General features: G+C 36.2%; 89 protein-coding genes (1 of these 89 running past the window's edge). 24 read left to right on the top strand and 65 right to left on the bottom strand.

Annotation, left to right across the window (positions count from 1 at the left end; translation table 11 throughout):
* The 5 genes from A3EM_RS0135075 to rpmH form a co-directional block, all read right to left on the bottom strand.
* Window positions 1-1,399 carry the 5' portion of a transketolase family protein gene (locus A3EM_RS0135075; RefSeq protein ID WP_020532937.1) on the bottom strand. Its footprint begins 644 nt before the window's first position, so the window shows 1,399 of its 2,043 coding nt (coding positions 1-1,399); its start codon is at window positions 1,397-1,399; its stop codon lies beyond the left edge, outside the window.
* Between the two features lie 154 nt (window positions 1,400-1,553).
* A complete protein-coding gene (locus tag A3EM_RS0135070) occupies window positions 1,554-2,600 on the bottom strand; it encodes an OmpA family protein (protein WP_083925362.1) in 1,047 nt (348 codons plus the stop codon).
* A 147-nt stretch (window positions 2,601-2,747) separates the two neighbouring features.
* On the bottom strand, window positions 2,748-4,397 hold the full coding sequence (locus A3EM_RS0135065; protein WP_020532935.1) for a S41 family peptidase: 1,650 nt from the start codon (window positions 4,395-4,397) through the stop codon (window positions 2,748-2,750).
* Between the two features lie 288 nt (window positions 4,398-4,685).
* Window positions 4,686-5,096, bottom strand: coding sequence for a ribonuclease P protein component (gene rnpA / locus A3EM_RS0135060; protein WP_020532934.1), 411 nt, complete (start codon window positions 5,094-5,096; stop codon window positions 4,686-4,688).
* A 264-nt stretch (window positions 5,097-5,360) separates the two neighbouring features.
* Window positions 5,361-5,519, bottom strand: a complete 159-nt coding sequence (rpmH, locus tag A3EM_RS44620) for a 50S ribosomal protein L34 (RefSeq protein WP_044240694.1) — start codon at window positions 5,517-5,519, stop codon at window positions 5,361-5,363.
* 110 nt (window positions 5,520-5,629) lie between these two features.
* Between rpmH and A3EM_RS0135050 the strand changes: the two genes are divergently transcribed.
* Window positions 5,630-6,148, top strand: coding sequence for an acyl-CoA thioesterase (locus tag A3EM_RS0135050; protein ID WP_020532932.1), 519 nt, complete (start codon window positions 5,630-5,632; stop codon window positions 6,146-6,148).
* 90 nt (window positions 6,149-6,238) lie between these two features.
* Here the strand turns inward: A3EM_RS0135050 and A3EM_RS0135045 are convergent, their stop codons facing one another.
* Both A3EM_RS0135045 and A3EM_RS0135040 read right to left on the bottom strand, forming a co-directional pair.
* Window positions 6,239-7,018, bottom strand: coding sequence for an FkbM family methyltransferase (locus A3EM_RS0135045; RefSeq protein ID WP_020532931.1), 780 nt, complete (start codon window positions 7,016-7,018; stop codon window positions 6,239-6,241).
* Between the two features lie 165 nt (window positions 7,019-7,183).
* Entirely contained in the window at window positions 7,184-9,925 is a 2,742-nt protein-coding gene (locus A3EM_RS0135040; protein ID WP_020532930.1) for a TonB-dependent receptor, read from the bottom strand.
* Between the two features lie 679 nt (window positions 9,926-10,604).
* On the opposite strand from A3EM_RS0135040, the gene A3EM_RS0135030 reads away from it, so the two are divergent.
* Entirely contained in the window at window positions 10,605-13,919 is a 3,315-nt protein-coding gene (locus tag A3EM_RS0135030) for a TonB-dependent receptor (RefSeq protein ID WP_026210774.1), read from the top strand.
* Between the two features lie 221 nt (window positions 13,920-14,140).
* On the opposite strand, the gene aroA is transcribed toward A3EM_RS0135030, so the two are convergent.
* The 6 genes from aroA to A3EM_RS0135000 all read right to left on the bottom strand — a co-directional run bounded on the left by aroA (window position 14,141) and on the right by A3EM_RS0135000 (window position 20,440).
* Window positions 14,141-15,355, bottom strand: a complete 1,215-nt coding sequence (gene aroA, locus A3EM_RS0135025; protein ID WP_020532927.1) for a 3-phosphoshikimate 1-carboxyvinyltransferase — start codon at window positions 15,353-15,355, stop codon at window positions 14,141-14,143.
* A 4-nt stretch (window positions 15,356-15,359) separates the two neighbouring features.
* Window positions 15,360-16,115, bottom strand: a complete 756-nt coding sequence (gene lipB, locus A3EM_RS44615; RefSeq protein ID WP_020532926.1) for a lipoyl(octanoyl) transferase LipB — start codon at window positions 16,113-16,115, stop codon at window positions 15,360-15,362.
* A gap of 147 nt (window positions 16,116-16,262) precedes the next feature.
* Window positions 16,263-16,835 (bottom strand): DUF3124 domain-containing protein, encoded by a 573-nt coding sequence (locus A3EM_RS0135015; protein ID WP_020532925.1) that lies wholly within the window; start codon window positions 16,833-16,835, stop codon window positions 16,263-16,265.
* A gap of 135 nt (window positions 16,836-16,970) precedes the next feature.
* Window positions 16,971-18,566, bottom strand: a complete 1,596-nt coding sequence (locus A3EM_RS44610) for a cation:proton antiporter family protein (protein WP_020532924.1) — start codon at window positions 18,564-18,566, stop codon at window positions 16,971-16,973.
* A 167-nt stretch (window positions 18,567-18,733) separates the two neighbouring features.
* Entirely contained in the window at window positions 18,734-19,516 is a 783-nt protein-coding gene (locus A3EM_RS0135005; protein ID WP_020532923.1) for an alpha/beta fold hydrolase, read from the bottom strand.
* Between the two features lie 117 nt (window positions 19,517-19,633).
* Window positions 19,634-20,440 carry an SDR family oxidoreductase gene (locus A3EM_RS0135000; RefSeq protein ID WP_020532922.1) on the bottom strand — a complete coding sequence of 269 codons (807 nt, stop codon included), beginning with the start codon at window positions 20,438-20,440 and terminating at the stop codon, window positions 19,634-19,636.
* A 407-nt stretch (window positions 20,441-20,847) separates the two neighbouring features.
* Between A3EM_RS0135000 and A3EM_RS0134990 the strand changes: the two genes are divergently transcribed.
* Window positions 20,848-23,961, top strand: coding sequence for an alpha-mannosidase (locus tag A3EM_RS0134990; protein WP_020532920.1), 3,114 nt, complete (start codon window positions 20,848-20,850; stop codon window positions 23,959-23,961).
* A gap of 196 nt (window positions 23,962-24,157) precedes the next feature.
* On the top strand, window positions 24,158-24,586 hold the full coding sequence (locus A3EM_RS0134985) for a DUF2147 domain-containing protein (RefSeq protein ID WP_020532919.1): 429 nt from the start codon (window positions 24,158-24,160) through the stop codon (window positions 24,584-24,586).
* Between the two features lie 62 nt (window positions 24,587-24,648).
* Here the strand turns inward: A3EM_RS0134985 and A3EM_RS0134980 are convergent, their stop codons facing one another.
* Window positions 24,649-25,038 carry a VOC family protein gene (locus A3EM_RS0134980; RefSeq protein ID WP_026210772.1) on the bottom strand — a complete coding sequence of 130 codons (390 nt, stop codon included), beginning with the start codon at window positions 25,036-25,038 and terminating at the stop codon, window positions 24,649-24,651.
* A gap of 305 nt (window positions 25,039-25,343) precedes the next feature.
* Between A3EM_RS0134980 and A3EM_RS46615 the strand changes: the two genes are divergently transcribed.
* Window positions 25,344-29,279: a PKD domain-containing protein gene (locus tag A3EM_RS46615; protein WP_020532916.1), complete on the top strand. Its 3,936-nt coding sequence runs from the start codon at window positions 25,344-25,346 to the stop codon at window positions 29,277-29,279.
* A 33-nt stretch (window positions 29,280-29,312) separates the two neighbouring features.
* Here A3EM_RS46615 and A3EM_RS0134965 read toward each other — a convergent pair whose 3' ends face one another.
* The 9 genes from A3EM_RS0134965 to A3EM_RS0134920 form a co-directional block, all read right to left on the bottom strand.
* Window positions 29,313-30,782 (bottom strand): DUF1501 domain-containing protein, encoded by a 1,470-nt coding sequence (locus tag A3EM_RS0134965; protein ID WP_020532915.1) that lies wholly within the window; start codon window positions 30,780-30,782, stop codon window positions 29,313-29,315.
* 97 nt (window positions 30,783-30,879) lie between these two features.
* On the bottom strand, window positions 30,880-33,717 hold the full coding sequence (locus tag A3EM_RS0134960; RefSeq protein ID WP_020532914.1) for a DUF1553 domain-containing protein: 2,838 nt from the start codon (window positions 33,715-33,717) through the stop codon (window positions 30,880-30,882).
* A 147-nt stretch (window positions 33,718-33,864) separates the two neighbouring features.
* Window positions 33,865-36,663 (bottom strand): tetratricopeptide repeat protein, encoded by a 2,799-nt coding sequence (locus A3EM_RS0134955; RefSeq protein ID WP_083925361.1) that lies wholly within the window; start codon window positions 36,661-36,663, stop codon window positions 33,865-33,867.
* A gap of 565 nt (window positions 36,664-37,228) precedes the next feature.
* Window positions 37,229-37,384, bottom strand: coding sequence for a hypothetical protein (locus tag A3EM_RS47845; RefSeq protein ID WP_020532911.1), 156 nt, complete (start codon window positions 37,382-37,384; stop codon window positions 37,229-37,231).
* A 539-nt stretch (window positions 37,385-37,923) separates the two neighbouring features.
* Window positions 37,924-40,065, bottom strand: coding sequence for a patatin-like phospholipase family protein (locus A3EM_RS0134940; RefSeq protein WP_169513454.1), 2,142 nt, complete (start codon window positions 40,063-40,065; stop codon window positions 37,924-37,926).
* Window positions 40,066-40,319: 254 nt separating this feature from the next.
* A complete protein-coding gene (gene nqrF, locus A3EM_RS0134935; RefSeq protein WP_020532909.1) occupies window positions 40,320-41,630 on the bottom strand; it encodes an NADH:ubiquinone reductase (Na(+)-transporting) subunit F in 1,311 nt (436 codons plus the stop codon).
* 192 nt (window positions 41,631-41,822) lie between these two features.
* Complete coding sequence (locus A3EM_RS0134930; protein ID WP_020532908.1) at window positions 41,823-42,248, bottom strand: hypothetical protein; 426 nt, start codon at window positions 42,246-42,248, stop codon at window positions 41,823-41,825.
* Window positions 42,249-42,431: 183 nt separating this feature from the next.
* Entirely contained in the window at window positions 42,432-43,718 is a 1,287-nt protein-coding gene (locus tag A3EM_RS0134925; protein ID WP_020532907.1) for a mandelate racemase/muconate lactonizing enzyme family protein, read from the bottom strand.
* 41 nt (window positions 43,719-43,759) lie between these two features.
* Window positions 43,760-44,707, bottom strand: coding sequence for an RraA family protein (locus A3EM_RS0134920; RefSeq protein ID WP_044240758.1), 948 nt, complete (start codon window positions 44,705-44,707; stop codon window positions 43,760-43,762).
* A gap of 289 nt (window positions 44,708-44,996) precedes the next feature.
* Between A3EM_RS0134920 and A3EM_RS0134915 the strand changes: the two genes are divergently transcribed.
* On the top strand, window positions 44,997-45,827 hold the full coding sequence (locus tag A3EM_RS0134915; protein WP_020532905.1) for a hypothetical protein: 831 nt from the start codon (window positions 44,997-44,999) through the stop codon (window positions 45,825-45,827).
* Window positions 45,828-45,910: 83 nt separating this feature from the next.
* On the opposite strand, the gene A3EM_RS46610 is transcribed toward A3EM_RS0134915, so the two are convergent.
* The 3 genes from A3EM_RS46610 to A3EM_RS0134895 form a co-directional block, all read right to left on the bottom strand.
* Window positions 45,911-52,630, bottom strand: a complete 6,720-nt coding sequence (locus tag A3EM_RS46610) for a TIR domain-containing protein (protein ID WP_020532904.1) — start codon at window positions 52,628-52,630, stop codon at window positions 45,911-45,913.
* A gap of 280 nt (window positions 52,631-52,910) precedes the next feature.
* Window positions 52,911-53,720, bottom strand: coding sequence for a toll/interleukin-1 receptor domain-containing protein (locus A3EM_RS0134900; protein WP_020532902.1), 810 nt, complete (start codon window positions 53,718-53,720; stop codon window positions 52,911-52,913).
* A gap of 17 nt (window positions 53,721-53,737) precedes the next feature.
* Entirely contained in the window at window positions 53,738-55,003 is a 1,266-nt protein-coding gene (locus A3EM_RS0134895) for an AGE family epimerase/isomerase (RefSeq protein WP_044240753.1), read from the bottom strand.
* Between the two features lie 140 nt (window positions 55,004-55,143).
* Here A3EM_RS0134895 and A3EM_RS0134890 point away from each other — a divergent pair, with 140 nt between their 5' ends.
* The 5 genes from A3EM_RS0134890 to A3EM_RS0134870 all read left to right on the top strand — a co-directional run bounded on the left by A3EM_RS0134890 (window position 55,144) and on the right by A3EM_RS0134870 (window position 59,045).
* On the top strand, window positions 55,144-56,010 hold the full coding sequence (locus A3EM_RS0134890) for an SDR family oxidoreductase (RefSeq protein WP_020532900.1): 867 nt from the start codon (window positions 55,144-55,146) through the stop codon (window positions 56,008-56,010).
* Between the two features lie 152 nt (window positions 56,011-56,162).
* Window positions 56,163-56,933 carry a lysophospholipid acyltransferase family protein gene (locus A3EM_RS0134885; RefSeq protein WP_044240690.1) on the top strand — a complete coding sequence of 257 codons (771 nt, stop codon included), beginning with the start codon at window positions 56,163-56,165 and terminating at the stop codon, window positions 56,931-56,933.
* A gap of 41 nt (window positions 56,934-56,974) precedes the next feature.
* Window positions 56,975-57,262, top strand: coding sequence for an Asp-tRNA(Asn)/Glu-tRNA(Gln) amidotransferase subunit GatC (gene gatC, locus A3EM_RS0134880; protein ID WP_020532898.1), 288 nt, complete (start codon window positions 56,975-56,977; stop codon window positions 57,260-57,262).
* Between the two features lie 155 nt (window positions 57,263-57,417).
* Complete coding sequence (gene der, locus A3EM_RS0134875; protein WP_020532897.1) at window positions 57,418-58,725, top strand: ribosome biogenesis GTPase Der; 1,308 nt, start codon at window positions 57,418-57,420, stop codon at window positions 58,723-58,725.
* A gap of 71 nt (window positions 58,726-58,796) precedes the next feature.
* Window positions 58,797-59,045, top strand: a complete 249-nt coding sequence (locus tag A3EM_RS0134870) for a hypothetical protein (RefSeq protein WP_020532896.1) — start codon at window positions 58,797-58,799, stop codon at window positions 59,043-59,045.
* A gap of 170 nt (window positions 59,046-59,215) precedes the next feature.
* Here A3EM_RS0134870 and A3EM_RS0134865 read toward each other — a convergent pair whose 3' ends face one another.
* From A3EM_RS0134865 to A3EM_RS0134845, 3 genes are all read right to left on the bottom strand, one after another.
* Entirely contained in the window at window positions 59,216-59,680 is a 465-nt protein-coding gene (locus tag A3EM_RS0134865; RefSeq protein ID WP_020532895.1) for an Lrp/AsnC ligand binding domain-containing protein, read from the bottom strand.
* A gap of 443 nt (window positions 59,681-60,123) precedes the next feature.
* Complete coding sequence (yidC, locus tag A3EM_RS0134855; protein ID WP_020532893.1) at window positions 60,124-61,965, bottom strand: membrane protein insertase YidC; 1,842 nt, start codon at window positions 61,963-61,965, stop codon at window positions 60,124-60,126.
* A 224-nt stretch (window positions 61,966-62,189) separates the two neighbouring features.
* Window positions 62,190-63,815, bottom strand: coding sequence for a CTP synthase (locus A3EM_RS0134845; RefSeq protein WP_020532892.1), 1,626 nt, complete (start codon window positions 63,813-63,815; stop codon window positions 62,190-62,192).
* Window positions 63,816-64,108: 293 nt separating this feature from the next.
* Between A3EM_RS0134845 and A3EM_RS0134840 the strand changes: the two genes are divergently transcribed.
* Both A3EM_RS0134840 and A3EM_RS0134830 read left to right on the top strand, forming a co-directional pair.
* Window positions 64,109-64,555, top strand: coding sequence for a hypothetical protein (locus A3EM_RS0134840; RefSeq protein WP_020532891.1), 447 nt, complete (start codon window positions 64,109-64,111; stop codon window positions 64,553-64,555).
* A gap of 347 nt (window positions 64,556-64,902) precedes the next feature.
* Window positions 64,903-65,793 (top strand): Cbp1 family collagen-binding glycoprotein adhesin, encoded by an 891-nt coding sequence (locus A3EM_RS0134830; protein WP_157638234.1) that lies wholly within the window; start codon window positions 64,903-64,905, stop codon window positions 65,791-65,793.
* A gap of 35 nt (window positions 65,794-65,828) precedes the next feature.
* Here A3EM_RS0134830 and A3EM_RS0134825 read toward each other — a convergent pair whose 3' ends face one another.
* The 3 genes from A3EM_RS0134825 to porZ form a co-directional block, all read right to left on the bottom strand.
* Window positions 65,829-67,238 carry an alanine/glycine:cation symporter family protein gene (locus A3EM_RS0134825; RefSeq protein WP_020532888.1) on the bottom strand — a complete coding sequence of 470 codons (1,410 nt, stop codon included), beginning with the start codon at window positions 67,236-67,238 and terminating at the stop codon, window positions 65,829-65,831.
* A gap of 34 nt (window positions 67,239-67,272) precedes the next feature.
* On the bottom strand, window positions 67,273-68,334 hold the full coding sequence (locus A3EM_RS0134820) for an N-acetyltransferase DgcN family protein (RefSeq protein WP_020532887.1): 1,062 nt from the start codon (window positions 68,332-68,334) through the stop codon (window positions 67,273-67,275).
* A 239-nt stretch (window positions 68,335-68,573) separates the two neighbouring features.
* Window positions 68,574-70,841 carry a type IX secretion system anionic LPS delivery protein PorZ gene (gene porZ, locus A3EM_RS0134815; RefSeq protein ID WP_020532886.1) on the bottom strand — a complete coding sequence of 756 codons (2,268 nt, stop codon included), beginning with the start codon at window positions 70,839-70,841 and terminating at the stop codon, window positions 68,574-68,576.
* A gap of 99 nt (window positions 70,842-70,940) precedes the next feature.
* Here porZ and A3EM_RS0134810 point away from each other — a divergent pair, with 99 nt between their 5' ends.
* Window positions 70,941-71,774 (top strand): ion transporter, encoded by an 834-nt coding sequence (locus A3EM_RS0134810; RefSeq protein WP_020532885.1) that lies wholly within the window; start codon window positions 70,941-70,943, stop codon window positions 71,772-71,774.
* 4 nt (window positions 71,775-71,778) lie between these two features.
* On the opposite strand, the gene A3EM_RS0134805 is transcribed toward A3EM_RS0134810, so the two are convergent.
* Window positions 71,779-72,501 carry a DUF92 domain-containing protein gene (locus A3EM_RS0134805; protein WP_020532884.1) on the bottom strand — a complete coding sequence of 241 codons (723 nt, stop codon included), beginning with the start codon at window positions 72,499-72,501 and terminating at the stop codon, window positions 71,779-71,781.
* A gap of 191 nt (window positions 72,502-72,692) precedes the next feature.
* Here A3EM_RS0134805 and queG point away from each other — a divergent pair, with 191 nt between their 5' ends.
* Together queG and A3EM_RS0134790 are read left to right on the top strand one after the other, a co-directional pair.
* A complete protein-coding gene (gene queG / locus A3EM_RS0134800; RefSeq protein WP_020532883.1) occupies window positions 72,693-73,634 on the top strand; it encodes a tRNA epoxyqueuosine(34) reductase QueG in 942 nt (313 codons plus the stop codon).
* A 700-nt stretch (window positions 73,635-74,334) separates the two neighbouring features.
* A complete protein-coding gene (locus A3EM_RS0134790) occupies window positions 74,335-75,777 on the top strand; it encodes a BatD family protein (RefSeq protein ID WP_020532881.1) in 1,443 nt (480 codons plus the stop codon).
* Window positions 75,778-75,780: 3 nt separating this feature from the next.
* Here the strand turns inward: A3EM_RS0134790 and A3EM_RS0134785 are convergent, their stop codons facing one another.
* Complete coding sequence (locus A3EM_RS0134785; protein WP_020532880.1) at window positions 75,781-76,194, bottom strand: Fur family transcriptional regulator; 414 nt, start codon at window positions 76,192-76,194, stop codon at window positions 75,781-75,783.
* A gap of 355 nt (window positions 76,195-76,549) precedes the next feature.
* On the opposite strand from A3EM_RS0134785, the gene A3EM_RS46605 reads away from it, so the two are divergent.
* Window positions 76,550-78,574 (top strand): response regulator, encoded by a 2,025-nt coding sequence (locus A3EM_RS46605; RefSeq protein WP_020532877.1) that lies wholly within the window; start codon window positions 76,550-76,552, stop codon window positions 78,572-78,574.
* Window positions 78,575-78,659: 85 nt separating this feature from the next.
* Here the strand turns inward: A3EM_RS46605 and A3EM_RS0134760 are convergent, their stop codons facing one another.
* Complete coding sequence (locus A3EM_RS0134760; RefSeq protein WP_020532876.1) at window positions 78,660-79,430, bottom strand: class I SAM-dependent methyltransferase; 771 nt, start codon at window positions 79,428-79,430, stop codon at window positions 78,660-78,662.
* Window positions 79,431-79,822: 392 nt separating this feature from the next.
* Here A3EM_RS0134760 and A3EM_RS46600 point away from each other — a divergent pair, with 392 nt between their 5' ends.
* The 4 genes from A3EM_RS46600 (at window position 79,823) to A3EM_RS0134735 (ending at window position 83,943) form a co-directional block, all read left to right on the top strand.
* Window positions 79,823-81,037 (top strand): GWxTD domain-containing protein, encoded by a 1,215-nt coding sequence (locus tag A3EM_RS46600; protein ID WP_020532874.1) that lies wholly within the window; start codon window positions 79,823-79,825, stop codon window positions 81,035-81,037.
* A 204-nt stretch (window positions 81,038-81,241) separates the two neighbouring features.
* Entirely contained in the window at window positions 81,242-81,952 is a 711-nt protein-coding gene (locus tag A3EM_RS0134745) for a metallophosphoesterase (protein ID WP_020532873.1), read from the top strand.
* A 97-nt stretch (window positions 81,953-82,049) separates the two neighbouring features.
* Entirely contained in the window at window positions 82,050-82,829 is a 780-nt protein-coding gene (gene rlmB, locus A3EM_RS0134740; RefSeq protein ID WP_044240745.1) for a 23S rRNA (guanosine(2251)-2'-O)-methyltransferase RlmB, read from the top strand.
* A gap of 91 nt (window positions 82,830-82,920) precedes the next feature.
* Window positions 82,921-83,943 carry a glycosyltransferase family 9 protein gene (locus A3EM_RS0134735; RefSeq protein ID WP_020532871.1) on the top strand — a complete coding sequence of 341 codons (1,023 nt, stop codon included), beginning with the start codon at window positions 82,921-82,923 and terminating at the stop codon, window positions 83,941-83,943.
* Between the two features lie 52 nt (window positions 83,944-83,995).
* Here the strand turns inward: A3EM_RS0134735 and tsf are convergent, their stop codons facing one another.
* The 22 genes from tsf to A3EM_RS0134625 form a co-directional block, all read right to left on the bottom strand.
* Window positions 83,996-84,826 (bottom strand): translation elongation factor Ts, encoded by an 831-nt coding sequence (gene tsf / locus A3EM_RS0134730; RefSeq protein WP_020532870.1) that lies wholly within the window; start codon window positions 84,824-84,826, stop codon window positions 83,996-83,998.
* A gap of 152 nt (window positions 84,827-84,978) precedes the next feature.
* Window positions 84,979-85,131, bottom strand: a complete 153-nt coding sequence (locus tag A3EM_RS47840; protein WP_020532869.1) for a hypothetical protein — start codon at window positions 85,129-85,131, stop codon at window positions 84,979-84,981.
* A 38-nt stretch (window positions 85,132-85,169) separates the two neighbouring features.
* Window positions 85,170-86,021 (bottom strand): 30S ribosomal protein S2, encoded by an 852-nt coding sequence (gene rpsB, locus A3EM_RS0134720; RefSeq protein ID WP_020532868.1) that lies wholly within the window; start codon window positions 86,019-86,021, stop codon window positions 85,170-85,172.
* Window positions 86,022-86,113: 92 nt separating this feature from the next.
* On the bottom strand, window positions 86,114-86,500 hold the full coding sequence (gene rpsI / locus A3EM_RS0134715; protein ID WP_020532867.1) for a 30S ribosomal protein S9: 387 nt from the start codon (window positions 86,498-86,500) through the stop codon (window positions 86,114-86,116).
* Complete coding sequence (rplM, locus tag A3EM_RS0134710; protein WP_026210764.1) at window positions 86,500-86,943, bottom strand: 50S ribosomal protein L13; 444 nt, start codon at window positions 86,941-86,943, stop codon at window positions 86,500-86,502. Before rplM ends, rpsI begins: the two co-directional genes overlap by 1 nt.
* A 155-nt stretch (window positions 86,944-87,098) precedes the next feature.
* The gene (locus tag A3EM_RS44585) at window positions 87,099-88,430 is read right to left on the bottom strand and encodes a C69 family dipeptidase (protein ID WP_020532865.1); all 1,332 of its coding nucleotides are present in this window, start codon (window positions 88,428-88,430) and stop codon (window positions 87,099-87,101) included.
* A 36-nt stretch (window positions 88,431-88,466) separates the two neighbouring features.
* Window positions 88,467-89,768, bottom strand: a complete 1,302-nt coding sequence (locus A3EM_RS0134700; RefSeq protein WP_020532864.1) for a dihydroorotase — start codon at window positions 89,766-89,768, stop codon at window positions 88,467-88,469.
* Window positions 89,769-89,975: 207 nt separating this feature from the next.
* Window positions 89,976-91,139, bottom strand: a complete 1,164-nt coding sequence (locus tag A3EM_RS0134695; protein ID WP_020532863.1) for a helix-turn-helix domain-containing protein — start codon at window positions 91,137-91,139, stop codon at window positions 89,976-89,978.
* A gap of 132 nt (window positions 91,140-91,271) precedes the next feature.
* On the bottom strand, window positions 91,272-91,637 hold the full coding sequence (locus A3EM_RS0134690; protein ID WP_020532862.1) for a group III truncated hemoglobin: 366 nt from the start codon (window positions 91,635-91,637) through the stop codon (window positions 91,272-91,274).
* A gap of 134 nt (window positions 91,638-91,771) precedes the next feature.
* Window positions 91,772-92,845, bottom strand: a complete 1,074-nt coding sequence (locus A3EM_RS0134685) for a hypothetical protein (protein WP_020532861.1) — start codon at window positions 92,843-92,845, stop codon at window positions 91,772-91,774.
* A gap of 29 nt (window positions 92,846-92,874) precedes the next feature.
* Window positions 92,875-93,201, bottom strand: coding sequence for a cupin domain-containing protein (locus tag A3EM_RS0134680; protein ID WP_026210763.1), 327 nt, complete (start codon window positions 93,199-93,201; stop codon window positions 92,875-92,877).
* Between the two features lie 104 nt (window positions 93,202-93,305).
* Window positions 93,306-94,088 (bottom strand): ABC transporter permease, encoded by a 783-nt coding sequence (locus A3EM_RS0134675; protein WP_020532859.1) that lies wholly within the window; start codon window positions 94,086-94,088, stop codon window positions 93,306-93,308.
* Between the two features lie 27 nt (window positions 94,089-94,115).
* Window positions 94,116-94,817 carry an ABC transporter ATP-binding protein gene (locus A3EM_RS0134670; RefSeq protein ID WP_020532858.1) on the bottom strand — a complete coding sequence of 234 codons (702 nt, stop codon included), beginning with the start codon at window positions 94,815-94,817 and terminating at the stop codon, window positions 94,116-94,118.
* A gap of 15 nt (window positions 94,818-94,832) precedes the next feature.
* Window positions 94,833-96,101, bottom strand: coding sequence for a nitrous oxide reductase family maturation protein NosD (locus tag A3EM_RS0134665; RefSeq protein ID WP_020532857.1), 1,269 nt, complete (start codon window positions 96,099-96,101; stop codon window positions 94,833-94,835).
* A 4-nt stretch (window positions 96,102-96,105) separates the two neighbouring features.
* A complete protein-coding gene (locus A3EM_RS0134660) occupies window positions 96,106-98,115 on the bottom strand; it encodes a TonB-dependent receptor (protein ID WP_020532856.1) in 2,010 nt (669 codons plus the stop codon).
* A gap of 6 nt (window positions 98,116-98,121) precedes the next feature.
* Entirely contained in the window at window positions 98,122-98,943 is an 822-nt protein-coding gene (locus tag A3EM_RS0134655) for a FixH family protein (RefSeq protein WP_020532855.1), read from the bottom strand.
* 83 nt (window positions 98,944-99,026) lie between these two features.
* A complete protein-coding gene (locus A3EM_RS46595) occupies window positions 99,027-99,407 on the bottom strand; it encodes a hypothetical protein (protein WP_020532854.1) in 381 nt (126 codons plus the stop codon).
* The gene (locus tag A3EM_RS44575; protein WP_020532853.1) at window positions 99,407-99,883 is read right to left on the bottom strand and encodes a nitrous oxide reductase accessory protein NosL; all 477 of its coding nucleotides are present in this window, start codon (window positions 99,881-99,883) and stop codon (window positions 99,407-99,409) included. Before A3EM_RS44575 ends, A3EM_RS46595 begins: the two co-directional genes overlap by 1 nt.
* A 66-nt stretch (window positions 99,884-99,949) precedes the next feature.
* Window positions 99,950-100,543 carry a hypothetical protein gene (locus A3EM_RS0134640; RefSeq protein WP_020532852.1) on the bottom strand — a complete coding sequence of 198 codons (594 nt, stop codon included), beginning with the start codon at window positions 100,541-100,543 and terminating at the stop codon, window positions 99,950-99,952.
* Window positions 100,544-100,613: 70 nt separating this feature from the next.
* Entirely contained in the window at window positions 100,614-102,587 is a 1,974-nt protein-coding gene (gene nosZ / locus A3EM_RS0134635) for a Sec-dependent nitrous-oxide reductase (RefSeq protein ID WP_020532851.1), read from the bottom strand.
* A 281-nt stretch (window positions 102,588-102,868) separates the two neighbouring features.
* Window positions 102,869-103,342: a c-type cytochrome gene (locus tag A3EM_RS0134630; protein ID WP_020532850.1), complete on the bottom strand. Its 474-nt coding sequence runs from the start codon at window positions 103,340-103,342 to the stop codon at window positions 102,869-102,871.
* Window positions 103,343-103,440: 98 nt separating this feature from the next.
* Window positions 103,441-103,797, bottom strand: coding sequence for a hypothetical protein (locus A3EM_RS0134625; RefSeq protein ID WP_020532849.1), 357 nt, complete (start codon window positions 103,795-103,797; stop codon window positions 103,441-103,443).
* Between the two features lie 190 nt (window positions 103,798-103,987).
* On the opposite strand from A3EM_RS0134625, the gene A3EM_RS0134620 reads away from it, so the two are divergent.
* From A3EM_RS0134620 to A3EM_RS0134605, 3 genes are all read left to right on the top strand, one after another.
* Complete coding sequence (locus A3EM_RS0134620) at window positions 103,988-104,587, top strand: Crp/Fnr family transcriptional regulator (RefSeq protein ID WP_020532848.1); 600 nt, start codon at window positions 103,988-103,990, stop codon at window positions 104,585-104,587.
* Between the two features lie 586 nt (window positions 104,588-105,173).
* Window positions 105,174-106,589, top strand: coding sequence for a LysM peptidoglycan-binding domain-containing protein (locus tag A3EM_RS0134610; RefSeq protein ID WP_020532846.1), 1,416 nt, complete (start codon window positions 105,174-105,176; stop codon window positions 106,587-106,589).
* 325 nt (window positions 106,590-106,914) lie between these two features.
* Window positions 106,915-107,676 carry a hypothetical protein gene (locus tag A3EM_RS0134605; protein ID WP_020532845.1) on the top strand — a complete coding sequence of 254 codons (762 nt, stop codon included), beginning with the start codon at window positions 106,915-106,917 and terminating at the stop codon, window positions 107,674-107,676.
* 359 nt (window positions 107,677-108,035) lie between these two features.
* Here A3EM_RS0134605 and coaE read toward each other — a convergent pair whose 3' ends face one another.
* The 8 genes from coaE to A3EM_RS0134565 form a co-directional block, all read right to left on the bottom strand.
* Entirely contained in the window at window positions 108,036-108,635 is a 600-nt protein-coding gene (coaE, locus tag A3EM_RS0134600; protein ID WP_020532844.1) for a dephospho-CoA kinase, read from the bottom strand.
* Window positions 108,625-109,617 (bottom strand): YbbR-like domain-containing protein, encoded by a 993-nt coding sequence (locus tag A3EM_RS0134595; protein WP_020532843.1) that lies wholly within the window; start codon window positions 109,615-109,617, stop codon window positions 108,625-108,627. Before A3EM_RS0134595 ends, coaE begins: the two co-directional genes overlap by 11 nt.
* Window positions 109,618-109,798: 181 nt before the next feature.
* Window positions 109,799-110,119 carry a preprotein translocase subunit YajC gene (yajC, locus tag A3EM_RS0134590; protein WP_020532842.1) on the bottom strand — a complete coding sequence of 107 codons (321 nt, stop codon included), beginning with the start codon at window positions 110,117-110,119 and terminating at the stop codon, window positions 109,799-109,801.
* A 97-nt stretch (window positions 110,120-110,216) separates the two neighbouring features.
* The gene (locus A3EM_RS44570) at window positions 110,217-110,711 is read right to left on the bottom strand and encodes a DUF1573 domain-containing protein (protein ID WP_020532841.1); all 495 of its coding nucleotides are present in this window, start codon (window positions 110,709-110,711) and stop codon (window positions 110,217-110,219) included.
* Between the two features lie 209 nt (window positions 110,712-110,920).
* Window positions 110,921-111,232: a YtxH domain-containing protein gene (locus A3EM_RS0134580; protein ID WP_020532840.1), complete on the bottom strand. Its 312-nt coding sequence runs from the start codon at window positions 111,230-111,232 to the stop codon at window positions 110,921-110,923.
* Between the two features lie 72 nt (window positions 111,233-111,304).
* Window positions 111,305-112,423: a transcription antitermination factor NusB gene (gene nusB / locus A3EM_RS0134575; RefSeq protein ID WP_020532839.1), complete on the bottom strand. Its 1,119-nt coding sequence runs from the start codon at window positions 112,421-112,423 to the stop codon at window positions 111,305-111,307.
* A gap of 156 nt (window positions 112,424-112,579) precedes the next feature.
* A complete protein-coding gene (locus tag A3EM_RS0134570) occupies window positions 112,580-114,169 on the bottom strand; it encodes a hypothetical protein (protein ID WP_020532838.1) in 1,590 nt (529 codons plus the stop codon).
* Between the two features lie 91 nt (window positions 114,170-114,260).
* On the bottom strand, window positions 114,261-115,103 hold the full coding sequence (locus A3EM_RS0134565) for a hypothetical protein (RefSeq protein ID WP_020532837.1): 843 nt from the start codon (window positions 115,101-115,103) through the stop codon (window positions 114,261-114,263).
* Between the last annotated feature and the right edge of the window lie 240 nt (window positions 115,104-115,343).

Genomic DNA, 115,343 nt, shown 5'->3' with positions numbered 1-115,343 from the left:
CTACTCTAAAAGCATCATGAGTCCATACATATTTTACAGGAAGCTCCATTAAAGCAGCTAGTCTGAATGCAGGCTTCATGTAATCAGAAAACACAAAGAAAGTAGCGCAAACCGGAATAACACCACCATGCAGAGCCATTCCGTTGGCAATTGCGGCCATTGTTAGTTCAGCCACACCTGCCTGTAAAAATGCTCCTGAGAAATCACCTTTTCGGAAAATACTTGTTTTCTTTAGGAAACCATCCGTTTTGTCACTGTTAGAAAGGTCAGCAGACATTACGATCATGTTTTCTACCTTTTCAGCATAGTGAGCAAGTACAGCAGAAGAAGCCGCTCTTGTAGCTACACCTGCTTTTTGGGTAATTTCACTATAATCAATTTCAGGAATATCGCCTGAGAAAAATAATTCTAATTTTTCTGCAAGGTCTTTATTATTACTTTCCCATTCTTCCTGAGCAGCTTTTCTTTCTGCTACTATTTTAGCTTTTTTGGCTTTTACCCCTTCATAATATTCAGCAACTTCAGGGAATATTTTAAATGGATCTTCAGGATCACCTCCAAGGTTTTCAATAGTTTTAGCTAATGAAGCCCCTGCACTTCCCAAAGGCATACCATGAGTAGAAACTTTTCTTTCAAAACTTTCACCCTCCTCAGTAACTGCCCCTTTACCCATTATGGTTTTACCAATAATAAGCGTTGGTTTTTCAGTTTCATTTGAAGCTTCGGTTAGCGCTGCTCTTATGGCATCCGGATCATTTCCTTCGATCGTGATGGCATTCCAACCCCAGGCTTCATATTTTTTAGCTGTATCTTCTACTGATACATCAGCAGTTTCGGAAGAAAGCTGGATATCATTAGAATCATAAAACATGACCAGGTTGCTTAGGCCAAGAAATCCGGCAATTCTACCTGCGCCCTGTGAAATTTCTTCCTGAATACCACCATCTGAAATAAAAGCATAAGTTTTATGAGCAGACCATTCTCCAAACCTGGCAGCCAAAAACCGCTCAACAATTGCAGCTCCCACTGCAAATGTATGTCCCTGTCCTAATGGCCCTGAAGTATTTTCTACACCTCTTTTAAAATCAACTTCCGGGTGACCAGGGGTTGGGCTTCCCCACTGCCTGAAATTAGCTAAATCCTCCATTGAATAATTTCCAATAAGAGAAAGTGTAGAATACAACATTGGAGACATGTGTCCCGGATCAAGGAAAAATCTATCTCTAAATCTCCAGGTAGGATCTTTAGGGTCGAATACAAGAAATTCGGAAAATAAGATATTAATAAAGTCAGCACCTCCCATTGCACCTCCTGGGTGTCCTGATTTCGCTTTTTCTACCATTGAAGCCGAGAGTACTCTAATATTATCTGCAGCTCGGTTTACAATTACATTGTCCATGTTTGATGTTTTTTGAAATGAAATATAAAATCTAGTGGTGAAACGGCTTATTGGTTTAGATTTCAGGCAGCTAAAATGTCTCGCAAAGATAGCTTTCCATTTCCAAATTCCCAGATGAGAGCATGAAATTGTAAAGGTTGTACAGCGGAATAGACTATTTAATGGATAAGATTTTGAATTCTACTCTTCTGTTTTTTATCCGACCTTCTTCTGTAGCATTGTCTTCCAAAGGCTTCTCGCTTCCGTATCCTTTTGGGATAAGCATGTCAGGATTAACCCCTCTTGCCTTTAAAATATTTACCACAGCTGTAGCACGGTTAAAAGATAGTAGTTTATTCTGAACCTCACTTCCTTCATTAGAAGTATGGCCGGCAATTTCTACTTCTAAATTCGGGTTTCGCCTTAAAAAAGCAGCAAATTCTTTTAGTTTTGGTTTTGAAGATTCTGTAACCTGTGGACTAGACCTTTCGAACTGTAAGTGATTCATAATGGTGATATCACCCGCTACAATTTTTTTGAGGTAAAAATTTTCTTCTTGATCAGACTGATTGATGTCAATAAAAACCACTTTATCGTAATAACCCTTTGCTGTCAGATTGAGATGGTAAGACTGGCCAATAATCGGGGAAAAGTGAAACTCTCCCATTTCAGTTTCAGCCCTTTTTATTTTTTTACCCGTTTCTTTTTCCCTAATGAAAGCAATTCCTTCAATTTGCGCATTCGTAAGACTATCCAGGATTGTTCCAAAGAATTTCTCTCCTTCTTTTTCTAATAAAACTTCACCGGGAATACATGCCTTATTATTACCATCTTCTATTCCCGACCATCTCCCAACTAATTTGTATCCCCCCTCAAAACTTTCCAACTTCACGACAAGCGTTTTTATACACCAGCCAACTCCATCTCCCAACACATCACCCTCTAATATTTTATCTTCTTGAATAATTATGCTGTCCCCCTGAAGATATCCTTTAAAATCCATTTTAGCACTGATATTGAGAAATTCTGAAGCTTCTATATAGGCAATCCCGGAAAGTTGATCCTTTTCCTGCGTAATATTCAGCACTAATGGGGATTCTGAAATTGATCCCATAATATGTTGGGTAAGGTATCCTGTCCATTCTCCATTTAGCAATTCCTGAGCGTTTGCAGCCAACATATGGATTATTTGAAATAAAGTGATTAGTAAAATTTTTTTCATTTGAGTATAGTGAACTTTTACTAATACTAATGAGGATACAGTGTATCTTATTTTGGTGAGCTAGAAGGTATTTTAAATGTAAAAAAAGAAAACCGATGAAATTACTCCACCGGTTTGAATTTATTATAGTAGGATATTTATACTAATCTAAGAATCTTCCCCACTTAAAATGCTGTAATAATTATCCATATCACTTAAAAGTTCAATGGCAGCATCCAGTTCATTATCATCATCAAAAGAAGACTCAATTATTCCTGTTTGCAGGTAATATCTTGATGATATTTCCCTTTCTAAAACCTCCATAATTTCCCCCTTAAATTTTTGAAGGTCGGTTTCTTTATTATGAGATATTTTTGCATCTAAATTATCGATCTGCCCTTTTATATCTTCATAATATTTCTCAGCTTTTGCATTTTCTATTAATTCTGCAAGCATTTTTTCTACAGAGGTTGTATAGTCATATTCCTTGTCCGATAACCAGGCAACGAAACTATTAAACTCCTCCTGGCTCAGTTTAAATTCCTTTGCAGGAGGGATAGATTCATGCTTGAGTTTAAACTCTGTAGCATAGTCGAAAATTAAACCTTTACTGACAAGACTCCATACAATTGGAGCATAGTTTTCCTTATCCACAGGAATATCCGGATCCACGCCTCCACCATCATACACGGTTCTGCCTCCTTTGGTTTTAAAAGCTACTCTTAAAGAATCAGGTACTTTATCGGCATAGCCGTTAATATCTCTATGAGAATAATCAATTGCCTGAATACACCTTCCACTTGGAATATGATATTTTGCAACTGTAACTTTTAATTTAGAATTGTAAGACAATGGTCTGGTAGCCTGAACAAGACCTTTTCCAAATGACCTGTGCCCAACCAGCACCCCACGGTCGTAATCCTGAATAACTCCAGAAACGATTTCTGCGGCTGAAGCACTATTTTTACTAATTAAAACAGCAATTGGTATTTCAGTATCCACAGGAGCATTAAGCGCGCGATGAGTTTTGTTCCATTCCTGTATTTTTCCTCTGGTACTTACAACTTCTGAACCTCTCGGAAGGAAAATATTTGCAATATTGATAGCCTCACTCAAAAGCCCTCCAGGATTTCCTCTTAAATCAAGAATAATCTTTTTAGCCCCTTCTTTTTTTAATTCAATAAGGGCATTCTTAACTTCCTTACTGGCATTTTGGGTAAAATCAGTAAGTTGAATAAAGCCAATATCATCTGCCACCAGGCCATAATACGGCACATTATTTAAATGAATTCTTTCTCTTGTTAAATTCAAAGTAAATGACTCGGGATTTCCCATCCTTTTTAAGGTAATTTCGAGAGGAGAGCCTTCATTCCCTTTTAATAATTTACTGATTTCAGAAATAGACAGATCCTTCACCTCCTGACCATCAATTTTCAATAATTCATCTCCAATCTGAACACCCGCCTTTTCGGCTGCATAACCTTCATTAGGCATAAGCACCGTTATTTTATTATTCTTTCTTCCAATTACAGCCCCAATTCCCCCATACTCTCCAGTAGTCATCGTTCTGTAATCATCTATTTGTTCTTCGGGAATATAATTGGTGTATGGATCCAGCGTACTAAGCATGGAATTAATTCCAATATTTACAAGCTCTGTGGGATCTACTTCATCTACATAATATCTATTGACTTCTTTAAACAGTGTGGCGAAGATGTCCAGGTTTTTAGCTATCTCAAAATACTTGTCATTGGGACCAAAAGATGCCAGAAAAGTGAAAAAAATTAAACTGATAATAGCGATTTTAAATCTACGCATCCTCATAAAAAATCAAATTATATGTAATTTGCTGTGGCGCAAAAAATGATATTAAGCAAACTGAAATCAGTTTGAAAAAAGGTGACTTATTGGCGAGAGGCAAATCTTCAATAAAGATGCTTGAAAAGCCAATATTAGTTCACATTTAATATGTCAACGCATTTGATAAAATATCTTTTACCTAATGAATAATTTTTAAAAAAAATTATTGACTTTACTAAGATAAAAATCATTTAACTTATTTAAAAGGGGATTTCAGGTAAAAAAGTTTATTAAAAAGTAGAAAATTTATTTTGTGGATTTTTCAACCACCATTTTCAATAATTTACTTATGCTTTTTTCCATAACAGAAAAATCCTCCTTCTCTTTACCCACATATATCAACCCGATATGTTCGGGCACAAATTTTTCTCCTTCCTGCTGAAAAAGGAACTTGTTTTTCCGATAAATTTCTCTTGTTTGTCTTTTTAGTTTATTCCTGTCAACCGCCTTTTTAAAGTTTTTCTTGGAAATAGAAATTAAAACTTTGGGAAGTTGGGCCTCAGCAGAAGTTACTGAAAAAAGTAATTTATAGGGATATTTAAAAAAAGATCGTCCTTCTTTAAATAATAGGGAGATTGCTTTTTTGCTTATTAACCTTTCTTGCTTGGAAAAGGTCTGAGCAAACGTAGAAACAGGCAAACCGGGATCGTCAGCCATCTATTAAGTAGAAATACTTATGAAGTAGAAATTAGCAGAAATGTATTGATGGAAAACCAATATAATTTACCAGCCAGGACATTTCTAAAAAAAGAGAAGCACCAAAAATTAATTTTTGGCTGCTTCTGCATTCTTTGAGTACCTTTTCACCTTATTTTCTGCTTTTACAAGCTGGCTTTTGTGGTACTTTAAATTCTCTTGATTCTTTTGAATCTTTTTTGCTACTCTGATTTTCATCTTATTCGTAGATTAAGGTTTTTGAAATTAAGCTTTATGCCTTCTTTCGCTTGAAACGGTTAATTTCTTTCTGCCTTTAGCCCTTCTTCTGGCTAATACAGAACGACCACCTGGAGTTTCCATTCTTGATCGGAAACCGTGCTTATTTCTTCTTTTTCTATTTGAAGGTTGATATGTCCTTTTCATCTGTGATATTATTTTAGGGATGCAAAGGTAAAAACTTTAAGTTAAATTTAAAATTTATTATTCTTTAATATCCAGATTTAGTTAATTTGTCCCAAAAAGTACGCTCAAACATGCTAGAACAAGTTAAAGAATACCCAAAAGAAACAGAATCCAGGTCTGTGATCCGTTTCCAGGATTGCGATCCTTTAAGACACCTAAACAATGCCAAATACTTTGACTATTTCTTCAACGCACGAGAAGACCAGACGACACAACTATATGGAGTGAGGCCAGGTGATATCTTTCAAAGATATAAAGCTGGCTGGGTAGTTTACCAACATCAAATTGCCTATGTAAGGCCAGCAATGGTTGGGGAGTGGGTGAGGATAATGTCACGTATAATATTCTTTAATGAGGATACAGTAGTAGTAGAATATTATATGACGGATGATTCTAAAGCCAACCTTAAAACGGTTCTATGGACCTCTTTAAAGTATGTAGAGGTAAGCAGTGGAAAAAAGCGCAAACATCATGAGGAAATTATGACTTATCTGGATAAAATTTCCATACATGGACTGGATTTTTCCCAAATGGATATAAATTCGAGAATTAAGGAAATCAAGGAGTATTTGAAAAAACAATATTCTTAGCCCCCCTTTGTCCCAATTATTGGACATTATAGGTTAATCGTATCTTTTCATACATGGGCACCCTGGAATATTTTCTGACGGTGCTTTTTTTTATGCCAATATAAAAGCATAATCATTGATTTTTTCTTTTGGGAAGAAATACAATTCAATTTCTTCTTCATGTGCTGAGTTTCCTTTTTGGAATGGGATTAGTTGTTCATCTTTCAAAAAGAAGGCTGAATATTTAAGAGGAGAAAGCATATCTATAATTTCCAGCTTATGAGATAGAGGATCAATTTCTATTTCCAATATTGGCCTGAATTTTTCAATCAAACTTAAAAAATGAGGGATAATATGCAATTCGTATCCTTCTACATCACATTTAATAAAATTAAGCCTTGGTAAATCGGAAAAAAGCGTTTCCGGCTTCATCATAACAGCTTTATGTTGGTAAGCCAGGTCCGTATTTTCTTCCGTATTTTCCAAAACCTCCGTTCTTCCATGCCTGATTACCCCATCTACATTGGGAGTTCCCAGCATTATTTCCTTTTCGTCCTCTTCTCCAAGTGCATAAGGCATTACTTCTACATTATCACCCGAAAAATAAGCAACATTCCTTAACAAAACCTCCCTGAATAATTCAACTGGCTCAATAGAAAACAATTTACCTGACTTTCCAATCAACTGAGAGATGGGGATAGAAAAATAACCCAGATTTGCCCCAATATCTATACAGTAATCGCCATCCTTAATCATTTTACTAAGAAACTTCACCTGGTAATGTTCCTTTAAGTAAATTTTATGAACAAAGGTTTTCAAAAAAATATAGGAAATGATCCTGAGGTATTTTTCAAAACTAAAAACAGCTAATAATAACTTTCTGAGCAACATTATTTTTCTTTTGAATTAGGGATGCCAAAGTTAATAAGAATTGCCATTTTAAGTTATATATAGCTCAATTCTTCCTTATTCAATTTTAAGTTGGAATAAGGCACAAAAAAAAGAGGCTCATTGCTAAGCCTCTTTTTTGGAATTATTTTATTACTATACTTTGGGTTAGAATCTGTATTTCACACCTAAATTCCAGGTTCTTCCAAATCCATAATAGATATTATTATTAATACTGGCGTTACTTGTACCAGGAATGATATTTTCTGCACCAGAATCAAGAATATTTGAATTTGACTCTGAAATGTAAATTTCATCTAATACATTATTTACATTTAGTCTAAAAGTTAAATCTGATCCTGTTCCTTTTAATTTAAGCGTATAATAAGCCCCTAAATCCATTAGACCATAGCTTGGTAATTCCCATGCCTGATTTCCTGGCTCAAGGAAAGTATCATCTTCGGCAGGATTAAAATCTGCATAAATTTTAGAAGCCTGATAATAATTGGCTGTTAACCTAAACCCTTGTAACAATTCGTAATCTGCACCAATACTGAAGGTTGTCTGAGCAGCGTCACCTACCTTCACATCATCCAGGAATAAAGTAGCTTTTCCAATTTCCTGTTGATCATCATCAAATACAACCGCTTCGGTATTTGTCGTATATCTCCAGTTTCCTAAAGAAAACATACCTGTAATATTTAATTTCCTTACTGGTTTCCACAAGAAATCGACTTCAATACCTTCATGTTTTTGATCAACTGTATAGTTAGCCGTTCCATCCTGGTTACCAAGTTGTACCGATCTGCTATACTGTTTGTCCAACCAGGTAGTACTATATAAATTCACATTGGCATTGAAGGTGGAACTTCTGTAACCATAACCCAATTCGTAGGCAATTACTTTTTGATTAGTGGCATCTTCATTTACGTTATTACCAAAATTTACATAAACATTATCAAATATGGGTTGTCTTTCCATATAACCTGCATTAGCAAATACATTATGATTTTCAGTAAGGTTATAATTCACACCACCTTTTATATTTCCTCCCCAATAGTCTCTCCATCCAGTCTCAAAATTAGGGTCGCTGTATAGATTATTAAAATACTCTATCCTTTTGAATCCCTGGCTGGAAGCCGATGCAGAAACAAATGCAGATAATTGGTCTCCAGTATATTCTAACTGACCATAAAAACCTACCCATTTCACCAATCCATCATTATGATAATTCAATTTTCTATCATCTTTGATCTCGGCAAGGGCTTTAGCTTCTTTCTCCTGAGTAATAAATTCACCCTCGATATTGATATTGGTATTAGTATAGAAAGCATCATTTCCAAGTAAGTTGTCTACTCTTCTGTAGTGAATTCCTCTATAATGTCTTAAATCAATTCCACCTACAAAATTAAATCTGTCATTTATCTCATGAGTAACATTTGAGATTAATCCTACCCAGTTATGAGCATTCATTGAAGCTCTTCTAATTAATCCATAACTATCACCTCTGTATTCTCCATCCACTGATGATTCTGTGGCTACATTAGATCCAACAAAATATCCTCTTCGATTATCAGGACCAGTCCAGGGTAATCTATTATCTCCAAAATCAGCAACAGTTCCTCCACTATTCCATGAAACTATGTCATCAAACCTGTTAAGACCATCATTAGTTTTAGGTAATCTGTAATCTGCATTTCCATTTATACCTCCTCTCGAACCAGTTCCTCCTCCCCTTCCTGCTGAATAATAAGCAGAAGTAGCAATTTGAGTTTTATCATTTACATCCCAATACCAGTTCACAAATATTTTTGGTTTGTGGTAAAAGTTTCTTCTCCAGGTATATTCTTCTCCGTTTTTGTATCCCCAGTCACTGTTATATTTATGACCTTCTTCACCCCAAAACTCTTTGTACTTTTGGTAATCTTTATATCTTGGAGCAAAATCTCTTTGATTATGCCATTGTGGTGCACCCAAACCAGTAATTGCAATTGAATGGTTATTACCAATTTGCTTGCTTAAGGATGCAAAGTAGGAATATCCTTTGAATTCAGTTCCGGCAACATAACCATTTCCTGTTGTGTGTGTGCCCTGCAGCGTTAAAGCCCAGCCACTTTCACCTAATCCTGTAGAAAGTACTAACCCGTATTTTTGATATCCATCATTACCGATACTTACGCTTGCAGCTCCGCCTTTCCGCATATCGGCAGCATTAGTGATAATATTAATTGAACCTCCAATAGCAGGAACAGCCAATTTCGAGGCACCCAATCCTCTTTGTACCTGCATTTTGGTAGTCACATCACTTAAACCAGCCCAGTTTGACCAGTAAACCCAGCCATTTTCCATATCATTTACAGGAATACCATTAATCATCACAGCAGTATTTCTTTGGTCAAATCCTCTGATGTTAATCCTTGAATCACCAAACCCACCGCCTTGTTTGGTCACATAAACCGAAGGGGTATAACGTAACATTTCGGGAAATTCCTGATTCCCTACTTTTTCTTCGATAAACTTGGAATCAATAGTAGTCACAGCTACTGGAGTCTTTCTATCAATAGCTACTGAAGCAATTACTTCAACTTCTGCTAACCCTACTGCAGATGGAGTTAAATTAATTGTTCCAACTTCTACTGTTCCACCACTGAGATTTATAGGCTTCTCTAAAGATTCGAAACCTACAAATGAAACAATAAGTGTTTGATTTCCACTCTTTTCGGTTTTGAACATAAAGTTACCTTCAAAATCAGTAACACTACCTGTAGTGGATCCTTTTAAGATGACATTGGCGCCTATAATAGGTCCATCTTCATCCGATACATTTCCTTTAATTGTTGTAGCTTCCTGGGCGTACACAGCTGTACACATGGCAAGCATAAAAAACAGTTGTAGTAAAAGTTTTCTCATCTTGTGAATAATTTAGTTTTCGCAAAAATAACTTCATTGTGGTTATAATCGTACCAAGGTAATATTAATTAATTAATAAATTTAAAAATTGCCCGATTTTCCTTTTTTGATATTTTATTTCATGAATGCAGACTAGTATAAAATTATATTTTTCTAACAAAAAATTGGATTATTACCACAAAAACTCACTTCATATTATTTTTTTCAAACCTAAGATATTGTACTTATATAACATCTCAGATAGGAAAAATCTAATTATTTCATTCAATCCTCCAAAAAACAGGCTTCCTGACTATCCTAAAGGGAGAATCCAGGAAAAAGCAGATGTAATATTTTATCAAAATGTTAAGTTTACTATAAAAAAGGTTACATAATCGTAAATTTTAATTACATCCATTTTTTATATTTGTCATCAATTCTTTGAGCTTGTTAAAAATTTAAATATTTCGAAAATTTTGATTTTCAGGAATTTTATTTTGAATCCCAGTGCCTGACCCCGGCAAAGGCCTTATTGGGCATTTACATGAAAAAAACTGAGGTAAAATAAGCTCAACCAAAAGAAATAACACCTGATTATTATCCTTTCCAAACCAGTCCTTTAATAACTAATTCGTGTGCATGAACCACTATGGATCATGTTCCCATTACTATTTCTTTACTTATAAACCCACTCACTCAAATGAGAAAAAATCTACTTAGTTTACTTATTCCAATTGCGATATTGCTGTTGGCAAATAATTACTCTTGGGCACAGGGAACAACCACTGCCAGAATAAATGGTTTGGTTTCAAATGATGAAGGTCCATTACCCGGAGCCGCAATAATTGCCATTCATACACCCACCGGATCTAAATTTGGCGGAGTGACCAATGTGGATGGTATCTTTACAATAAATAATCTTAATGTAGGGGGACCTTACAAAATCTCGGCATCATATATTGGTTTTCAGAATTCTGAAAAAGAAGGTATTTACTTATCCCTAGGACAAACTTTAAAAATTGATTTTGAATTAACTGAAGAGTCAACTGAGTTAGAAATGGTTGAAGTAATTGCATTGGGAAGTGACGTATTCGATGGAAACAGAACCGGACCAGAAACCAATGTCACTGAAAAAGATCTCACTGCCTTACCCACAGTAAACAGATCATTAAATGACTTTTTCAGACTTTCCCCACAAGCCAATCTAAATAATGGCACACAAAATTCCATCTCATTTGCTGGGGTAAACAATAGGTATAACTCAATTTTTATCGATGGAGCAGTAAATAATGATGTTTTTGGGTTGGCAAGTTCTGGAACGAATGGAGGACAAACTGGTATTTCCCCAATTAGTATAGATGCACTCGAGCAGGTACAATTGGTAGTTGCTCCCTACGATGTAACTTTAGGCGGATTTGCAGGAGGAGGAATAAATGCGGTGACAAGAAGTGGAACTAATAATTTTGAAGGTTCTGCTTATTATTTTACAAGAAATCAGAATCTGGCTGGAAAAACACCAACTGATGATCCGGAACAGGAAAGGGTAAAACTCGATCCGTTTACGGCCAAAACCTATGGATTCAGATTAGGTGGACCTATCATTAAAAATAAATTATTCTTTTTTGTAAATGCTGAAATCCAAAGAGACGAAACACCTGTACCTTTTACTTTTGATGGATATGAAGGAGATGCGGACAAAGCCACGGTTGATGCAATTGCTGCTCAGGTTCAAAACCTTTATGGTTATGATCCGGGAGGTTACGAAAATAACATTCAGACCCTTAGTGGGGATAAATTTTTATTAAAGCTGGATTATAATATTAACCAAAACCATAAACTTTCAGCAAGGCATAGTTATACAAGGGCAGACTTTGTGGGTCCTTTAAGGGCTGGAGCCAGAAATATTTATTTTGGGAATTCAGGACAAACCTTTCCTTCCATTACTAACTCCTCAGCACTGGAACTAAAAAGTAACTTTGGAAGCAAGGCTTCAAATAACCTCATTATTGGTGCAACATTCGTAAGAGATGACAGAAATATAACAGGCCAACCATTTCCTTCAATTGTCATCAATGATGGAAATGCGGATATTACCTTAGGAGGCGAACCTTTTTCCTATGCCAATGTGGTGAATCAGGATGTCATTACCCTAACTAACAATTTCAACCTGTATAAAGGAAAACACACTTTTACAATCGGTACACACAATGAATTTTTCAGCCTTTTCAATTTATTCTTGCCACTTCATCCATCCCAGTATACTTATAGCTCCACAGATAAGTTCTTTGCCAATGAAGCCTATCTTTACCTTTATGGCCATGAAAAAGGTAATATAAATATCGGAGATAATGCCACTTCAGTTGCCGCTGATTTCAGCGCTTTACAATTGGCTTTTTATGGGCAGGATGAAATTCAGTTTAATCCAAATTTTAAACTTACTGCCGGAATAAGGTTAGATATTCCCATTTTCATTGATAATCCTCCAAGAGATAACACCCAATTCAACACGGAAACAGTTAGGTTAATTGAGCAGGAAGGCTATGATCTGAAAGGAGCAAGAGCCAGCCAAATGCCTGCTACGCAACTAATGTGGAGTCCGAGGGTTGGTTTTAACTGGGATATAAAAGGAGACAAAACAACCCAATTAAGAGGTGGTTTAGGGATTTTCACCAGTAGAGTGCCATTTGTATGGCCGGGAGGTGTATTCCTTAGAAATGGGTTAACCAGTGGGTTTTATGTTGGCTTTAATGGAGCGGGTTTTGCACCTCCGGGAGATGGTGGAATTGCCTTTGAGCCTGATTTGAATCAACAAATCCCAAGGCCATTAGGTACAGGTGGTGGGCTTCCGGAAGATGATCCTAATCAACCTTCCGGTGATGTCGATTTATTTACTGAAAACTTTAAATATCCTCAAATTTTCAGAGGGAGTATTGGTGTAGACCAACGGTTATTCTGGGGACTTACCGGTTCTTTAGAATTCCAGTATACCAAGACTTTAAATAATGTCCTTTATCAAAATCTTAATATCAAAAAAGAGCCATTTGCCAATTTACAGGGAGCTGATAACAGACCTATCTGGAATCCAGCTGGTGATCCTGTTGACCCCACATACAATTACATCACACTTGCGGATAATACCAATAAAGGCTGGACCTACAGTTTTACTGCGCAATTACAAAAAGCCTTTGATAATGGATTTACCGGAAGTCTGGCTTATACTTATACCGATGCCAAATCTATTTTTGATGGAACTGTATTCATTAACTCATCACAATGGCAGGAATTCCACAGTGTAGGAGGAAGAAACAACCCTGATGGTTTATACCGGTCACAATTTGCTTCTGGTTCAAGGGTAGTTGCATTTTTAAATTACAGAAAGGAATATTTAAATAATTTGGCTACATCAATTTCGGTATTTTACAATGGGCAGTCCGGAATTCCATATTCATATGTTTATAATGACAATGATGGGACATTGACTAATAATGATCCTAATTTAGATGAACCACGAAACCTGATTTATGTTCCTGCCAGTCAAGATGAAATTGTTTTGGTAGATAAAATGGACGGTGAGGGAAATGTAACTGAAACTGCCGCTCAACAATGGGCTGCCTTAGACGCCTATATTTCTAATGATGATTACCTGAGCGAAAGAAGAGGAAACTATGCGGAAAGAAATGCGGCAAGAACGCCTTTTGAAAGTATTATTGATGTAAAGTTCCAACAAGAGGTTTTTATAGAAACTGGAAATGGAATCAGACATACGCTGGCATTTACTTTTGATATTTTCAACTTTGGAAATTTATTGAATAAAGACTGGGGGCGAAGATACTTCATTAGTGACAATCAGAACTTCCAGTTAATCCAGTTTCAGGGATATCAGGATGCTGCTAATGACAATTATACACCCACTTTTACTTTTTCTGATCCGGGAGATCCGTGGAACATCATTCAGGATGGCTCAACTGCAAGTGCCAGATGGTCTGCTCAAATTGGTTTAAGATATAGTTTCTAAGTGAGACCACAAACGTAATAATCTGTAAAACAATATCTTATAATTTCAACCAAACACAAAAAAAGGAGTCTTTAAAGACTCCTTTTTTTGTGTTTTAAAGCCAGAATTTAGATACTTTTTTTAATACATGGAACACTTGTTCCGCAAAAACCTAAATTCTGGATTATAAACTTTAACTAATTTGCAAATATTCCTTAGAACTAAAAATTCAATCCAATGGCTTAAACAAGCTCAAAACCTGCCACTTTTAAGTGATCCCAATAAACCGGATATGATTTATTCACCACAGAAGGTTCCTCAATAGTAACTTCTCCCAATAATCCGAGTGGAGCAAATGCCATGGCCATCCTATGGTCATCATAAGTATCAATCACTGGATGATTCATTACAGTTTCTGCTGCTGAAATGATAATTTCACTATCCCCAATTACCTCTACCTGATGTCCAACTTTTTTCAATTCTGTTTCTATGGCCGCGATCCTGTCTGTTTCTTTTATTCTCAAACTTTCTAATCCTTTCATTCTGGCAGGAGTTTTTGTGGCTGCGCAAATTACCGCTACGGTTTGTGCCAAATCGGGGCAATGGGTAAAATCAAATTCGAAACTATCTTCTTTAGGGATTTTTGTAAGTAAAACACCAGTCTCATCGAAAGTACTTTTTACACCCAGCTTTTCCATAATCTCTACAATGGCTTTATCCCCCTGCAAAGAATTTTCCCTCAATCCTAATAATTTGATATTGGCCTCTTTGGAAAGTGCGGCAATACTATACCAGTAACTCGCACCAGACCAATCCGACTCAATGCTGTAATTGTTTGATTGATAAGGCTGTTTGGCTATTGAAATTACATTTTCATCCCAGGTATGTGTGATTCCAAAATGTGACAATAATTGAAGAGTCATTTTGATATAGGGAACTGAAGCTACTTCACCAATCAATTCTAATTTCAGGCCCTGAGGGAGAGTCGGAGCCACCATGAGCATAGCGGAAATATATTGGCTGCTCACATTTCCCTGGATTTTCACATGATCCGTTTTTTGCTCAAAGCTCTTGATTTCATGTGGAGGATACCCTTCCTTTTTCAAATAATCAATTTCAGCACCCAGACTTCTAAGTGCATCTACCAATATTTTAATCGGCCTTTCCTGCATTCTTGGTGTACCAGTTAAAATGGTTGGCCGGTTGGTTATGGTGCAAAATGCAGTCAAAAACCGCATGGTAGTGCCGGCATCCAAAACATCAAGCGTTTTTTCTTCCGACTTCAACAACCTGATCATTGTCTGACAGTCCCTTGCTTCGGAGATATTGGATAATTCAATATTATTTTCCGATAATGCCTGTATGATTAATGCCCGGTTACATTCACTTTTAGAGGCAGTCAGTTTAATTTCCGCATTTACAACACCACTTGGGTGTGCTACCTTAATCTTCTCCAAAATATTAATAATTTATATTGATTGTTTTCTTCACCTCCGATTCAACTTCCATTTCGAACAAATTGAGGAGATGAAATTTCACTCTGTTTTGTACTTCTTTTAAATCCTGGGGTTCACCCAGCTCTTTTTCCAGCGAAGTAACTGCTTTATCATTTATTCCACAAGGAACAATATGATCAAAATAGGTTAAATCTGTATTAACATTGAAGGCAAAACCATGCATAGTCACCCACCGACTCATTTTTACGCCAATCGCACAAATTTTTCTTGGATTTTTTGCTCCTGGTTCAAAATCAAGCCACACCCCGGTCAAACCTTCTACCCGCCCTGCCTTTAAACCATAATCACTCAAAGTAAGGATAATTGATTCTTCAATATATCGCATATATTTATGGATATCGGTAAAAAAATTATCCAAATCTAAAATGGGATAGCCAACAATCTGTCCCGGACCATGGTAGGTAATATCTCCTCCTCTATTTATTTTAAAAAATTCCACACCATTTGCTTCCAATCCAGTCTGGTTCAGCAACAAATGATTTTCCTCCCCGCTTTTTCCAAGCGTGTAAACATGAGGATGCTGGCAAAATAAAAGGTAATTTTCTGTAGAAATAGTGTGCTCTCCCCGGTCTTCTCTTCTTCTGTTTTCCAGTTTTAAATTCACGGATTTGGTAAAAATTGCTGTCTGATAATCCCAGGCGGTTTTATAGCTTACCATCCCCAAATCCTCTATTCTCGTTTTTTTGTTTACCAATTTCATGACGAGCTAAATGCCTTGAATTTACTTTTTTCAAAGCACTGCGTTTGTTTAAACTTCTGCAAAGCTAAATGATTCCATTGACCTTATGCCAGGTCAGCCTTACTTTTCATTAAAATAATTGATGGGAACCCGGAAAAAGAAGAAGCATTACTCACTTAAATTGCGAATCACTCTGCCTTCAGAAATAAAGGAAAGTCCCATTGTTCCCTGATTTCCAACCATCACTACTTCAATTATTGGTTCATTCACTAAAATATCTGATTTCCATTCTACAAGAAAATTAGCACCAGAACCTCCCATATTGTGACTTTCAGGTATAATATACTCTGTGGAAGCAAGCGGCCCTAAAACCAATGGTTCCTCCAGAAAAACCTGGATCACCTTGCCATCAGTATTATAATAGCGAACATAGTTTATCGTAATTCCATGCTCCAGGCTGGTATTCCGTATGCTCAAAATTGCCCCCAATAAGAAATCCCTTTTGTTATCAAAATACCGGATATGCGAATAAACCGGAGCATAAACCAATTGCCCCTTCGATTTGGAAATTCCACGATCAGGAACAGAATAGGGCAATTCCTGAGGTATTTCTTTTACAGGTTCATTTTGACTTAAACTTTCTCCTTGCTTGTTTGGATTACAGCCTGAATGAACAACCAGGGAAATAAAAAAAATAAATGGTAAATAACTTTTAAAGGGCATATTCAAAAAAAATTTCATAACATTTCTATTGTCGATCTTACAAAAATATGCAATTTTCTGGCGGTGTCTTCTCTATTAAGACACCCCATTTCATAGTAATTTGTTAACTTGACCTTAGGCTTAATGATTTTTGACTTTTTAGAAATTTAAATATTACCCCTTTTCTTTCAGGTCGGGAATTTCATCCTTAAAAGTTTTGAGGGTATCCTCTGCAAAACCAACTCCTGCTTCCTTAAATATATTAAACACAGAATCCACTCCCAATTCTTCAAGTTCGGCCTTTTCATCTGAAAATTGAGCAGTTGCAGTAAGCACACAATCATAATGGCTATTCCGGAATTGCCTGGCCGCATAATAATTTGCAGCATGTTTGGTCATGGTAAGCATGACCAGCCTGACCTTATTGGGTTGTAACTTTTCCCAAAAATCAGTATCTGTAGCATCACCCAATATTACTTTTCTGCCTTTTTCAATATTGTTTTTCACTACTTTAGGATCTGCGTCTATCCCCAACACTTCTTTTCCAAAATGCTCCGACATATAATCATATGCCCCACTTCCTACCCTGCCCATGCCAAATATTAAAATATGGGCATCTCCTGTATCCAAAGGCTGATCATCAGGCAACATTTTTGGTGTTTGAAATGCAACCAGAAATTTTTCAAAGCGAGCATAAATAGAGTAGGATCGCGCATTTAGTGGAGATGCCCAAACAAATGAAAAGGCTACTGCCAAAGCCAAAATTCCCAGCCATTCCCCTTCAAGCCATCCGGATTTTACCGCCATTGCCCCTACAATTAAACCAAATTCACTAAAGTTGGATAGAATACTTGCAGTAATAAAAGAAGTCCTGGATCGCATTTTAAGCCTGGTAAGAATAAGGTGAAATAGTCCTCCCTTAATCAACACAAAAAAGCTTATAGCCAAACCGGTATACAGCATAAATGCATTGAGGTTTTCCTGATAACCTATATTTACAAAAAAGGCAATGAGAAAAATATCTTTAAAGCCCATTAACCCTTTGGCGAGTTCATCCGATTTAGAATGCCCTACCAACAATTGCCCCATGACCAAGGCCCCTAAATCCGGTTTCATACCCACTATTTCGAACAGATAAGCCCCCAATAAAGCCAATACAATTCCATAGAGTAACTTGAGTTCACCATGCCCCACCATTTCCAGTAATTTCAGAAATAAAGGACGAAAAAAAGGAAGTGCTAACAAACCTAACGCCCAAACGGAAGGCAATTTCCCGACTGAAATGGTAAGAAAAAGGACCGCTACCAAATCCTGAATAACAAGGATTCCGATAGAGGTTCTTCCATACAAACTGATCAATCCACCTTTTCCCTCAAGCACTTTAAAAGCGAAAATGGTACTTGAAAAACTCAGAGCAAAGGAAATGATAAGGGTAGGAATGAGACCCAAATTCCTAAAACCGGAAATTTCCAGAGAATTTAGCATGAAAAATATCCCTGAAAATAAGACAATTGTAACCAAAAGATGAATGATGGCTGTTCCATAAACAATTGGCCGGATTAAACTTTTGAGCTGAAGTTTTAAGCCAATGGTAAAAAGCAGTAATAATATCCCTATTTCCGATAAATGTGCTGCTATTTCGTGATCCCGTTCTACACCAAAAGCATTCAATAAAAAACCAGCCAGCAAATAACCAATAAGTGGAGGAAATCCTATCCTGCCGGCTCCAAAACCCAATACAAAAGCTATTGTCAGGATTATGACTTCCATAAAAAAAATCTTTATATTTCTTGATGTCAGAAATTAGAATTTAGAAGTCAAAAATTTTTAGACAATATAAAACTAGTAAGTTCTGACATCCATCTTCTAATCTAATCCTCACCATTAAGTTTACATTGTGTTTAAAAATTGCCAGGATAAAAGTAGATCATCCATTATTAAGGACGATTGATACAATAGTTCGTAAACCGACTAAGAATTTCCAGGGTTTTATTTTTTTCCTCAATCATACCCATATGCCCCACATTTCCCAAAATATGTACAATACTTTCTTTTGGCAAATGGCATTCTTTTAAACTTTGATCCATGGGCACCGACCCGTCATCTTTTCCAATCACAAAAAGCACCGGAATATCCAGTTCTTTTAGCACATCTCTTCGGTCCGGTCTGTCCCTCATTGCTTCCATTGTTTTGGCCACAACTTCCTTATCCAGGTTTTCAGCCGCATTTATAAAATACTGAATCTCATTCTTAAATTTTTCTCTTGTATGTGGAGAAAACAAACCGGGAAAAAGGGAAGAAACAAATTTTGCAGTTCCATTTTCCCGAATGAATGCAGCAGCTTTTACTCTGGTATTTTTCTTTTCTTCAGAATCGGAAAAAGCAGTGGAATGAAACAAACCCAAACCAATTAATTTCTGTGCATAAAGTGAGGCAAAGGCAAGGGAAACGTATCCTCCAAGGGAATGCCCTACCATCAGGCACTTTTCAATTTTTAAATCCTCTAACAAACCATTAATTTCTTCAGCAAAATAGGTAATACTTGGTTTTTCCACACTTAAAGGACTTTTGCCAAAACCAGGCAAATCCACATTAATCACATGATACTTTACAGAAAGCATGGCCGAAAAATTGGCCCACAATTTCCTGCTCTCACAAAAACCATGAATTAAAACTAAAGGCACACCATCACCGGAAGAAGTATAACTTAATTTGCTCATTTTTTAAATAGGATTTAATTGGATAAGGAATTAGGTAATTAAATTCTGGAATTCTAAGATCAATAATTTAAAATAAAAAACAGAAACTTCCCATTAAAACATTTCTAATTTAAATCTCTACCGCACATTAATCTTTCTTACCATTTTTGAGAAAATTCCCGGAAAAAACCTTTTCATGTATACTCCGGAAAGCTCTTTTAGTCCAGCTGGATAAATTTCTCTTTTATTTTGTTGAATGGCTTTAATAATGCTTTTGGCACAATCCTCAGGTGAAATCCCCGAAGCCTGGCCCGCATCCATTTTTCCTTGTTTACTGCCATCACCCATTACAGCATTTAATGAAATATTTGTTTTTACATATCCAGGGCACACCAAAGTTACCTTAATTCCATCCGCATAAACCTCTGCTCTTAGCGCATCAAAAAATCCTTGCAAAGCATGCTTAGAGGCGGAGTAGGCTGTTCGCAATGGCGTTCCGAATTTCCCTACCACACTGCTTATAGCAACTATATGACCGGATTTATGCTTTTTCATCACTGGTAATACCGCCTTAGTAAGGGCTACTGTGCCCATAAAGTTTACGTCCACCACTTTTTTAAAAACATGAAGATCCGTTTCTTCAAACCTGGATCGCTGACTTATTCCTCCATTATTGATCAATATGTCAATTTTCCCAAATTTTTCTATCACTTTATTTACTGTAGGCTGGTAGTCCTTATACTCGGATAAATCTATTGGTAAAATCAATTTATTTTCCTCACTTAGCTCACATTTTAAAGCCACATTTTCTAAGGCTTCTTTTCTTCTGGAAGACAAAATCAGCTTTGCCCCAAGCTTAGAAAACTGGCTGGCCAGCGCCTCCCCAATTCCGGAGGAAGCCCCGGTTATCCATACTACCTTTCCATTAAAATTTTTCATTCCCATTCAAAAAGATTTGTAAAAAAAATCAATTGCCCTAAATTTAAGAACCAGTATTGGATAAATGGATTAACTTTTCAACAAACTCCAAAATTTAAATTGGACTGAATTGAAGGAAATCCTGATCATCCTGCTGTCGAATTTCAGGGCTTGACTAAGAAAATTAATTTTTTTGGAACATGCTCTTCTTTGTAAATATGATAACAACTACCGGCAGATTTTTATAATCATAAAAACATAACTCTTTGTCTGCTAAATCGATAGCAATTTTATTTTTCCTGATTGATAAAAATAAAGGAGAAAGGGCCAAATTAACCTTTGTTTCTAAATGCAAAGTCCTTGAAAAATAATTATCGAGGATTACATTTTTCTAAATCAGGCTTTTGGGCAATAACCAGGCAATCTCTATTAATATGAAGAAACACTCCAATTTAACTATTGACCGAATTGAAAAATTCAGAAAAAAATTAAAATATAATTATTACTATGATCCTGTGCCTATGAAGGCATATTATCATAAAACAAAAGAACCAATTTCTTATGATTTGGCTCAAACTGCCATTTATGATGTCATTCAGCCTGGCAAGAAATGGGGATCACTTTATGAATGTGCGTGGTTCAAGTTTCAGGGAAGAGTACCCGATGAGTTTGCCGGAAAAGAAGTGGTAGCGCTTATTGATGTGGGAGGTGAGGGCTGTGTATTTGACAAGGGAGGCAACCCAATTCAGGGACTTACCAATAAGCGAATAGAGTGGACCATGAAAGAGACCATCATCAAAAAAAGGGTTTGCCTTTTTAAGGAAGCCAAGGGTGGGGAAAAAGTGGATTTAATGGTAGATGCCGGTGCCAACAATATCCTAGGTGCTGAAAATGTGCTCACCTACGAATCCATGGAAGATGGTGTTTTCAACCAGGCTGAGTTAGCCATTTTCGATCGGGAAAAGTGGAAACTATTTGTGGAGTTCGACCTTTTAGCCAATCTGATGACCGAACTTTATGAAAAAACCAGGCATAGAAAACTGTTGATTTATGCGCTTAATGAGGTGGTAAATAAATATGGAGATGGAGGGCCGGAAGAGGTTGCTATTTGCCGGGGAATATTAAAAGAAGAATTAGATAAAAAAGCAAATGCCTCTGCAATAGAAGCATCAGCTATTGGACATGCACATATTGATATTGCCTGGTTGTGGCCTTTAAGAGAAACTGTCAGGAAGGCAGCTCGAACCTTCTCAACGGCTTTACTTCTTATGGACGAATATCCCGAATATAAATTTGGTGCCAGCCAGCCAGTACTTTATCAGATGATGAAGGACAATTATCCCGGGCTTTATCAAAGAATGAAGGATGCGATAAAAAGACAACAATGGGAATGCCAGGGAGCCATGTGGGTAGAAGCAGATTGTAACCTGACTTCCGGTGAATCTCTGGTAAGGCAAATCATTCACGGAAAAAAGTTTTTTCAGGATGAATTTGATGTAGAAGTGGATAATTTATGGTTGCCTGATGTTTTTGGCTACAGTGCAGCATTACCCCAGCTTTTAAAGAAATCTGATGTCAACTACTTCATGACCCAGAAAATCTCATGGAATCAGTTTAATACTTTCCCTCACCATACCTTTATTTGGAAAGGCCTTGACGGCACAGAGATATTCTCTCATTTTCTTGCGCCAAATAATTACCGCTCGGATGTGAGCTCAGCTGACCTGATTAATCTGGAAAGGGAAAATTATGATACAGAAAGAAACCCATACGCACTCTTTTTATATGGTGCCGGAGATGGCGGAGGTGGCCCATCAAGAATTTATCTGGAAAAGCTGTTACGCACCAAAGACCTGGAAGATTTACCAAAAGTAAAACTGGAATTTGCACGGGATTTTTTCATTAAAGCCGAAAGAGATTCCCGAGATTTACAAAAATGGAATGGCGAACTCTATTTGGAATTGCACCGAGGAACTTTAACTACGCATGCCCTTACCAAAAAGCTTAACCGAAAGCTGGAATTAATGCTTAGAGAAGTGGAGTATATCTATTCCATTTACGATTTGGAAAACTATCCTCAGGAAGATCTGGATAGACTTTGGAAAGTAGTTTTACTTAATCAATTTCATGATATTATTCCCGGAACTTCTATTTCCCAGGTGCATGTGGAATGCCTTGCCGAGTACAAAGCCGCTATGCTTGAATTGAAGGATTTTCTACAAAAGGCTCATGAAAAAATGAGCGCCAATATTTCAAACCCGACTTTCGAAAAAGCCATTGCCGCTACAAACAGCCTGAGTTGGGAAAGAAAAACGCTTTTGGAGTTACCTGAAAATACACCTTTGGAAAATATTGCAGACCCCCAAGGAAATATCTTAAAAAGTCAGCCTATTGAGGTGAATGGGAAAAATAGTTTGCTGGTAGAAGTAACTGTCCCACCAATAGGCCACTCGGTAATAGGAGAATCAGCAGGAAAAAGTAAAAAGGAAAATACGGGCTTAAAAGTTACAGATACTTTATTGGAGAATGACCTGATTAAGGTTCAATTCAACAAAATAGATGGGACAATTTCAAAGATTTGGGACAAGGAAATTGGTCGTGATGTACTTCTTCCAGGGGAATCTGGTAACAAGTTTAAACTATTTCAGGATATTCCAAACCTTTGGGATGCCTGGGATGTGGACATTTTTTATGATGAAACCACCACCAGTGCCCCAAAAATCACAGAGATTAAAGTAAAGGAATCCGGGCCTGTTCGTGGAGCAATATCCTTTAGTTACATTGCTCATAATTATTCCATAGAGCAAACCGTTTATCTGTCCTATAATTCCAAAAGAATCGATTTTAAAACACATGTCAACTGGCACGAAACAGACCATATGCTCCGGGTGGAGTTTCCGGTAAATATTCTGGCCAGAGAAGCCACTTTTGAAATCCAGTATGGCCATGTGAAAAGACCCACACACTACAATACTTCCTGGGATATGGCACAGTTTGAAGTGGTGGCCCACAAATGGGCAGATATTTCCCAGCCAAATTATGGTGTTGCTCTTTTAAACGATTGCAAGTATGGCCATAAAATAAAAGGGAATATAATTAGTCTGAATCTTTTAAGATCTCCTAAAAACCCTGACCCACTGGCTGATATGCATGAACATGATTTTACCTATTCCCTTTTGCCCCATATTGGTGATCATATTACGGGAAATGTAATTCACGAAGCTTATGAACTAAATATTCCGGTAAGGGTTATTCCTCTGACTAAAAATGAAAATGGATTAGCATCCGAAAAATCTTTTGTTCATGTGGAACAAAAAAATATAATTGTAGAAGCCATAAAAAAGGCAGAATATTCTGATGACAGGGTGGTAAGACTTTATGAAGGTGCCGGAATTGATGGCAAGGCAACTATTGAAGTTGGCTTTGAATTTAAAGAAGTATGGCTGGTGAATTTAATGGAAAGAGATATCGAAAAATTAACTTTAAAGAAAGGAAAAATTGAATTGTCTTTCGGGCCGATGGAAATTCATACCTTATTATTTAAATAATTTTAAGGCAAGGAGTTATTAATGATTAAAACGAAAATTCTATTTCCCCGTAGAAATAGTTTTTTTAACGAATTGTATTAAGCACCAATGCTCCACACAAGGTACTATTATTTCCGAGAAAAAATAATCTCTCTATAAGTCTTTTATGGCAAAATAATACTCGATTAATTTTGAATCATTACTTAAAACCGATAACATGAAAAAACTATTTATTGTAATTTTTTTGAGCCTTGGAATTACCGGGTTTTCATTTGCCCAAAGCCCGATTGGGAAATGGAAAACAATTGATGATGAAACCGGAAAAGAAAAATCAATAGTAGAATTTTATATGAAAGGAGATAAACTCCATGCGAAAATCAACAAACTAATTGATCCTTCTGAACCTGATCCGGTGTGCGAAGAATGTGATGAAGATGATGACAGATACAATAAAAAAGTGATTGGGATGGAGATTGTAAGAGATTTGGAAAAAGATGATGATGAATGGAATGGAGGCACTGTACTGGACCCTGAAAATGGAAAAGTTTATACTTGCAAAGTATGGCTGGAGGATGAAAAAACTTTAAAGTTAAGAGGTTATGTAGCTTTTTTCTACCGTACACAAACCTGGTATAGAGTCGAATAAATTTTTAACTGACACTTAAAAAGCAGGATGTTAAAAGTTTAACATCCTGCTTTTTTTGCCTTTTATTTGGGTTCAATCAGGTCCCATAGATTTCCATATAAATCTTCAAATACCGCTACTGTTCCATAAGGTTCTTCTGAAGGACCTCTCACAATTTTTATTTTTTGTTCCTTGAGGTTGTGAAAATCCCTGTTAAAATTATCAGTATGAAGAAAGAGAAAAACTCTACCACCGGTTTGATTTCCCACTCTTGATAATTGTTCCTCTCCCACAGCTTTTGCTAAAAGAATTCTGCAGGTTCCCTCTCCTTTTGGGGCAACCAATACCCACCTTTTTCCATTTCCCATATCAGTATTCTCAATTAATTCAAATTTTAGCTTCTGGGTAAAATAGGAAATGGCTTCATCATAATCCCTTACTACAAGGGCAAATTGTACCAGTCTTTGATTCATCATTTTTTAATTAAATTCCTTAAAACTGCCTGCATGATCATTTTAATTGTAATAACTTTTTCGCAAATTTCTTACATCCACCTTTTCAGCCAAAATCCAACTAAAATTCAAATTTTTATAGCTCAATTGTAAATTAAAACTTAATTTTGGCAAAAGACTATAATATTACCTACTACTTTCATATAGTTTAGTACATTCCAAACCATTCATTTCTTAGGATCCTTTCTGAAATCCAAGCATCACCTGACTGTAATACCTGATAGATTCCTATCAGGCAATTTTTGTATGAAATTCTTTCTACCCAAATGACTTTCTTTACTTTACTTAACATCAGGAAATCTTCGGCCCAAAATTTTATTAACCGGAAAACCGTACTTTGGGGTTTTGCTTTGATTTTTTGTTTGAATCCAGATTTACTGGCACAGAAAATTCAAAAAATAAGGTCTACTCCGGGAGGAACAGGGTATTTGGAATATTTACCAGAAGGATATGGTGATAAAGGCAATCAAAATAAAGAATATCCTGTAATAATATTTCTGCATGGAGCTGGCGAAAAGGGGAATGGAAAGGATCCTGAAATCTGGAAAGTCGCCAAACATGGCCCTCCCAAGCATATAGAAAATGGCCATAATATGACCTTCGAGTATGACGATCAAAAATATTCCTTTATTGTAATCTCTCCACAAACAAGTGGATGGTGGAGTGCAGCACCAATAAATGAAGTAGTAGAACATGTAAAATCGACTTATAGGGTAGATTTGTCAAGGATATACATCACTGGATTGAGCATGGGTGGTGCTGGAACATGGAGTTTTATCACTTCATATCCTGATAAAGTGGCTGCTGCAGCCCCAATTTGCGGTGCCAGCCAGAGTAACAATGCTTGTAATATTGCGAATGGGAATTTACCTGTGTGGGCTTTTCACGGAGACAAGGACACCACAGTTCCCTGGACTTATTCTGACACCTGGGTAAAAGATATAAATAATTGTAGTCCGGCACCCGACCCCAAAGCCAGGCTCACCATTTATCCCGGAGTAGGGCATAATTCATGGGACAGGGCATACAATACCTCCGATCAGTTTCACGAACCTAATCTTTACCAATGGTTTTTAGAGCATATAAACTCTGCCAATTTGCCACCACAAGCCAATGCCGGGCCTGATCAAATAATTTTATTACCTGAAACAAATACCACATTGAATGGAAAGAAAAGTGTGGACAAGGATGGCATCATAACTAGTTATTTATGGCTGGAAGAAAGCTCTCCTCTAAGTCAGGATGCTGTATTTTTAAATTTTGCCCCTGATAATTTAGTAGCTGGAGGCCCCTGGAATAATACGGAAGGTAAGCGAACCGCAAAGTACAAATTCAATAAGTTAAAAAATAAAGGTGGAAAAACCAGTCCAATTACAATTGAACTGGTGGATAAATGGCCAGGCGTGCTTGATAATGGTGTAAATACGGAAAATAATTCTGGTGTTTATCCTGATGAGGTGATGATGGGAAGTTATTATGTCCAATTTGGAACGAAACGAATAAAAATCTCTGGGCTGGATTCAAAACTAACTTATAATATTACTTTTTTTGGTAGCAGGATAAAAGGGGGAGCAAGATCAACTGTTTATAAAATTGGAAACCAATCAATTGAACTTGATGCAGCTGGTAATTACACCAGGATAGCCAAATTTACTCAGATAAAACCTAGCAAACAGGGTGAAATAAATGCTGAGGTTGAGAAGTCCCCATTTGCGTCCTATGGTTATCTTAATGCTTTAGTGATAGAACCTTCCACGGGTATTTGGGAGGGTGAAAATTCTTCAAACCTTAAGGTAAAGGAGCTTTTGGAAGGAGAATATACATTTAAATTGTTTGTTACGGATAATAATGGAGCCACTGATACAGACCTTGTAAAAGTTTTTGTGCAGAAAGAACCGGAAAATATTCCTCCCACTTCCAATCCGGGTGCAGATACCACCATCTTTCTCCCAGATAATTTTATACAGTTAGACGGTAGCTTTTCTTCTGATATTGACGGAGATATTATTTCTTATCTGTGGGAAAAAAAATCTGGGCCCAAAAGCTTTAAAATAGAAAATCCAAATACTGAAAAACCTCTGCTAAGTGAATTGGTAGAAGGGGATTATGTCCTAACTTTAAAGGTTACAGATAATAAAGATGCCAGCAATACTACAGAAATAAAAATTTCGGTAAAACCAGACCCAAATAAAGCACCAATTGCCGAAGCCGGAGAAAATGTTGAAATTAAACTACCAATTTCTACAGTAGAACTCAATGGGAGTCTTTCTGAAGATGTTGATGGGTATATTGAAACTTATAAATGGACTAAACTTTCCGGGCCTGAGGGGGATTTTATTGTAAATGATACCATGCCGGTTACCAATGCTGAAAACCTAGTTGAGGGGGAATATATTTTTGAATTATTAGTAACCGATGACAAAGGAAAAACAGGAAAGGATGATATTAAAATTACCGTGCATCCCTTTGTGAACACTGCTGCTCCACTAGCAAAAGCCGGAGAAGATTTTATACTGAATTTACCACAGGATTCCGTCTACTTAGATGGAAGTAAATCTATTGATCCCGATGGTATTCCTTTAATTTATCGCTGGAAAAAAATTGATGGACCTGAAGGGGAAATCATTACAAACGATACTGTTCCAAAACCTTTGGTAAAAAATTTACAGCCTGGAATTTACCTATTCGAACTGCTGGTATCTGATGGAGAACTAGAGGATAAAGATCAAGTCATGATTTCCGTAAATCCAGAAAACAATGCTTTACCTGAAGCCAATGCAGGAGATGACATCAGGTTGATTTTACCAGATAATTTTACTCAATTAGATGGGTCATCTTCCACAGATCCTGATGGTAGTATTGTAAAATATGAATGGAAGAAAATATCAGGACCGGAAGCCCTGGAACTTAAGGATAACACTACATCAAACCCCATAATTTCAGGACTGGTGGAAGGGGAATATCTTTTTGAATTAAAAGTAACAGATGATAAAGGAGGACAATCTACTGATGAAGTAAAAGTGTTTGTTTCCACTACTACCAATATTTCCCCTGTGGCCAATGCGGGTGACGATATTACCTTGTTGTTGCCCACTGACTTTATTCAATTAGACGGTTCCCGTTCAAAAGATGAAGATGGGGAAATTATGAGCTATTTGTGGGAAGTAATTGAAGGAAAAGAAGGCTATGTGTTTGATAATCCACTGGCGATTTCTCCTCAACTCAAAAATCTAGATGAAGGCTTTTATAAAATTAAACTGACCATCACCGATGACAAAGGATCGACTGATGAGGATGAATTAGAACTTTTAGTCATAAAAACGGATGTGGTAATTCCCGTCCCACAAAATGTTCAGGCCAGTAGTGGTTTGTTTACCGATAAGGTGGAGGTTTTCTGGGAAGGAGAAGAAGGACTATTTTATCAAATTTATAGAAGTACAACTGACGATACTAAAAACGCTACGGCTTTAAATTCCTGGAATAGGAATCGCTTTTATGAAGACAGAAATGTGGAACTGGATAAAATCTATTATTATTTCGTAAAGGCTGCTAATACCAGTTCAGGGGACACTACAAGTGAATGGAGTATTGGAGATTCTGGCTATAGTTTTGTGGAGAAAAAAATTATTAAAGCCTCTTTAGCTGAAATAGATTTTGGCGAAGTTGAACTGAATAATACCTCCACCAGAAATATTCAATTAATCAACTCGGGAAATACGGCCTTTAATATTTCCTCTATTGATTTGCCCAATGGGTTTAATGGGAATATCAAAGGAACCGAAATAAAACCAGGCGCATCCAACGACTTGCTCATTTCCTTCCAACCACAAGACGAAGACATTTATGAAGGAGTGATTTCTATTTTTTCTAGTGCTGAAAACGATTCTATCGGAATAAAAATAACTGGGAAAGGGGTGAAACTAATCACAGGAATTGACGATAATGCTGAGCCATTTAATATTTCTCTTTATCCAAATCCAGGCAAAGCTTTTGTAAAACTGGACTTTGATCATTCCTATCTTGGAACTGTAAAAATTGATTTAATCAACAACCTGGGACAAGTAATCTCCCAAAATAATTTTATAAAAAAATCGAAGGAAGTCGAATTCGTATTAGATACCGAAAAACTTCACAGTGGAATATATTTCCTAAAAATTGATATTGGGGAAAACCATATGATAAAGAAATTTTTCAAGGAATAATTGTTTTATCAATTATTCCTTGAAATTAGTGGGTTATACCAAAATATCTTTCACTACTTTTCCATGGACATCGGTTAACCTGAAATCCCTTCCCTGGAATTGATAAGTTAATTTTTCGTGGTCCATTCCTAATTGGTTTAGGATAGTAGCCTGTAAATCGTGTATGTGCACCTGATCTTTTATACCATAATACCCAATTTCATCTGTTTCGCCATAAGTCAGTCCGGATTTTACTCCACCACCAGCCATCCACATGGTGTAAGCATAGGGATGATGGTCCCTTCCCACAAATGGATTATCTTTTCCACCACGGTTTTCCATCATAGGCGTTCTGCCAAATTCTCCTCCCCAAACCACCAGTGTATCCTCCAACAAACCTCTTTGTTTCAAATCCAAAATTAAACCTGACATCGCCTGGTCCACTTCTTTGCATCTTTCTAAAAACCCGTGATTAATTGATTCGTATTCAGTGGTGCCATGGGAATCCCAGCCTGTGTGAAATAATTGTATAAATCGTACCCCTCTTTCCACTAATCTTCTCGCCAAAAGGCAATTATTGGCAAAAGAATTTACTCCAGGACTAGTCCCATAAAGCTGGTGGATATAATCTGGTTCTTCGGTAATATCCATAGCTTCAGGAGCTTCCATTTGCATTTTAAACGCCATTTCATATTGATTAATCCTTGCCAGTGTTTCCGGATCACCAAGTTCATTGTATTGCTTTTCATTCAGGTTTTTAATAGAGTTTAAAACCCTTCTTCTAATCCTGGAATCCACTCCTTTTGGATTGGAAAGATACAATATTGGTTCCCCGGCCGACTGGCAATTTACCCCCTGATAAACTGTCGGGAGAAAACCACTTCCCCAAACATTCTTCCCAGCACTCGGATTATCCTGCCCGGAGGCCAACACTATAAAACCAGGTAAATTTTCATTTTCTGATCCTAATCCATATACCACCCAGGAACCCATACTTGGCCTTCCCAATCTGGGACCTCCTGTATACATGAACAATTGGGCAGGTGCGTGATTAAATTCATCGGTATGAACAGCTTTGAGGAAAGTAACCTCATCAACTACCTGAGAGAAATAAGGCAAAGCATCCGAAACCATTGCACCAGATTGCCCTCTTTGCTTAAAATCTAAATATGGTCCCTGAATTTTTGGAGTACCTGTAATAAAAGCAAACCTCTTACCCTCCAACAAGGATGGGGGACATGGTTTTCCGTGTAATTTGGCCAGTTCAGGTTTGAAATCGAATAATTCTAACTGGGATGGAGCCCCTTCCATGTGAAGAAAGATTACCCTTTTAGCTTTTGGTGCAAAATGAGGTTTTTGGCTTCCAAGATTAAATTTACTGGTAATTCCCGGAGAATTGTTAGTTCCACATCCCACCATAGAGCCAAGAGCCATAGCTCCCACTCCGGTGGAAAGTGATTTTAGGAAATGTCTTCTTGTTTGATACTTTGCAGTATCGGATATAAATTGATCAAAAATATTCATTTTCAAAAGTTGTCTAAGACACCGGTGCTATTGTTTTATAAAAATTGCAATCTCTCTATCAACCTTTTACAACAAACACACGGTGAGTTTTGATTATTTAATTTCTCATAATTATTTCATCCAGATTTAAAATGGCACTGGCTAACATCACTCTCGCTGCATTTTCAGCGGTTGGATCAGCAAAATCGCCTACCACATTTTTCCAGGTTTTTGTTTGCTGCTCCTGATAATGTGCCAGGGCATCTTTATAAAGATTTTCCAATTCCGGAACTTCATTTTTTCTTGGATCTCTGGCTAATGCAACCTTTAGCGCATACTTAATTTGCGCATCTAGTTCCTTCCCTCCTTCCTTTCTCATTCTGCTCGCAAATCCCTGAGCTGCCTCCACATAAACAGTATCATTTAATGTAACCAAAGCTTGTGTGGGGATATTTGTCCTTATCCTACGGGTAGTACATACCTGCCTGCTTGGGCTATCGAAAATAGTCATAGACGGATAGGGAGTTGATCTCCTCCAATATGTGTATAATCCTCTTCTGAACTTTTCCCGATTGGTACTTTCCCGCCATTTGATATGCGGACGCAACGGCACTTTCCAAAAATGATCTGGCTGGGCAGGCATCACACTTGGACCATAAATTTCTTCATTGAGCAAACCTCCCACAAACAACGCCTGGTCTCTTATTTCCTCAGCCGAAAGTCTAAACCTTGGCCCTCGGGAAATTAAATGGTTATAAGGGTCTTTTTTCAGTTTTTCAGAGTTGGTAACAGAAGCCTGCCTGAATGTAGCAGACATCACCATTTCTTTTATCAGTTTTTTAGTACTCCATTGATATTCATGCATGTATTTCAGGGCCAGATAATCCAGCAACTCAGGATGGGAAGGTGAATTTCCCTGCGTCCCAAAATCCTCTGAAGTTTCTACCAGCCCTTTTCCGAAAAGCTGCTCCCAGACTCGATTAACCATCACCCTGGAGGTAAGCGGATTTTGAGGACTTACCAGCCATTCAGCCAGTTCCAGCCGGTCTGAAGGCTGCATTTCATTAAATTCCTTCATAGATCCGGGAATTCCTGCAATTATGGTATCACCAGGTGTCAGCCAGTTTCCTCTCGTGAATAAGTAACTTGGTCTATGCTGGTCTTTGGGTAATTCCTTCATGATAGGAATCCTTGCCTGATTTATTCCTGCAAGAATATCAGCCTTTTCTTCCCAGGACTTTTCCCGTTGCCAGGGTCTTTTCTTCTCTTTGCTTCCATAAAAGTACAAATCCTTTACATTGAGCAACCGATGTCCCCGCTCCCCTGATTTCTTTATAAGAAAATACAGTGATTTTGTTTTTACTTGCTTTTTCGGAATTAGTTTGAGGATATTCCAGTTTCTATCAAGCTCTCCCGTAGGTTTTATAGTAGCCCTGGCAATAAGTTCTCCTTTAGGATCATCTTTTCTCAGCTCTATATTACACTCTACCTCGGCCGTATATCCAATTTCAATGCTATTGATAGAAGAAAGATCTATTTGATCAAACCTGAAAAATCCACCATCCCTCAGTTCTACAATTTCATTATTGGGTTCAATTCTTCCTCCTTTTACTTCGTTGGCAAGGCCCGCTCTAAGATAAGGGAAAAGCGATTGTTTAATTTTTTTCTTAATGGTGGCATTTTTTTCAAATTGAGGAGCCTTAGGAAAAGTTTTTATCCAGCTGGTAATTTCATCCAGTTTATCCTGATCGGATTTGGCATAAAAACTCAGATAAGGTCGATCATCTCCTCTGTCTTTATCTTCTGTATTATTAAAAATGGCATAGGATTTATAGAAATCTTCATGCTTAAACGGGTCATAAGGATGTGAATGGCATTGTACACAAGCCATTGTGGTACCCTGCCAAACCTCCCAGGTATTACTCACCCGGTCAATAACCGCAGCGACCCTGAATTCTTCATCATCACTTCCACCCTCATCATTTGTCATGGTATTTCTATGATAAGCAGAAGCAATTAATTGTTCCTGATTAGGGTTTTGAAGTAAATCTCCTGCCAGTTGTTCTATAGTAAACTCATTAAAAGGCTTATCTTCATTAAACGCCCGAATCACCCAATCCCTGAACATCCACATACTTCTGTAGGTATCTGGTCGGTATCCCTTTGTATCTGCATATCTGGCCAGATCCAGCCAGATGGCTGCCCATTTTTCGCCAAAATGAGGGTTTTCCAAAACCCGGTCTACCAGGTTTTCATAGGCATTTTCAGAATTATCATTTAGAAAAAGATCTATTTCTTCCAAAGTTGGAGGTAAACCTGTAAGTCCAATGTACAACCGCCTGATCAAAACTTCCTTATCTGCCTGCTTTGCAGGTTTTAGCTGTTCGTGATCTAAGCGAACTTTAATATATTCATCAATCTGGTTAACTGACCAGTCATCTGATTTCATAAAGTCAAGTGAAGCTGAAAGCGCATTATTAGAACTTGAGGGTGGAATAATTTTAGGAGGCTCATAAGCCCAGTGGGTACCCCATTTTGCGCCCTGGTTTATCCATTCTGTTAATAGTTTTATTTGCTCTTTATCTAAAGGATCACTTTCAGGAGGCATTCTTTCTTTAGGGTCCTGATGTAAAATCCTTTTGATCATTTCACTCTCATGGGCTTTTCCGGGAACAATGGCATATTTCCCCGATTTGGTGGTATCCAGGGCCTCATACTCAAAGAGTAAACTAAAACCTCCACTTTTCTTTACTCCACCATGGCATGAAATACAGTTTTTATTCAGAATAGGTTTAATTTCCGTATTGAAATCAATTTCCTTTTTCTCCTGGGAATTTAGATATAAACTGAAAATAATGATGGTAACAAGAGAAGAAGCTAATAGCAGGTAAAGTTTTTTCATAATTTTAGATTTCTCATTTTCATGCCCAAGGAAGCTATCTTTCCAATCTGTCATTCCTTAAGCTTCAAGTTAGTTAATTCTAAACCTCAATATCGTTTTACGGCCATTAATTTGGCATTAATTTGATTAATTTTGATAATAAAAAGCAAAAAAAAGCCCCTCAGAAATACTGAGAGGCTGAAAAACTTTTTTTTTACCAGGTTACCTTTTCAGATAAATTTTTTCGTAGTTTTTAAATTCTTTATTGCCTTTAAGGTTTGACAAATATGTTTTCTTATGAGCCTTCACCATATCTTCGGTAATTTCTCTGGTCTCAAATGCCTTTTTTATCCAGATTAACGCTTCTGAAGTATTCAGGTCCTGAGAATAAGAACAAGCCATGCCATAAATGGCTTTTACATTTTTCTCATCCATTTCCAACGCTTTTCTGAAATATGCAGTAGCCTCCCTATTTAAATCCAAATCCAGATTCAAAGTACCAAGCTCTGCATAAAAATCAGCACTTTCCACAGATTCATCTAGTTTTCTTGCATCCAGCATATCCCTGATGGCGGCATTGAACGATTTTTCCATTTTATAGCATTGAGCTCTTTCCAAATAAGCTTCAATTAATGTATTGTCATAAGAAAGTGCATCTGTATAGCTTCTAATAGCTTTTTTATAATCTTCCTGCTTTTGGTAGGCACGGCCAATAGCCAGATTTGCTTCAGCCTGGGAGAAACCAAGATCGCTAGCTTCATCAAAATTTTTGATAGCATTCTTCATGTCTCTTTCTGCGGTGTACAGCAAGCCTTTATTAAAATATGCTTCTGCATAGTTTTTATCAAGCTTTGTAGCTTCATCCAGATATTTTAAAGCATTTTTATTATCATTCACCTCGATAAGCGCTCTGCCAAGCTTATTCAGTGTAACCGGATTCTCAGTCACCAAAGTATTGGCTCTATTATAGGCTACCACAGCTTCTCTGTAATTTTTATTATAAAAATGAGCATCCCCTAATCCTTCTAATCCCTTAACATTATTGGGTTCAAGTTCTGCTACCTTCTCAAAATCATAAAGTGCATTTTCATAATTCTTATTTTTTAACCTGGACAATCCCCTGTTTAAAAACGGCTCTGCCATTTTATCATCATAAAGAATAGCATTATTATAATTTTTTATAGCTTCGGGATAGTTTTCCAACTCGAAGTAAATATTACCCATTTTTGTCCATGCAGGGGAGTAATATTCATCTACAATTAGCGCTTTGCCTAATTGTGCTTTTGCCAGCTCATAATTTTTTTCGTTTACAGCGGCTGCTCCCACATTATAAAACTCCAGGGTAATATTCTGAATAGTTTTGATATCTTCAGCAGGTATTCCCAATTTCCTGGCATTAAAGAAATCCGTCTGTGCATCTTCAATATTATCCATTTTTATATTGGCAAGTCCCTTTTTGAAATGTGCCTGGGCGTATTCAGAGTCCATTTCCAAAGCCTTATCAAACATTTCCATGGCCTTCTTGAAATTGTTGGTGGCAGCAAAAATTTCCCCTTTGGCGGTATATAATCCCGGATTTTTTGGATCTTTCATCAGGGCATCATCCAAATCGCGAATTGCACCTTCAGGATTATTCAGTTTCAGTTTCAGCAGTGATCTTTCTGCAAAATATTTAGGATCAACATCCTCATTAGCCAGAATTACTGAGTAATCTTCAATTGCTTTATAGGGCTCATCCACTTTTATATAATATTGCGCTCTTGTAGCCAGAGCATCCACATAATTAATGTCAATTTCTATGGCCTGATCGAAATCCTTTATTGCCTTTTTATAATATTTTTCACCAAGAGCAAAATAGCATTTTCCTCTTCCCAGGTAATATTCAGGGTTGTTGTCATCCTGCCTGATAACCTTATTATAATCTTTTACTGCCTGTTCATAATCTCCTGCGAAGTATTTACTATCCAAATTGGCTTTGGCTCTAATAGTAGCATCCAGTTTTTTGATTTTATCCTGAAGGAAAAATTCTGAAGGTTTTTCTTTTAAGGCCTGTACATAAAAGTTCTTGGCTCTGTTGTAATCTCTGGCTTTTAAAGCATTATCTCCTTTAAAAATGGCTTCTCGGTAAATGTCTTCTCTATTAAACTTTCCTTCTCTCAGGATTCTTTGAATTTCGTTTACCCTTTTAATAGGATAAACCTCATAAGGCTGAATATCTCTGGCATCGTTATAAGCTCTGAGGGCATCTGTCCAGTTTTCATTTTCGTAGGCAATATCTCCATTCTTCAAAGCTGTAGCATATAGTTTAAGTTGCTCTGCCCTGAATTCTTCCATTTTTCTTTTAGATTCCTCAAGAATTGCCACATTATCATAAGCTTCAGTATTCGAAACGGTAGTTCCCACATTAGCAATTTCACCTTCGGCTGGAAGTTCCTCTACTTCTATTGGGTTTGAGTCATCATGGAAAACCACACTTACAATATTAGATTTCCATTTTTTTCCATCTCTTACTGCACTAATTTCAGCCACCCTTTCAACTGGTTTATAAGGGCTTTCAATAACTGAATGCTTACTTTTGAAATTACGCTTAAAATAAACCCTTACATACACGTAATCACTATTGTAAACCTTTGAAATTTTTATGTCTGAAAACTCTACAGTAAAGTCGTCACTTTTTTCATAGAATAAATCGAAATCTTTCAGGTATTTTTCCACTGGAGCATCAATCGCATTTTGGGGACCTACATTGTTAGGATTGATGTCATCTTCCAAAGTGATGTCCGAACTTTTAAATATTTTGTTTCCGTGAGAATCGTAACTATTTTCAATTATTTCTTTTGTCTCGCTTAAAGTTAAATCTGAATTGGAAACAATATTTAGAAGATTTTGAAACTCGGATACCAATAACTCCGCCTGATAAGTAATTTCCGCTTTATCTCTTATTTCCAAATCTTGAGAAATTCCCTGAAAATGGGAAGTCAGCATTATGAAAAAGAGGAGTAGTAAACTATTAGATTTCATTTTGTAATAAGTTTTTTATCTGTTTAAAGTTTTTAGTCTATTTAATTAATTGAAGGCTAAAACATTACAGGCCATTTTAATATTTGACCCTCTCAAATAATATTCCAGTTGGTTGAAAGGAGATATAATTGGGAATTGATATTTTGAAAATTTATCTTAAAAAAACAGGCCTACAATTAATATTGAGCTATTTTTCAAGTCAATTCTACTTTAAAGGTAGTCTTTTTTACTTAGACGATAAAGAAAGGTTGAAGCAATTAACAACTATTATAAAAAGGCAAAAACCTACATGATTAACATGAGGTGATTTTTATTACCTTTTTCCCAAAATTTTTTGTCAATGGTAAAAGGTTTTAAAAGAGAAGAGGGAAATAACCCGAGAGTTACCAATAAAAATAAAGGATTTCCCTAGGGTAATCGAATGGAAACACCCCCCGATTGGGGAGCAGAATTTTATTTATAAAATTCTGCTTAATTTTTAAATATTATATCATAAAGAAGTAGAATGGCAATAGTTGGCAATCAACCATGCTTTCTTACTCTTGTTTATCAGGATTTATCAGATTTAAAATTCATTACCGATATCCAGAGTCTTATTTTGGAAATCTCTGGATTTTTGTTTCAACCTGATCAAATTAAACTTTAGTTCATTTAGTTTGGACTCCATTACTGATAATGAGTCAAAAACATTTTTGCTGGCGGACTTTTTTATGGTCTTCATTTTGGTTTACAAGTTTTAAAATCTTAAAAATTATTGCTAGTAAAAAAATAAACTTGATAGTCGACTGGATATGTAAACTCTAAATGCAAATTTTGTGTCAATGATTTTGTGTCAGTAAAAATGCGATAAAAAATTTTAAACAAAAAATGCACTTTATCTATACAACGCTGTCTTACGAAAACCAATATATAATAAAATAATTGTTTTACATTTCTCAATATTTTTCATTTTTCTAATAGTTTTTTTTATTTCTCAAAGTTTAAGCATTGTTAAAATAAAGAGTTAAACAAAATTTAAACCTGCAACAAAAACAAAAATCAGAACAAGAACAATTAAAAAAGCAAAAACAAACAATTATTCATTCATTCATTAAAACTTATTTACATATTTTTAAAAATTTGAAAATAACTTAGGTTTAATTGGATAATATCGGCAAACATAAATCCTGAATAATTGTACTATTCCAATATTACTGATATTTTATCCATTAACAGTAAATTACATTTATTAACATTCCAAATATTACCAAATTTCTGAAATTATTCTTTCATCAGCTTTTTAAGTTTTTCAAAGGAATTTTTGTTGGCAGGGTGATGAATGGCATTCACAATCCCTTTAATTTCTTTGCTTGTCAACCTCCAACTTAAAGAGGCATTTTCCACCTCTTCATTACCATTATTAGGTAATTCCAGGTATTGAAATTCTACTATGGCAAAGAAGTCTTTCTTGAGAATTTGTTGCAGAATTTCTACATTAAAGTCATTCCTGATATTTTGAAGACGGGTAAGGTTGCCCAAAAGATTATCCAGCGGAGTAACGGCACTTTCAATTAGAGGTTTAAAAGCATAACGGTCAATTTGGTTTTCAGCAGGTGTATCCCGGATTGTAATTAAAACCACCCCAGAAGTATTTTCTTCAATCCAGTCTTTAAAAACATGAATAAACTGGATAGCGTCCATTACCCCAAAATTATCAGACAAACCAGCATCTACAATTTCCATAGTGGGTTCACTTGGTAATTGAACATTTGGGGTGATATATGGAAAGGTAGCATTTAATCTCAAAGCAGTAATAAACCTCAGGTTTTCTGGATTTTGATTCGCAAATAAACGGGAATATTCAATCCCACGAATGGCATTTTTGTGGTTATGATTGTGGCCTAATCCCTTACACATATAGGCTACCGGTTGTGAGGATATATATAACTTCCGCCCATCATTCACTACTGTTGGGGTAATCATTAACATAGGAATTTCCGAATTGAACTCTGGAGCATTATAGTCTTTCAGCCGCTTATTTAAAATGAAATCTGTATCCTTATTGAGTTGCTCTTCGAGTGCGTATCCTCTGTCCTTAAAATATTTCTGACCATCAATTTCTACTTTTTGAAATTTGAAAAACAAATCACCGACCACCAGGGAAAACACCATAGGGTTCAATTTGTCTTTGGCCAACTGGGCTATATATTTTTCATCATTCAGTTGAATATTCTCTCCATGTTGTTTTCTGAGGAAAAGCTCTCTGTAAAAACTTCCGCCAATTAACCCACCAGAAGAACCCGTCATCAGCATGGTGTGGCTCATTAATGATTGTTGAAAGGCGCTATCTAAAAACTGAAGAGTTTTCATGGTCCAAACCGCAGCTCTTTGTCCTCCACCACTCATGGCGATTACCACCAGTTTAGGCTTCTTTTCCTTTGGAAATTTTCCCCTCCAGTTTTCCAAAATTTCAATTGTATTTTTTTTGTCCGACTGGACTATATCAGGTGTGGTAATTTTCCTCAAAGCTCTTAAAGAATATTCTGCTTTTTGGGAATAATCCAGTCCAAAAGCCTGATGGTAAATATTATGAGAAATATTTTTGCTTATAAAGGAAACCAGAATAAGTGTAAAAAGGAAAGTGGGGATAGCCCAATCCTTCAACCAATAATAAACTGCTCCTGTAAATAGCAATAAAATTGAAAATAACAGCAACACACTGACTGCTGCAGGAATTTGCAACCAGGATACATCCCTAAACAAACCAAAAATTAAAATACTGATAAAGGCAAAAAACTGAATTAACAGGGCATTTAACTGGTTTTGATCAAACACCTTTAGGATAGTTTCCCGATCGATAGGATAGTTGTTTTTAGTTTTTTTGAGAGATAAAGGGAAATCTATATATGAAGTAATAATTGGTTTTTGATTTTTTGCCACATTCAGCCTATCCATCACATTCACCCGTTGAAGCCGGCTTTTCCGCACAGTTTTATCCACATTCTCTGCAAGGTGCTTTACAATATCCAGATTTGTGGTTTTAAAATAAAGGTAAGAAAGAACCAAAATAATCAGGTATCCGATTATAAACCCAAGAACTTTGGTGATAATGTCTAAGGGAGAGGCCGCTTCTGTATTAAGCTGGAAATTGATAAACCTGAAAATATAATATATGGTAAAAGCAAATGGAATAATACTATTATTAAGTGCATATTTCACAAACGGGGATTGAAGGTTGGCTAGAAAATTATATCGGTAGGAACAGAGGATATAACTGGTAACCTGGAAAGAAATGGTAAAAGCACTCAATCCAAGGCCAACAATAAAAAAGCTCAACCAGTTGACTTTATTCAGGTACTCCGGATCGAGAAATAAATAAGTAATTCCAAAGCTTTTCCCAATATTGCCACTTACAATTCCCACAAGAATAAGCCAATATCCAAAAAGCAGTATGTTTTTCTTAAGGTGAAATACTACCAAATGGACAGGAAACGCAAAAATTATTTTTTTGAAAATCCTGTACAGCAATATTGAATTAAGGTTAAAGTGTTAATTAATTTTTTTATAGTCATCCATTGGTTATTAGGAAGAACTGAAAATTTTGCTTTAAAACAAAAAAAGAGTGAAACAAAAATTGCTTCACTCCTTAATATAAAAATTTTAGCTTAAAATTTTAATTATCCACCGAAATCATCGAATGATACGTGCTCTGGTGGAACCCCAAAATCGTCACACATTTTTACTACAGCGGCATTCATCATAGGAGGTCCACAGAAATAGAATTCGATTTCATCTGGCTCCTCGTGTTGTGATAAATAATTATCGATCAACACTTGGTGAATAAATCCTTTGAAACCATCTCCTTCTTCGTCATTTATATCTTTCTTCACTTTCCAGTTATCTTCAGGAAGAGGTTCAGATAGTGCTATATAATATTTAAAGTTTGGAAACTGCTTTTCAATTTCTCTAAAATGTTCTGTATAGAATAATTCTCTTCTCGATCTACCTCCATACCAGAAAGATACTTTTCTTCCAGTTTTTAAGGTATGAAATAAATGGAAAATGTGAGATCTCAAAGGTGCCATTCCAGCTCCACCACCCACATAGATCATTTCTTTCTCAGTGTCTTTAATGAAGAATTCACCGTAAGGACCAGAAATTGTTACTTTATCACCTGGCTTACTTCCAAATACATAAGATGAACAAATTCCAGGATTTACGTCAAGCCATTTATTGTTGGCTCTGTCCCAAGGTGGAGTAGCAATCCTGATATTCAACATGATAATATTTCCTTCTGCAGGGTGATTAGCCATAGAGTATGCTCTAAATATTGGTTCATCATTTTTCATTTTTAAATCCCACAGATTGAATTTATCCCAATCTTCTTTGAATTTATCTTTACCTTCAGGATCATCGGGATGTGGAGCAATATCAATTTTCTTGAAATCAACCTCACATTCCGGCACATCAATTTGGATATATCCGCCTGACTGAAAATCCAGGGTTTCACCTTCAGGTAGTTTTACCACAAATTCTTTAATGAAAGTGGCTACGTTGTAATTAGAAACCACTTCGCACTCCCATTTCTTAATTCCGAAGATTTCCTCATCCACTTTAATCTGCATGTCCTGCTTTACTTTTACCTGGCAGGATAGTCTTACATTTTCGTGTTGTTCGGTTCGGCTTAAATGTCCAACTTCTGTAGGAAGAACATCTCCTCCCCCATCTTCCACTACACACTTACACATGGCACAAGTACCCCCTCCACCACACGCGGATGGTAAAAATATCTTTTGGGCCGATAGTGTAGAAAGAAGTGTTGAACCTGCTGGGGTAATAATTGGGTTAGCTTCATCTCCATTGATTACGATTTTAACATCGCCACTTTGCACAAGCTTGGACTGGGCAAAAAGAAGAACGATCACAAGCAACAAAATAATGGCCGTAAAAGCCACAATCGATGAAACAACTACTGTTGTTAATTCCATTTGATAATGCTATTTATATAAATTTTACAATTGCGGAACAAATATAGTTTATAGATTCATTCTATGAAAAGAACCTGAAATTTTTAAACCTAAAATATTTATAAAACTGTATTCCGGAAACAAAAAAAATCCTGAAATGTTTGAACAAAACAGGATTTAAAGCTTTTAGGCCGGTTATTATAAGCGTAATGCTTATTCCTTTATTTTTTTGGAAACCCCTTCACTAAGCCCCAACCATTCTTCTGCAACTTTATACTTCGTGAAAAATTTGGTTTTAAATAAGAATCCCTTTTCACCTTCAAACGTCTGTTCAATAGCTACCTGGGAAAACAGATCTTCACTCATTAGGATGGCTACCTGCATTTTGGTTTTCCCGTCAAATATTTCATTATTTACCCACTCCTGTATATCAGGAGAAATTAAATATTTCAAATCTTCACAAAAAGACAACATTTTTTCAGGCCTGAATTCTTTAATTTGATCCCTTAAGGTTAACATTTCATTTCGATAATCATCGTCTTTCATATCAATTGAAGTAGCAAACCATTTGGAGACAATTAAAGAGTAGGAAGAATCTAAAAGTACTTCATGGAATTTTGAGGAATGTAGTTTGTTCATTATGCAATTAAAGTGATATTTTTTATAGTAATTATACCATCAAAACCCAATAAAAAGTTCAATATTATAAATATGATTATATTTTTTCTTAAAAAAGTTTAATTTCAGATTGATAGAAAATTCTCACTTAAATAAATTTAAAAAAGTAGAAATTACTTTCCCTTCCAAAAATCATCAAATCAATTACTCAAAAAATGGGATCCCTTCAGTAGCGTATTTTTTCATTCCCTCCTCATTTATTTCCACACCTATACCTGGTTTTTCAGAAAGTGTAATAAACCCGTCTTCTACCATGGTTCCGTCAAAAGTGACTATTTCCTTGAACATAGGATTTTCATGAAAATAAATTTGCCATTCCAGAATCATAAAATTAGGTACAGAGGCACAAACATGGCAGGAAGCCATAGCTCCAAGATAAGATGCCACCATATGAGGAGCAAAAGGAACATAATAAAGATTGGATAAATTGGCTATTCGCTGGGCTTCTCCTAGACCACCAGCTTTTTGTAAATCGGGCATAATGATATCTACCGCCCCGATTTCCAATAGTTTTCTGAAACCATGAGCCAGGTACAAATTTTCTCCGGCACAAATAGGTGTACTTGTAGATTGGGTAATCAGTTTATAAGCATCTACATTTTCTGCAGGAATGGGTTCCTCCAGCCACATAAGCCTTACCGGCTCAAGTAATTTGGCAACCTGTTGCCCGGTAACTGCATCATATCGACCGTGCATATCCGCACAAATATCAATATTTGGTCCTACAGCTTCTCTTGCAGCAGACATTTGATCAACCATTCTTTGCAGCTCGGCAGGGCTTGCAGTCCAGTTATAATGGTCATATTTATTGGGATCATTGCTTTGGTCAAGGTCAAATTTTACCGCTGTAAATCCCATATCCTTAGCCTTTTTAGCGGCATTGGCAAAATCCTGAGGGGAGGGTAATTTATTTTGATAAAGGGCTGTATCCATATAAACCCGAATTTTATCTCTGAACTTTCCACCCAAAAGCTGGTAAACGGGAAGTTCTAATGCTTTTCCTGCCAAATCCCAAAGAGCTGTTTCTACCGCAGTAAGCACAGCCACAAACATTCCGGACTGGGCACCCTCAAAAAAGCCCCTTCTCCTAATGTCTTCAAATAACCGATGGACATTCAAAGGGTTTTTACCCACCAACCGCTTTTCAAACATTTTCACCAAATGATAAGTCCCTGGTGTAGCATCCACGCCTTCTCCACAACCCCAGATGTCCTGATTGGAATATATCTTCACAAACAGGCTATGTCCATCCCTGATATAACCACATTTAATGGAGGAAATTTTCAGATCTGAAGGCATGGAGGATTTGGGTGTTTTCTCTACAGCAGCCTCTAATTCATTCCCAAATGTAAGCAGGGGGCTAATGGCTCCTGCAGCAATTGATTTAGAAAGAAATGATCTTCTATTTGTCAATTTAGTTTTCATTTTCATAGTTTTATTCAGTTAAATAATGGTGATAGAAAAAGGATTTTTTACCATGTTCTTGTTTTAAGCAGTTCCTGTATCTGGTCTCTTGGGACGGGGAGGTCATCGATATGGGCATTTAGCCATTGCGAAAAATCTTTCTCAATTTCATCTGACCAACGGGAATCAATCTGCCCGGGCGTATATTTTTGTTCCCTTAATCTCTGGTGCCCAAACATATCTCTAAGCCTTACAATTTCCGATGTTTTTACCACCTTTTCTGCCAGATGTGGAGGGATAAATATTACTCCGCCATCTCTACCCAGCACTACATCTCCCGGCATTACTGTAGCCATGCCTATCCTGGTAGGCTGATTTATTCCTACTAAAGTGGTATTTAATTGTTGATCGGGATTATTTAAATGGTGGGATGGATGATAAGACCTGAAAAATGAAGTAAAGCCACCAATTTCTTTCAAGCCGTCAATATCCCGAACAGCTCCATCGTAAACTATTCCATTACCAGATTTGGCAAAAATGGAATTTCCCAGGTTGTCCCCAATAGTTGGACCATCTACATGTGCTCCAAATTGGTCAACTACATAAACATCTCTTTTTACCAGTAAGTCGATCGGCCAGGAGTTTTGTGATTTTACTCTTCCATCCTGATTATGGCCTCTGTCATCAATCACCCTGTGTATATCAGGTCTACCAGGCATAAAAATAGCTGTAACGGCTCTTCCTACCAATACACTATCGGGGTTAATACACATCCACCCATCCGCATATTGATATCTGAAGTTTTCCCCCTTCAACACAGCCCAGGCTTCTTCCAGAGTTACCTGACTCATTCGGTCAAGAATTGCCTCAGCTACTTTAGGCCTGCCATCGACAAACCTTTCCCCTTCCCATTTTGGGGTCAGGAAAATCAATTCTTCCCTGGAAATTTGTTGCGCGTTTAATGAGAAGCTAATCAAATAACAAAAAAGTACTATCAGTGGCTTGTGGGAAGTCATTTTTTTAGAAGGTGAAAAGTAAAAATTTGGACAAACTTTTTTAAGGTAGGAAAAATTCCCTATTGAAATCAAGGAAATAAAAATTTAAAATGAATTCTTTATCCTTGAAACAAGGAATTTACGATTTTAAATGGTATTTCAACCTACCCACATTTTTCCATAACTTCCTTAATATGAGTTAAATCCCACTATCAATATTCTCCAATAAAAAAGGAATTTCGTAAAAACTGAAAGAACCCGGCCAGGCCTTCCCAAACTTTTGATTTTTTTACCTAACCCCTATTCAAGCATGAAAACTACCAAGTTCCCCCAACCTTTAAAACTCCTCCTAATTCCTGCTTTATTTATAATGATTTTCACGAATTGTACTAAAGAAACAGAGGAAGAGATTGCCCCTGAAGAACATTTACAAGTGACAGAAGATGCGAAAGCCGTAGAAATAGCTCCGACTGAATCCACAGAACCCAAAAACGATTTACTAACAACAGAACCTGATAACCTTGTTTTCCCTGATAACGGCAATTCTAATGCGAGAATATCTTCTTACGGCCCCACTGATTATGTGGATTTTCATGATAAAATGGCTTTAACTATTATCCCGGACAATGCGAGAAACACCTTTACCTTCTGGCCCTACTATATCCAGAAAATTGGTACCGGATGGGTACATGTTAAGGAAAATGATGGAGCAAATTATAATGAAGGATTCAGAAGTGAATACAATCATTACCATTTGACATATCAACATTTTGAGCCTTGTTTTTTATCCTCCGGGAACTTTGGAAAACCATCCGGTAGTTCCTGTTTAAATTTTGATCCGACATTACAAAACAGAGAATTATTTACTCACTCCGGAGATCATTGGATAAAAGTGTATGTTTATGATTATGAAAATCCCAGTAGAAAATTCGATTTACTGGAAATTAAAGTGGTAAAAGGACCCATACAGCTTTGGTTTAAAGAAGCTTCAGGAGGTTGGAAATACTGGCAATCCTTAGGAGTTGGGCGTTGGAATTTATCCAATTATTGCAAAAACATTAAGGAAGTCCTTATTTCCGGTCAGCAGGATTTTTCTCCTATAGGAATTGATGATTTGAAAATTAAAGTGCCATATTACTAAATAAAATACCCTGAGCAGAATGAAAATCTGCTCAGGGTATTTTTTACTAAGTTGTAAATTCAATATATTTTTTAAAATTTAAATTATTGTTTTTCAATTCCCCACATATCGTACTGATCATTATTGAAATAAATGATTTTCGGATATTTCCAAACCAGAGCGGCATCCACATGATTAAAGTCAAGACCATACCAGTTGAGTTCACTAATTTTCTTTGGATAACCTGGATCAGCCCTATCCAGTTCCACATCGTATCGGATGTATTCATCTTTACTAAAGAAGTAAGATTTCCCATTTTCAAGGGTAATTACCGCATCTATATGATCGAAAATAAGCCCAGGCCATGTTTTATCACTTATTAATTTTGGGTATCCCGGATCAACCTGATTTAGCTCCACATTAAATCTCAAATATTCATTTCCTCTAAAGAAATAGGCTTTTTTATTACTTGGCCAATATGTTGCTGCATCAATTTGATCATAATCCACGCCCGGCCAGTAATCAGCAGTTTTTACCGGATAACCTTCATCCAGCGTATTGGATTTAGTATCCCATCTCACATATTCATCTTTGTAAAACAAGTAAACTTTTGCATTATTAGGCCAATATAATGCGGCATCGATTTTTGAAAAAGGGACATTAACCCAACCTTTCTTGATGGATTCAGGTGTAAATTTGGTAAGTTCAACCCTTGCATCAGGTACATCCTTACTGGTAATCCCCGCATTTTCCAGGTCCTCTAAATCCAAAAGGAATGCCTCTCTGAACACGCCAGTTCCATATGGCTTTTCTTTCCACTCTCTATAAAATTTCAAAGCTTCCTCTTTTTTCCCTCCGAAAAGATAAGCTGTTGGCAAATTGGTGTAAATACCTTCTTCTGCCTCAAGCTCAACTCCTCTTTTCACTGCTTTCTCGGCTATTCCAAAATCTTTGGTAAATAATTTATACCAGGATAAATTCCAATAAGCACTTCCCGCATCCACTTTTACTACCCTGTCCCCGCCCAGGGCAAAATATTTTTCATATAAATTTGCTATTACCTGATAGGTATCGGCCAGTTTTTCAGTTTCATAAGACGGTATTTTTCCAACCCTTTCTTCATAGATATTGATGGCTTCATAAACTTCTGAGGGTTCTGAAGAATTTAAAAAGTATTGAGCATCAATTTTATTCAATCTTAGTAATTCCACATTATCCACCAATAGAGGAATAATCTTTTCAAAAGATTGGTGTGTTATCCCTTCACTTTCTAAATGCTTAATATCTTCCAGAAATTTCTTTCCTATGGTATAACTGTATTCCTTTAAAATTGGAGATTCCTGGCTTTTGATTTCCAAATTTTCATCACTTTGGGAAGCCTGAAGTTCTACATTAAGATAACTCACTTTAAAGTCATCTACTGCCATGGCAGTATTAGCTAAAACATTTGCCCCCGTTCTTTTTCCAGGCAAAGCCTTAAATGGCATAGAATGCACATAAGTTTCATTCAGGAAGAAATAATAATTACCTCCTATCTTCCTTACAGTAAGCTTATTATATTCATTTCCACTCACAATATCCGACTTCGTCCATTCCTTAAAATCCTGCCATTCCTCCTCAAGAAAACCTCGGATTACATAATATCCATTGGCAGAAAATCCGAAAGTGTATTTTTCATCATCACTTTTTCCCCAAACCAGATCCAGAGAATTATTTTTCTTCCCTTTCAGGTATTTAATTTTCATTTCAATTTCAAAATCCCGGCTTTCATCCAGATCAATTTCAGGAGCTGACCATGCCCCTTTATCAATCATGCTTTCAAAATGATAATATCCATTCTCTACCCTACCCAGATAATTTTCATCTCCCTTCCACCAGCTATTTCTATTATCCACAAAGAAATCTTCATAAATACTTTCCCTATGAATGAGTTTGCTGGATTTTAGTTCATGTATCAGGCCTTTGGCCTTTTCCAATTGATTATTAAAAATGTAGGCAATTGCCAATTGAGATTTGGCATGGCTATTATTTGGGTTTAAATCCATACCTTTTTTGGCTGCCTCCAGAGATTTTTCAAATGATTTTAAAAGTATCAGGTCATGGGATAATGCAATATATGCTTCGGATAAAGTGCTATTGTAAGCTGGCCCTTTCTTTTTTGTCTCCAATAAAGAATTAATTTCATTTTCCTTAGCGATTACTGCCTCTTTAAAATCACCGGCTTTCTGATGGTAACTCCACAATACTTTATATTCCGTGCTTAAAATTGAATTATTTGGTGGATTAAAAGCCTTGTTATAGTAAATAACCTTTTGTTGGGAAATAGCCGCATTTTTATGTTTTTCAAATATTTCACTTTGAATCTGCGCAGCCTTTTTATTGCCTTCTAGTATTTTTAGCTGAATTTCTAACCTGGTATATCCATCCAGAATTTTATCTTCCTTCACTAATTCCTCAAAAATTTTATTAGCCGCCAAAAGGTATTCTAGTTTCTGGTGAGACTTAGAAGTGTGTTCAGCCAAAGAATCATAAAAGAAACCAGCCTCAATAATTTTATTGGTATTTCCAAGAGCTAAGAAATCCTCAGTGACATCAAGTCCTTCCAAAGCAAATGCTTTTAAAGAAAATTCGGGAATTTTCCCTTTTGCAATAAAAGAGAAAGGAGCATGAATGGCATCCCTTACCAATACTTCATCATCATCCGATGCAGATAAAATGTATTTCCCATCAGGGGAAAATAATACAGAGTTTACAATATCCTTATGGTCATTATAAATCTTGATGATATTACCATCCATATCCCAAAGCCTTACACTTCTGTCGGTACTTCCTGTAACCACCATTTTCTGATCTGGTGAAAATGCCGCTGAGATAACATAGCTGGTATGTCCCTCAAAACTTTGCGTCAGATTCCCTTTTCTATCATAGATTTTTGCGGTATTATCCTTTCCTGATAATAGAATTGATTTGTTATCAGGAGAGAAACAACCAAAGAAAATGTATTCCTTATAGTTTTCAATTTTGGTAAGTATATCCCCATGAATAGACCAGATTTTGGCCTTTCCATCTGCACTTGTAGAGAGTAAAGACTCCCCATCAGAAGAAAACTCTAATGATGTAATTCTTTGTTCGTGACCTTTAAACCTGCTTTCTTCGGATCCATCAAGGTTCCAAACAACTATTTCATAATCATCATTTCCGGTAGCAAAATGTTTTCCTGTGGGGGAATAAGCGGCCTGACGAAGTCTGGCCTGGTCTTGTACAGAAAATATTTCTTCGCCATCAAGATTCCATAAAATTGCCTGTTTATCCTTACCTACTGTAAGTATGGTATCTGCCTCCTTCGAAAAGCAGACATCTCTTACATGATCTTCGTGCCCGACAAACGATTTAATAATATCCCCATTTATATTTTTTAATTCGGCCTTATGGTTTAGTCCCTTCATTAAAATAGAATTATCCTTTTTAGAAAAGGCGAATGAATTAATGGAGCTACCCCCATCGCGAAAGGGCAAATAAGTTTTCCCTTCAATCGGCCAGATTTTTACCGTGTGATCCAGCCCTCCCGACACAATCATATTGCCATCATCAGAAAATGCTGCGGATCTTATCGCAGCTTTATGTCCTTTATAAACCTTCAAAAGGTTTCCTTCCAAGTCCCAAAGTTTAAGTGATTTATCATTCCCTCCAGTAAGAATAAACCTGCCATGGGGCTTGGAAAAAGATACCGTGGATGTATAATCTGACTCCAGGGTTTTTAAATGGTTCCCATTGATATCCCACAATTTAGTGGTTCTGTCCCAGCTTCCAGTCAGAATTTTTGTGCCATCCGGAGAAAATGCGACCGATTCCACATCATCCTGATGTTGAAACTTTAAAAGTTCCTCTCCTTGTAAATTCCAGAGTTTTGCAGTATTGTCTTCACTACCAGAAAGAATATATTGTCCATCCGGAGAAAATTTCACCGTTCCCACCCCTTTATCATGCCTGAATTCTCTAATTAATGTGCCATTAATATCCCATAATTTAATTGTAGAATCCTTGGCACTTGTGACCACATATTTATCATCAGGAGAAATATCCACTCCCCAAACCGGCAGAGTATGACCGATAAACTCTGCTTTTATTTCCCCTTTTTCATTCCATAATAGTGCAGTTTTATCAAAGCTACCTGTGATGATTAAACTTCCATCGCTATTAAATGCTGAACTCAGTACAGTATTAGTGTGCTGTTCAAAAATAAACTTTAAATCCCCATTCTTTGTCCACAATCTCGCTTTGGAATCTCTTCCCCCGCTAATAAAGGTCTGATTATCCGGGGAAAAAGAAACAGTATATATATTGTCCTGATGATCCTCCAGACTATGACTATAGAATTCATTTTCATTGTAGATATCGTAAATTATCTGTTCAATTCCTTCTATAGGATTCTTTTGATAAGCTCTGTGGGCAACCCTTAAAGCCAAGGTAGGATCATTTTTCGCAATTTGTAGTGCTTTGGTAGCATCCCCAATGGTCAATCCCTGGAGTTCGACTTCAGATTTTGCCAACAAAGTAGCCATTTCCGACTTTTCAGCTTTGAGTTTGGCTTCTTCTGCTTCAATTTGTTTTACTCTTGCATAGTCTCTGGCCTGAAGCGCAGACTTCTTTTCCTTTTCAAGTTCATCTTGTTTATCCTTCAAAGCTTCAAGGGCTTTAGAAACTTTATCCTGTTCCTCTCTCACTTTCTGTAAGGCTTTTTCAGTATCCTCCTGAGCTTTAACTGCATTTGCTTTTGCGGCTAAAGCCTCCTCAGCTTTTTCTTCTGCAATTTTTTCATTTTCTATTGCCTCCATTTCTTTTTGGAAAGCATAATACAATCCTCCCAAAGCAAAAACTAAAGCCACTATGGATGCCCAGAGCAAGATTCTAAGCCTTTTAGTCGTACGTCTTTCTTTTAAAAGGCTGGCATTAATCGCTTTTTGGCTTTCCTCAATAAATTCTTCCTGTAAACTAGTTGGTTCAGGTTTTTTATTATTTTCCACCGACTCTCTAAACCAAACATCAGCTATGGTAAATTCACTCCCTCTGAGTAGAAGTGATTTATCTTTCCCTTTGTCATTCCATTCCATGGCTCTTCTTTGCCATTTGGTATGAGCCTGCAAATGTTCTCTGTCCGTATCGAGTGTCCTGACTAATTGGCTAAAAGCGGTAATAAAATCCTCCTTTTCAAAATCAATCCACTGCACCGCAGCCAGAGCAGGAGGCATAATCTTCGGATCTGTTTCCCTGTATCTTAAGGTAATAAACCTTTTATTTAGTTGGGAAGCATAGGCCACTTCATCCGCACAGAATTCCGACTGTACGGCATCAGGGGAAATGATAAATAAAAAATTATCGGCACTTTCTATGCCTTTGTAAATTTCCTGTTGGAAGTCAGAACCTTCTGCAATACTTTCCTGATCAAACCAGGTAGTTTTTCCATTGAGTTGTAATTGCTCATTTACTTTCCGGGCAAAATCTCCATCGGTTCTGGAATAAGAAACAAAAACCTCTATATTTTGCTGCCCACTATATTCCGTACTCTCTTTTATAAATTTTTCATGCAGCCTGGTGGGCAAATGATAGTCTCTTTTCTGGCCAATTTTCAACCAGGCCTGAGCATTTTGCAGGTTATATCCCCTTAAAAGGATACTTGGGTTTTTACCCTGCCTTTCCCATTTTAAAGCCTGAGCCAGAAATACTTTATGTTTTTCATAATACCGTTTATCCTTGTTAAGCTGACCAATTAAAGCATTGGTAGCATCCTGAAAAGAGGCTTTTTCCGTAAAGTCTATATATTGCAGTTTTTTGACTACATCCGGTAATTCCTTTTCATCAGTTGGAGATAGTAATAGGGGGAAAATTCTTTTATTATACTTCTGGGCATGTTCCAGTTCTTTCAGGCAATATTCGGATTTTACAGCATTTGGAGAAAGGAAAAATAATAAATTATCGGCCCTTTCTATACCCTCTTCAATAGCCTGATCGTAATCTACTCCCTTTTGAATATCATTTTGGTGGGTCCAGGTAGTAAAACCGTGACGCAGCAATTCTCTATTAATTTCATCCCTTCTCTCTATATCTTCAGTGGCATAACAAATGAATGCATTTGTCATTAAATTTTCAGCATTCTTTTTTGCTTCAGCCAGATACTCACAATGTAAATCGGAAGGTAAACAAGGAGGTTTAACTCCCGAAAAAGTAGAACTCAACCATTTTTCTGCTTCCTGTCTTTCTTTCCCTACCAGTAAGCCTTGTCTGTCTTTTTGCGTCCTCTCCCACTCCAGAGCCTTTAGCAATAAATGAGTATGCTGTTCTACGAATGCTTTATTGTCTTCAAGAAGGGATTGAACTTCACTAAATCCTTTATCAAAATCATCTATTGTCTGCCATTGGTCAAGCGGCAGATTTGCATCTTCCTTTTCCCGTAAATAAACCCAGTTAATTTTACCTATTTCTTCATGAACTTTATACAAATCACGCTCTACCTGCAATACAGGAATAATTCGCTTTTTATACTTTAATGCCAGTTCAATTTCCTTTAAACAGTATTCTGAGGCAATAGCATGAGGGGCAATTACAAATAAAAAATTATGGGATTTTTCTATGGCTTTGTCAATCTGATCCTGGAAATCCACACCCAATGGTAAGTCATCCTGATCAATCCAGACATCATATCCTACGGCTAATAAGGCTTTATTTAGTTTCCCTGCAAAAGCTCGACTTTCCTTTCTTCCATATGAAATAAAAATATCATGGCATTCCGTCCCGGTAGAGCGGTTAATTTTTACAGCAGTATCCATAGAAATAAGTAGTAAATCAAAATTGCCCGTGTATCTATTTGCTAAAAAAGTTTGATAGCATAATTATTATTGCTCAAAAAATAGCACGGGGGCTTATTTGACAGTAGTGTTAATTTTCTAAACTCTAGAATACAATGCTGTTAATGATATTAAATTGTAGGAATTTCCTCAAAATATGGGGATTAGGATTAAATCAGAACAGGAGAAATTTAATTTTTTCTTTTAAAGGATTTTCGTTTTGTAATAAATTCAAAAAATTGGATTATTTCGGGCTAGTAACTTAGGAAAGAATAGTTTTAATGACTTTTTCCAATCCGGAATCGAAATTTCTCTCACTAATATCTACTGTTAAAGACTCTTTTAATTTTCTGATGATTTCGGGAAGATTATGCTGAAGCTGGTTATACCTTGTCCTTTCGTTTTGCAAATCCTCAAAACCTCTGTTTTTGGCCATCCGTTTTTGAATAACTTTATCAATTTCCACAATTTCCTCTTCTATATAATCCAAGGCATCATCTACAAAACTTCTTCCAAAAAAAGATTGATCAATGGCACAGGGAATAAACTTTTTGTGACTTGTTTTTTCCCCAGAAAAAGTAAGCATACTTTCCATAGCCACCCAGGCAGAAAGTAAACTATTGGAAGAAATCAGAGAAAGGGTAATGTCATTTTCCCTCACACATTTTTCAATAAATGATTTAATATCTTCTCCGGCATGCATAGCCTCTGAATCTATTGTAACTTCAATTCCGGCATCTTCCAGCTTTTCCTTTACTTTTCCTGCCATTGCTTTATCCTGATGATTGTAGGAAATGAAAACTTTTTTCCCTTCACTTTTCGGTTTGGCCAAAGCTAATGCTTTATCCAGCAACCCTACCTCATAATACATCACACCACTATCCATTCTCACTCGTGAAGTAATAAACCCTTCCTGAGTCAGTTTGGATATCTTTACGGAAGCCGCTGTAGTATCGGCAAAAGATTCTACCAGGTTAACCATCAGGGTTGTTTCTTCATTTTCGCCTTTTTCAGCATAAATTTCCAGCAACCAACTCAGTAAATCTTGCGGAGTATTAAAGGATTTTTTCATGGTTCGATATTATTTTCCTAAAAATTCATTTTCTCCAGCCGAATAATAGATTGTACCATTGCCCGGACGGTATGGTAATTTACTTTCCAATTGTGGCTCATGTGCTTCCAGATCGGTTCGCCTTTTCTGGTCATCAGTGGCCACCACTCGCCAACTTCGTGTTTTATCATTTTATCAAACAGGAATTTGTGTACATTTTTATAGGTATCCAGGTACTCTTTTTTGCCAAAAATTCTGTAAGCATCCAACATTCCAATCAACACTTCGGCTTGTTGCCAGAATTCCTTTTCCCTGTCATAAACCCCTCCGGCATGTGAACCTTCCACATAAATACCTCCATTCTCCCAGTCCACACCATCAGCAATACAATGCTCAAATGATTTTAATAAAATTGGTAAATAATCCTTATAGGAAACTTCCATAATATCCAGGGCATGCAAAAGGAGCCAGGCAAATTCTACATTATGACCATAACTGGTATTATCCTCCGAAGAAGCTTTTGCCCCATCCTCAGTAAACCTGTCCCAGCCCCAGACAATATCAAACTTAATCTGTGGAGCAATTTTCCAATCTGCATAAAACTGGGGAATTCCGGTTTTGTATTCGGGATGAAGAATTTTATCAATAATCAAGGCAATGATTTCCTGTAATTTCCGCTTATGAATTTCCTTCCCGGAACATTCGTAGAGTGTGGTAAAAGCTTCCATTAAGTGCATATGGACATCCAGCGTTTTTCTATCTCCACCAGCTGAACCCGGTCCATTCAATTTCCAATCTTTGCTAAACATTTCAAAATAGCCTCCATAATGCGTATCGGCACAATATTTTTGTAAAAGATCAAAAACCTTTTCGGCATATTCAAGACCTCTGGAATCACCAGTTGCCAGCGTATATTCACTTAAACTGTAAATGGCAAAGCTGTGTCCATAAATAATTTTCTGGTCAATTAATATATTTCCAGCCCGATCAGAAAGCCAGAAAAACCCTCCATTTTCTTGATCCCAAAATTTGTCAATAATGAAATCAACCCCATGTTTTGCTATAGCCATTAGTTCCCCCTTGCCATAACCTGCCCTGTGAGCAGAAGATAAAGTATAAATAGTTCTGGCTTGTGCTAAAAATGATTTTTCATCAAGGCCAGTATCCTTTCCTTCGGTATCAAAATTAGTAAGGTACCCCCCATTCTTCTCATCAACACACCTTTTGGTCCAAAAGGGAAGAAGTTCATTGGTTAGATGATTCTTTGAGGAATCTAAATAGAAGTCCTTTTCCTGATTATTCATTTTCAATTATTTAAGGTGTTAATGAAGTCTTTTTTTCACTAAAATCAATATACAAACAATTTCCATATTTTAGGATTTCAACCCTGAAAGAAATTAATTTTGGGAAAACAATATTTAAATCACTTCAAAAAAAAAATCAGATGATCCAATCCATTTTAGTAATTGGCGCAACTGGAGATTTAGGATTGCCGGTAACAAGGGAATTGGTGAAAGCAGGTTTTGAAGTTCTGGCCATGGTCCGTAACCCTGATGAAGCGGCCAAAATTCTGCCCAAAGAAGTAGAATTAGTCCAGGGGGATTTGCGTATTACTGAAACCATTGAAAGAGCGGTTCTGGGAGTAGATGCAGTATATTTCAATTTATCCATCCGACCTCAGGAAAGAAAATCTGAATTTCATACAGAGCTGCAGGGGTTGGAAAACTTCTACAAGGCTTCAAAATATGCTTCCTTACAAAAGGTCATTTACCTTTCTTCTATGCTAAAGGATTATAAAAGCGACTGGTGGGTATTTGAGGTAAAAAGGCAAGCCATCAAACTGATCAAAAATCAGGAGATTCCTTATACTATATTTTATCCATCCTCTTTCATGGAAACTATTGATAAAAAGCTTTTAATAGGGGACAGCCTTATGTTAATTGGGCAATCTCAATATCCTATGTATTGGATTGCTGCTGAAGATTATGGCAGGCAGGTTGCCATGTCCTTTAAAATTCATCATCAGGAAAACAAAGAATTTTATGTGCAGGGAGAGGAAGGACTTTCTTTACTGGAGGCCGCTAAAAAATTCACATCACATTGTCCTAAAAAAATTAAAATGAAACAATTCCCGGTCTGGTTCTTCAGGGTTCTTGGTTTTTTATCTGTGAGCATTCGATATGGACTATTAATTTCCGAGGCCATGAATAATTTTGAAGAGGAATTTTTATCAGAAAAAACCTGGGAAGAACTGGGAAAACCGGAAATATCTATTGAAGAATATGCCAGAGGATTTGATAAATCCAGATAGTTCCTTTACTTGGCTGCTTTACCTACCCAATATTAAAATGAATTTTCTAATTTTGAGAACTGCTATTTGCAGGCTATCACTGAAAACCTGATACAAATGCATTCAGCTATTTCTAAAGTGTAATTTTTTTATTCAACCACTATTCACAATTAATGCGAAGAATATTCGAAACAATATACGCTTTTTGGGGCCTGATATGCTTTAGCTTCTTTTATATCATGGTTTTTCCCTTATTTTTCATCATTGCCCAGGTACCGAAATGGCATAGTTTTGCCAATTTTATTAATAAGCTTTGGGCCGGATTTGTATTTACCAGTGCGCTAATGCCTGTAAAAATTATTTGGAACGAGGGAATAAAAAAGGGGCAGCCATATGTATTTTGCCCCAATCATAATTCTTATCTGGATATTCCAATTATCGGCATTTCGGCTCCAACTTTTGTGGTTTTTGTGGGGAAAAGCTCCTTAGGGAAAATTCCCGGCTTCGGCTATATGTTTAAAAAAATCCATATTCCGGTAGATAGAGCTAGTATAAAAAGTAGTTACCGTTCTTTCGAATTGGCCAAAAGAGCGGTAGATAAAGGCCATAGCCTGCTTATTTTCCCGGAAGGAGGAATCAATACCATGAATTATCCTGACCTTAAAAAATTTAAGGATGGCCCTTTTAGAATTGCTATTGAAAAACAAATACCCATAGTTCCTGTAACTATTCCATATAATTGGATAATTTTGTACGATATTTCAACAAGGCTAAAGTGGAAGCCCGTAAAAGTGATTTACCATAAGCCTATTGAAACTAAAGGAATGACACTAAAGGATATTGATCTTTTGAAGGAAAAAGTGAAGCGGGCAATTAAAGGGGAATTAAAAACTTACTTTCCCGATAAGATTACCATTGATACCGGAAACGTGAGAACCGTATAAATCAATATTTGAAGGTGTGGTTAAAACCTGATGATTAAGAAATGAAAATTGATAAAAGTACCATAGAAAAAATTGCCCATTTATCAAGATTATACTTTGATGAAAATGGTGAGGAAAAAATGCTGAAAAGCATGAACGAAATTATCGAGTGGGTGGATAAATTAAGTGAAGTGGATACTGATGGAGTAGAACCACTTACCCACATGACTATGGAACAGGACATCATGCGGGAAGATGTTCCCCACAATGCACTAACAAGAGAAGAAGGAATGAAAAATGCTCCTGATCATGATGATGAGTATTTTAAAGTGCCTAAAGTATTAGACTAAATCCCCATCCTTTCAACCACCATACCTATTGTAATTCGGAAAAATCTAATTTTGCCTGAATCATCATGAATTGTTATTTTGGTGTAATTCAGGAAGTTGACTTAAATATCCGAATGATTAATCAATAACTTAAGAACATTTTATTAAAAGTAACCATGGCGAATATTGTGGCAATTGTAGGTCGGCCAAATGTTGGGAAATCAACATTTTTCAACCGGCTGGTAGAGCGTAGAGATGCAATCATTGATAATGAAAGCGGAGTAACCAGAGACCGCCATTACGGACAAGCCCTTTGGAATGGGAAGAACTTTACCGTAATTGATACCGGTGGATATATAGAAGGGAGTGACGATGTTTTTGAAGGCGCCATCAGAGATCAGGTAAAAATTGCTATTGAAGAATCTTCTGTAGTCTTATTCGTGGTAGATTGTGATTCAGGAGTTACTGGTATGGATAAGGATTTTGCCAATGTGCTCAGACAATCCAAAAAGCCTGTTTACATAGTGGCCAATAAGGCTGATAATACGGAAAGAGCCCACATGGCAGGCGATTTTTATAGCCTTGGAATGGGAGAAATATTTCCAATTTCGGCTATCAATGGTTCTGGAACCGGGGATTTACTGGATAAAGTAGTTTCACACTTTCCCGAGGAACCGGAGCAAAAAAAGGAAGATCATATTCCAAGAATTGCTATTGTAGGACGGCCAAATGTGGGGAAATCATCCTTTGTAAACTCCCTGCTTAATGAAAGCAGAAGTATAGTGACAGACATTGCAGGCACCACAAGGGATTCCATCAATTCTCATTATACCGCCTTTGGAAAGAATTTTATAATTACCGATACGGCCGGTATCAGAAAAAAAGCCAAAGTACGGGAAGATATTGAGTTTTATTCGGTGTTGAGGGCACTAAATGCCATTGAAAATTCAGATGTTTGTATAGTGATGCTTGATGCCACCAAAGGGCTGGAAGCCCAGGATTTGAATATTATTTTCCAAATCCAAAAATACAAAAAGGGTTTACTCATAATGGTAAACAAGTGGGATTTAGTGGAAAAGGAAAATAATACGGCCAAAAATTTTGAGGATGAAATAAGGCAAAAACTAGCTCCAAATGATTATCCTCCTATAATTTTTACTTCTGTAATGACCAAACAGCGAATTTTCAAAACCATTGAAAAGGCTACTGAAGTTTATGAAAACAGACAGAAAAAAGTAACTACTTCTACTCTTAATGAAGTAATGTTGAAAGAGATAGAAAGATATCCTCCGCCAGCACACAGAGGGAAGTATATTAAAATAAAATATATTACTCAATTACCGACTCAAACACCAACATTTGCCTTTTTCTGTAACCATCCAAAATATATAAAACTTCCATATGAAAGATTCCTTGAGAATAATATAAGGAAGCATTTTAAGTTTGAAGGAGTACCAATAAAAATAGTTTTCAGAAAAAAGTGATATATTTTCTTGGAATAGCACCACAAAATATCTAATTTGTGGGAACGTTCCAAGAAACTAAAACTACAATTATGAAAAAGATTCTTACTTTCTTAATAATTGGGGGAATGTTTGCTTTCGTAACAGTAAAGTCTGTTACCAGGAAAATCAAGACTGAAAAAGCTACAAAGGAGGTTTTTGTGAAAAAATCAGAAACCTTAAACACCCAAAGCTCAACTACTAGCGAATTCACCTCACCAGCATCCACCGAATTAAATGCCAGCCAGATTAAAGAAAATGATTACTCCTCTGAAGTTCAGGAAGCCTCTTTTGGCGAGTAAGGAGTAATTGAGTTTCTTAATTATCAACTACTACTATTGATTTCAATAATGCTTCTGCTTATTAAAGGGACATGTTTCTTTAGTAAAGTATGATGCATTTTGCCTTTAAAGAAACATAAAGGTAACTTATTGTATAAGGGGATTATACAATAGGTTACCTAATATAAAAATTATTTTAGCATAAGAGGCCGGTCCACCTTTTCCTCAAGCGAAATCATTGTTTCCGTTCTCACTACCCCAGGAATACTCTGGATTTTATTATGTAGAATTTCCCTTAAGTGGTTGGTATCTTTACAGGTGATTTTGGCGAAAATACTATAATTACCTGTAGTGTAATGAATAGTAAGTACTTCCGGAATTTTCAACAATTCTTTTGACACATCTTCATACATTGAACTTTTTTCCAGAAACAAGCCCAAAAAAGCTGTAATATCATAACCAAGCTTACCAAAATCGATATTTAGCGTAGAACCCCTCACAATCCCCATCTTCTCCATCTTTTTCATCCTCACGTGTACGGTACCTCCAGAGACATAAATTCTTTCAGCAATCTCAGTATATGGTGTTTTAGCATCCTTCATTAACTCTGAAAGAATCTTTATATCTACATTGTCAATCTCTAAATTTTTGTTCATTTTTTTAGTTGAATATTGATTATTTGTCAAAAATAAGAGCTGAATTATAAAAAATATAAAAATTTTAACTAAAATATTTAAAATATTTTTAATAATCCGGTGATTCTTTTAAATTTGTATTAGATAATTACAAAAAAAACTGCGAGTAGTGCAAATTTTCACTGCACAGTTGGTTTCGGAGGTTCAATTCCTTCACTCGTGGCAAGCATGTGTTTATTTTATGTGTTGTTTATTGGTTAAGGTTAAAAGGTATGCGAATTTTTTGCATACTTTTTATTTTTTATAAGCAATTCTAATTTTTTTTCTCTCCCTCCATACATATAAATCATTTTAACCAACCGGGTTAAATTGCTCCAATTTTGTTTTTTGTCCATTTTAAATCAAAAAAAAATCTGCAAGTCAATAAAGAATTACAGATTTTTTTCTGAGCTAAAAGTTTTTGCTTATTTCTTAGGCTTTGTTCTGGCCCTTTGTGCAATTGACTTGGCTTTTTGATTTTCCTGACTTTTCATGGCATCTTCAAGCCTCTGCTGAAACTTGGATTTTTTCTTATCCTTGTTTCTCTTTTTATTTTCTTCTAATTTTTGTCTGATTTTCTTATCATCAATAAAGTTTCTAATAACCAACTGCTGACCAATGGTGATCATATTATTTAGGAAGTAATAATAAGTCAGACCAGAAGCAAAATTATTGAGGAAGAACATAAACATCACTGGAGTGATATAACCAATTGACTTCATAGGACCTTGTGCTGCGGCCGTATTAATCTGATTGTTATAATAAGTGTATGCAATTTGAGAAATGGTCATCAATAAAGTGAATAAACTCACATGACTTCCATAAGCAGGAATAGCAAATGGCAATTGCATAATAGAATCATAGGTAGACAAATCTGTTGCCCATAAAAATCCTTCCTGCCTTAGCTGAATCGCATTTGGAAAAAAGTTAAACATAGCCAGGAACACGGGAAGCTGCAATAACATAGGGATACATCCACTAATAGGATTCACCCCTACTTGTTGATAAAGCTTCATCTGCTCCTGATTCATTTTAGTCATATCCTCCCCGTGTTTCTCCTTCAGCTCGTCCAACTCAGGCTTTAAAACCTTCATTTTGGCCATGGAGATATAAGACTTATAGGTTAAGGGGAATAAAAGTGTTTTTACGATGAAAACCAGAATCAGAATGATAATTCCATAATTGGCAATGTAGTTTTCTAAGAATTCAAATACCGGAATAATCAGGTATAAATTGATGGACGAGAATAAACTCCAACCCAGGTAAACATTCCTTTCAAAAGAAGGAGCCACAGTCTCACAGATATCATAATCATTAGGCCCATAGTAGTACCTGATATTGGCAGTTTCAGCTTTTAGAGAAGTAAGTGGAATTTCTAGGGCTATTTTGGCATCTTTTACTGTGTTTAAATCACGTTCATCCACATTGGTGCTTACTACTACATTTTCAAACTTATCATCCGTAATGATGGCTGAGTTGAAGAATTTTTGTTTCATGGAAACCCATTTGGCTGGTGCAGGAAGTTCTGCAGTTTCCAGATCAGTTGATGTCTCAGATAAGTAATCAAAACTTTCATCTACCATATAGTAATTCACAGTAGACCTCTGACGGCTTTGTTCCAAATCTTTTTCAACCTTTTTCATTTGCTGGTTCCACTCCAATTTTATCGGACCATTTCCAACAACTCCTTCAAGATTATTAAATTTCAGGTCATAATTTAAAACAAATCCTTTTTCTTCAAGATTATATATCCGCTCCAGAGAAGAACCATTTTCAGCGCTTATTCTGAAAATTAGAGAAGTGTTACTTCTTTTCTCTACTTCATAATACAACTGATTCAAATCAATTGGCTGACCGGATGCATTGGGAATTAGCTCCGACATTTGATGTGAGTACTCATCTATCAGCACTAATGTTTCCTTTTCATTGGTTACATAGTTTTTAAGAATAGCCTCCTTGAGCATTCCCCCCTTTGAAGTAAAAATGAACTTCACATCATCATTTTCCAGGGTAAATTCTCTGATTTCTCCTGACATAGCCAATCCAAAAAAGCCATACCTGGCCTGAAGCACCGAATCAGGTAAAACAGCCTCAGGGGTCGTCACTGACTGATTACCCGCTGAATTGTCCTGACTAGCGGAATCAACTGCAGTTACAGGGGTTTCTCCCAATTGTTGAGGTGGAGGTGGTTCCGGGGAAAAGAAATAAAAGTAGGTTACTAAAAGCAGAGATATTAATAATAACCCTGTTAAATTGTTTTTATCCATTTTAATTTTTTTTGCAGAAACCGTTTCCGGATTCTTTAAACTTTAACTTCAATTAATTTGAAATTTTTTAGTTAGTGTGGTATTGGTATCAGTTTCCTGATTAAAATTACAGCCCCACAAAACTGCCATACCAATTAAGTTTACAAAATTACCTTTTAATTCTCGAAAACCGGTAAGTACTGCTACTTACTTAACTATTGTTTTCGGAGAATTCAATTTTTTCGTCATTTTGTCCTTTCACCACCTTTTCTGAAATCAATAGCGGCATTAATAAATGATACAAATAAAGGATGTGGATTTTCCACCGTACTTTTTAACTCTGGGTGAAACTGAGACCCGATAAAATACGGATGATCTTTTACTTCCATTATTTCCACCAATCCGGTATCAGGATTAATTCCTGAAGGAATCATGCCTGCTTTTTCAAATTGCTCCAGGTATTTATTATTAAATTCATATCTGTGCCTGTGCCTTTCGCTAATTTCCATTTTTCCATATACCTGATTAGCCAGAGAGTTTTTCTTCAACTTACAGATGTAGGCACCAAGTCGCATTGTTCCTCCCATTTGTTTCAGGTTCTTTTGATCTTCCATTAAATCAATCACAGGATCAGGAGTATCACTGGAAACTTCCGATGAATGAGCCTGTTCCAGTTTCAGCACGTCTCTTGCGAAACCAATCACTGCACATTGCATTCCCAGACAAATCCCAAAAAATGGAATCTTATTATTTCTGGCATAAGAAGTAGCTGCAATTTTTCCTTCAATTCCTCTTTCTCCAAATCCAGGTGCAACTAAAATCCCGTCATATCCTGATAATTTTTCAGATAAATTATCTACGGCCACATTTTCAGATTGCAACCAATCCACATTTACCTTGCATTCGTTTACAGCTCCTGCATGCACCATTGCTTCAGCAATAGATTTATAAGCATCCTGTAGCTCCACATATTTCCCAACTATACCTATATTAACTTCTTTGGTAGGATTTTTCAGCTTACCCAAAAACCCTTTCCAGGTTTCAAGGTTAGGATCCTTTGTTTTTCCAATTTTCAATTTTTCCAACACGATCTCATCCAACCGCTCTTTTCGCATGAGCAAAGGCACATCATAAATAGATTCTGCATCAATGGACTGGATTACCGAACTTACATCTACATTACAGAAAAGAGCAATCTTTTTTCTGATATCTGTAGGTAAAGGATATTCAGTTCTGCAAACCAATACATTGGGCTGAACACCCGCTTCTGATAACATTTTTACTGAGTGCTGGGTAGGCTTGGTTTTAAGCTCTCCGGCAGATTTAAGGTATGGGACAAGCGTAAGGTGAATCACAATAGAGTTGTGATCTCCCAAATCCCATTTTGCCTGACGTACAGCTTCAATAAATGGCAAAGATTCAATATCACCAACACATCCTCCAATTTCAGTGATCACAATATCAAAATTTCCAGTTTCACCTAGTCTGAAAAAATTGCTTTTTATTTCATCAGTGATATGGGGAATTACCTGAACAGTTTTCCCCAGATAAGCTCCCTCTCTTTCCTTTTTAATGACATTATAATAAATCTGCCCAGTGGTAAGATTATTAGCCTGAGAAGTAGGGGAATTTAAAAATCTTTCGTAATGTCCAAGGTCCAGATCTGTTTCAGCTCCATCATCAGTTACATAACACTCCCCGTGTTCATAGGGGTTCATGGTTCCTGGATCAATATTGAGATATGGATCAAATTTTTGAATGGTTACTGAAAAGCCTCTTGCCTGAAGGAGTTTACCTAATGAGGAAGCAATAATTCCTTTTCCTAATGAGGAAGTTACTCCCCCGGTCACGAAGATGTACTTAGCTGCCATTAGCTAATTTTTATATTTTCTATGGATTGATTTTCTACTTATAAGCCGCAAAATTATAGCAAATAAGTAATTATTCAATTCCACTCTTCAAAAGAATTTTTTAAAAGGAGGCACGTTACTTACTTGAAATAGGCTTTAGAGCATCTATCGTATGATTTTGACTCATTTTTTATTGCCCATTTTTTATTCAAATAATTCAAATGACACGCCTTATTATACAAAATCTTCATAATCTCAAAAAATTTGGTTTGTCAGATTAACATAGTTCTATTCCAAAAAGTAAAATTTTAGCCATGCAGTCACCAGAATTTGAAAATTTGCACCAAAAATATCAAGGGGTAAAATCAAGCCAGTTAGATGGGGATCAGTTTGGAACCCTGGTTATGTTCTTCCCTTCTCTTTTAGTTGTAGCCAGCGATGGGATAATTGATGAGGAAGAATGGGTATATGTAAAATACCTGGCCAAATTTATGGCGGATACCTATAAAAATGATCTGGGAGAGGAAGCCAGAAAGAGCCTGGAAAGCCAGTATTTTGCTGAACTTAATTTTTTAATTTCCAACCTGGATGAATGGGAACCAAAATTTGTGGATACTTTGAGAGCTTATTTGGAAACCAACCCACTGGTAAAAGAAGATGTTTTGGAAATTCTTTACCTTTTTGCAGAAGCCTCTGATGGTGAATCTGAAGAGGAAACGTTAAAAATCAATGCCTTAAAGCAAGAGTTAATATTAGAATAGGGAGTCTTTACTCTTTATTCTAATTTTTATTTTTCCTTCCCAACGGTTTTTCCTATTCTCTTGCAGAAGATTTCTCCCTTTTTCTGATTTAAACCGAATCTTCCAATCTGCTGTTTTCCCATTGCTGTCCACCTCCTCCTGTTGATAAATTCCACAACTTGTATCTGATTTCAACAAAAACAATTTAATTCTAAAAATCATTTTTTAACAACAAAAACTCACAATAATTTGATTATCAGATAATTAAAATCAATTTAGGCTATCTGTTTCGATATGGCATTTTTTTTCGATAATGGTAAATCACATTGTATTTACTAAAAAACAGAAAATTAAATCAAACAGAAATAATGAAAAATTTTATTTTAATCGCAGCAGTAGTAGTTGGTTTTTCTTCATGCAAGAATAAAGAACTCGAGCAGGAAGTAGCTTCATTAAAAGAAATTAATAAAGAATTACAAGCTGCAAATCACGACCAGGATTCATCCATCACAGGTTTTATGGAAACTTTTAATGAAATCAGCCAGAACCTGGCGGAAATCAGAGAAAAAGAATCGAGTATTGAATTAAATTCTGAAAACAAATCAGCTGATTCAAGAGAGAGAATTAAAGAAGATCTTACCATCATCAATGATTTGATGGATCAAAACAGAGCCAAAATTGATGATTTAGATAAAAAATTGAAATGGGCCTGGTCTTCAAATGCCAAAATTAAAAAGAGTATGGAAACTTTAAAGGAAGATTTCATGGCTCAAATTGATGCAAAAGATAATGAGATAAACACCTTAAGAGATGAATTGGCAAATATGAATATCACCGTGGAAGAATTGAACCAAAACCTTGCTTCCCTGAATGATGAAAACATATTGAAAGATGAGGCCATAGAGGAGAAAAACCAGGTAATTGAAGCACAAACTGCAGTAATTAATACTGCTTACTACAAAACTGGAAATGCTAAAGAATTAGTGGCTCAGGAAATCATTACAAAAGAAGGTGGAATTATTGGATTGGGCGCTTCAAAACAATTGAATGCCAATTTAAACACCAGCAACTTTGAGCAAATTGACATTACCCAAATCAAAGAAATTCCTTTGAATGGAAAAAAAGCAGAATTGGTAACCAACCACCCTGCAGATAGCTATAAAATCGAAGGAGAAGATAAAGAAGTATCAAAACTTGTAATACTTAGCCCAGAAAAATTCTGGAACTCTTCGAAATATTTAGTAGTAATGGTAGACTAAAAGAAATTAGTTTTATATTCAAAAAGGAGGCCTGATTAAGCCTCCTTTTTTTGTAGCTCTACTTTCATTTTTGTAAAATAAACTTTGGCTGCCTCTTTCACCTTCGGAGATAAAAGTAATGCCGATATCATAGTTGGAATAGCCATCAAGGCATACATTCCATCGATAAGATTAATTACAGAACTAATTGGTGAAACCGCTCCCCAAATAATGGTGGCCACATAAAAGTATTGGTAATAATGTTTGTACTCGGCTCCAAAAAGGAAGGAAGTACATTTTGTACCGTAATAAGAAAAGGAAAACAAGGTAGAAAAAGCAAAAATCAGTACACACCCTACCAATAGAAAAGATCCTGTCTGAGGCATCACTTTATTAAAAGCATTAGCTGTTAAAGTAACCCCATTTGCATCTCCGGTTTCCCACACGCCAGTCACTATAATGGCTAGCGCTGTCATCGTACAAACTAATAGCGTATCAATTGCCGGCCCTAACATCGCCACAAGTCCTTCCCGTATAGGTTCGTTGGTTTTTGCGGCACCATGCATCATTGGAGCAGTTCCTATTCCAGCCTCATTTGAAAATGCGGCTCTTCTTACTCCCTGCCTGATCACTTCTCCAACTACCCCTCCAACTACCGCATTACCTGTGAAAGCATCTGAAAAAATCAGTGCAAAGCTTTGGGGAATCATGGCGTAGTTTGCCAAAAGAATATATAATACAACTACCACATAAGTTACTACCATGAACGGCACCATCTTACCTGCTACCGAAGCAATTCTGTGGATTCCACCGAATATAACCAGGGATACAATAAGGACAATAATTACCCCTGAAATAAAATCTGACAAGGCAAATGGCCCGATAAACTCCATAAATTCCGGAGTTTCGAGCAACCAGCTGTTTGGAATTAAAATTACATCCCTTACTACCTGAGTAAGCTGGTTAGCCTGAAATACAGGTAAACATCCAAAAAGCCCGGCAATAGAAAATAATACCGCAAGGGGTTTCCATTTTTTCCCAAGCCCTTCCATAATCACATACATCGGTCCTCCCTGTATGTGGCCTGCAGAATCTCTTCCCCTATACATAATTGCAAGCGTACAGGTGAAAAATTTTGTGGTAATTCCTAAAAGAGCACTCATCCACATCCAAAATAGTGCACCAGGACCACCAAGAGTAATGGCAACTGCTACTCCACTGATATTTCCCATTCCCACAGTTGCAGCAATTGCACTTGCCAGGGCTTCATAATGATTGATATCTCCCGGATCATCAGGATCATCATATTTTCCCCTTAAAACATTAATGGCATGTCCTAAATATTTGAATGGTAGAAACCTGGAGTATAAGGTAAAATAAATTCCTCCACCAACTAATAAAAATAACAAAGGTGGACCCCAGGCCAGATTACTAAAGGCCTGTAAAAATTCTTCAATTTGCTGCAAACTTAATGTGGTTTAATGAACGCTGTGTCTGTTTTTATTTCTTTAAGATTTTCTTTTCTATAGCTTCTACAATTCTATCCACTCCATCGAAAAGGGGAGCAACAACAGGAATATTGAGTGCTTTTTCATTTTCTACCTGAAAAGCCCTGGCTTGTTCCTCATTTACTTCTTTGGTATTTAGGGTTACTCCAATGGTTTCTGATCTGTAAATCTTTATTAAATCTATTTCCTCCTGTAGGGTAGGAATGGTAACTTTATATCCTTCACACCCCTGAAAATATTTTCTTACAGGGTCGTGTTGCAAAATGGTATATTCTGCATTACCGGAAATCAGGAACTCTGCTCCACATGGCCCGTTCGGATTTCTTAAGGCAGATTGTCCTTCCAAAAAGATGATATCCGGATTTTCATTTTCAAAACAGGAAACAATGGCGTGCTCTACTTCTCCAGAAATAAAATCATTAAGTGTAGAATCGAAAATAAAACCATATTTTCCACCCTGCATCCAGCCGGTCTGACCGGTGTAGATCATATGAGCATTATACCCTTTCTCCCGCATCGCTTCCATTAAAAACCGGGAGGTGGTTCTTTTGCCCATATTGCAATCTGTACCTATTACAGCCACAATTGGTGTGGTCACTTTGCTTATGGAGCCATTCCAAAAATGTAATTCTTTACTTGGTTTTGGCTTCCTTACATCTATCAGGTCAACTTTATTCACCTTTGCCAATTCCACAATTTCAGGTTTATCCTCTAAAAACTCATGGAGTCCACTCACTATGGAACAGCCAATTTTGATAGCCGATTTGATATAATCAACCATTTCTGAAGGTAGGTACCCTCCTTTTGTAGCAATTCCAATGATTAAATAATCGGCTTTTTTTGGAGATTCACTATGAAAAGCCTCTACACTTTTATAGATAGGAATATTTCTTTTTTTTCCATCCAACACCTCACCTGCATCCTGCCCTTCAAATTTATCATCTATAATACCTACAATATTATATCGTTCAGTTCCTCTGATTAAGCCATGTGCTGTTTTTGCGTTTTTTGTATCTAGTAACCCACTGGTTAATACAATTGCGTTGCCGTCCATTCTTTTAGCGTTATTAAATTTTTACTAGTTGTATATTAAATTGGTTGTTGGAAAAAGTCTGAAAAATTGATTCCAATACACCTTAAAATATATGCACAATCAATTCACATTTCCCAGATTAATTCTTCAAATGTAGTATCAAGGAGTAAAAAAACAAGGTGAGAGATTTGAAATAAGCGAATCAATTCCCAAAATCAAAATGAAAAGCACTTAATTTTCAGAAAAGATAAATAGATGGCTTATTCAATTACCGCAATTTTCCCCACAAAAGCATCTTCTCCATCAACTGAGGCACTATAAACTAAATAAACTCCGGTTTTAGCATGTTCTCCATTATAATTGGCAACATTCCAGGTAGCTGTGCCTCCATTGGCCTGGGTATCCCAAATTAATTTTCCAGTAATATCTGTGATTTTTACAGAGGAGTTGGGAGTCAGGCCGGAAATACTGACCAAACCATTGTAATTTGGCCTAACCGGATTCGGAAAAATCTTTACATTCGAATAATCCTGTTCACCCGTGGTAGCTGTTCCTCTATAGGAAATTAAACCGAGGCTGGTCCCTATAAAAACTTCCCCTGTAACTGGATGAATTCCTATATCAATAATTTCATTGGAGAGCAAAGGGCTGTTATCCTGATCAAAAAAGGAAATTAATTCTGATCCATCACTGCTAAAAAGCCATATTCCATTGTTAGTCCCAATCCATTTTCTGTTCCCTCCATCCACGGCTAAAGCCGTAATTTTTTCACTGCTTAGTAAGGGGCGACCCTCAAACCTTGGCGTAACTGCATTTGCTCCTTCTTCTGTAAATGCCGAACCGGGGCTGAAAAATTCTGCCACGCCTTCATCCGTACCCACCCAAATACTGCCATTTAAATCTTTCTCCATGGCATTTATATTTTTGTTGGGCAATTCTCCCTGTCCAAACTGATCCGTTAAATACCTGGATTCTCCGTTGTCATTAAATACCAGAATTCCTCCTCCCAAATCCGGACTTAGTCTAACCCATTTACTTGCAAAATCATCCTCTAAAATAGATAGCGGAAACCTGGTAGCCTGTTCCGCAAAATAATAAGATTGCCATTCCCCCTCAAGATTTAAGCTGTGGATAGATGGATTTCCTATTTCAACTCCATGATTTGCCACCCAAACCGTTCCATTGAAATCTGTAAAAACCCCGGTGATTAAAGTATCTCCGGAAGTAGAGGGACGAAACGGAGCATTCAAAACCGGGCTAAAATCATTTTCAGTAAGATTCCACTGCAATAATCCTTTACCAAATGAACTCAGATAACCTGTATTATTGATTTCATTATAAGAAAATGAATTTAAATCTGGCAGGTCAGGTATTCTGGTCAGTTCGAGCTCATTATTTTCCAGGGAAGTATAATTGGTCCATTTTCCATCCTCAAAAACATAAAACCCACTGTAGTTTCCATTTGCGGTATAATTATTATCGTATCCTCCGGAAGTAACCAGTATCTTATTCTGAAAAAAGGAAATTGAAAAATTACTGGGATCAAAAGTGCCTTCGGGAATATAATTTTGAGTGTTATTTCCATCAAAAGCCACTAATCCTTTAGTCTGATCGGCAAACCATAAAGTTCCGGATAAATCATAACCTGCCTCTTTTGGACTGTTAATTTCAGCCTCGGGAAATGACTGAATAGAAAAATCCGAATTGATTCCGAAAATCTCATTGGTTGTACTAAGTAAAACCTGATTTTCAGCCTGATTCAAATTATGGTAAACTTCATTTTCAGCAATGGGTAATTTTTGCCAATCATCTTTCTGATAATGGTAAAGCCCATCATTTTCAATGGTAAAAAAGACTGTTTTGTTCAGTGCAGCCACATTATAAATACCACTGGTTTGGGCCGTATTTATAGTTCTCCAATTGTTAAAATCTATTCGATTGACATCATCGGCCAGTGAGGCGGTCATAAGCCCCTGTTCCGAAGCCAAATACAAACTGTCCGCTGTGTTTGCACTGGCAAAAACTTCAATTTGTGCAGCATTATTCCCTATCTGTGTATACGATTCCTTTATTTCATATTTAATAATATCGAGTTGTACCACGCCAAAACTGGTCGAGAGGAAAGCAAAATTTTTGAAAAAAGAGATATGATTAATCCTTTTCTCCTCAAACTCTGCATTTAGAATCGATCTGATATTTACAATACCATCCTCATTTATTAAATCAATATTTCCATTGTAGTAACCAATTACAAGGGTTTTATAAATGGAAGAATAATTCAGACTTGTAATTCCCACATCACTAAGGTCATTTACTTTGGACAAAACATTTAAACTTTTATCCTGCTGGTCGAAATAAAACAATCCATTTTCTGACGAACAGTAAACTTTACCATCGGCCACTGTCATGGCTTCAGCATTATGATAGGTAAGGTGAGTCCTCCAGGAGCCAACAGGGATATTTTTTTGGGCAAAAAGAAAATGAAATGAAAATAGAAAAAGGAAAAAATTTATGGTTTTAATACCCATTTTGTAAATTCAAATTAAAAAAAGGAATTTTATGCATCAGTTTTTATTTTCCCGAGAAGCTGTAGCTTAGTTATAATTACCAAATTTATTCTCTATTTTATGACTGATTCTAAGGACAATAATAATCAAAAATTAAGTGGATGGAGATTAAAAATCCATGAAATTATTTTTGAAGCAGATACCTTCTGGGGAAAAACCTTTGATGTTGTCCTTCTGATTGGAATTTTGCTAAGTGTTTTAATTGTGTGCCTGGAAAGTGTAGTAGAAATAAGAGCAAAATATGGTCATATTTTAAAAATTGCGGAGTGGACCTTCACAATTATGTTTACCGCTGAATATTTGGCCAGGGTATTGTCGGTAGTCAGGCCCTCCAAATACATTTTTAGCTTTTTCGGTTTAATTGATATACTCTCCATAATTCCTACTTACCTGGGTATTTTCTTTGCCGGAGCACATACACTTTTAGTGCTAAGAATTTTCAGGTTAATCCGGGTTTTTAGAATTTTCAAACTGGTGAGGTATGTGGGAGAAGCCAAGCAACTGGGCATGGCGCTTCGGGCAAGTTGGGCAAAAATCTCGGTATTTTTAATCGTAGTAATTAGCCTTTCGGTATTGATGGGTTCCCTGATGTACCTCATTGAAGGCAGGGAGAATGGCTTCACCAGTATTCCTAAAGGCATTTATTGGGCAGTTGTTACACTTACTACCGTTGGCTATGGGGATATTGCCCCCCAAACGGTGATTGGGCAAACCCTTGCTACCATTATCATGATCATGGGATATGGAATTATTGCTGTACCAACTGGCATTGTTTCTTCAGAATTAGTAAAATCTCACAAGAAAGAAATCACCACTCAGGTTTGTCATCATTGCGCCAGAGAGGGCCACGATATAGATGCTGAATTTTGTAAATTTTGTGGGAGTAAATTGTAATTCTTCAAAATAATGCCATACAAAAAACCACCGCCACCAGTGTATTAAAAAAATTCACACTATGATTATTTAATAACCCTTTTTGCTGCAGGGTTGCTCCAAGCACTGAATCGGTTAAATTTCCGATTATTCCCGAAATAAAAATTAAGGTAAAAATGAATAGGCCGGATTGAAAAATCAATAAATAAAAAAGCGCAATAATCAGGCTGCCCACTACACCAAAAAGACTTCCCTCCAAACTAATTACCCCATCCTTTCCCCTTTCATCCTTTTTGAAAGTAAGAATATTGATAAATCTTTGTCCATAAATATTTCCAAACTCTGAAGAAAAGGTATCGGAAGTGGCAGAGGCAAAACTGGCCACACACATGGCTTGAAAAAGCATAGAATGTTCAGGAAATACCCAGGCCAGAAAAGCAGTGAGCGCTCCTACGCCCCCATTGGCCAATGCATTAGCTACAGACCTTTTTCCCTTGTTTTTTTCAGCCAGGCCAAGTTTCTGTTTTTTTTTCATTTTCCAGGTGGAGGCAAAAGATCCTAGAAAAAAAAATATGAAAAGAAAACCCATAAGGTAAAATCCTCCTCCCAGAAAAATCATTAAGGCTATTATTCCGCCAACTAATCCGCCCAAAACATCAATTTTCCCTGAGGCAATACTGAGCAAAACAAAAATAACTACCGTGATGAGTCCCCATTGCCAGTAATCAGGAAGGCTTTCTAATATCATTCCTTTAATTTTGAAGTTCCTGTATTTTCATTATTGATAATTTAAATTCTACTAATTATGGCCAAAAACACAAGGCCAACTTTAATTTACTGCTTATAATATCTAAAATCTTCAAATATAAAACTGATTTCAGGAATCAGAATATTATTGCAGATATTTGAAGTAGCACTATTTTCAGGAAATATCGAAAAATGCCAAATAATTCGACCATATTGAAAAACACACAGTTGTTAAAAGCAAAAGCAAAGGCACTGGGCTTTGATTTTTGCGGCATTTCCAAAGCTGAATTTCTGAAGGAAGAAGCTCCAAAACTGGAAAACTGGCTAAAGCAAGACATGCATGGACAAATGCATTATATGGCCAATCATTTCGATAAAAGACTTGACCCCACCAAGCTGGTTCCCGGTGCGAAATCAGTAGTTTCTTTAATGTGGAATTATTATCCGGAAAAAGACCTGAGCAAAAATGACAATTATAAAATAGCCAAGTATGCTTACGGGGAAGATTATCATTTTGTGGTCAAACGGGTTTTAAAGGAGCTTGTGAAGCAGCTTCAGGAGGAAATCGGAGAAATTGAAGGCCGCGTATTCGTAGATTCTGCCCCTGTGATGGAAAGGAAATGGGCAGAAAAAAGCGGACTGGGCTGGGTAGGAAAAAATTCCCTGATTATTAACAAATCTGCAGGCAGCTTTTATTTTTTGGCTGAATTAATTATAGACCTGGAATTGGAACCAGACGGCCCTGTGAAGGATTATTGTGGCACTTGTACCCGATGCCTGGATGCATGCCCCACTGATGCGATTCCCATTCCATATGTGGTCGATGGGTCAAAATGTATTTCTTATCTCACAATAGAGCTGAAAGAGGAAATTCCCTCAGAATTTAAGGGAAAGTTTCAAGACTGGATTTTTGGATGTGACATTTGCCAGGATGTTTGTCCATGGAACAGGTTTTCCAGGCCTCATCAAACGCCTGAGTTTATGCCTCACCCAGATCTTTCTCAAATTTCCAAAAAAGAATGGGAGGAACTTACCGAGGAAACATTCAGAAAAGTCTTCAAAAAATCAGCTGTAAAACGAACAAAAGTAGAGGGCCTGCGCAGAAATATCAAATTTGCCAAAAATGAAATGTAGGTGGCAAAGACTGGGAAAAACAGACAATATTTTTTAGATATAGGGGTTTTGGATTTGGTAATTTACCAAAACAGCTGGAAGAAGCCACCCTACATAGTGATAGCCTCTTAAAAAATCCAGCTGCCAGGAGTTAAAAAAAAATACACTACGAAGTAGTGTTATTAACTCAAATCTTAAATATCGTTTGTTAGGGAAATCCTTAACAAGCGATTTTTTTTATTATGGTAAATAGAACCATTTTAAATGGCTACAATTCTTAAGTGCAAATCTCTAATTAATTTTACTCCCATAAAAGAAAATAGCAAAAAAAAAGGCATTAGCTTGATACTAATGCCTGATAGGGTTTGTTTTTGTTGTTTTCTAGCACACCATGAATTCCTGATGCTTACGAAAACAATTTTCAATTACTGCCAAATATTTTGCTCCGAATCTTAAAGTACACCATCTTTTCAACTCCATTACTTCGTTTGACATGATTGCGTTGATTGCTTTCTTTAGCTCTTTCTCGAAAAGCTTACCGTCAAAGCTTACTTTCTCCAGGATTACTTTAAAGTATTCTAACATAAGCACTAGTGTTTTTTGATTTGTTAAACAAATGTTAAATGGTTATTAGGAAAAGAAAAGATAGAAAATTATCTTGAAATTTGAAAAAAATAGGATATGATTTCGATCAGGTTCTGGCATAAATCCAATTAGTTCTATGAATTATTCAAAAGTTACCTCGGTTTTAATTTTTTCAATATTAAGTATCGTTCATATTGAAGCCTATTGCCAAAATATTTCGATAAAACTTGGTAGGGCAACAATTGGGGTAAATGAAACTTTTCAAATTACCTTTACGGTAGAGAATGAAAGGTTTGTTGAAAACTCTCCTTTTCCGGAAATAGCCGGGTTTATCCAACAAGGCACATCTTCCTCAAAAGCAACTAATTACGTTAATGGAAAAATTTCTTCCAAGGAAAGTGTTACTCAAAATTACCTTCCTACTGGTCAGGGGACTTTTGTACTCCAAGCATTTTCTATGGAAATAAATGGGAAAAAAGTAAGCTCTCCCGGTACTACCATAAAAGTAGGCCCGGCAGTAAATCAACAAAAGCAGGATCCCTTTGCAGAGTTTTGGGGAGCAGGAAGAGACAATGATAATCAGCAGTTTGTAAATGTGCAGGACGATGCTTTCTTTGCTATTACCTCTAATAAAAAGAAGATTTATGTAGGTGAATCATTTAATTTAAGCATTTCTTTCTATATCTCCCTTAAAAACCGGGCAAAAATGGATTTTTATAAAATCAGCGACCAGCTTGGTGAAATATTAAAAAAAGTAAAACCTGATAATTGTTGGGAGGAAAACTTTGGTATTGATCAGATAAACCCGGAATATATTACGCTCAACGGAAAACAATATACGCAATATAAAATCTACCAGGCTTCATTTTTCCCACTTACCAGCAAAGATATTGAAATTCCTTCTGCAGGGCTCAAAATGATTAAATACAAAGTGGCGAAAAACCCTTCATTCTTTGGCAGGAACATGCAGGAGGATTATAAAAATTTCTATTCGAAGCCCATTAACATCACTGTGATGGACCTACCTGAAAACCCACTAAAATCCATGGTGAATGTGGGTAACTACCAATTAAATGAAAAAATTAGTGCCAATATCCTTGAAACTGGCAAGAGTTACCAATATCAATTTACTATATCGGGAGAGGGAAATGTAGCTGCGATTAAACCCATCTTATTACCAAAAGGAAAAGATTTTGATTTTTACCCACCAGCCATCAGCCAAAAAGTAAACAGGGCAAACAACAGGGTATTCGGATATAAAAGTTTCCGTTATCAGATTCAGCCTAGAGAACCTGGAGAATATAATCTTTCAGACTATTTTAAATGGGTGTATTTTAATACGAAAACAGGAAAATATGAAACCCTTGAATCTGATTTAATTGTGCAGGTCATTGGCGAAAGCAAAAAGGAAAATATCATTTCCTCAAGCGGTCCTACAGGATTTTACGAAGAAATCGACAATGCCAGCAACAATCTTTCCAATAGAAATACCCCTTATTGGTTCACTATAGGTGCAAATATCAGCCTGGTAGTTATTTTGATCACGCTGGGGATAGTCGCTACAAGAAGGAATGCCTAAAAATTAATTGTTACATTTCACGCAAGTGCCGAGTATAAGCAGGTTGGCCTCCTCCTTGGTATATCCATTCGGAAGTTTAATTTTTTGGATAGGAATGTTATCCAGGCAAATGGTATCACCACAGGTTTGACATTTGAAATGTACATGTTCGTGATTGTGTAATGCTGGTTCGCAATCAGTCCCACACACGGCATATTTCACAATATTCCCTTCGTCCAGAACTTTATGCACAATACCATTGTCCAAAAAAGTCTTCAAAGTCCTGTAAATAGTAACTCTGTCGCATTGCCCTTCCAATTGTTTTTCAATATTATATTCGGAAAGAGCCGCCTCAGCATCCATAAAAATATCCAAAATGGTGCATCTGCTATTTGTAATTCTTAATTTATGATGTGAAAGAAGTTCTCTTGAATTCATAATAAGGCCCTTTTAATTTTTTAACTACATGAAGTACGGTTTTGTTTTCATCCTACTTTCCTTTTGCAAATTTAATCAATTTCTTTGGCAAGAAGCTATCTATGGATATTTTAGGGTTTTTATTGGGAGAAAATCAAATTTATTTATGAATTTGTAATTCTTGATTATCTTCAGCCATTAATTTATCAGGCTGTTTTTTACCTGAATAAGATTTTTTATACATGAAATTTCCCTTCCTTTCAAATATCAGGAATTTACTTTACACCCTGATTGAAATCCATTGGCAATTCATTATAATTATTCTTATTTTTTTTTAACTTCAATATTAATTATCGGATAAGTCTTCAATAATAGAATGAAAGACCATAAATATAATATACTTTACCTGGATGATGAGGAAAGCAACCTGAGAATTTTCAGAGCTGCCTTCAAACAATTTTACAAAATATTTATCGCCAAATCGGGCATGGAAGGCCTGGAAGTGCTCAAAGAAAATGAAATTCATTTGATCATTACCGACCAGCGAATGCCTAAAATGACTGGTGTGGAATTTTTAGAAAGAATTCTTCATGATTACCCCGAACCAGTCAGGATTATCCTTACAGGATTTAGCGACATTGAAGATATTATTCGTGCCCTGAATAAATGTGCGATTTATAGGTATATTGTTAAGCCGTGGAACAGGGAGGAAATGAAACTTACTATTGATAAGGCTTTGGAAACTTATCAATTAAGGAAGGATAACCTATCCCTGGTCAATGAACTCAAACAAATAAATGCCAATCTGGAGGATAAAATAAAAGAAAGAACTGCTGAGCTTCTAGAAGCTAAAGAAAAAGCAGAAGAAGCTTCAAGGGCCAAGGAGCTGTTTCTTTCTACCATGAGTCATGAAATTCGTACGCCCCTTAATGCGATTGTAGGGGTTTCTAACTTGCTGAAAATGGCCGATATCCCTCAGGAACATCTCGACAGTATCGAGATTCTTGAAATTTCAGCCAACAATCTCCTTGTTTTAATTAATGATATCCTGGATCTCTCTAAAATTGAGGCGGGTAAAATTGAGCTGGAGTCCACCGATTTCAATTTAAAAAACCTGATCAGGGGAATACACAAAACCCTGGATACCAAAGTTTCGGATAAAGGGCTTGATCTGGAGTTGGATTTTGACGATCAGTTACCTGATTTTATTGTTGGAGACCAGGTAAGGCTTGGGCAAATTATCACCAACCTTCTGAGTAATGCTGTAAAGTTTACGGAATATGGTTTTGTGAGAACTACCGTAAAAAAAATAAAAGAGAGAGACGATGAAGTTGATTTGCTTTTTATCATCCAGGATTCGGGAATAGGAATTTCCGAAGAAATGATCAATAAAATTTTTGAAGATTTTTCTCAGGCAAGTACGGATACTACCCGAAAGTATGGTGGGACTGGTTTAGGCCTGGGAATTACCAAAAAGCTAGTGGGCCTTCACGGTGGAGAAATTATTGTAGAAAGTGAAGTAGGAAAAGGTTCTGCCTTTAAATTTCAAATAAATTTCCGAAAAAGTGATAAGGTAATTGAAGATGAAAGGCTTACCATCAAAAGCCAAGATGAACTCAAAGACCTGGAAGGGCTGAATATTCTGGTAGTGGAAGATAATAAATTTAACCAGGCTATTGCCAAGAAATTCCTTACCGGTTGGAATGCGGAAGTGACTTTTGCCAACAATGGTGTAGAAGCCTTGGAAATTCTTAAAACAGACCGCTCTTTCAAGATTATCCTAATGGATATTCAAATGCCTGAAATGGATGGTTATGAAGCCACCAAACAGATCAGGAGCTTGCCTCAACCCTATTACCAGGAAATTCCTATCATTGCGCTCACAGCCTCTACTTTATCCGGAGAAAGGGAAAAAGTGCTTAAGGCTGGGATGAATGACTTCGTAATGAAGCCATTTAAACCTGAAATGCTTTATGGTACTATTCAAACCTTCTCTTCAGGGAAAATTGCTGGTGGAAATAAAGAGGAAAAAGAAGAAGAAAAAGAAGCACAAAGAGGGGAAATTAAATTTGGAAGGTTTAAAAGAATGGTGGAAAATGATGCTTCATTTTATGCTGAACTTCTTGAGTTGACTATTGAAGATTATAAACAATTTAAGGAAGAGTTTGATGAGTCGATTGACAAATCCGAACATGAAAAAATAAGTGAGATTTGCCATAAAATCCGTCCCAGTTTGATTACACTAGGGCTAAAGTGGCTGGATGATGATATATTGGCCTTAAGGGGAAAATTAAAAGAGGAACCGCCAAATTCTGAAAAAATACAGGCAGAAAAAGAAAAAATAATCTATAACCTGGATTTTGTAATGGAGAGTCTTCAAAAAGAGTTGGATCAGGTCTAGGATTTATAATAGTGGAAGGCCGTACATTAAAAAGGATCGAATTTGTCGAAGCCAGTAAATTCGATCCTTTTTTGTAGAATAATATCTATTTTTTTGCAATACAAAAGAAATCGAAGCAGTCATCAGCCCGATCGGAAACCAGGTAGTCTTCAATAGTGACATCCAGAACCAACTGATTATTTTTCTTTTGAAGAGATTTTCTATTGAGTCTGTTTAGAATATCATAAGGCACCTGTAAAACCTGTCTGGGCAATCTGTATTGCAAATTGAAAATATCAAAACGGGTAATTTTTCTTACTGATTCTTTATTACTTTCATAATAATCTATCACTTTTTCACTTCCAGTTATTCCTTTCAAATCCACTTCCCCGAAATGTTTTCCCATCAACTCCTCCAGCTGAGTTGCCGTGTACTCTCTTACATGCCAGGGATTTCTCGTAAGTGAAAGTTTGATATTTGGTGTAGTGATAATCGCTTTTCCTCCGGGCTTCAAAACCCGCTGAATTTCCCTGACGAAGAGATTATCATCATAAATATGCTCAATCACCTGAAATGAAATCACAAAATCAAATGAATTATCTTCTAAAAAACTTAATGGCGGAATATTTTCGTGAATAAACTTAAAGTCAGGATATGCTTTCTGATGTAAATCCAGCAACGCTTTATTTTTATCAATTGCGGTGTAATTGTCACATTTTTCAGCCAAAAGCTGTAATCCCCTTCCCGCACCACATCCAATTTCCAAAACATCACCAGAAATTATTTCTGCTGCCTTTACATAGGCATAAAATAGTCTTTGATGGATTACATTATCACTTTGATCTTCATGTGAGGTAATTTCCGTTGTGCTAAACATTTTTAAATCAGTGCTTTAAAAAAATGAATTAAAATCATCTGCAATAGTAATCCAAAAAACAGGAATGCTATAAACGCTTAAAATTCAACAAGTTAAAAAATAGTTGTGCGGTATTTTGCACGACTTTTACCAATTTTCAATTGGATATAAAAATTTGAGCAAAAATAGGTTATTTTGCAATGAAGGACCAGCAATTCTACTTTTCTGAATTTTTTATCATTTCCTCCAGTAATGAAACGGTAAAAAATCCAGAAATTTTTCAAAATTGAATTCTATATCACTTTTCCTTGTGTTTTAGTGTCCTAACCATGAGAGCTTCATACTTTTTATGAAGAGAGTCCTCAAAAAATTGCCTTTAGGGATATAGAACCAGTTATTCAAATCAGCAAAAAATGAAACAAACAAAAAGTCTATTATATTTTTCATTAGTGATTATACAGTGTATTTCGGTAAACTGCCTGGCCGGAGTACTGAAAAGCGAAAATCATTATATCGCAAACCCTATCTATTGCAGTATTAATCTTATAGACCTTGGATCAACCAAGAGAGTGGAAGTAGCTTTCGAAATCAGCCGTTTATCTAATTCAAATACGCCCGATCAGGTAGAAATTAATTATCTCATTGAATCTCAGGGGAAGGTAGTTTTAGAAAAGAAAATTGATTTAGGAGAAACCAGTGTGGAAAAAATCAATAGTACATTTTATTTCAATTTTTCCATTGACAAAGACAATCAACCTGGCTCGGTGCTAAAAATTATCATCAGGGATATGAAAACCAATGATGTGATTGAAAAACAAGCCATTCTCTCAGAAGCAAAAACAGCAAATTCCGTATCATTCGGATTAAAAAACCTTTCCAATAAAAACCATAATACTTATGTAATGGAAGGGGATTCTATTTCTTTTCCAGATCTGAACGGAGATTTCCCAATCTATATCACCCGTTTCGATTATGAATTTTTACCTGCTGCCCCGCCCATGGGAAATGGAATTGGAAGTGGAGCAAGAGAACTCAGGGTAGATTCCATGATTGTGGTAAAAAGCAATCAGCCATTTACCCTGGATAAAAAAACCTTGTACTTTGCCCAATCTGATTCCTCCTCTACAATTGGAATAGGCTTTATAGTTGTGGACAAGGATTATCCTAAATTTAGCAATGTGGAAAAAATTGCTAAATCCATGATTTATATTTCAACTGATAAAGAAATCCAGTCTTTTCTAACCGCAAGAGACAAAAAATCAGTACTGGATAATTTTTGGATAAATTCGGGAGGTAGCGTGGAAAATGCCAAGAGGTTAATCAAAACCTACTATCAAAGGGTGGCTTATGCCAATAAAAATTTCACTACTTATAAGGAGGGCTGGAAAACAGATAAAGGAATGATTTATATCGTTTTTGGCAGACCGGATGAAACTTATGAAGTGGAAAATGGGGAAAGATGGGTGTATTTTCTGGGCAAGAAAAGAGATCGGGTAACCTTTGAGTTTTTCAAGAGGAATAATATTTTTAGTGGAAATCATTACGAATTAAACAGATCCCCTCAATATAAAAAGGTTTACTTCACACAAGTATCCAAATGGAGAAAGGGAGAATTAGAATATGAATAAATAGATTGATTGTCCTTCCGAAGATCACTTTTTTCAATCATTTCTAAATTATTTAATTTAATATTCTTGCAATTTGATGTTTTCTCTTTTGTTTTGACAAATTTTAAAATGGTAAATGAACAAGAGAGTTTGCCTCTTTATTCAAAATAATGGAGTTTAACCTCTGTTTTTTCTTTCTGATACTGATATATAAGTTGAACTAGATTGGATACTTATTTAACTTTTATAGGAGATATCCACGGTTGCTTTGAGACTTTCAAAGCATTATTAGGGAAAATTCCCGTGCAAGACAACCGTATTGTTTTGCTTGGAGATATTATTAATAAGGGAAAAAGGTCTTATGAAACCTTTTCCTTTGTAAAAAAGAATAACTTTGAGATGCTTTTGGGAAATCATGAATATTATTGCATGAACCGAAATAAAGCATGGGCAAAAGAATTGTGGCTGAGAATGGGAGGGATGGAAACAATCAAATCAATTAAAAATTGCCTAAATATTGATTCAAGAGACCAGATTCAGGAGATTCTTGCAGAAATGTCATTTTTCTTTGAAGCCTCTAAAAGATATATATTGGTAGAAAATGCTAATGGGACCAAAATCCTGGCTACTCATGGAGGTATAAACAGCAAGATTTTCAGGCAGAATAATTACAAAATAGATTTAAGCCTGAGTATAGATTTAAGAATTCCCGGCTCTTTTATTTTTAATAAGTCAGAACTGGCAAAAATTCCCAATTGTATTCAGGTAATTGGCCATCAACCTACCGAGTATTGGAAAATAAAGTCAGAAATCAATTATAAATTGGACACTGGTTGTGTTTATGACAGGAAGGGAATGGGGTGGCTGTCTGCCATTATGTTTAATTTAAAGGAAGATCGACCACCAACTTTTTTCCATCAGAAAAATATTGATTGATCCTCCGCCCCATTAAAGAAAGGATAATATTTTTATTCTAAAAAAATTAATGGGGCTGGCAAAAGAAGGAGGTTTAAATAAAAGAAAACAAAAAAGTATGTATAAAAAATTTAATAGAGGAAGAGGCAAAAAACCTGAAAGCAGTGCTTTAATTTATGGGATTAATCCAATTGCAGAAGCACTTGAGGCGGGCAAGGAAATCGACAAATTATATATTCAAAGAGATATAAAAAATGACCATCTCAAATCATTGGTCAATATGGCCAACGATAATAATGTACCAATAGCTAAAGTTCCGCTCGAGAAACTCAATAAATTCACCTTAAAAGCCCATCAGGGTGCGGTTGCATTTCTTTCTTCTATTACCTATGCCTCTTTGGATAATATCATTACCAATTTATTTGCAGAAGGGAAAACTCCATTTATTTTAATTCTGGATCAGATTACAGATGTAAGGAATTTTGGGGCCATTTCGAGAACTGCAGAATGTGCCGGAGTAAATGCAATTGTAATTCCGCATAAAGGGGCTGCTCAAATTGGTCCGGATGCGCTCAAAACCTCTGCAGGAGCATTGAACCACATTCAGGTATGCAGGGAAGTTAGTTTAAAAGATACCGTGAGGTACCTGCAGGATTCTGGTTTACAGGTAATTGCCTGCACCGAAAAGGCAGAAGAAGATATCTATAAAATTGATTATACAATTCCTACTGCTATAATTATGGGCTCGGAAGAAACCGGAATATCCAATGATTTGATCAGGATAGCGGATGAACTGGCTAAAATCCCCATGTCCGGAAAGGTAAGTTCCTTAAATGTTTCGGTTGCCACCGGTACAGTTCTATTTGAAGCTGTAAGGCAAAAAATTAAAGCCAGTTAAACTTATTGGCTTTAATTTGGTTTTTATTGACATTAAAACTTTAGGAGAATTAAAATCACTACTTACCCTTCACTTCACACCTACTTTCTCAATGGCATCTGAAATCAAAAAAATTCTGATCATCCGGTTTTCCTCCATTGGTGACATTGTGCTTACCACTCCGGCTATTCGTGCAGCAAAAACCCAACTAAAAGATGTGGAGGTACATTTTGCCACAAAAGAACAATACCGAATCATAGTGGAAAATAATCCTTATATAGATAAAGTCCATTATTATAATGAAAACCTGGGACAGTTAATAAAAAGCCTGAAACAAGAAAATTTTGATTTTGTAATCGATCTGCATAAAAACCTTAGGACGAAAATTATAAAGACCCAATTGGGGAAAAAATCTTCCTCTTTCCAAAAATTGAATATTCAAAAATGGCTTTATGTAAATTTTAAGGTAAATAAATTACCCAATGTGCATATTGTGGATCGCTATCTAGATGCTTTAAAGCCTCTGGGTGTAAAAAATGACGGACTGGGACTCGATTATTTTATTCCGGAAAAAGATGAAGTAGAAGTATCCTGGTTGCCGGAAACCCATCGGGAAAAATACTTTGTATTTGCTATTGGTGGACAGCATGCCACTAAAAAACTTCCCTTAAAGAGAATGATTGAGTTGTGTGACAGAATAAATAAACCTGTCATATTATTGGGAGGAAAAGAGGATGAGAAAACCGGTGAGGAAATAGCAAATTTTTTCGATCGATCGAAAGAAAATAAATACTATAAAAAGGGACTGGAAGAACTTAAAAAGAAAGCGGTAATTTTCAATGGATGTGGTAAATTTAACCTCAACCAATCAGCCTCTATTGTACGAAATGCTGATGCTGTATTTACGCACGATTCAGGTCTTATGCATATTGCCAGCGCTTTTAAAAAAAGAATATTTTCCATCTGGGGAAGTACCTCTCCCTTTTTCGGAATGTATCCATATAAGACCCAGTTTTCTATTTTCGAAAACAATAAAATCAAATGCCGGCCCTGTTCAAAAATAGGCTTTAAAAAATGCCCAAAAGGACATTTTAAATGTATGAATGATGTTGTTTTCGATTTCTGGCTACCATAAAAAAAGCCATTGCAGACTTGCTACAATGGCTTTTTCCTTCGATTGAAAAACCTTATCTTCCAATACCAACTCTTACAAATTCTTTTACTGTAAGGCCTTTTTTAACACTGGTAAGGTATTGCTGTACATTTACCTTTGAGTCTTTTACAAACTCCTGGCTTAATAAAGTATTCTCTTTGTAGAATTTCTTTACAAATCCTTCAGCAATTCTTTCAAGGATATGTTCAGGCTTTCCTTCTTCCTTTGCTTTTTCAATACCAACCTGCTTTTCTCTCTCTACAACAGCAGGATCGATTCCGTCTTCATTTACAGCGATTGGTTTCATTGCAGCAATTTGCATGGCAATATCCTTTCCTACAGCTTCAAAGTCCTCTCCCTCAGTATTTGAAAGGTTTACTAACACAGCAATACTTCTTCCGTGAAGATAAGCAACAACCTGCTCTCCTTTGATATAAGCATAGTTTGAAACTTCAATCTTCTCTCCGATTTTACCTGAAAGCTCAACCATGTACTCAGAAACAGCTTTTCCTTCTACCTGAAGATTCAATAAATCTTCTTTAGAAGCTGGCTTGTTAGCAACAGCTGCATCGATTATTAACTTTCCTAGGGACTGAAATTCATCAGTATTAGAAACAGGCTCAGTCTCACAGTTTAAGGTAACTGCGATTCCTTCTGATTTATCATCACTAACATAGGTATATGCATTACCTTCTGAAGCTTCCTTATCTGCTCTTTTTGCAGCAACTTTCTGTCCTTTTTTTCTAAGGATATCAACTGCTTTTTCCAAATCACCACCAGCTTCTACCAGTGCATTTTTACAATCCATCATTCCAGCACCAGTGGCTTGTCTCAATTCATTTACCTGTTTTGCTGTAATTGCCATTTTATTTCAATTTTAAATTTTAATGATCTATTCCGATGAAAATAATGATTCTGTTTATTAAGAATAAAGGGTTATATTAGATCTTCCTGAAAATAGAAGCAACTGATATAACCCCTCAAATGGATAAACCAATATCTGATTTTAACCAAGTATTAAGCTGATTTCACCTGAGATTTCAAGTCATTTAGCTCTTTTCTGATTGCCTCAATTGCCGAAGCATCTCTGTCGGCTTTTTTCTTTTTGAAGAATTCAGACTGCTGCTTTTTCAGCTCAGTGATTTTATTTTGAATCTCTGTATTTGTCATTTTTTTATAATTTTAAGAAGCAACTAATGCTTAAATTCCTAGTTATCCGCTTTTTTCTCAGTTCCAGCCTCTTCCGCTTTAGGAGCAGGAGCTTCAGCTTTCTTCTCTACTGCCGGAGCTGCTTTTTCTGCCGCCTTTGGTTTTTCATCCACTGCCTTCTTAGCCTCTTCAGCCTGCTTTAACTTAGCATCATCTTTCTCCTTTTTTCTTTCCATCAACCCTTCTTCAATAGCTTTACCAATAGTTTCGGTAATTAAAGCAATTGATTTGAATGCATCGTCATTTGCAGGAATAACATAATCAACATCACTAGGATCTGAGTTTGTATCCACCACACCAAATACCGGAATATTTAATCTTTTTGCTTCTTTTATTGCAATATGTTCTCTCTTTACATCAATCACAAAAAGGGCAGCAGGTAGTCTATTCTGATCAGAAATTCCTCCCAATACTCTTTGTAATTTTTCCTTTTCCCTGGTTTTCATCAGCCTTTCCCTTTTTGCAAGGTTTTTAAAGGCTTCATCTTTCATTAACTTGTCAATAGAAGAAAGTTTTTTCAATGACTTTCTAACAGTGGCAAAGTTAGTTAACATCCCTCCTAACCATCTCTCCGTTACATATGGCATTTTCAATCGCTCTGCCTCAGCAGAAACAATTTGCTTTGCTTGCTTTTTAGTCGCTACGAACATGACTTTTCGCCCCGACTTCACAATATTTTTAATAACCTCTGAAGCAGAATCAATCGCTGCTAAAGTTTTGTTCAAATCGATGACGTGGATTCCATTTCTCTCCATGAAAATGTAAGGAGCCATTTTTGGATTCCATTTCCTGGTAAGGTGGCCAAAGTGCACCCCAGCGTCAAGAAGATCTTTATACTCTAATCTTGGCATAAAATTATTATTTAAAAATTAATTAAAAATACTGACTGCTCAATGGAATTCTATTGAGAATACGACCAAACAGCCAAGTTGAACAATAAAAATTAACGCTTACTGAACTGGAATTTCCTTCTAGCTTTTCTTCTACCGTATTTCTTTCTTTCCACCATTCTTGGGTCCCTGGTCAGGAATCCTTCTGGTTTGATTAATCCTCTTTTCTCAGGATCAACTTCTACCAATGCTCTGGCAATGGCCAATCTGATAGCCTCAGCTTGTCCGGTGGTTCCTCCACCGTATACATTTACACTGATATCAAATTTACCCTGATCACCACAAGTCACGATTGGCTGATTGATGATGGTTCTAAGAATTTCTGAAGGAAAAAACTCAGTCAGAGATTTTTTGTTAACAGTAATTTCGCCTTTACCTTCCTGTAGGTAAATTCTGGCTACTGAACTTTTTCTTCTGCCTATTGTGTTAATAACTGCCATTATAATTTAATTTCTTTAGGTTGTTGCGCTTCATGTGGGTGCTCAGCACCTTCATATACATAAAGATTTTTAAATAAAGCTCTTCCTAATTTTGTTTTTGGAAGCATTCCTCTCACTGCATTTTCTATTAACAATGTTGAAGATTTTGCCTTTAAATCTAAAGGATTAGATTTTCTTTGACCTCCTGGGAAACCAGTGTGTCTCAAGTAAACTTTATCAGTCCACTTTTTACCAGTCAGCTTCACCTGGTCAGCATTAATCACAATTACATTGTCACCGCAATCTGCATGGGGGGTGTAACTAGCCTTGTACTTTCCCCTGATTATCTTTGCTACTTCGCTTGATAGCCTTCCTAAAATGGCTTCCTTAGCATCAACTAGAACCCATTCTTTCTGTGCCGTGCTTTTGTTAGCAGAAATAGTCTTATAACTTAAAGTATCCACTACCTTTATCAGTTTTGTTAAAATATTTGAGCCTTGGCCCTTACAATTTCTTCCCTTATTTGAGAAAGAATATAAAGACACCTCTCCCAAAAGGATTGCAAAAATATAGACTTAATATTTTTTATGCAAAATAGTTGTAAAAAAAGATTTGATTCTTAAGAAAGATGAGCTTCTCTGTTGAGTTTTTTAAGGTAATTTGTGTAAAAAATGGAAGAAGAATTGAGTTTCTGCTTGCCCATTTGATATTTCCATTCCAGAATTTTCTTTTTATGAAGCGTAAATGATTTTTCAGAAAACTCATTCAGGGTATCCACTTCAGGGTTTCCCGAAGCAAATATTTCTTTTTCTTTGGAGATAAAATCTTTTTGAATTTTTTCCCGCTCTGTATTATATATTTTTCGGGCCTGCTGATAATGCTTCAACACTAAGCGATTAAACCTTTCAGATTGCCACCAAAAAGATTCATCTGCCATGGAGCTTGGTTGTTTCGTAAGCCCTTCATAAATATTATTACCCGGAATAAAGAATGGCTTAAAAATAGAATTACAAGGAAGCGAAGTACCGGTGAGCCAGGTAGTAGATGGCTTGTCCTTTCTTATTTCTACCAGCATGGATCCGGTAGTTTGCAAAGGATTGAGTCTGCCCGTAGCCATCATACTTATAGAACTCGTATTTGCCATTGTTGGAGAAAAATTATCCTTTTGATTATGAGAAGATAAAATTTCAATTCCTCTCAAAACATCAAAGTTTCCTTTATAACTGTTCCCAAACTCTGCTACTTTTTTCTGTCTGATTTTACTTTTGCTCATTCGGGTATAAAACCACTCAGAATATGCTTCCCGAAAATTAAAGCTTTTACCTTTTTTAGTCCAGCCATTCTTGCTGGCAAAATCCATCAGATCCTTACTATGTAAATCAAACTCTTCCTCAATGGTGTAGCCATTGGAAATATTTCGAAATCCTTTCACAATTTGAGCGGCCCATTGTTTCCCCACAGTCTCCAGGACCCAGGCTTTTTCAGAATCGGCAATAATAAAACTATTATTATAATAGTAATTTTGATTTCTATATCCTCCGAAAGCATCCTGCCCATATTCTTCCAACAACCCTGTAATCATTCCCAAAGCCTCGTCAGCTGTTTTGCATCTTTCCAAAGCCACCCGCAACATATCCATACCAGTTAGTCCAGCATTTTTTTTATCTGACTTCACTTTTGAAAAAACTGCCTCATTTCCAATAGTGAGCCCAAACTCGTTCGTACCCATTTCTGCACCCCACATATGGAATGGCCTGGACAACAAAACTTCATAGGTAGTTTTTACCTGTGGTATTTTAATGTAAGAACATTCCAGCATATCCTCCTCCTGATCCATGGCTGGTATACGCATTATGGCCTGGGCTTCATTTGGTTCTCTGCCTGAATTTTTCCCAAATATCATGTTGCCATTGGTGGTTACTTCAGGAACGGCAATAAATGTATCGGACATGGGCTTGATGTATTTTTACGATGAAGTGAAAGAATCCTAATTTTTTACAAGAAAATTCTGCTCTAAATCACCAAAATATTTGAAATGCTGATTATTTATTATGCCCAAAGCTCTTCCGGTAAGTTCTTTCCCAACAAATGGCGTATTGACTGATTTGGATTGAATATGTTCTTTTGAGAATATCCACTCTGAGTTTTCATCGAAAATGGTAAGGCACGCCTCGTTTCCTTCCTCAATACTTATCAATTCCTGCTTAAGGATTTTTCTTGGGAATTTTGTAAACCTGTCAATAAGAACTGATACATCCATCCCTTCTGGTTTGTAGGTGTTGATAATGGAAAATGCAATTTCCAGGCTGATCATACCAAAATCAGCCAGGTCAAATTCTAATTGCTTACTTTCCTGATCCTGAGGAGAATGATTAGAAACGATCGCATCAATAGTTCCATCTTCTATTCCATCCCAAATTGCGATTAAGTCCTCTTTTCCCCTAAATGGCGGGTTCACTTTCAGGTTGGTATCAAAACCCATTAACTCATGATCGGTAAAAGCTACCTGATAGGCGGCTACATCACAAGTCACATTTAAGCCCTCTTTTTTGGCATCTCTGATTAATGAAATCCCCTTTTTTGTAGAAACATTGGCAAAATGAATTTTTCCTCCGGTGTATCTTAATAAAGATAAATCCCTCGAAATGGCTAATTCCTCTGAAATAGATGGCAGTCCCCTGGTGCCCAGCATAGTACTGGCTACCCCTTCATGCATATGGCCATTTTTCCCTAAATGCGGATCTTCTGGTCTGGTCAATAATAAACCATCAAATGACTGAAGATATAAAAGAGCCTTGCTCATTACTCCTGTATGCCAGATAGCATTTGTACCATCTGAAAATGCAATTGCTCCTGCATGATGCAAATCTATCATTTCAGTAATTTCTTCTCCTTCTGCATTTTTTGTTAATGCAGCTATACTGTGCAATTGCACCGGAGAAAACTTACTGGTATTTTTAATATAATTAATGGCATCTTTGGTTTGGATCACCGGATTGGTATTGGGTAAAACTGCCACATCCGTAAATCCTCCAAAAGCAGCAGCCTCACTTAGAGAAGCTATATCTTCTTTGTATTCAAACCCGGGTTCTGAAAGTGAAGACCACATATCAAACCATCCCTGAGACACAGAAAGTCCTTTTCCCTCTACTTCAAATTTGGCTTTTCCTTCGATAGGATCTTTGGAAATCTTACTAATTTCCCCCTTTTCAATAGCGATAAAAACAGCCTGATTATGCAGGGGATGGCCACTATCTATTAGTTTGATGTTTTTAAGCAGAATCTCCATTTATACTAAAAAGAAGTTGGTTTAGTGTATTTGTAAGTTGTTTGCCTCATCAAATTCAAATACGTACAAAGTTTATCCTTGCATACCCAAAACGATTCGCTATAATTGATAAAAGCGAGTTACTGTGGCATTAAGGAATTGTGAAGCAAAACTAACAAAAATTTACGGATGGCCTTTATTTATCAATTTTTTTAGGGATATAATTTTTTAGAATTTTTGCCCTTGTTCTTTTTCGTTTTTAAAATTTTCCCACAATAGCTTTTCCCTGTATTTTTTAGGAGAATATCCCGTATTTTTTTTAAATGAATTATAAAATGTCACTTTATTGTTAAAACCCGAAGCGTAAGCGATATCAATCAATTTCGCTCCCTTATAAAGTTGATGATCAAAAAGATTTATCGCATAATTCACCCTATTTTTATTTATAAATTCGGTAAAATTTAATCCGGTTTTCTGGTTAATCACCTGAGATAGCTGATGGGAAGAGACCCCTGTTTTTTCCGCAAGTTTTTTCAGGTTCAGGTCTCCATCCAGAAAAACCTCCTCTTCTTCAATTATTCTTTCAAGTTTTTTAATAATCTCATTCGAGGCACTTAGAGTCAATGTTGATTTTTTATACTTTTCTTGTTCAGTTTTTTGAGATTCCATTACCTGATCAAATATTTTAGGTTGCTGAAAACCCATATACCCAATCATAAATATGGACAGGCTCATCGTAATGGAAATGAAATAGTCATATTCCACTTTAAAAAATGGAAATTGTACCAACACAAAATAGGAAGCATAACTAAAAATGAATATTCCGAAAGAGGTCATTAAAATCTGAGCCCATTTATTTATAAGCCGATTCTCTTTACCAAATTTTTTAGCCTTCAGCACTTTTGCCAATAAAAACATATACACCATCATGTGAATCGTTTTCAAAAATGGAAGAAAGGCAAAATACCAAAAGGTGGGTTTTTCCTGAGTTACCACCAAAATTTTCTCTTCACCCGATTTGAAGTAAAAGGGAAGAAAAAATAAGGTGTATAAAATAAATGGCACAAAATGAATGGAGCTTTTTGGATACTCCGGTTTTTCCTCTCCAAATGTTGATTGGAAATAGAAAAATAAAAGTGGCCCAAAAAGAAAGGGAAAACCCGCAGTAATATTGATAATATGGGGAAAACTAAACTGATACTTAGTCCAAAAAGCCACATATTCCAATAGTGTGAGCGCAAATAGGAAAACAAAACTCCCCAAAAACAAATTCGCCTTACGATTTCCCCTTTTGAGGGTAAAAAGCATAAAACACAGAAAAAAGCCCTGAATGGAAGCAAATAGGAAAATAGTGGTCCAGGTATCGAGAGATGGGTTAATATCAGGCGGCATTTTCACTTTTTTATAAAAGATAGGGAAAAATACCACCTGTTACAAATATGCCATATCAGCTTTAAATTCTTTTCCGGGCAGGGTCTTCTCGTTTGAAAGGCCCTGTCGATTCTCACTTATCTGAATTATAAGCTAAACCCCTTTTATAGTTTCCATTTTAAATTGGAAAACCTTGGCAATACTCCTTGCCCGCATTTTGGCTTCTTCAGCTTTTTCTCCCTTAAAATTTTCATCCACAGTTTCACAAAAAAGGGCAATCCATTGTGCAAAATGAGTTCCATTGATATCCAGTGGAAGGTGTTTTGGAAAAGGCCTGCCTTTATAACTGGCTTTTCCAAACATCAAAGTCTCCCAAAACTTGTACATGGTGGGCAGATGCTCATCCCAGTTTTGGATTTTACTATTGAATACAGGTCCTAATAATTCATCTTTTCTAACTTTAAGATAGAAATTATTGACCATTGTTTTTATATCTGTATCTGTGGTGATGTCAGTCATTTTAGAATGATTTAAGTACCAGTACTTTTTTAATATTGAGTAACAACATCTCAATATCAATCTTTAATGGCAAATTATATATTAGTTATTTCTGTCTAACCACTTATTAATCGAAATTAAATTGAATCTTTTTTCTATTGCTTTACCAATACCCGCTTTTGCTTCCCAATTTCCCTTTTCATTAAAACCGGCATGGTAATAAAAAATGCCAGAATAACAATACCATTTACTATACCCGACCACTGCCTGAGTACGGGAGAACCCATAAAATCCGCCAGTACTCTTGTGATTATGGATAATTGCAAAACTACACCATAAACTACCAGAATGTTATGAAATGGCTTAAAAGGAAATCCCAGCACTCCCGGCAAAATAATAGGACCGTGGGCAAATACCATGGAAATCACGAAGCCAAGGAAAAAGGCGTGTAAAAAAGCATCGTACAAAAATGGATTGGTAAGTGAAACACTACACAGGAACACGCCACTTATCAATAACCAGAAATATCCTGAAATTAATAATGCTCCTGAATAGCGGTGGAGTCCCGGCTTTTTTACCGCTTTCATTGCCATATCGTACTGAAGTAACCAAAGAGCGGCTAATCCTAAAGAAATCCCTCCTAAATATCGCCCTGTGCCATGCCAGGGCAATACACAGCCTAAAATAAATAAGCCCAGAAAACCAAGGAATAAATATTTCTGATGATTGGGAACTGGCAAAAATTTACTCAACTCTAACCTTTCTCCACAAATGGTGAGTAAAAGAAAAGCAATCCACCAGGGAACGGCAAAAGGGTAAAGCGCTTTATTCACTAAAAATAAATTACCGACCAACCAGCAGACTGCCCCAGCCAGCATCACATATTGGTAAATTTCCGGTGATTTTTTAATGATTTGTGTATAAAGCAAACATAATCCCAGGCTACCAACAACTAATAAACTATAGGCGATATAGGTTTCCCCACGGAGCAAAAAAACTAAACTCAATCCATTCAGAAAGGGAATGATAAGGTAAAGTTTGTTTTTAAAAGTTACCGCCCTTTCCACACAGATTACCGTTCCCAGAAAACTACCTACCATCATGGCACCATGCTCTGCAATACCGGGAACGGGAATTTGCCAACCTATTCTCACCCAGCCAGTAATAATTCCAATCACCAAAGAAATCAGTACTAAAGGCATTACAAATATGATAGGTTTCTTAATCATTGAAGGAGCGATTTAAAGTGCTAAATGAATCAGTTTTTTATCATGGTTAAAAGCATTTTAAACTTTTCCGGAGCATTTACCGCATGTGGAATTTTGGCTGGAAGGATAATGGAATCTCCGGTTTTTAAATGATAGGGCTCTCCTGCTATGGAAATAATAGCCTCCCCTTCCAGTACCTGAATAAGAGCATCGAATGGCGCAGTGTGTTCACTTAAAAACTGTTCCTTATCAAAAGCAAAAAGGGTAATATTTCCATTTCCGGCTTTCAGAATTTTTTTGCTGCCAATGCCTTCTTCTATGTAGGTAATGTCATTTAGAAAGTTCTGGATTTTGCTTTTTTCGATTGTAGACTCCATGTGCTTTTTAGTTTTATTCAATAATTATTTAGAACAAAAATAAATAGCAACCACACCTTAGTTTATGATCCAAATCATAAGGCTAGTGAAATTTTAATTAAACTTCAGAAGTCCTTAGCATTTCCTTTCAATTTCAGTCCGTAAACCGGAATAAAAACCCATAATCCCAAGGCAAGAATGGTAATAGTCAATCCAGTGGCTGTTCCAAAAAAGTCCTGAAAAATTGCTCCGGTATAGCCCATTAAAGCAGAAATATCCAGCTTCAGCATGATAAAGATTCTGGACAAATCTATTGGATTAAAAACTGTCATGCCTAAAGCCAGTTTTTCTATAGGATAGGCTTCCAGCATAAGAAGGGAAAGCAGAAATAAGCCATCATAAATTACCGCCATGAACAGCCAGAACAGAATTGCCAACCCAAACCCTTTAATCTTATTTTCATTGAAAAGACCAATTAAAAAGGCTACTGCAGTGAATATAAAGGTGAGAAAAGAACCTGTGAGTATCAAAGAAAGGAAGTTCATAAATTGCCCGGAATCTTTTAAACCATAAAATAAAAATGGAATACCCATCCCAAGCAAAAAACTTACAGAAAGTGCCAGAGACAAGCCCAGGTATTGCCCTAAAAAAATAGAAGATCGTTTTACTGGCTGGGCTACCAATAGTTCTATAAAATCACGGGAATTATAAAAGTACATAATCCCGAATATGGTGCTGATGAGGGGAATCAGTATTAAAATAATATTCATTAAACTGATAATTGCCTTCAAAACATCTCCACCCAAAAACAAGAGTGTGCCTGCAATTAAAAGGTAAAAACCGAAATAGATGAAGGTCCAATGACTTCGTCCCAGATCATAAATGCTGTATTTTAATATCTTTATCATGAGTTCATTTTTTTTAAATGAATTGATTTAAACTTCTTCCAGAATTTCTGCGATTACGCCCTCTAGACCAATCTTTTTCACAGTTCCATTTAGTTCTGCCAGACTTTTTCGGAAATAGATTTTTCCTTCCAATATGTAAATGATTTCCTCTACCAGTTCTTCCACCACACTCATAATGTGTGTGGTAATCAGAATGGTTTTGCCTTTTGCCTGTTCTTCTTTTATTAATTTTTTGAGTTTGATCATGGCGATGGGATCCAAACCCACCGTAGGCTCATCCATGATAATAATGGGACTATCGAACATAAATGCCAATACCACATTTACTTTTTGCCGTGTACCTCCAGAAAGTGTTCTGAGCGATTTATCCAGAAATTTTTCTAGTCCAAACAGGCTAATTAAGGGTTCAGGATCTGATAGTGTTTTCCTTAAATCCTGAACCATTTTTATCAGTTCTTTTACTTTCAGGTTTTCGGGAAATCGGGCAATTTGTGGTAAATAACTGATTTCTTCCCTGTAAGTCCAATTGTTTTTAACCGAATTTCCATTCACCAGAATCTCTCCTTTTTGGGGTATTACCAAACCCAAAATACTTTTGATCATGGTCGTTTTCCCTGATCCATTCGGACCAAGAATCGCTACGGTTTTCCCTGAATCAATGGTAAGTTCAAGCCCTCTTAAAACATCGAGCTTACCAAATGACTTATGTAAATTATTAATTTGAATCATAGCAAAAATTTTATCTTAAAATGCACTCCTGTCTGCCGGTTTCATCAATGGTTGTTCGTCCATAAGCGTACTGGGCGTCATTACCGGCATTACTTTTTCGGCAAAATTTAACATATCAATAAATAAACTTCTGAGTAAAATAATGGAAGCCGGTACTCTGGTGATCACAAATGAAAATACTTTTACAGGACGATAAGGCTGATCCCCAATGCCATCTTTATCCAAATCATAGCCCGTATATTCACTCCAATAGTTTCTGGAAATTTTATTCGATTCAAAAGTTCTGGCATTGGTGGTGATATCAAATGTGTTAAAGAAAAAATTATTCCCTGTAAAAGTATTGTCCATACAACTGCCTAAAATTTTCATCGCCCAGCCATTGCTTTTAAAATCATTATTTTCAATTTTCATCCGGTTAGAGCCTTCCGCATAAATGCCCACCGTGTTTTCCTCAAAATAATTATTGGTGATTTCCCCATCAAAGATTTCCTTAAGCAATAGTCCATAGGAAGAAGTCCCCCAATTTTTGTAAAACTTGTTTTTTGTCATGGTGATAAACCGGGAAAACATGACCGCTACTCCTGCCCCATTATTTTGGAAAGTATTGCCGCTATAGGTATTATGGTTGGAAAACATAAAATGCAAACCGTAACGCAGGTTTCCTTCACTCACATTATCAGAAACTTTACTATTCTCCACAAACTCAAGATAAATACCATCTCTGTGGTTTTTCGCCAGATTTCCCTCAATTAAAATATCCCTGGCATACCATAAATGAATCGCATTTCCCGATGACATTTCCGCCACAGCTTCTCCAATCACTTCATTATTCCTGATCACACAATTATTGGAATGATTGAGATAAATTCCGAAAAAGGCATTCTGAATTTTATTATTTTCAATTACACAGCCTTTGTGCTCATAGACTTTTATTGCAGCCAAATCATCAATATAACTCACTCCCACATTTTTAACCACAAACCCGGAAATGGTAACACTATCATGAGCCACTGAAATAATTTCCTGATTGAGATTTTGTCCGTCAATTTCGGGAAAATTTTCTCCGTAGATGCTCAATTTCTTTTCAATTCTGATTCCCGTTTCTTTGTACACGCCATTTTTCACCACAATCTCATCACCACTTTTCGCCTTTTCAATGGCTTGTTTGATAGAACTCACTTTACAGTCAGGGCAAACCACAATGATATCCTGGGAAAAGGCACTCCCGGAAATCAACATTCCCCAAATAATGATCAGAACTTTTATTTTATTGAGCCTGTGCATACGCTTAAAAACTATAATTCAAACTCAGGTAAATATTTCTACCTGGTCTGGGAATATTCCCCCAATCCAAATGCTGATGATAATTTCGATCAAAAATATTTTCTATTCCTCCATTGATAGTAGTTGTACTTTTTTGATTTTTCAACTGAAAGGTTCCTCTCAGGTGAAATACTATATAAGAAGGTGTTTTATCCTCACCAAAATTTTCATCTATTCTATTTTGAGCCAGTCCCCATTCGGTTTCGGGCTGGATTTTAAATTTCTTGTTCCCAATTTTAAGCGCAGTAATATTTTTTAATGGGGGAATTAAAGGAAGCGGATTGCCATTGTGGTCATTTCCATAAGTAAAAGCAAAGGAAGAATTCATGTTCAACCAACTCACCGGCTTTGCCTGAAACTGCATTTCCCAACCGGATAAAGTGGCAAAAGGAATATTCTGGTAAATTTTTACGCCATTTGCCCCAATGGTCATCGGGCTAAGGGTTTCATCGGCAATTCCCATAATATAATCTTCAAATTGATAGAAAAAAGCTTTTCCCGTTACACTCCCCCATCCTTTAGTATAGGTAAAAGAACCTTCCAGTTTTCCGGCTTTCTCCAGTGCCAATTCAGGGTTTCCGATATAATCATATCCATCCTGACTATTGAATAAATAAAAACCAAACTGCTCACTTACAGTTGGTAACCTTTCTGCATAAGCCAGGGAAATTCCTGTATTCCAGTTTTCACCAATTTTCCAGTTCAGGTCTGAGGACAAAGATTTGGGCAATTCATAAAATGTTTTATCGGTATCGTACCCAAAAACCTCCAATTGTTTTTTACCAAAATCATCTATAATCTTAGAACTTGCTCCTTCAATTCTGGCATTTATGGTCAGGTCCAGTTTTTTATTTAGCGCAATAACCTCAGCAATAAATAAACCCAATACGGAACGATTCACCTCTGGCCAGGTAAGCATAAACATAGGATCTTCTCCGGGAGCATACATGGTCATTTCCGCTCTGGAAAGGTTCTGATAGCCATCTACTTTTACACTAAGCTGATGTTTCCCAATTTTTTTCAATTGCCCGTTCCAGTAAAAACCATAAGTATCACTTTTGCCTGGCATATCCATGTGCATGGCTACATCTGGTCTTTGGGTATCGTCCATGCTGTGGCGAATGGAATTGAGATAAAGCTTGGTTTCCATATTGTCCAGCCAGCCATTGGTAAAAAATTTTTGGTGAGCAACCGCAAATATTCTGGCTTTGGCAAACCCCACATCCATAGGCAAAGCCGGATAACCCACATTCCAGGCGTTGTCCATTAAAAAATCAATTTTCACCAATGCATAGGTAGCCAGTTTGTACTTGGCACTGAATGATAAATTGAATTTTTCATATTGAGAAAATGCCACTTTTTTCCCTCCGTCAGCGGTAAAATTTCCATGGTTTCTGTAGACAGAATTGATTCTATAAGCCCATTTTCCTTTGGAATGATTCAGTGAAAGCAGGCTATTCATTCCATTGGAAACACTGTGATAACCCACTCCAGCCATCCCCGACCAGGATTTATCCGCATTAAAAATGGGTTCTTTTATTTTCAGATTTAGATTTCCCCCAATGGAAGAACCGTGGAGATTGGGGAAATCCAGCGATAAACTATTCAGATTATTCGGTTCCACATAGGAAGTTACAGGGTCCATTTTGTCGGTGCAGGCTCCAAACATTCGCATGCCATCAATCGTCACATTTACCTGCCCACCAGACATTCCCCTAAAAGTAGGTTCCATGGCATAATTTCCCCTCCGCACTAAACTTACCCCTGAAGTCCTTTCCAAAATATCCTCAACAGACGCAAACTGATCTTTTTTATAAAAACTTAAGGGCTGAGTACTTGAAACTTCTTCTTCAATATAAATCTCATGCAGGGTAATTCCTTTCAGAGTATCCTGCAAATAAGGCAGGAGGTTTTGACCCTGAGTGGGGAAAACCAGCGTCAAAACAAGCAGGCTATATGTCAGAATAGTTTTCATATTTCCCTATTGAAAATTCACATCGAAATAAATATCCTCTTTTACCATCGCATCCTGTTGCTTAATTTTTAAATGAATTCTCCAAAGCCCTGTCATGGTGAAATTTACCTTGCCAGTGTACATCCCATTTCCTTCGTGCACCGGATTTACATTATTGGGTGAACCGTGATTCATGGTAGGCATTTCCGGCTCAATCTCTATTTCATAGTCAGTCACTGCGGGAAATTTCATTCCATCCTTTTTATTAATCATGATGGAAAAATCATTGATTCCCACTGTTGGCTTGTTGGGCATTGCCAGAGATACAAATAATTTGGTTTCATCATTTTCTGCTAAAAAAGAATGCATTACAGGATTTTCCGGAGCGGTAACGTCTATATCAAATTTCACCATTCCCGACTTACTTCCCTCGGCAATATCCAATTCCAGGGTCCAGCTTCCCATGTCTCCTCCGGGCATTACAAATACCACACTTCCTTCGTACAGGTTATTTTCAGTATTAATTTTTTCAGGATTGATATATGGCGAACTGTGGGACATGGTTGCCATTTTCATCATGGGCATTAGTTTAATATCTCCATTCTGAATCACATCACCACTTACAGAATCCAATAAGGCGATATAAAGCGGATTGTAACCCACTTCTAAACTTTTTGTAGTATAAACCTGAACTTTTATTCCGGCATTAGGCACATAATCTTCCAACTGCAAACTTAGTCCATATGTACTAATCACATTTGGATTAATATTTTCATCTTCGCTGCATGCTGAAAAAAGCAACAGCATTCCCATTAGTATTCCTACTATTCTATTCTGTTGAAATTCCATTTTTCTATTTAAGTTTTAATTCAAGAAATCTGTTTACAGAGCTGGTGCTCCACTTTCCCAGAGAATTTTGCACTGGATTAATATCAAGATTCCTGAATTTCGGGCGGGTGGAAATGGGAGAAGTATTGATCAGGATATTCGCCTATTTTATAAAGCGAATGATGACTGGTTTTTTCGATAGTAAGATTAAGATCAAAAGAACTGATATTAACAATGAATAAATTTTCAATACTTATTTCGGATAAGGGAGGCACGGTTTGTTCTCCTTTTTCTTCCTGATTGATCTGTAATGTTTTTTCAATATGGCATTTTCCCTCACAATGCAATTCCGGCTTATCCATATTTTCACAAAGAACAGTCACATAATATTCCTTATTGAGAAAATAATGAACCATTACTCCGGAAATTCTTATTTGCGGCAGGATTAAAAGCAGGGAAAGCAATATGGAAAATACGCATTTCATTATCTATCCTCAGAATTGGCATCGGAAAGAAGGGAGTCGGAGAATTGGTGGAAATTCTCCATTAACGACTCCCAGGTATAAACATCACCCCCATGATTATCCTTAAATTCGTTGGCTGTAACCGTATTGCTAAAAGCTGTAAGGAACATTCCCATAGGACTGGGAAGTGCTTTTGTCCTTAAAAAATTCATTCCCTCAATATTTTGGAGTGTTCCTGGAGCATTAAAACTTGTCGCCAGTAAATATTTTGTTTGTTGCTTTATTGATTCTTCTTCCTTATAAAAATGTATCAGGCATTCAACTGCATCGAATTTGTAGATTTTTCCTTTTTGAGTGACTAATTCAGCTCCATAGCGATTATCCACAATTTTCATTTTGCAATAATGACAGGCGTCCTGCCCATATCGAATTGGTTCAGGTTCTGCAGAGCAGCCGATAAGAATAATACTGACAATAAGGATGGCAAATGTTTTCATTTTAGTAAGGGTTTATGTAAAACTGATTCCTTTTAAAATCGAAATCAGTTCAATCTTAATTTTTACTTAGGCAAATGCTTTTGGAGCCTTCCTCTTTTTCCCAATAAAAAAACTCAGAAAACTCAGTACAATGGAAATTCCCATAAACAATGCACCAGTATGTGGATAAGATATGGCTTCAAAATTTAACAGCATTTTCGACCCAAATAAAGGCGGCTGGTAAGCCATTCCGGGAACTTTAATTGGTGCTTTATCACTCAGATCATGCCCGTAGTCGTATTCCCACAGGTAAAAATCATAAAGCCCCAGCACACATACCATGATTAAAATCAGAGAATAAACCAGATAAAATCTGTTGTTTTTAAAAAAGGAAAGTGCAAGTCCCAAAAGGCACAGACCTATAATTATATATGGAAAATAAGTAAGTTCGGGAATAGAATCCGGCTCTATATATTTCATCCCCACATAGTGATTAAGAATATTGATATTTTGTAGGGTATATTCAGAATCTCCGGTAATTTGATTTATCCAGATGTACATGGAAATTCCATCCGGGTATTGTGGCGCTTTAAGTGTAATTTTCCAGATGGGAAAAAGGAATAATACTAATAAGCTCAGGGAGGCAATCCACATTAAAATCCTTGGAAGGTAAGATTTCATAGCTTTAGTATTTTAGAATAAAACCTGCCCAAAATTTAGAACAGGCTTTATTCGCTTTACAGAGTAAACTTTATTGAACTGGTTGTTCGCCAACAGACCATTTCAATGGCACATTGGAATCTTTACCTGATACTCTGATATATCCCTGCATTTCCTGATGAAGTGCAGAACAGAAATCAGTACAATAGAACGGATAGACACCTTGCTTTTTAGGTTCCCAAAGCAGCGTTTCGGTTTGCCCTGGCATAATCAGCAACTCGGAGTTATTGGCCCCCAACACACTAAATCCATGAGGCACATCCCAGTCCTGTTCCAGGTTAGTGATGTGGAAATAAACTTTATCTCCTTCTTTTATTCCTTCAATATTGTCAGGAGCAAAGTGACTTCTGATGGTAGTGGCATAAACCCTCACCACATTTCCATCTCTCACCACTTTAGTTTCTTTTTCACTCTTCACAGCATGTGGGTGCTCGTTTTCATCCAGTTTGTAAATCTTTTTAGATTTCGATTTTACCAAATCTGCATGAATTCCCTGAGCATAGTGAGGTTCACCAATAGTTGGGAAATCGAGAATCAATTTCATTTTATCACCTGAAATATCATACAGCTGAGCAGAGTGATTCATTTCCGGACCAGTGGGTAGATACCGATCTTTGGTAATTTTATTCATAGCCACCATATATTTACCCCAAGGTTTTCTCGAATCTCCACCGGGAATCATTAAGTGACCAACAGAATAATAACATGGAACTCTGTCCAATACTTCCCATGTACCCAATTTCCATTTCACTACTTCTGAGGAAATAAAGAAAGTAGTATATGCATTTCCTTTTCCATCAAACTCAGTGTGTAATGGACCTAAACCACCTTCTTTTACAATCCCTGCCAAAACTTCTTCATATTTTAAGACCGGAATTCCATCTATCTCTTTTTCGAAAGCTTCATTTTCAATCGCTTTTATCATTTTATCAAATGAGTGAACCGACATATCAGCTGATAATTTACCATTCCCTACAATGTATTCTCCGGTTGGGTCAACATCCACTCCGTGAGGAGATTTTGGAGTTGGTAAGTAATAAATTAATCCCGGGCATTCATCAGGATGAAGTACTTTCACCGTTTTTATTTTTTCTGAAGTGGCTGAATGTGTTTTTTCATCATATACATTATGCACATATTCGGTAGGCATTTCCTTAAATTTCCCCTGAGCCAAATATTCTTCAGCTTTCTTCCAGTTTACAGCTGCAATAAAATCTTTGTCAAATTGAGAAGCATTTACTTCTTTTAAAGTATGGCTTTGCTCAGCATTGTAAGTAGAGAAAAACATCCAGCCATGAGATTTTCCTTTTCCGGCATGCGCCAAATCGTAGTCAAAACCTGGTACATAAATCTGGAAGGCAACTTCCATATGTCCGTGTTCAGGATCTACTTTTATGAAAGTTAAAGCGCCTTTAAAGTTTTCTTTGTAAGACTCTATTGGCACATCTTGTTGTGGGAAAGGCACACTAAACCTTGTTCCTGCTACTACATATTCAGTATTTTCTGTGGTAAAAGGAGAACTGTGGTTACCGCCACTATTGGGGATTTCGATAATTTCAGCAGTCTCAAAAGTGGATAAATCTATTCGGGCTACCCTTGGCGTATTATTTCCATTTATAAAAACCCAGCGTCCATCAGGTCCACCGTCAGTCTGGGAAAGTTCAGGGTGGTGAGCATCATCCCAGGGTATAAAACCATGAGAAGTTTCAAGCATTGGTTTTGTTTCTTCATTGAAACCATAAGCTTTTTCAGCATCCACAGAAAAAACAGGAATTACTTTTAAAAGTCTTCCTGAAGGAATACCATATACGCTAAGTTGTCCACTAAAACCTCCGGAGACAATTCCATAAAATTCATCATGATCTCCCGGTTTTACATAAACACTCGAAGCGGCATCATCTCCCCCAAGAGCCCCCCCTTGTGGAGTCTGATTGCTGGAACAATTGTAGAGCACCAGCCCGACAATAGCCACCAAAATTGAGATTATTGGGATTCTTTTATTCATTGTATTAATTATTAAGTAGTTGTTAAAAAGTAGTTGTGAATCATTTTTTCACCCTCGAATGAAAGCGAGGTGAATACCTTCGGTTTATATTAGCCAGGTAAGTAGCAGGACTTTTTTTATATTGGGCAAGCTCACCTCAATATCAATTAGTGGAGTTCCACTCCGGTTAACAAATTAAAAGATTGTTATTGCGGTAAAACCTCCTACTTAAGTTTTGATAAAGCGTATCCTGAACAGCAAACAACCCTGGAATTCATGCAGGAAACCAGGGTAAATAAAGTTTATAGTGTTCTGAAATATTCTAAGATCTTCCTGGCCTGATCTTCTTTTAAATTCTGATTAGCCATAGGAGAACCATTAAATTCCATTAATAATTTTTTGGCAACCGGATCCTTTTGAACCATTTCAGTAGGATTCAGGATCATATTCATTACCCATTCAGGTGATCTTCTGTCCAATACTCCTTTTGGTGCCGGCCCAATATATTTTTCATTTGGTTTGTGGCAGGCGGTACATAGTTCGGTAAAAAGTTTTTCACCTTCCAATGCCATATCCTTATTTATTTCCCCGAGCGTTACCTCTGTTACCGGCCCTACTCCCTTATTTTTCATAGGATCTGTTTCTTCTGTTTTTTTTGGTGTAAAAATGGGGACAGCTTCCTCAGCAGTGTTATCTTTTTTTGCTTCCGATCCGCAACCGAAAAGGAAAAAAACACTAAGGATGGCGAGTAGAATTGATTTTATATGTGTATTCATTTTAAATATAGATATAATAGTTACTTGTCCTCAAATAAATATTCAGGATACAATACGGACCAGCATGCTAGAGATGAGATAGTTTTGGGCTTGTTATATTAAGCCAGCTTTATTTGCCAATATTGAATAAAGACCATCAACCGATTTTTAACTTCTATTGCCTTTTCCTCTTCAAATAACCTGTCCACCGTATCTATTACCCCGGCTGAAAAGGTTTCAAGATGATCTGAAGAAAATTTTCCCTCTTCAAGTAAAAATCCCGGAATCTTAAGGGTAATTTTTCTAGTTAAAAATAACCCATCGAACATAAGCTCGAGATCTTCCAGTTTCAGTATTAATTCTCCTTTTTTCGTCCAAAGGATACTTTCCATCATTTTTTCCTCCAGAATTCTATTTAAAAAAGCTTCACTTAATATTCTAGAATCCTGTTTTGTTAAAATTACACCTTCACACATTTTTCAATTTTTCAGAAAGTGAATAATAACCGAGGTGATACAAAGCTATATAGCCCTATATTTAATATTTATGATGTACATCATAAGGTGATTTTTGTGTATTATTAAAAGAGAAAATTTTCCTTAATTTTGGGCACAACACACCAAAACCAGTTTCTAATTTTTTAAAAAGATCATTATCTGACTGGATATGTTTATAGAAGACGACTTACTGATTGAATTTGGAGGAGAAAAGAAAACCTACGCAAAAGGGGAATACCTTTTTAAAGAGGGAGGTTACCCAAAGTTCTTTTTTCAGGTAGCCGATGGAAAGGTAAAAATGTCCAATACCAATGATGATAGTAAAGAATTTATCCACAGGGTCTTCTCAAAAGGGGAAAGTTTTGGCGAACCACCTTTAATTGGAGACTTTCAATATCCGGCAGATGCCATTGCCATTACTAAACTGGTGGTTTGGAAATTGCCCATCACCGGATTTATTGAATTGGTGAAAAACAATTTTGATATCCACTGGAAACTTACCCAGTTGCTTGCCAAAAGGCTTTCATACAAATCCATGCTTTTGGTGGAACTCTCCACTCAGGATGCAGAACACAGAATTATGGAAATTCTCAATTTCTATAAAAAGAACTCGGGAAAACCCGAAACAGAAGCTTACGAATTTCCCTATACCCGACAGCAATTAGCCGACATGTCCGGGCTTCGTGTAGAAACCGTAATCCGAACTACCAAAGGACTGGAAGAAAAAGGGATTATTCAGATTAAAAAGCATAAAATTTTAATCGGTTAATTTTTTGAAACCCTCAATTTTTCCCAAAACATCATTTATTATTTCTCCCTGCTTTTCATTCTTCACGTCCCCATTAATTTAAAAAATTCAAGCATTCCATCTATTTACCAGGATGTGACTCTTAAAAAAGCAGCTTATATCAGAATTTTATTCTGAAATCTCATCAACTCCACATTGCCTTACACTCCTGCTTTTTTTCTTTTTTCTATTCTATTTCATCGTTTTTTGTCATTATCTCCATTTTTAAGTCTGGAAGTCTTTTTTGTAAGAAAATAAAAAAAAGAAAAACTTTTTAATTTTTTTTTCAAGTAATAAATCCGGCCTGGTGTAGAATTTTCCCCATTCCCATTTTTTAGAAAAAATTCAATTCCTTAAAAACCCTTACACATAACTTACTGATTATCAATATTTTAACAGAAAAAGTCAATAAATTATTGATTTATTTATATTTCTACCGCCTTGAAAATAGGCCAGTTTAGGCCAGAAAAGGATAGAATATTCCAGAAAATGCCAGAAAGTTACCAAGTTTTTTATGTAAGGCCGGGGTAATATTGTATCAACAATTAACAATTAAACCAGCAATATCATGACTAAAGTTAACAAATCCTTCATAGGAAAGAGATTACCTTTTTTATTCGGTCTTTTTGGATTATTCGGCCTTTTCGGAATAATCAATTCAAATGACAGCAATTACGGATCAAACCAAAATTCCCAGAAATTCTTTTGCACCTTAATCCTACTAATTTTCACTTCATTTATATCCTTAAATAAAGTATCTGCAGAAGAAATTACGGAGAGCAAAGTTTATATCGTAAAAAGAGGAGACACGCTTTATAAGCTTTCAAGAAGTTTTGGTGTATCTGTAAATGAAATTTTAGCCCAGAATAACCTTTCTCACACCAATATACTCATCGGGCAGCAGCTCATCATTTCTAAAAAAGTTGAAAGAAATACTTTTAGAAACACGTCTACGGAATGGCTCAGGCCTTCCAACAACCAGAATACCCATAACAATTCCCAACAGGTCTTAAGGCAAAAAAATCAAAACTATAGCAACCACAATTCCATGATGGCTTTCTATGGTTTTCAAATGGCCCGAAATGAATTCCAGGTTTACAAGCAAAGCCACACCAATCAAAATGGAGAATTCAATTGGTTTACCATTACCCACCAGGGAAGAGTTTTAGCCAGCTTCAGAGATCATGTAGAAAGCAAATATTCTTTTAGGAAAGATGGTATCTTATACTCAGGTGGACAAAAAATAACTTATGATTATATCAAAAATTTAAATTACGATGAAGACATTTCTTATGCATTGGCTTTTGTTTCTTCAAACGAAGGAGGAGCAAGCGACCTCAACTTTTACGATGGAGCAGGATCATTTGGATTTATCCAATTCACCATTAAATATGGTTCATTTGCTAAGTATGTAGCCTTACTGAAAGAGCAGGATTATCCAACTTATTATAACTACCTGGAGAAATACGGAATAGTTCACGAACAATACATTAATGAAAAAGGCCATTTAATGGATAAAGTAGTAGTATACGCACCAGAAGGTTACAAGGGAAGAACCAAACTGGAGGGTAATATGGTAATTGACTACATCATTGACAACAAAAAACTTTACGGTGCCCTGATCATGCTTGGACAGGCGACCAAAGCAACTCAGGTAGAATCAGCCTATCAACAATATTATTTACCTGCACAGAGATTAGAATTACAACTGGAGGGAATCAGAAGAAGCATTAGCATTGATAAAGTATTTAAAACTAAATTTGGAAAGGCTGCTGTTACGGATTTAAGTGTTAAACTTGGCGTTCATGGGGCAAAAATGGAATTGGAAAAAGTCTTAAATAAAATGATGAGGAATTTAAACTACTCGAATATCAGGTATATTTCCGATTATGCCATCATAAAAGCGATAATTAAATACTCCGCAAACCCTTTGGTAAAAAGAAGAATGACAAAATTATTGACTGGTTCCGCACAACAATCATAAGGATGAAAATGGAAGAAAACAGTTTTCTAAATTGTTAATTGCAAATCCCTCTTCTACAGAGGGATTTTTTTATTTTGTAGTGAATAAATAGGTGATCGGGGCATCAGGGACAGGTTTTTGGTAAATTCAAAAGAATTAGTAAACTTATTTCTATTTTTACCTAAATCAATTCGGCATAAATATAGTAATTAAGTAATTATTGAGTTATAGCTAACAGGTATTGGTTTGTTTTAAGGACACTTTTGTAAGTATCTGATTGTTACGAATCAGATGGTTCATGTTTTCAAACTAATTTCTTGTTAAAATTTTTAGAAAAGATAAATCATTGGAATTTAGGGAACTAAAATATCAATTAAGGATTTTGCGCAACAGAAGAATATTTTTTGGAGTGGTTTGTCTTTTCCTGTTTATTTTTTCCAATAACATGGTTTTGGGACAAAAATCCCAAAGGCCTTTACCTAAAAAAAAGAAAGGCACACATCTTAACTCAACACCAAGGAATACTATTCCCAAGAATCCTAAATCACTTTATGTTTCCTCATCTAAAAGAGGGAAATCCAGTCATTACAAAAACGAAAAGAAACTGAATGTAAAGGCCTCAAAAGCCAAAAGCGTGAGTGCACCCATCAAAAAATATAGTGGTTTTTCGAAACAAAAGAAGGCTAAATCCAAAAACAGGAGCCTTGCCAGATACTCAGGAGCTGTAAAAGTAAGAAAAGGCAAAAAGCAGGCGCTAAATAACTTTAAGAAGGGCTATGTGAAAGTCGGGAAAAGCAATACCAAACGCACTACCAGAAGTATTAAAAGATATGCAGGAAGTATAAAAGTTAACAACAAAAGAAATTCCTCTCGAAAAATTGGTTCGTTTAGAGGGGAAATTGCTGTAAAAAGAAGAAGGCAATCAGACAGGCGAAAAGCCCGATACACTGGAGGTCCGACAAATGCTATTGAAAAAGCAAAATACAGAAATGCTATTCTGAAAAATACCAGAAAAAAAGGAAGGCTAAATAAAAAGCCAGGTAAGAAAAGAAAGAAAATAGAAAAGCTAAAATATGATAGCAGGGAAAGTAAAATATGGAATAACTGATTTTTTATCCGAATTTGACCCGAATTGTTTTGCAAGGTAAAGGGAAGGATGCTCTGAGATTGATAAATACGCTTTCTATTAAAATCTCAAATAAATAAAAAAACCCCACAAAATGTGAGGTCTTTTACCACGTTTAGAAAATTATCTTCTTAAGCATGTCGCTTTACAGCTCATACAATTTATAATGTTTCCAATTTCCGTACCATCATCGGAATAAGTTAATAAAACTTTGGGATTACTTCTTGTGCAAAAGTGAATAACCTTCTCCTTTTGTATATTTCAAAAAAATCATGGTGAAGCAATATTTCAGCTAAATAGTGGCATCAATAGGCTTTTAGCTTAAAAATAAGTGGGAAAAATTAACCTTTCAGTTGCTGATGGATTTTTAGCAATTGTGGAAGAATTAATTGCCCTCCATCATTATCAATTACAAAATCAGCAAGCTTTTGTCTCTCCTTTTCTGGGAATTGTTTTGCTATTATGGATTTAATCTCATCCTCCGATCTAAAAGAATCTCTTTTCTGAACTCTCTTTATCCTGGTAGTTTCAGAAGCAAATACTGTTATTATTTTATCCAGAGATATATAGGAACCTGATTCAAACAATAGAGCAGCTTCCTTTATCACGTAGGGATTTTCCTTGTACATGTTTGTCCATGTTTGGAAATCTTTTCCAACCGCAGGATGGACCAGGCTATTTAGTTTTTTTAGCTTTTCTGAATTGTTAAAAACTTCAGCGGCTAGAAAATCCCGGTTTATTTTATGGGGAGCCAGATATGATTTTTCCCCAAAAGCTTTTTTGATTTCCCCTTGTAAATCCTCGTTAAAAGCCATCAGATATTTTGCCCGATCATCTGCATAATAAATAGGAATACCAAGAGTAGAGAAGACCTTGCAAACAAGGCTTTTTCCGGAGCCGATTCCTCCGGTTATTCCGATTAATTTTGGTTTATTCTTCAATGGTCACTTTAAATTCTGCGGGCTGCAATTCAACATCTGAGAAATAATCGGGTGTAACTACTGTGGGACAAACAGAGGAATCCAACCTGTTCAGCTGTTTATAATCCAGGATTACATTGAGGGAATCCTGAGGCATAAATTGTTCATCTGCAGCAATCGAATAATTAACTACAGCTGTTCCGGGTTGAATAGAAACTACCGAATCTTCAGGAAAATTGATTAATTCCAGACTCACATTAATTTTTCTTCTTTCGAATTGCGTAACAAAAAACTTCACTTTTACCTCTTCCAGGTCCGCATTGATCAACTCACTTTCAATTTCGATAGGGAGGTTTTGATCAAAATCTTCATCAATATTGCTTTCTTCCAGTTTTATGGTGAAAGTATCCTGAAATTCACCCACAAAAGATGAAGCCCCAACCAGGTTAAACCTTTTAGGCTCTACAAAAATAGGAGAGGTAATTTTATATCGGTCAGCCAGGGTAATTTGCGTAGTATCTACCTTTATATAAACCAATTTACTGGAAAGCGTATCAAATTTAAAAAACAGGGAATCATCCTGAATAAAGTTTACCTGTATTTCCTTGAGTCGGTCGGTTATTTCAGGCAGTAAACTTCTGGTGGCTACAAAGTTTGAATTAACTGGATTATCAATTCTAATTACTAAAGGGGAGCTACTTATTTCAAAACTTTTTTTGAATAAATTCCAGCCATTTCCAGTAACGTTTATCTGGATATCAGAAGGAGGTTCCTGTATAGTAATAATTTGTTCACCACTGTAAACGAATTTTACAGGGAAACTGAAATTTGAGGTTTGTTCTGCATTAAGCGCATTGAAAACCCAAAAAATAAAAGCAGTAGTAAAACAAATGATAATAATTTTCCAATCCCAGCCCTTCAAATCAGAAAAAACCCTTTTAAGGACTATGGTGATTTCCTCAAGTTTTAGTGTTTCCGAAATATCTTTTATTTTCTGGTTCAAAATTCAGGGGAAAAATGACTTTAGGTTTGGAATGAATAAGTCAATAACAAAAAATTTTGCTTGGTCTAATTGATTTATTTTCATTTGAGATAGATCATCTCAGAAAATATTCGTGTTGCTAAAAAATATTTGAAGAGAACAGAGACTGAAAAATCTGTTTCAGTCTCTCATTCCAGCCAATTTATTTTTTGGGTGCGACAACATTTGAATGCTCAAATGAAAGAAAGTTCTTATCAAGTTTAAGTTTTACTCCTCTGTCTACTTCCACATAAACCATGTTTCCTTCCACAGAGGCCACTTTGCCATGAATTCCACCCATGGTAACTACCTGATCTCCTTTTTTAATTGATTCTGCAAATTCTTTCTGTTTCTTTTGCTTTTGTTGTTGAGGACGGATCATAAAAAAATAAAAGATCAGCACCATTCCACCAATAAAAACAAATTGCATCCATTGCTGCCCACCAGCACCACCAGCCTGCAAAAATATACTTATTAACTCCATTAACTTATTTAGTTATTATTCAATAATTAAAAGGGTAATTGACAAAGGACACAAAGATATCATCTTACAAAAATGATAAAAATAAAAGCACAATTTATTACTGCTCTTTAAATGGACCTTCTATTTCCTCATTAATTACTGTTTTAATTTTAATTACAGTTTGTCCACCCTCAATATTCGCATGAATTGTAACAGGTTTTACAATATTACCCGATTTTCCAGCACTATTAAACTGAACTAATATTTCTCCTGATTTCCCCGGAGCTATTGGGTCCTTAGTGTATTGAGGAGTTGTACAGCCGCATGTAGTCTGAATATTTGAAATAATTAGTGGTGCATCACCCACATTTTCAAATTTGAAAGCATGTTTTACCACATCCCCTTTATTAATTTTCCCGAAATCAAATTCAGTCTCTTCAAATTTAAAAGCGGCTGTTCCCACTGGTTCTGCAGCTTTTTCAGATTTTACAGGCACCACTTCGCTTTTTGAAGCTTCTCCCGAAGTTGAATCTGAAGATTTTTGATTATTACAACTTAATAACCCTAGCAGGAATATTTGAGCAATTATTAATGAAATAAGCTTATTTTTCATTGTTTCTAACTTTTTTATAAAAAAATTAATTAATACATAAGCTCAACTTTCTGAAAGTATGAACTTATTAATTAAGGCCTGTAAAAAACTACTAATTATGGTGAATCACTTTATATCCACAGATTAAAAAAACTGCTTTTCTCCATAACCAAAGCAGTTCTACAAAAAATTTCAATAGAAATTAATCCTTTCCAAAAGGAAAGTAACGATTAATTAGATTCGGCTTTAGGAGCGATTTTACTTTTTAAAGCTTCCACCTCGCTTTTCAATTTTTCAGCTTCTTTTATTGCGTCCAAAATCACCCTTTCTCCTTCCGATTTCGCTTCACTTACCGTAAAGTCCTTGCCTTCAATTAATTCATCAATAATTTTTTGCAGTTTTTCAGCATATTTGTCCAACTGAAAATTTAATTTGTCTCTGGTATTTTCGCCCTTATCCGGAGCGTATAAAACACCTAAAATCCCTCCAACCAGAGCTCCGGTTAAAAACACGAAGAATCCGCTTCCGTTTCCTTTTGCCATAATTTTTTTATCTTTTTAGTTTTTACTATTTATAAGTTTCATTGAAAAGCAATTTCCTACTGCTTCTTTTTCCTATTTATTATCTATCAATCCCCTGCCTGATTTTCTGATTTTTCCAAGGTCCTGTAATTTCTTGGAAATCTCATCCAGCATTCCATTAATATATATTGCACTTTTTGGCGTACTGTAATTTTTCGCCACCTCAATATATTCATTTATAGAAACTTTCACAGGAATATTCGGGAAATTAATCATTTCGCAAATGGCCAGTTTTATCAAAATTTTATCAACTGCAGCAATCCGATCAACAGACCATTTTTTTGATTTTTCTTCAATGTATTTTTCATATTCAACTTCTCCGGCCACATAAAATTCGTAAAGTTGTTGGAAAAATACTTTATCCTCCTCCCAATTTTTTGAAAGTAAATATAAAGGAGCATCTTCAAAGTCTTCTTCATCCAATTCCCGGATGGTATTAATGACCATACTCCTCAATATTGATTTATTTTCAGACCAGTTCAGGTCGTCTTCCTCGAAATGGGAAATTACCACCTCATTTTTAAAAAGAAAATCACGAACAACTAATCTGAACTGAGCCCTTTCACTTTCAAAATCCTCAAATTCAGTTCCTGGTTTAGGATAAAATTCCTCTTCCTTTTTTAATAACTTTAACCAACTTCTTACCTGACCAGTTTCCCACCTGATACTTTTTTCTTCAATTATTTTAGAAAGCTGATAATTTGACCTTAAACATTTTAAAACCCTGTTAAAAGCCAACCCAAAATTTTCATCTTCCTCCCCAAACTTTATCAGAATTTCAATAATTTCCAGATAAGTCTTATAAATTCCCTCTGCCTCTGCCAGCATTTTCAGCTTATTGGTCCGATAATCTTCCTTTCTCTTTTCCTTATAACTGAAAACAGCACTTTCAATGATTTTATAGGATTTATTATCCTCTTCTACTACATCGGTAATAGCAGCATGTTCATTTATAATTTTCCTAAAGGATTCAATCGAAAACAATTCCTTTTCTTTGATATTTTCAGCTTCGACTTTTCCTTTAATATTCAGTTCATCCCTGAAATCACTTTTTATTTTATCTATAGATAAATTAAAATCGGACTCTTCATTTTGCTTAAAGGCATAGATACTTTGCATTGCCTTAATTCTCAAAATCCTCCTGTTAATCATTGTCTTGTTTTTTTTCCAGGTGCAAAGTTAATTAATTGATTATTAACCCACATAAGGATATACAAGTACTTTTTGATGAAGAAGTAATTCAGGCTTATTTCTTTGAGTGGTAAATCCTCAATTCAAGAACCTCAGCTCACATGAAATTTTAGAAAATTAATTGATGCATACATTTCCCCTACCCGGAATATTGATGCACAACTCTACTGTAAGGTTGCCGTGGTTTACATTTACCTCAACTGGAATTTGGACACAATTTCCGCCATTACACTGCTCAGCCTCTGCGCTTATGGTAAAATCAGGAACGCCATCAATTACTTTTTGAGAAATGTAAAATGTGGTAGGAAGTGTAGTACCATCATAATTTATAGCTGCAATGGCCTGCCCTGAAAAATTGAAATCTCCATTGTCTAAAATCACTCCTTGCAATTCCATACTTGGAATGTATTTAAAAACAGTTTCGTAAATACCAGAAAATGAAACTTTTTCTGCATCAATTGTCAGAATGGCATCCGTATAAAAAATGTCTGAGAAATCTTCGAGAGTGAGCTGGGCATTTCCTACAATATTATATTGCATGGTGTTGATGTTATTGCCATAAATCCCGTACACAAATGCCTGACCTTGTTCTTGTAATGATAAATATTCGAATGCAGGATGTCCTGGAAGTGCTTCTTTATAAAAATCGGTTGTATCGTTCTGACTCCCCAGAAAATAATAAGTTTCCACATTATCATTAATTTCCCAATAGGAAGTAGAGTTTGTCAGGTTTATAAATTCAACTGACCGGATTAAGGTATCCCGGTCCTGGTAATAGGAATGTTCAGCAAGTAGAATATCTAATATTTTGTACCCTATCAATAAATTCCCATTAGTACCCTGCTCCAAATTTTCGGTTAAACCATCAAAAAACAACAGAGGATCATCATCAATTCCCGGAGCGGCATTAATCACATTATCTCCATTACTAATGATCGGGACATTATTTACTTCAAAAGGGATTTCCCCTCTTGTAAAAATATGTCCTTTAAACGGTTCAATTGGAAGGTCGGGAATTCCCTGTTCTGGTACAAATTCAATTTGCCCAGTGTAGGAAATACCAATCCAGCTGTTTTCAATAATCGTTTTTCTTAAATTCAGATTCCCATTGAACAAAACAAAAGGATCGGTAGGATCAAGAAAAAACTCGGAAAATTCGAAAGTACCTTCCTGTGTTTTTAAAAGAGCAATATCATTATCTACTTCCCCATAAACATAACAGACATCCTCCTCCAGCGGGAGTTCATTTTCATTCAGGATACTGCCTTTATTCATCTGATAACTCGCCCCAAAGTCCTTTTCCATCACGCCATTTTCAAAAATCCCAATGTCTGGAAATCTCGCCAGTCCATATCCGGATAAAGTCAGCAAACTTCCTTCATCATTGGCAGCAGCAAAAAATTCCCCGTTAGTGAAATAAAGCGGATCGCCACCCAAATCAAAATAAACACTTCCTTTTATTCTATATCCCCCTTCAGCTTCTGCAATTCTCTCTCCACTGACTATGTAAGAAATTCCGCATGCTCCGGCATCACCAGGCTTCAGACTTACAGTGCTATCCTGAAGGGCTTCTCTTTCAAAGAAATTAAAGGGTTCAAAATCCCCCAGATCGCAACCTGGAAGAAAGGAAATTGCAGCCATTAAACCCAAAATAAAAATTTTGAAAGGCCATATTTTTATCAGCAAGGGATATTTTCTATTTTTCATTTTTTGAGTGCTGGTTAAGTATTAAAAAATTGGTTGGCTTTTTAGCACTTTAGAGCATGTTTAAAATTTAATTTTTCAACCGAAAATACTCTTATTTATAAGTAGGACATTTCCACTGAAAACCACTAAGAAAGAACCGATAACTTAACATGACATTTACCTGGGCAGATCCTGTATAAACATCCTGTTTTTCGAAAGTCCCTCCCTCAAATTTCCCTTTAGCAAAAAAATAGGAGAATTGAGTAATGAGGGAGAAATTTAGCCATTCTACAGAAGCCCCTACTCCCGTCAGAAATCCAGGCCCACTGTTTTCTTCAATTGCATTTTCATAACTGGGAAAATTGCCAAAGTTTACATTCGATAAATTAGCCTGCCAGTAAGTTGCTCCTGCAATTCCATATATATTAAACCAGACTGGCCAGAAATACCATAATCGTGTAGGCGTATATTTCAGGTTGGCAAAATAGTAGGTGGGTTCCAATAAATATCCATCCTGAATAAATCCCGCACTGGTATTTAGCCCAGCCTGATAACTTAAAGGTTTTTGTAAATCACCATATTCTACAAATAAATGAAATGCTTTTTGCTGGTTTTCCATTTTGGTTTCATGAGATTCCTGCCAAACTGCTGGGCCACCACCTATTTCAATATACCTAAAGTCATATTTTCGTTTCGGTTTCCTTTTTCTTTTTAGTTCAAAATTTTCCAATCTTTTATATAAAGGATTGGAATAATTATTTAGGATGAGTTCATTTGTGTAATCCTCTTCAAAAAAAGAATACCCCAAACGGAACTGGTGCGAAAAGTTAAATTTTGGAGCACCATTTTCGGGTAAGCCCTTAAATTGTTCAGAATTATCATGAGCCAAAAGCTTAAGGAAGCTACTCAAAAAAATAATGACAGTAAAAAATGTTTTTATTTTAAAAAATATCATTCTTCTCCTTTTGAATATCAAACGCAAACATTGTGCTGGTAAAGCATTCTTCTAATCTACCTGGAATGAAAAAACCTGAATCCTTCGATAAATTCTTTTGATTCTTTTCCTTAGAGATTATTTCCTTCCCTTATTTTAAAAAATTAAAATTAGTTTTGGAGACAAAAAATCTCTCAAATCAGGATTTTCATCAAATTAAAAAAGCGCATTAGCGGTATATATTTTTAGAAGAGAGGCTTT

The sequence above is a fragment of the Flexithrix dorotheae DSM 6795 genome, assembly GCF_000379765.1.
GTDB classification, from domain to species: Bacteria; Bacteroidota; Bacteroidia; order Cytophagales; family Flammeovirgaceae; genus Flexithrix; species Flexithrix dorotheae.
The sequence above is the reverse complement of the archived record's forward strand: the minus strand, read 5'-3'. Positions and strand labels throughout refer to the sequence as shown.

What these genes read in the sequence shown, in the direction of transcription:
- A3EM_RS0134890 (WP_020532900.1), top strand. Translation starts at nt 55,144, where the DNA reads ATGATCCAATCCATTTTAGTAATTGGCGCAACTGGAGATTTAGGATTG.
- A3EM_RS0134870 (WP_020532896.1), top strand. Translation starts at nt 58,797, where the DNA reads ATGAAAAAGATTCTTACTTTCTTAATAATTGGGGGAATGTTTGCTTTC.
- A3EM_RS46615 (WP_020532916.1), top strand. Translation starts at nt 25,344, where the DNA reads ATGACTTTCTTTACTTTACTTAACATCAGGAAATCTTCGGCCCAAAAT.
- A3EM_RS0134625 (WP_020532849.1), bottom strand. Translation starts at nt 103,797, where the DNA reads ATGTGTGAAGGTGTAATTTTAACAAAACAGGATTCTAGAATATTAAGT.
- A3EM_RS0134985 (WP_020532919.1), top strand. Translation starts at nt 24,158, where the DNA reads ATGAAAAAACTATTTATTGTAATTTTTTTGAGCCTTGGAATTACCGGG.
- rlmB (WP_044240745.1), top strand. Translation starts at nt 82,050, where the DNA reads ATGTATAAAAAATTTAATAGAGGAAGAGGCAAAAAACCTGAAAGCAGT.
- A3EM_RS44610 (WP_020532924.1), bottom strand. Translation starts at nt 18,566, where the DNA reads ATGGAAGTCATAATCCTGACAATAGCTTTTGTATTGGGTTTTGGAGCC.
- A3EM_RS0134930 (WP_020532908.1), bottom strand. Translation starts at nt 42,248, where the DNA reads ATGAACAAACTACATTCCTCAAAATTCCATGAAGTACTTTTAGATTCT.
- yidC (WP_020532893.1), bottom strand. Translation starts at nt 61,965, where the DNA reads ATGGATAAAAACAATTTAACAGGGTTATTATTAATATCTCTGCTTTTA.
- A3EM_RS0134670 (WP_020532858.1), bottom strand. Translation starts at nt 94,817, where the DNA reads ATGATTCAAATTAATAATTTACATAAGTCATTTGGTAAGCTCGATGTT.
- A3EM_RS0135015 (WP_020532925.1), bottom strand. Translation starts at nt 16,835, where the DNA reads ATGAAATTTTTTTTGAATATGCCCTTTAAAAGTTATTTACCATTTATT.
- A3EM_RS0134675 (WP_020532859.1), bottom strand. Translation starts at nt 94,088, where the DNA reads ATGATAAAGATATTAAAATACAGCATTTATGATCTGGGACGAAGTCAT.
- nosZ (WP_020532851.1), bottom strand. Translation starts at nt 102,587, where the DNA reads ATGAATAAAAGAATCCCAATAATCTCAATTTTGGTGGCTATTGTCGGG.
- A3EM_RS0134925 (WP_020532907.1), bottom strand. Translation starts at nt 43,718, where the DNA reads ATGAAAATGAAAACTAAATTGACAAATAGAAGATCATTTCTTTCTAAA.
- A3EM_RS0134695 (WP_020532863.1), bottom strand. Translation starts at nt 91,139, where the DNA reads ATGCCGCCTGATATTAACCCATCTCTCGATACCTGGACCACTATTTTC.
- A3EM_RS0135070 (WP_083925362.1), bottom strand. Translation starts at nt 2,600, where the DNA reads ATGAAAAAAATTTTACTAATCACTTTATTTCAAATAATCCATATGTTG.
- A3EM_RS46600 (WP_020532874.1), top strand. Translation starts at nt 79,823, where the DNA reads ATGAAACAAACAAAAAGTCTATTATATTTTTCATTAGTGATTATACAG.
- A3EM_RS0134610 (WP_020532846.1), top strand. Translation starts at nt 105,174, where the DNA reads ATGACTAAAGTTAACAAATCCTTCATAGGAAAGAGATTACCTTTTTTA.
- A3EM_RS0134620 (WP_020532848.1), top strand. Translation starts at nt 103,988, where the DNA reads ATGTTTATAGAAGACGACTTACTGATTGAATTTGGAGGAGAAAAGAAA.
- A3EM_RS0134965 (WP_020532915.1), bottom strand. Translation starts at nt 30,782, where the DNA reads ATGAATATTTTTGATCAATTTATATCCGATACTGCAAAGTATCAAACA.
- A3EM_RS0134810 (WP_020532885.1), top strand. Translation starts at nt 70,941, where the DNA reads ATGACTGATTCTAAGGACAATAATAATCAAAAATTAAGTGGATGGAGA.
- A3EM_RS0134735 (WP_020532871.1), top strand. Translation starts at nt 82,921, where the DNA reads ATGGCATCTGAAATCAAAAAAATTCTGATCATCCGGTTTTCCTCCATT.
- A3EM_RS0134785 (WP_020532880.1), bottom strand. Translation starts at nt 76,194, where the DNA reads ATGAATTCAAGAGAACTTCTTTCACATCATAAATTAAGAATTACAAAT.
- A3EM_RS0134665 (WP_020532857.1), bottom strand. Translation starts at nt 96,101, where the DNA reads ATGCACAGGCTCAATAAAATAAAAGTTCTGATCATTATTTGGGGAATG.
- A3EM_RS47840 (WP_020532869.1), bottom strand. Translation starts at nt 85,131, where the DNA reads ATGACAAATACAGAGATTCAAAATAAAATCACTGAGCTGAAAAAGCAG.
- A3EM_RS0135045 (WP_020532931.1), bottom strand. Translation starts at nt 7,018, where the DNA reads ATGTTGCTCAGAAAGTTATTATTAGCTGTTTTTAGTTTTGAAAAATAC.
- A3EM_RS0134865 (WP_020532895.1), bottom strand. Translation starts at nt 59,680, where the DNA reads ATGAACAAAAATTTAGAGATTGACAATGTAGATATAAAGATTCTTTCA.
- A3EM_RS0134660 (WP_020532856.1), bottom strand. Translation starts at nt 98,115, where the DNA reads ATGAAAACTATTCTGACATATAGCCTGCTTGTTTTGACGCTGGTTTTC.
- A3EM_RS0134955 (WP_083925361.1), bottom strand. Translation starts at nt 36,663, where the DNA reads ATGAAATCTAATAGTTTACTACTCCTCTTTTTCATAATGCTGACTTCC.
- gatC (WP_020532898.1), top strand. Translation starts at nt 56,975, where the DNA reads ATGAAAATTGATAAAAGTACCATAGAAAAAATTGCCCATTTATCAAGA.
- A3EM_RS0134580 (WP_020532840.1), bottom strand. Translation starts at nt 111,232, where the DNA reads ATGGCAAAAGGAAACGGAAGCGGATTCTTCGTGTTTTTAACCGGAGCT.
- A3EM_RS0134805 (WP_020532884.1), bottom strand. Translation starts at nt 72,501, where the DNA reads ATGATATTAGAAAGCCTTCCTGATTACTGGCAATGGGGACTCATCACG.
- A3EM_RS0134760 (WP_020532876.1), bottom strand. Translation starts at nt 79,430, where the DNA reads ATGTTTAGCACAACGGAAATTACCTCACATGAAGATCAAAGTGATAAT.
- A3EM_RS0134565 (WP_020532837.1), bottom strand. Translation starts at nt 115,103, where the DNA reads ATGATATTTTTTAAAATAAAAACATTTTTTACTGTCATTATTTTTTTG.
- A3EM_RS0134790 (WP_020532881.1), top strand. Translation starts at nt 74,335, where the DNA reads ATGAATTATTCAAAAGTTACCTCGGTTTTAATTTTTTCAATATTAAGT.
- A3EM_RS44585 (WP_020532865.1), bottom strand. Translation starts at nt 88,430, where the DNA reads ATGTCCGATACATTTATTGCCGTTCCTGAAGTAACCACCAATGGCAAC.
- A3EM_RS0134920 (WP_044240758.1), bottom strand. Translation starts at nt 44,707, where the DNA reads ATGACTTCCCACAAGCCACTGATAGTACTTTTTTGTTATTTGATTAGC.
- rpsB (WP_020532868.1), bottom strand. Translation starts at nt 86,021, where the DNA reads ATGCCAAGATTAGAGTATAAAGATCTTCTTGACGCTGGGGTGCACTTT.
- A3EM_RS44575 (WP_020532853.1), bottom strand. Translation starts at nt 99,883, where the DNA reads ATGAAAACATTTGCCATCCTTATTGTCAGTATTATTCTTATCGGCTGC.
- lipB (WP_020532926.1), bottom strand. Translation starts at nt 16,115, where the DNA reads ATGAAATTGGTAAACAAAAAAACGAGAATAGAGGATTTGGGGATGGTA.
- A3EM_RS0135065 (WP_020532935.1), bottom strand. Translation starts at nt 4,397, where the DNA reads ATGCGTAGATTTAAAATCGCTATTATCAGTTTAATTTTTTTCACTTTT.
- A3EM_RS0134960 (WP_020532914.1), bottom strand. Translation starts at nt 33,717, where the DNA reads ATGACAGATTGGAAAGATAGCTTCCTTGGGCATGAAAATGAGAAATCT.
- A3EM_RS0134900 (WP_020532902.1), bottom strand. Translation starts at nt 53,720, where the DNA reads ATGAAAAAATCCTTTAATACTCCGCAAGATTTACTGAGTTGGTTGCTG.
- rnpA (WP_020532934.1), bottom strand. Translation starts at nt 5,096, where the DNA reads ATGGCTGACGATCCCGGTTTGCCTGTTTCTACGTTTGCTCAGACCTTT.
- A3EM_RS46605 (WP_020532877.1), top strand. Translation starts at nt 76,550, where the DNA reads ATGAAAGACCATAAATATAATATACTTTACCTGGATGATGAGGAAAGC.
- A3EM_RS0134980 (WP_026210772.1), bottom strand. Translation starts at nt 25,038, where the DNA reads ATGAATCAAAGACTGGTACAATTTGCCCTTGTAGTAAGGGATTATGAT.
- A3EM_RS0134830 (WP_157638234.1), top strand. Translation starts at nt 64,903, where the DNA reads ATGAAAAATTTTATTTTAATCGCAGCAGTAGTAGTTGGTTTTTCTTCA.
- A3EM_RS46610 (WP_020532904.1), bottom strand. Translation starts at nt 52,630, where the DNA reads ATGGATACTGCTGTAAAAATTAACCGCTCTACCGGGACGGAATGCCAT.
- A3EM_RS0135005 (WP_020532923.1), bottom strand. Translation starts at nt 19,516, where the DNA reads ATGAGCAAATTAAGTTATACTTCTTCCGGTGATGGTGTGCCTTTAGTT.
- yajC (WP_020532842.1), bottom strand. Translation starts at nt 110,119, where the DNA reads ATGGAGTTAATAAGTATATTTTTGCAGGCTGGTGGTGCTGGTGGGCAG.
- A3EM_RS0134845 (WP_020532892.1), bottom strand. Translation starts at nt 63,815, where the DNA reads ATGGCAGCTAAGTACATCTTCGTGACCGGGGGAGTAACTTCCTCATTA.
- A3EM_RS44570 (WP_020532841.1), bottom strand. Translation starts at nt 110,711, where the DNA reads ATGAAAAATAAGCTTATTTCATTAATAATTGCTCAAATATTCCTGCTA.
- A3EM_RS0135040 (WP_020532930.1), bottom strand. Translation starts at nt 9,925, where the DNA reads ATGAGAAAACTTTTACTACAACTGTTTTTTATGCTTGCCATGTGTACA.
- nusB (WP_020532839.1), bottom strand. Translation starts at nt 112,423, where the DNA reads ATGATTAACAGGAGGATTTTGAGAATTAAGGCAATGCAAAGTATCTAT.
- der (WP_020532897.1), top strand. Translation starts at nt 57,418, where the DNA reads ATGGCGAATATTGTGGCAATTGTAGGTCGGCCAAATGTTGGGAAATCA.
- A3EM_RS0134640 (WP_020532852.1), bottom strand. Translation starts at nt 100,543, where the DNA reads ATGAAATCTTACCTTCCAAGGATTTTAATGTGGATTGCCTCCCTGAGC.
- A3EM_RS0135000 (WP_020532922.1), bottom strand. Translation starts at nt 20,440, where the DNA reads ATGGGAATGAAAAATTTTAATGGAAAGGTAGTATGGATAACCGGGGCT.
- A3EM_RS0134840 (WP_020532891.1), top strand. Translation starts at nt 64,109, where the DNA reads ATGCAGTCACCAGAATTTGAAAATTTGCACCAAAAATATCAAGGGGTA.
- A3EM_RS0134680 (WP_026210763.1), bottom strand. Translation starts at nt 93,201, where the DNA reads ATGGAGTCTACAATCGAAAAAAGCAAAATCCAGAACTTTCTAAATGAC.
- A3EM_RS0134655 (WP_020532855.1), bottom strand. Translation starts at nt 98,943, where the DNA reads ATGGAATTTCAACAGAATAGAATAGTAGGAATACTAATGGGAATGCTG.
- A3EM_RS0134685 (WP_020532861.1), bottom strand. Translation starts at nt 92,845, where the DNA reads ATGATTAAGAAACCTATCATATTTGTAATGCCTTTAGTACTGATTTCT.
- A3EM_RS47845 (WP_020532911.1), bottom strand. Translation starts at nt 37,384, where the DNA reads ATGAAGACCATAAAAAAGTCCGCCAGCAAAAATGTTTTTGACTCATTA.
- nqrF (WP_020532909.1), bottom strand. Translation starts at nt 41,630, where the DNA reads ATGGAATTAACAACAGTAGTTGTTTCATCGATTGTGGCTTTTACGGCC.
- A3EM_RS0134630 (WP_020532850.1), bottom strand. Translation starts at nt 103,342, where the DNA reads ATGAATACACATATAAAATCAATTCTACTCGCCATCCTTAGTGTTTTT.
- A3EM_RS0134990 (WP_020532920.1), top strand. Translation starts at nt 20,848, where the DNA reads ATGAAGAAACACTCCAATTTAACTATTGACCGAATTGAAAAATTCAGA.
- A3EM_RS0135030 (WP_026210774.1), top strand. Translation starts at nt 10,605, where the DNA reads ATGAGAAAAAATCTACTTAGTTTACTTATTCCAATTGCGATATTGCTG.
- tsf (WP_020532870.1), bottom strand. Translation starts at nt 84,826, where the DNA reads ATGGCAATTACAGCAAAACAGGTAAATGAATTGAGACAAGCCACTGGT.
- A3EM_RS0134885 (WP_044240690.1), top strand. Translation starts at nt 56,163, where the DNA reads ATGCGAAGAATATTCGAAACAATATACGCTTTTTGGGGCCTGATATGC.
- rpsI (WP_020532867.1), bottom strand. Translation starts at nt 86,500, where the DNA reads ATGGCAGTTATTAACACAATAGGCAGAAGAAAAAGTTCAGTAGCCAGA.
- porZ (WP_020532886.1), bottom strand. Translation starts at nt 70,841, where the DNA reads ATGGGTATTAAAACCATAAATTTTTTCCTTTTTCTATTTTCATTTCAT.
- A3EM_RS0134700 (WP_020532864.1), bottom strand. Translation starts at nt 89,768, where the DNA reads ATGGAGATTCTGCTTAAAAACATCAAACTAATAGATAGTGGCCATCCC.
- A3EM_RS0135050 (WP_020532932.1), top strand. Translation starts at nt 5,630, where the DNA reads ATGCTAGAACAAGTTAAAGAATACCCAAAAGAAACAGAATCCAGGTCT.
- rpmH (WP_044240694.1), bottom strand. Translation starts at nt 5,519, where the DNA reads ATGAAAAGGACATATCAACCTTCAAATAGAAAAAGAAGAAATAAGCAC.
- A3EM_RS0134690 (WP_020532862.1), bottom strand. Translation starts at nt 91,637, where the DNA reads ATGACTGACATCACCACAGATACAGATATAAAAACAATGGTCAATAAT.
- A3EM_RS46595 (WP_020532854.1), bottom strand. Translation starts at nt 99,407, where the DNA reads ATGAAATGCGTATTTTCCATATTGCTTTCCCTGCTTTTAATCCTGCCG.
- A3EM_RS0134570 (WP_020532838.1), bottom strand. Translation starts at nt 114,169, where the DNA reads ATGAAAAATAGAAAATATCCCTTGCTGATAAAAATATGGCCTTTCAAA.
- A3EM_RS0134915 (WP_020532905.1), top strand. Translation starts at nt 44,997, where the DNA reads ATGAAAACTACCAAGTTCCCCCAACCTTTAAAACTCCTCCTAATTCCT.
- queG (WP_020532883.1), top strand. Translation starts at nt 72,693, where the DNA reads ATGCCAAATAATTCGACCATATTGAAAAACACACAGTTGTTAAAAGCA.
- A3EM_RS0134895 (WP_044240753.1), bottom strand. Translation starts at nt 55,003, where the DNA reads ATGAATAATCAGGAAAAGGACTTCTATTTAGATTCCTCAAAGAATCAT.
- A3EM_RS0134820 (WP_020532887.1), bottom strand. Translation starts at nt 68,334, where the DNA reads ATGGACGGCAACGCAATTGTATTAACCAGTGGGTTACTAGATACAAAA.